Genomic DNA, 115,059 nt, shown 5'->3' with positions numbered 1-115,059 from the left:
GCTCACGCGCCAGCTGGCCGAGAAAGTGCCGCTGAACGAAGCCCAGTTTGTAAAGGTGCGTCGCCTCAACCTCGATATGCTTGCGGCTACGCTAAGCCTCAAAGACAAATTTGCCAACGACCCCGCCCAGCTCGACGTTGCCCTGGCTGAGCTGCAGGATCGTTACGAGTGGGACATGGCCTCCATTTTGTGGCCGCGCCAAATGGTTGCCTACCGCCAAACCAAGGCGAACATGACGGCAATGGATAACTCGTCGTCGAGCCGCTAATACCAACCGGCCGAAACGCAAAAACGCCAGCCTGGTAGGGCTGGCGTTTCTGTTTTGGGGCTTGCAGTACTTAGCCGCGCTGGTTCAGCGGGGTGTAGTTGCGCTCTTTCTCGCCCACGTAAATCTGACGCGGACGGCCAATCGGCTCTTTGTTCTCGCGCATTTCTTTCCACTGGGCAATCCAGCCGGGGAGGCGGCCCAGGGCAAACATCACCGTGAACATCTCCGTCGGGATGCCGATGGCTTTGTAGATGATGCCCGAGTAGAAGTCCACGTTCGGGTAGAGCTTGCGCTTGATGAAGTACTCATCGGTAAGGGCGGCTTGCTCCAGCTCCTTGGCAATCTTCAGCAGCGGGCTGTCTTCCAGACCTAGGGCGGCCAGCACTTCGTCGGCTGCTTTCTTGATGATGGTAGCGCGCGGATCGAAGTTCTTGTACACGCGGTGACCGAAGCCCATCAGGCGGAAGGAGTCGTTCGGGTCTTTGGCTTTGTCAACCCACTTCTGGGTGTTGCCGCCGTCCTGCTGAATGGCTTCCAGCATTTCGATAACCTCCTGGTTGGCGCCGCCGTGCAGCGGGCCCCACAGTGCGCAGATACCAGCCGAAACCGACGAGTACAGCGAAGCGTTGGCCGAGCCTACCATGCGCACCGTCGAGGTCGAGCAGTTTTGCTCGTGGTCGGCGTGCAGGATGAGCAGTTTATTGAGGGCGTTCGTTACCACCGGGTTGACTTCGTAGTCTTCCGTCGGGAAAGCGAACATCATGTGCAGGAAGTTCGACACGTAGTCGAGCTTGTTCTTGGGGTAGTTTACCGGGTGGCCCACCGAGTTTTTGTACGACCACGCCGCCAGCGTCGAGATTTTAGCAATCAGACGCTTGATGTTCAGGTTTACCTCGTCCTGGCTCTGGTTCGGGTCGAGCGACTCGGGGTAGAAAGCGGTAAGGGCCGAAACCAGCGACGAAAGCACGCCCATGGGGTGTGCGCCCGAGGGGAAGCCGTCGAAAATCTTGCGTACGTCCTCGTGCACGAGGGTGTGGCGCATGATCTGGCTGTTGAAGTCGTTGAGTTCCTGCTCGCTCGGCAACTTGCCGTAGATCAGCAGGTACGCCACTTCCATGAACGTAGACTGCTCAGCCAACTGCTCGATGGGGTAGCCGCGGTAGCGCAGGATGCCCTCTTCGCCGTCGAGGAAAGTGATTGCGCTTTTGGTAGCGCCGGTGTTCTTGTAGCCCGAGTCCAGCGTGACGTAGCCCGACTGGTCGCGGAGCTTGTTGATGTCAATAGCTTTTTCGTTCTCGGAGCCTTCCACGACCGGCAGCTGATAGGTTTGGCCGTCGAGGATGATTTCAGCAGTTTCTGCCATTACAAACAGATTAGTGGACAGGAGTGGGTGCGTACAAAGGCGAAGTACGCAATTAGGCTGTTGTCGTACAACCCAAAGATGCAATTGCACCCGGGCATGTGTAGTACAAATAAAGCTGCCGGGTTGTTTCCTGTTGAGAGCCAGCCAGAACCTAGGCCGGAATGGTAGCTGCATTAAAAAATATTTAAGCCGAAATACGCTGCCGAACTTCGCCCCGCAACAGCCAAAAGCGGGCCCGTTGCCCTGTTCCCGGCCCAAAGGTCTCGGTCCGGCATGGGGGCGGTGCAATTGCTTGTTGCATTATCCGATCAGTAGCACGCACATGAAATACAACCACCTAGGAAAATCTAAGCTGGAGGTAAGCGAAATTGGCTTTGGGTGCATGTCGCTCGGGCCGGATATGGCCGAAAGCGGCCGGTTGCTGCGGCTTGCTTTCGAGCAGGGCATCAACTATTTCGACACGGCCGATTTGTACGACCGCGGCCAAAACGAAACCGCTGTTGGCAGGGGCCTGCGAGGCGTGCGGCAGCAGGTGGTAATTGCCTCCAAAGTGGGTAACCAATGGCGGCCCGATGGCAGCGGCTGGGACTGGAACCCGCGCAAAGCCTATATCCTAGAAGCCGCCGAGCAAAGCCTGCGCCGCCTCCAAACCGATTACCTCGACCTCTACCAACTACACGGCGGCACCCTCGATGACCCGATTGACGAGGTTATCGAAGCGTTTGAGCTGCTGCAGCAGCAGGGCAAAATCAGGTACTACGGCATTTCTTCCATCCGGCCCAACGTAATCCGCGCTTACGCCGCGCGCTCCCAGGCCGTGAGCGTGATGATGCAGTACAGCCTGCTCGACCGCCGCCCCGAGGAAACGTGCCTGCCACTACTGGAGCAACACCAAATAAGCGTGCTGGCGCGCGGCAGCTATGCTCAGGGCCTGTTGTTAGGCAAAGCAGCTAAATCGTACCTAGGGCATTCGGCCGAGCAGGTGGCCCGGGCCGCCGGGGCAGTACGAAACGTGGCGGGCACCCGAAACACTGCCGCCGGTGTGGCCGCGCGCTTTGTGCTGCATCCGCCAGCCGTTGCGTCGGCGGTAATCGGCATCCGTACCGCGGCGCACCTGCGCGAGGCCCTGGCGGCCAGCCAGGCCCCGGCGCTTACGGCTGAGGAGCTGGAAACCCTGCGCCAAGCCGTGCCCGCGCTGCCCTACGAGCAGCACCGCTAGCCAAACCCAGCGCCACTGGTTATTTGCCGATGCAGAAGCGCGTGAAGATGCTGCCCAGCAGATCGTCGGTGCTGATGTCGCCGGTAATTTCGCCCAGGGCACCTAGGGCGCGGCGCAGGTCGGAGGCCACCAGCTCGGTACCCAGCCCATGCTGCAAACCCGACTGCACGGCACCTAGGGCCTCCAACGCAACTTCGAGGGAGCGGGCGTGGCGCAAATTGGTAACAATGGTAGCGGCTCCGGCATCGAGGCCTTCGCGGCGCACGGTAGCCAGCAGGCGCTGGCGGAGCGCCTCGAGGCCGTGGTGGCTGGCCGCCGACAGGAGCAGCATTTCGGGGTAGGCCGCTTGCATGGCAGCTACGGCGGTGGCGGGTGCTTCGTCGAGCTTGTTGCCCACAAGCAGCAGGTGCGCGCCGGCGGGCAAGGGCAAAGCAGCCACGTCGGCGGCTACCTCGGCCGGAGTGGCAGTGGCCAAATCGAACAGGTAAAGCACCACGGCGGCTTGCTGCACGCGCTGGCGGGTGCGCTCCACGCCCATGGCCTCCACGGTGTCGGTGGTTTCGCGTAGGCCGGCCGTATCCACAAACCGAAACTTGATGCCTTCGAGGCTTACTTCGTCCTCGATAAAGTCGCGCGTGGTGCCGGGTATGGCCGATACAATGGCGCGTTCCTCGTTTAGCAAAGCGTTGAGCAGCGTGCTTTTACCGGCATTCGGCCGGCCGGCAATTACCGTGGTTACGCCGTTTTTAATCACGTTGCCCAGCTCAAACGAGCGCAGCAGTCGCTGCACCAGGGTTTGCACCTCCGTCAGCAGGCGCTGCAGGCCGGTGCGGTCGGCAAACTCCACGTCTTCTTCGCCGAAATCCAGCTCCAGCTCCAGCAAGGCAGCAAAATCGATGAGGCGCTGGCGCAAATCCTTCAGCTCGCGCGAAAAGCCACCGCGCATTTGGTTGAGGGCTACGCGGTGCTGCAAGGCCGAGTCGGCCGCAATCAGGTCGGCTACGGCTTCGGCCTGGGCCAGGTCGAGGGCGCCGTGCAGAAAGGCCCGCTTGGTAAACTCGCCCGGCTCGGCCAGGCGGGCCCCGCGGCGCACCAGCAAGGCCAGCAGCTCGCGCACGATGTAGTCGGAGCCGTGGGTGCTGATTTCGATTACGTCTTCGCGGGTGTAGGAGTGCGGCCCCCGGAACAGGCTCACCACCACCTCATCGAGCAGCCGTTCGGCATCCCGAATGGTACCGTAGTGCAGCGTGTGCCCCGGCTGCTCGGTGAGCCGCTTGCCCCGAAAAACCTCGTCGGTGATGCCGATGGCAGCGGGGCCGGAGAGGCGAATTACGGCAATTGCGCCAGCACCGGGAGGCGTGGATAGCGCAACAATGGTGTCGGAAAGGGCAGGTGGCAGCATGGGGAATGAGGTAAAAGGTGATACGTAACACGCGACAGGTTTAAGGAATGCGGTTACAGGAAACCGTGCAGATCAATCGACCTGTCACGTGTCACCTGTTACCCGTCACCCATCAGAACGTGACGAACAGGTTGCGGCTTACCTCGGCCGAAATCTGAGTTTTTGGAGCTTGGTTAATGCTTATTTCTAGTGAGTTGTCGAATGATATTTTATCCATCACTTGAATATCGCACCCCAGCCCTAGGCCCACTTTGTTGAGGTATTGCAGGAAGGGCTGAGTGGTGTTTTTCACGGCTACCAGCAACCCCCGCTGGCCTGGCTGCAGCTCCGAGAGCAGCAAGTGCTCGGGGCGGTGCATCTCGCCGTCTTCGCGCGGAATGGGGTCGCCGTGCGGGTCAACCTGCGGAAAGCCCAGAAACTGATCGAGGCGGCGCACCAGCAGCGGCGAGCTGATGTGCTCCATTTCTTCGGCTACCTCGTGCACTTCGTCCCAGGCAAAACCCAGCTTCTGTACCAAAAATACCTCCCACAATCGGTGCTTACGAATGGTGAGCAAAGCCAGCCGCCGGCCCTCGGGCGTGAGCAGTACCCCGCGGTAGCGCTGGTAGCTCAGCAAGCCTTTCTCACCTAGGCGGCGCAGCATATCGGTAACCGAGGCCGGGCGGGTATGCAGCACTTCGGCAATGCGGTTGGTGCTGACTTCGGCACCGGGCTCGGCTTCGGAAAGCTTGTAGATGGCCTTCAGGTAGTTTTCCTCGGTGTGACTAGGCAAGGCGGTGGGAATTCTGAATGCTGAATTATGAATTCTGAATGGGAGCTGGCTGAACTCGGGTGCAAAGGTCCCAAAAAAAAGCGAGGCTGGCGAATCACGCCAGCCTCGCTCGGAGAAGTCACCCGATGGAGAATTCAGAATTCTTAATTCAGCATTCAGAATTTCTAGACTACCACTTGATGAGCGCCGAAGCCCAGGTGAAGCCCGAGCCGAAGGCGGCCAGGCACACCAGGTCGCCGCGCTTGATGCGGCCGGCTTGCAGGGCTTCGCTCAGGGCCAGCGGTACCGAGGCGGCGGTGGTGTTGCCATAACGCTGAATGTTGCTGTACACCTTGTCTTCGCCGAGGCCCATTTTCTGGCCCACGTACTGCGTAATGCGCAGGTTGGCCTGGTGCGGAATCAGCTGGTCGATATCCGACGGCTGGTAGCCGTTGGCGTTCAGCGCCTCCATGATAACCTCCGGGAAACGGGTAACAGCGTGCTTGAACACGGTGTTGCCGTTCATGTAGGGGTACATGGTTTCGGGGTTGTCGAGCACCACTTGCACGCGGTTATCCTTATTCGAGCCGGGCTCCACGGTAATCAGCTCCTCGGCAAACTCGCCCTGCGCGTGCAGGTGCGTGCTCAGGATGCCGTGGCCCTCGCGGGTGCTGGGGCGCAGCACGGCCGCGCCGGCACCATCGCCGAAAATAACCGATACGCCGCGGCCGCGGGTGCTCTTGTCGAGGCCCGAGGAGTGGATTTCGGAGCCGACTACCAGCACCGTATCGTACATGCCGGTTTTGATGAACTGATCGGCAACCGACAGGGCGTAGATAAAGCCCGAGCACTGGTTGCGCACGTCGATGGCCGGAATGTTTTCCTTGATGCCGAGCTCGCGCTGCAGCAGCACACCCGAGCCGGGAAACACGTAATCGGGCGAGAGCGTGGCGAATACAATCAGCTGCACGTCTTCGGGCGAGAGGCCGGCTTGCTCCAGGGCCATACGCGAGGCATTGGCACCCATGTTGGCGGTGGTGTCTTCGCCTTCGTTAAACCAGCGGCGCTGTTGGATTCCGGTGCGTTCCTGAATCCACGCGTCGGTGGTTTCCATCATTTGTTCGAGGTCGGCGTTGGTGACCACGCGGGAGGGCACGTAGTGGCCTACGCCGGCAATTTCAGAGCTACGGAGTTGGGGCATGATGATGGGGTGTGGTATGAGGTCGGGGCGGGAAAAACGGGCAAAAAAGGCGTCAAAGATAACAACTAGTGTTGCGCTTACAACGCAGCGCCTAGGTGGCTAGTTGCCGCCCGCGGAGGTGGCAGAGCGGCAGCTACGGCGGCAAGCAGGCGCGGGGCCTCGGTTTGCCACAGGGCATCGGCAACGGGGCCGGCGGGGTAGTATTTTTTATCGATCAGCTTGTTGGCCAGCTGCTCGAGTTGTGCGGCGGGCAGCGTCTCACCAAAATCCACCACGTGCCCCGCCGAATACCGCCCGATTTCGATGGTCCACAGCGGGTTGGGCGGTATCAGTACGGGCAGGCAGTTGGCCATGTACTCGTAGAGCTTGGTGGGGATGCAGCGCCACGAGCTGGGGTGCGGCCGGTAGGGCAGCAGCCCTAGGTGGTGCCGGCCAATGGCGGCCACAACGGCCTCGTGCGGTACCGGTTCGGCGCCGCCGATCAGCGTAAGCCAGGGGCTGTTGTCGGAGGCCAGCTGCTGCAGCCGCTGCAATTCGTGGGGTTGCTGGCAGTAACCAATTACGGTGAGCTGCAGCTTGGGCCAAACACCGCGGAGCTGCTCGGCAAACCGGATGGCATCGAAAACGCCGGTAAGCGTGGAGAGCGTGCCCGAAAACAGCAGACGTAACGGCTGCTCCCTAGGTGGCAAACATACGGGCCACGCCCTGGGGCCTGGCCGAACGCTGCTGGGCGGAGCTATGTACTTGTTTTCGAGCACTACGGTGCGCTGCGGGGGCAAGTAGCCAAGCTCCGCGGCGTAGCTGCGCTCGGCTAGCAACACCCCGGCGGCACGGCGGGCAGCGGCTTTTTCGATGAAGGTGACGCCCGCGGCCAGCAGGCGTTTCAGCCACCCGCGGTATACCTGCTGCGTGCTGATGTTGAGCGCGTAATTCTCGCGCACGTCGTACATAAACCTGCGCCCCGAGCCCAGCAGTTGCCAAAGCAAGGTGGCCGGTAGCACCTCGGGGGCGTGCACTATTACCAGGCCCGGGCGCAGGTGCCGCAGCAGCTGCCAGTAGCGCCACTGAGCTGCGAGCCGACCTAGGGAAAGGCGGTGGCCGCTGAAAACAGGGTGGAGGCCAATGCCCTGCTGTGCCGTTACCGAGTTGCCGGCGCGGCCCGCAATGTGCACCTCGTACCCCGCCGCGGCCAGGGTGCGCCCGAACTTCTCGCACATGCGCGTATCGTCCACGGGCTTGAGCACCGAGGCCAATAATACGACAGGAGTGGGGCGCGAAGGGGGATGCACAAGGTCAAACCTACTACTTTCGCGCGGCCGCATAAAACCTGCGGCCGCTTAACTCTCCTTCGGACTCATCATGACCGACATTCAAGCTCTCATCGAAGCGGCCTGGACCGACCGCGCCCGCCTGCAGGACAGCGCCACGCAAGAGGCCATCCGCAACGTAATCGACCACCTCGACCGCGGCCTGCTGCGCGTAGCCGAGCCCAAAGAAGACGGCACCTGGCAGGTAAACGACTGGGTGAAAAAGGCCGTTATCCTGTACTTCCCGCTGCAGCAAATGAAAACCGAGGAAGTAGGCATTTTCGAGTTTCACGACAAGATGAAGCTCAAGACCAACTACGCCCAGCAGCAAGTGCGCGTGGTGCCGCCGGCCGTGGCCCGCTACGGGGCGTTCCTGGCGCCCGGCGTCATCATGATGCCCTCGTACGTGAACATCGGCGCCTACGTGGGCGAAGGCACCATGGTGGATACCTGGGCTACCGTGGGCTCGTGCGCGCAAGTGGGCAAGCACGTGCACCTGTCGGGCGGGGTGGGCCTGGGCGGCGTGCTCGAGCCGGTGCAGGCTGCCCCGGTAATTGTTGAAGACGGTGCTTTCATCGGTTCGCGCTGCATTCTGGTCGAAGGCTGCCACATCGGCAAAGAAGCCGTAATCGGCGCCGGCGTTACCATCACGGGCAGCACCCGCATTATCGATGTAAGCACGCCCGAGGGCAAGGAGTACCGCGGCTACGTGCCGCCGCGCTCGGTAGTGATTCCGGGCTCGTTGCCGAAGCAGTTCCCGGCCGGCGAGTTCCAGGTGCCTTGCGCCCTCATCATCGGCCAGCGCAAGCCCAGCACCGACCTCAAAACCTCGCTCAACGACGCCCTGCGCGAGCACAACGTAGCGGTGTAACGAAAGCAGCCCAGATGCAAAAAGCCCGGCCTAAGTGGCCGGGCTTTTTTGTTGGCTAAGGAGGGGGTTACTTGAAGTGGTTTTCCAGTTCCTCCTTCCAGATGGCAATAAAGGGGTCTTTGTCGTCGGCTTGGTAGGCGCACCGAAACACGTTGGTGTTCGATTCGATAGCAATGTTGCCCTCGGGGTCGAGGGCGATGATGCCCCGGTCGCCGATGAGCTTGTCGGCGTACATTTCCACGGCCGCCTGCGCGGCTTTGGTAATGGTCATCTTCTTGTACTTGCGCAGCGCGTACACCTCGTGCGCCACGCCCGCCAGCATAATGATTTCGCCGTCGCCGGTTGAGGAAACCGCGCACACCTCGTTGTTGGCGTAAGCGCCTCCGCCAAAGATGCAGCTGTCGCCCACGCGGCCGCGCAGCTTGCCCTCGATGCCGCCGGTAGAGGTGGCCGTGGCCAGGTTGCCGTGCATGTCGAGGGCTACGGCCCCCACGGTGTCTTTTTTGTTCGCGTGCTCTACATCGGCCTCCTGCAGAGTATCCATCCACTCTTGCCGTTGCTCGTCGGTCTTAAAGTAGTTGGGGTCCTGCAACGTAAGGCCCTGCGACAAAGCAAATTCCTGGGCGCCTTCGGCGGTCAGAAACGAGTGCTTGCACTTCTCCATCACGGTGCGGGCCAGGCTTATGGGGTTCCGCACCAGCTTCAGGCCACTTACGGCCCCGCCACGTAGGGTGGCTCCATCCATAATCGAGGCTTCGGTTTCAACCTCCCCGTTGATGTTGAACATGCCGCCGCGGCCCGCATTGAAGAGGCGGTTATCCTCCATGCTCTTTACGGCTGCCTCAACGGCATCGAGCGCGTGCCCGCCGCGTTCCAGAATCTCATACCCAGCCATCAGCGCTGCTTTCAGGCCTTTCTTCAGCTGCTCTTCTTTTTCGGGCGGGATGGTAGCCGGATCGGTGTTTACGGCCCCGCCATGGATAATAAGCACGCATTTGCCCATGCTCGGTAAATATTAAAGGGTTTTAGTGAGTAGCGGTGTGGGTGCAATGCGGCCACGGTTGTTACGGAAGGCCGTGGGCAGGGTTAGGGCCCAGTACCACCTAGGGCACCGGGGTAGCGGCAAGGGCATAAAAAAAGCCCGGCACCGGGCCGGGCTTGGTAATACTGTTGAGAAGCCTAGCGTTTGGCTTCGGCCTTGAGCTTATCGCCAAACACCTGACGTACTTTATCCACCTTGGGCTTCACCACAAACTGGCAGTAAGGCTGCTGCATGTTCTGGTTATAGTAGTCCTGGTGGTAGTTTTCGGCAGCGTAGAAGGTAGGCGCGGCCGAAATTTCCGTCACGGCGGGCTTGCCGAAAGCGTTGGCGTCGTTCAGCTTCTTCTTGTAGCCTTCGGCCAGGCGCTTCTGCTCGTCGTTGTGGTAAAAAACTACCGAGCGGTACTGGGTACCCACATCGTTGCCCTGGCGGTTGAGGGTGGTGGGGTCGTGCGTCTTCCAGAAGATTTCGAGCAGCTCGTCGTAGGTGATTTTGCTGGGGTCGAAGGTAAGCTGCACCACCTCGGCGTGGCCGGTGAGGCCCGAGCACACCTCCTTGTAAGTAGGGTTGGCTATGCGGCCGCCGGCGTAGCCCGACACCACTTTTTCGACACCATCCAGATCCTGAAATACGGCTTCGACGCACCAGAAGCAGCCGGCGCCAAACGTTGCGAGTTCCATTCGTTTCGCTGATTTTGAAGTAGGTTTTGCTTGCCCAAATGCGCTTAGGGCCAGGCCAAGCAGCAGGGGCAGCACAAGCAGGTAGCGTTGCATACGTACATAAGCCGAAATTCGGCCCGAAAGTTTAATGCGCATCGGATGGGTTATCATTCGGCCTACCTACGGTGTGCGCGGGTGCCCGGCTTTAGCTCCGCACAAAAAAAGCGGACCAAAGCCGAAGCCCTGGTCCGCCACAAGCAGCACATATATATGAGTACCGCCCGGCCGTTACTTGGCGAAGCGCGGGGCCACCACCAGCTCCTTGGAGCCCGCGGTGTAGGTATAAAAGCCTTCGCCCGACTTCACACCCAGACGGCCGGCCATTACCATGTTCACCAGCAGCGGGCAGGGAGCGTACTTGGGGTTGCCCAGGCCTTCGTGCAGCACCCGCAGAATGGCCAGGCACACATCTAGCCCGATAAAGTCGGCGAGCTGCAGCGGGCCCATGGGGTGCGCCATGCCCAGCTTCATCACGGTGTCGATTTCCTCCACCCCGGCCACGCCCTCAAACAGCGAGTAGATGGCCTCGTTGATCATGGGCATCAGAATGCGGTTGGCCACAAAACCAGGGTAGTCGTTTACCTCGGTGGGCACTTTCTGCAGCTGGCGCGAAAGCTCCATGATTTGCTCGGTCACGGCGTCGGAGGTGGCATAGCCGCGAATAACCTCGACGAGCTTCATTACCGGCACCGGGTTCATGAAGTGCATGCCAATCACCTTGTCGGGGCGCTTGGTAGCAGCGGCAATTTTGGTGATGCTGATGGAGCTGGTGTTCGAGGCCAGAATGCAGTCGGCGGGGGTCAGCTCATCGAGCTGGCGGAACAGGTCCAGCTTAATGGTCACGTTCTCGGTAGCGGCTTCAACCACTAGGCCCGCCTCGCGCACGCCTTCGGCCAGCGAGGTGCTGGGCCGCAGCCGACCTAGGGTAGCCGTTTTGTCGTCTTCCGTCAGCGAGCCTTTGGTCACCTGGCGGTCGAGGTTTTTGGTGATGGTGAGCACGGCCTTATCGAGGGCGGCCTGGTTGATATCGATCAGGGTAACCGGAAAACCATACTGGGCAAATACGTGGGCAATGCCATTGCCCATGGTGCCCGAGCCAATTACGGCAACGTTCAGCATGTGGTGGGAGGTGGGGAAAAATGAGCGTGAGAAAACGCGGCACAGCCGCTGCGCACGGGCAAAGCTAACCTAAACCATTGGGCTGCCAAAGTTGCCTTTGGTGCGTTTGCTGCCCGATAACAGCCGCCAACAGCAGGCGGGCCGGAAAGTTTTCGTGCACGTTATCAATTATATACATAGGTGTATGGCTATATTTTTTATTATTTTTTGCTTGTGCTTATATCCTTTTGCATGAGGCCGCGTAAAAACCCCCAGAACGCCTCGCCGGCCACGCATCAAACAGGCTGTAACCGGGGCGGCGACCCTTCGTTCTCTTCCACACCATTCACCAAAACTTCCCCCACCATGGGTAACCTACTGTATATCATCGCTGTGGTCCTGATCATTATCTGGGCCCTTGGTTTTCTCGGTTTCGACAGCTTCGGTCTGGGCAACATCATCCACATTCTGCTGGTAATTGCCATCATCGCCATCATCCTGCGCCTCATACGCGGCGGGCGGGTTGTATAACCTCCGCCGCACTACCTGAGTCTGAAAAACCGAAAAGGCTGCTCCCGTTTGGGAGCAGCCTTTTTTTGTGCGCGGCACCTAGGGCCGTTTTACTTGCCCAGGTCGAAAAGGAAGCTGAAGCGGATAACGGGCTGGCCGTAGATGTTCGCGTTCAGCCCATCGTTGAAGTTGTAGAGCACCGCAATGTCGCCGGCGGCCCGGTCGCCGAACTGTTGGCGGTAGCCAACGCCGGCCAGGGGCGTTTTCACGGTGGTTTCTACCTTATCTACATACACCGTATTGCCCACCACGTAGTCGCCGATCAGCTCGGCACGGGTAACCTCGTACTCGGCGTGCACAAAAAACTGCTTGTACACGATGATCTGACCGAAGATTTTGCCGCCGATGTTGTGGCCCGAAATGTTGCGTGGGCTGCCAGGAGTGGCAAACTGCCGCGGAATAGAGTAGTTGTTGAACGAGTACACGATGCCCGGCCCGATGGCGATGCGCGGCGTAATGCGGTAGCCGATGGCCGGCGAGGCCCCGATGTTGAAGACAGTGCCACCCAAGGAGTTGGAGTTCAGGCCCAGGCTGAAGTTGGTGTACAGGAAGTACTTGCTCGGCTCACGCTTCTGCTCGAGCGTAGCGCCGGGGGCCACGCCATCGGTAGGCAGCGTTTGGGCAGGGCGGCCATCGTCGTCGATGCCAACGCGCGGCGATACCGGCGCAGGCTGTGGCGCCGGAGTACCAGGCAGCGGCTGGGCAGGGCGGCCGTCGTCGTCGACGGTACCGCTGCGCGGGTTAGTGGGCTGCGCGGGGCTGCCGGGCAATGGCTGTGCGGGCCGGTTGTCGTCGTCGATGGTGTTGGAGCGCTTCGCTGGGGTAGCCGGCTGTTGGGGCTGCTGCGGCATGGGCGCAGGCTGCGTGGTACGCGCGGGCTGCTGCGGGCGGGGCGGGGCCATGGGTGGCCCGGTGGGCAACTGCGGCTTCACGTAGGTGCTATCGGTGCGTTGGGCAAGGGCCTCGGTCCGGGGGGCCAACAGCCCGGCGGCACCTAGGGCCGCCGCCAGCAGAAAACGCTTCATAGGAGAAGAGTAGTGGAAGAACTAATTGCGTGAAGAAACAAAAAGGCCGCGGATCGTTGCATCCGCGGCCTTCGCAAACGTTAGGCGCCTACCGTTTGGTACATGCGTTGGCGTTGGGCCTTGATGTTCTCATCGGCCAGGTATTCCTCGTACGACATCCGCTTGTCAATGATTCCATCGGGTGTCAATTCGATGATGCGGTTAGCAATGGTGTCAATGAACTGCAAGTCGTGCGAGGCGAAGAGCATAGAGCCCGCAAAGTCGCGCAGCGAGTTGTTCAGGGCCGTAATGCTTTCGAGGTCGAGGTGGTTCGTGGGGTCGTCGAGCACCAGCACGTTGCCGCTTTCCATCATCATCTTGGAAAGCATGCAGCGCACCTTCTCACCGCCGCTCAGCACGTTCGACTTCTTCTGCGACTCTTCGCCCGAAAACAGCATGCGGCCCAGGAAGCCCCGGATAAACGACTCGTCTTTCTCGGTGGAGTACTGGCGCAGCCAGTCCACGAGGTTCAGGTCGGTGTTGAAGAACTCCGTGTTTTCCTTCGGGAAGTACGAGGGCGTGATGGTGGTGCCCCACTTGAAGGTACCGCTGCCGGCCTTCACCTGCTCAAACAGGATGTCGAACAGGAGCGAGGCGGCGCGGTCGTCGCGACCTACGATGGCCACCTTGTCCTTCTTGTCGAGCGTGAACGACACGTCGCGGAAAATAACCTGCCCGTCAACCGAGGCGCTCAGGTTCTCAACCGAGAGCAGCTGGTTGCCGGCCTCGCGCTCCGATTTGAAAGCGATGTACGGGTACTTGCGCGACGAGGGCTTGATTTCCTCCAGCGTGAGCTTTTGCAGCAGCTTCTGGCGCGAGGTAGCCTGCTTGGATTTGGAAGCGTTGGCCGAGAAGCGGCGCACGAACTCTTCCAGTTCCTTGCGCTTGTCCTCGGTTTTCTTGTTTACCTCCTGGCGCTGGCGCAAAGCCAGCTGCGACGACTCGTACCAGAACGAGTAGTTGCCGGGGTACATGGTAATCTTCGAGAAGTCGAGGTCGGCCATGTAGTTACACACCGCATCCAGGAAGTGGCGGTCGTGGCTTACTACGATTACTGTGTTCTGGAAACCGTCGAGGAAGTTCTCAAGCCACAGTACCGTTTCGGCGTCGAGGCCGTTGGTCGGTTCGTCGAGCAGCAGCACATCGGGGTTGCCGAACAGCGCTTGCGCCAGCAGCACACGCACCTTATCGGAGGTCCCTAGGTCGCCCATCAGGGTGTAGTGCTTGTCTTCGCCAATGCCCAGGCCCGAGAGCAGTTCGGCTGCCTCGTATTCGGCATTCCAGCCCTCCAGGTCGGCAAACTCGCCCTCCAGCTGCGCGGCCCGCTCGCCGTCGGCGTCGGAGAAATCGGCCTTGGCGTACAGGGCGTCTTTTTCTTCCATCACCTTCCAGAGGCGCTGGTGGCCCATAATAACCGTCTGCAGCACGGCGTGCTGGTCGTAGGCAAACTGGTCCTGCTTCAGTACCGACAGGCGGGCGCCGTTGGGCATGTCCACCGAGCCGGTGTTCGGCTCAATCTCGCCCGATAATATCTTCAGAAAGGTTGACTTGCCCGCCCCGTTGGCCCCAATAAGGCCATACACGTTGCCGGGCATGAACTTGATGGTGACGTCTTCGAATAACACGCGCTTACCATAGCGCAGGCTGACGTTGGTAGTACTGATCATGCTGATGGGTTAGCAGAGTTGGGAGGGGCGAACCGGCGCCTAAAAATCGCGCAAAGGTAGCTAAAAATTAGCCGCTTCTGCTGGTTCGGGCTGATACTAAACACCTAGGGCTGGCTAAAAAATCCCCAAACAGAAAACTTCATAATCAGCCATTTGCACGAAAAAATCAGTTGAAAAAGTCGACAGTACCATAACCGCGGGCTGGCATTAGCAGTATTATGAAGCAAAGCACTTAACGGAACCTAGTGCGGTGAGTACCACTCCGCTAGGGAAAGTTTCCCGTTTCCAACAACCAAAACTACCTGCCTTATGGCTGACGCCCTTCTCTCTCCCGAACGCAACGCAATCCGCTATGGCATCTTTTCGGCCATTGGTATGAGCCTGTATCTGGTAATTGCTTCGCTATTTGGCTTTGCCTCCAACATGAGTTACAGCTGGCTCAACCAGCTGGTGCTGGTAGTCGGCATTTGCATGTCGATTGCTCATTTCAAGCGCGCGCGCCACGACCGCATGCCCTACCTGCAGGGTTTCGGCACCGGCATCATGACGGGTATCGTGGGCTCGGTGCTGTTTGCTTTGTTCTTCGTTATCTACGTGGCGGTGTTTCCGAATCTGATGGAGCAATTGCGCGAGGAACAGCTCTTCGGCTTCGATTTGTCGGTAACCATTGCATTCCTGGCCATTGTGCTGCAAGGCTCCTGGGGAGGCATGATTATCTCGTTGATTGCCATGCAATACTTCAAAAGCCCCGACCACAAGCCCCTTCAGCACGTAGAATAGCTGATAACTAACCCTTCATGACACTAAAAGCCCGGCCTGCCAGCCGGGCTTTTTGCTTGCCACCAGGGAGGCAATCCAGCTCGTCATTTTTCTACTTTTTCAGGAACAATGAATTCTAGAAAAAATGTTATTGAGGAGAGTTGGTTTAAAACTTAACAAATATATATTTGGATTAAACATAGCAACTTCTGAATGGCTGCTACGTTTGAAGGCCAAATACCTCCTGTTGCTCCTCCACCATGAAAACAATCTACCTCATTGCACTGCTGTGCGTGTGCGCCACCGTGGCCCATGCGCAGATGCGCGACCCGCAGCCCGAGGCGCCTAGCCACAACCCGGTGTTGGTTGAGGCGGATAACCTTACGCGGCATATGTCGGAACGCCTGCGCCTGACCGAGGCCCAGGTGGTAAAGCTTCGCGGCATCAACCAGATTAAAATGGCCCGTATCGACGAGATACAGTGGCAGTACCACAACGATGTGAATGCCCGCAAAGCCAAGCTGCTTGAGCTGGAAGCGCAATACGAGCAAGAATGCCAGCGCATTCTGACTCCGTCGCAAATCAGCCTGATGCGCGAAGAGCAGCAGCAACGCGATGCGTTGCCTGCCGATGCTTTGCCCACTGAAAACGGCCTAGGCTAAACTGGAAATAACGTCGACCAAAAAAAGCGGACCGCCCAATTAGGCGGTCCGCTTTTTTTAATAGGCAACCATAAGATGTGTTGCTACGGCACCATCGGGGCCGGGGCGCTGGGCAGCACCTCGATTACGGTACCCAACGAGCCAAAACGCACCACCAGGCGGCGGCTTTTGGGGGCTGTGCTGCCGGGTGCGCACTGCCCGCCGGGCTCGAGATAATAGTAGTACACGCGCTGAACCTGCTCCTGCAGTTCTTCTTCGTCGGGGCGACCCAGCAACTCCGATACGGCCCCGATGTGCTTGCCGTACAGGGCATCGCGCTGCTCATACAAGGTTTTGAAAAGCGCCCGGCGCTGGCCTTTGCACCCGCGGGCATCCTGTTGCCAGGCCGCGGCATCGAAGCCCGACAGGGCAGGGGCTGATTGCCCGCAGCCAGCCAGCAGCAGCGCACACGAAACGGATAGGAGCAGACGTTGTAACTTCATGGGAACCAGCTTGCCGTATCACTAGTTGAGAGGCATTGCTTAGGACAAAACTAGTATTTTTGCTTTCAACGCGTCAGCCACCTTCTTTCGTCGTTTCTCTCCGCCTTATGAAGTTTACCCGCTACGCCGCCCTGGGGCTGCTGTGCGCCCTGAGCAGCTTGCCGCTTCGGGTTAAGGCTGCGCCGCCTGCCCGGCCGCATGGTACCACGCAGGCTGCCTACATGGCCGCCTTCGAACAGCACCTCGTCCGGACGTACGCCGGTGCCAGGCTGGCCCAAACGGGCCTGAACGTGCAGGTGCTGCGCAACGCCATGATTGGCTATTACAGCCTGAAAAACCGCGGCCTGGCCAAGCGGGGCGTGCTCACGGTTATCGACTTCAGCCGCTCGAGCCGCCAAAACCGCCTGTGGGTAATCGATTTGCAGCGCACCCGCCTGCTGTACCACACGCTGGTGGCGCACGGCAAAAACACCGGTGCCGACGTGGCCCGCACCTTCTCGAACCGCCCCGGCTCGGAGATGAGCAGCCTCGGCTTTTACCTTACCGGCGAAACCTACTACGGCAAGCACGGCCTTTCGCTCAAGCTCCGTGGCCTCGACCCGAAATACAACTCCAACGCCGCCGAGCGGGCCGTGGTGGTGCACGGCGCCGATTACGTACGCCCGGAGTTTATCCGGCAGCACGGGCGCCTAGGTCGGAGCCAGGGTTGCCCGGCCCTGCCACCCCAGCTAAGCGGCGACATTATCAAGACCATTAAAAACGGCTCGGTGCTGTACGTGCAGGGGCCGGCCTCGGTGCCGTACGCCTCCAACTGGCTGAACATGGCCGATGCGCTACCGGCTTTTGCCCGCACCCAAGGCATTTCGCCGATGGTGGGCCAGGCCGGGCAGTAGCTTCGCCGCCAACAACCAAAAGCGCCCTGCTTCCGGAAGGAGGCAGGGCGCTTTGCATTAGGCTATTTGCCCGAGGCGGTTAGGCCGGTCGGTCGCCGGTGGCGCGTACCAGGCTAATGCCGGAAAAGAAGAAAATGAGGCCGACGCCCAGCGGCACCAGCGAATTGATTTTGCTAAGGGCTACCATGCCCAGCAGGCCCAGGGCACCGTAAATGATGGCCGCGATGCCGAGCAGCGTCAGCAAAGAGCCAAAGGTTCGTTTCTGATTCATGGTTCGGGGGAGTTAGTGCTTACCAGCGCCGGCCGGCGGCCAGCGCGTTTCAGCCTGATACGCAAGCACTGCGGTTTTGGCTGCGTTGCCGCTGCATAACCCTGTTGGGCGGCGTTCGTTAGAATGTGCGGCGAAGTTTCCGCGCCGTTGTTTTACTTCCACGAACCCACACCATGAGAGGCGGACTCCGATACATAATAGCCCTGCTTGTCGCAGGTTTTTCGTTTATCACCTATTACTGCAAGCGGCAAACCAACCCCGTAACGGGCGAGGTGCAGCACGTGAACATGACCACGGAGCAGGAAATTGCCCTAGGGCTGCAGGCGGCGCCGCAAATGGCGCAGCAATATGGCGGCCTGCACCCCGACGAGCAGGCCCAAGCCGCCATCGACCGCATCGGGGCCGCGCTGGTGCAGGCGTCGGGGGCGGCGCAGTCGCCCTACAAGTTCAACTTTCACTTGCTGGCCGACGAAAACACCATCAACGCGTTTGCGCTGCCGGGCGGGCAAATTTTCCTTACGGCTGGGTTGCTGCGCAACCTGAAATCGGAAGGGCAGGTGGCCGGCGTGCTGGCCCACGAGGTAGGCCACGTAATTGGCCGGCACTCGGCCGAGCAACTGGCCAAGCAGCAGCTCACGCAGGGCCTGGCCGGGGCCGCTGGCATTGCCGCCTACGACCCCGACCGGCCGGGCAGCTCCATTGCCAACGCTGCGGTGGCCGCGGCCATTGCCAAAGTGGTGTCGTTGCGTTTTGGCCGCGAAGACGAGCTGGAATCGGATCGGCTGGCGGTGAAGTACACGGCCGAGGCCGGCTACGACCCCCGCGCCATGATTCAGGTGATGCAGGTGCTGGAGCAGGCGGGCGGGGGCGGCCGCGGGCCCGAGTTTTTGAGCACGCACCCCAACCCCGGCAACCGCGTGGGCGTGCTGGAGCGCGAAATTGCTGAGCAGTTTCCGAGCGGCATACCGGCAGGGCTCAAACCCTAGGTGCTGTTTGTAATTGTAGCATGAAGAAGGCCGGGGCGTAAGCTTCGGCCTTTTTTTGGGCAAACACGTTTTACGTTTACTGCCGCTTCTATTCTCCTCCCCATGAACCCATCCACGCCCGCATTGCGGCGGCTTTTGTTTGTGATGAACCCGATTTCGGGCGACATCGACAAGGCCGAGCTAACCGATTTGATTCACGAGGTATGCGCCAGCCGGGGCCGCACCGCCGAGCTGTTCAACACCACCGGCGAAAACGACCTCGAAAAGCTGCGGGAACTGATAGCCAGCCAAAACTACGATGCGGTGTTTGCCGCCGGCGGCGACGGCACCGTGAACCTGGTGGCCCAGGCCATGGTGGCCAACGACATCCCGATGGGCATTCTGCCGCTTGGCTCGGGCAACGGGCTTTCCAAAGACCTAGGCATTCCGCAAGACCCCGAGCAGGCTTTGCAGCTGATTTGGGAGCACCACGTGAAACCCCTCGACACGCTGGAGGTGGGTGGCCAATTCAGCACGCACCTCGCCGACCTAGGGTTTAACGCCCTGATTGTGGAGCGTTTTTCGGCGGGCGATACGCGAGGGCCCGGCGCTTACGTGCGGGTGGCGTTGCAGGAGTACATTGGCTACGCCCCCGAGCATTACCGCATCGTAACCGATCAGGAAACCTGGGAGGGCAAAGCCTTTATGCTCACCATTGCCAATGCCCGCACCTTCGGCAGCAACGTGGTCATCAACCCCGATAGCCGCATGGACGATGGGCGCTTTGAGCTGTGCGTAATCGAGCCGTTTCCGGCCACAGCCGCGCCCGGCATTTTGTACCGCCTTTACACCAACGATTTCGACGACTCGGAGTACACGCGCCGCCTGCGCTGCCGCCACGCCAGCATTGAGGTGCCGGGGCAGGCCCAGGCCCTGGTGCAGATTGATGGCGAGCCGCTGCAGTTGCCCCTGCCCATTCGTATCGAGATTAAGCCGCGGAGCCTGCAGGTGCTGGTTCCGCCGCCTGCTGCTGCGTAAAGCCGCTGGCAAACGCCCAGCGGAAAACGGTAGGAGCCGGGGTGCCCTCGGCATCGGTGGGCTCCCAGGTATCGAGCCACAGTTGGCCGTCGGCGTAGTAATCGAGCGAGAAAAAGCCTTTGTGCTCGTGCACGAAGGTGGCTTTGCCGCCCGCCTCCACGTAGGCCGTTTTGCTGCCCGAGCCACTGACGAGGTAATGCACGCCGCGCCGCAGAAAATACTGCAGGTTGTGGTCGTGGCCGGCTACGTACACCACCCCCGGGTACTGCCGCAGTACCTGCAGCAGGCGCCGCCGCATACGGCGGTAGCGGGGGTGGGCCATATCCTCGGCGGCGCCCAGCACGCGCCGGTAAGCCGGGAACAACGAGCCCACCACCGGCAGCGGTACATAGGCCTTTTTGTGGGCGGCCGTAAGCGGAAATACGTGCTGCTTAACCGTGAATTTGCCGCCGTGCATGGCGTTGGAATACAAAGGATGGTGGCCCGCCACCACCACGCGCCAGCCGCGGTACTGCTCGAGCAAGGCGCGCAGCTGCACAAAGGGCTGGCGGGCATCGGAGGCGCTGCAGCCCTGGCCCTGGCCCAACGGGCGCGGGCCGGTTTGCACCCACCACTGGGTATTCAGTACTATCAGCACCAGGCCCTCGGCTAAGGGCAAGGCCACCGGCCCGGGGCAGCCGTTGGCCGGCAGGTAGTAGGCCGAAGGCAGGTGTTGCTGCACGTACTTTTCTTGTTCGAGCAGGTAGGCGTAGCCATCGGGGCGGCCTTTGTTCCAGTCGTGGTTGCCGCTGAGGAACACCACCTGGCTTGGGAATTCCCGAAGCAGATCGAGCTGCACGTTGAGGCGATGCTCGGCAGCGGCCCGGCGCGGGTTGCCCATCGGCGGAATGCCCGTGGGGTACACGTTGTCGCCGAGGAGTACTACCGTGCCAGTGGGGCCAGCCTCCTGCAGCCAACGTTTCAGCAGATTCAGCACCGGGTCGCGGCCATCGGTGCTTACGGCGCCTAGGTCGCCTACCAGGCACAGGCGGTGGGCAGGAGCCGCGGCCGGGGGGGCTTGGGCCGCCCAGGTGCGGGCAGCCGGCGCTACGTACGGGCGCCGCCGGTGCCGGCGCTCCTGCCAGAACCGGTAGAGCAGCCAAAGGCCAAGCAGGCCCACGGCCAGCAACGCAAAGAAGTAGGGCGAGAAAAGGTGTGGCAAGGTGCGAAGCGTAAACGCGTCGGTATACGGCAAATACGGCTTGGCGGCGGCAACAGGCCTTTGTGCTCCCTAGGTGCGGGGCCGGCCATTGGCGCATGGCAGGCGGTACGGTGCCACGGGGTGCGCTAAAATTTCGGCGGCATCAGGTGCTTGAAATGCCCGTTTTGGCGCACGCGCTCCTTCAGCTTTTCCGACTCCTGCAGCACCGGCAACACGCGTTCGAGGTGCTCCAGCACGATTTCCTGGCGTTCGGTTTCGCTTAGCGAGGCCAGCAGCTGGTACTCCTGCTCGGTGTTCAGCCCTAGGTGGTGGGCCACATCAAAGGTGGTGTAGGCCGGGTCGAGGTCGATGAACAGCTTCTGCAGCCCCAAAATGTTGTAAAGCTGCTCGATAAGCCCCGTGATGCGCTGCCGGAGCACCGGGTCGGCCGTGGGCTCATCGCGCAGCTCCTCCACGTACGCGGCGGCATACAGCTTGCCGGGCGCCTGCTTCAGCACCTCCTGCACCCGAAAGCGCCCGGTGCCCAGGGTTCGGATATCCGACTCGCCCGAGGGGTAGCTGCGCTCCAGCTTCACGAGCCGCATTTCGGTGCCGATGATTTGCAGGCTGTCGTCGAGGAAGGGCGGGATGCCGAAGGTGATGTTTTGGGCTACGCAGTCGGCCACCAGCTGCCGGTAGCGCGGCTCGAAGATGTGCAGGTTCAGCTTTTCGCCGGGGTACACCACCAGGTTGAGCGGGAAAATGGGCAGCAAACGGAGTGACATAGCAGGTGTGGCTTTCGCTAGGCATAAGGTACAATGCCCAGGCTTGGGTTGGATGGGTTCGGTGTTAATTTCGCCGCCATGTGGCCGGCTTGTTGTCGGGCCAAACAAACCAACAGGCCTATGGCAGAGTTTGCGGAGCAGCTACGGCTGGCGCGGCGGGTGGCATTGCAAGTGCTGGCCTCCATGTTTTTGGTATCGGTGGTGTGGGTGCTGTTGTACCGCTGGATTTCGCCGCCGGCTACCTGGCTGATGCTGGAACGCCGCAGCCACCGCCCCGTGGCCACCTACGGCGGCCTGCTGCCCGAAGGCGCCTCGCGCAAAATCCACTACCGGTTCGTGACGCTCGACGAAGTGTCGCCGCAACTGCCGCTGGCGCTGGTAGCGGCCGAGGATCAGCGCTTTCTGATGCACCACGGCTTCGATGCCGATGCCATTATCAAAGCCGCCAAACACAACTTCGGCGAAAAGGGCGGGGGCATTCGGGGCGGCAGCACCATCTCGCAGCAAGTAGCCAAAAACGTGTTTTTGTGGCAGGGCCGCAGCTACGTACGCAAAGCCGCCGAGGCCTACTTTACGGTGCTGATTGAGCTGCTCTGGAGCAAGCGCCGCATTTTGGAAGTGTACCTGAACATTGCCGAAATGGGCGACTGCGTGTTCGGGGCCGAGGCCGCCGCGCAAAAGCACTTCGGGCGCGCAGCCAAAAACCTCACGCCCTCGCAGGCGGCCATGCTGGCGGCGGTGCTGCCCAACCCGCTTAAGTTTCGGGCCGATAACCCCGGGCCGCAAGCCCGCGCCAAGCAGCGCCGCGTGCTGCGCAACATGCGCCGGCTGGGCGGCACGCGATTTATTGCCAACATTCTGAAGAACTAACTACCCATGCGTACCCTCACGAAGTTGGCCCTGGGTGCCGTGTGCGCCGCGTGGCTGCAGGCCTGCTCGGTGGCAGGCCCCGGCACGCCCACAGCCCAGCGCTTCGCCCCCGAAGCGGAGCAGATCAAGACCTTGCTGACCACCCAAAGCGCCGCCTGGAACCGCGGCGACCTAACGGCGTTTATGCAAGGCTACTGGCAAAACGATTCGTTGCTGTTCATCGGCAAAAACGGCCCCACGCGGGGCTGGCAGCGCACCCTCGATAACTACCGCCGCAGCTACCCCGATGCTGCCGCAATGGGCCAGCTAACGTTTTCGCAGCTGCGGGTGCAGCCCATCAGCCCCGATGCGGCCCATGTGGTAGGCCGCTGGCAGCTGGCCCGGCCCGCCGCCGGCGACGTCGGCGGCTGGTTCACCTTGCTTTTCCGCAAGCTCGATGGCAAGTGGGTAATCGTGGCCGATCATTCGAGCTAGTGGGGTTGCTGGTTGCCAGTTTGCTTAGCGTGAGCTGAGGGTTATCAGTGAAAACGAAGCGCCCGTTGCCAATTGGCAACGGGCGCTTTGCTGTAACAAGGCCAGAAGTACGGAAGTAAGCCCTGACAACTGACAACTGACAACTGACAACTCACTTCACCTCGCCTGGGTCTTCGGGTGTGGCTTCGTCTTTTTCTTTTTCGGCTTGCACGGCCTGCACGCTTTCCTGGAACACGAGGCCCGTGGCGGCGGCGTGTTCGGCGGCATTCACGGTATCCTTCACCAGCAGCATTTCAACTTTGTCGGTGCGGAGCTCCTGCGATACGCGCTCCACCATGGCCGAGCGCTCGGGCAGGTTCACGTCGCGGATGTAAATGGCCAGAATGCGGCCGGGGTGGCGGCGCACCACTTCGCGGTAAATGTTGGCGTCTTCCTGGCCCGAGTCGCCGATGAGCACGAAGGGCAACTGCGGGTAGGTGAGGAGCAGGTTATCGATTTCGCGGAGCTTGTGGCCGTGGTGTTCGGAGGCGTCGCCCTGCTGCTTGCGTTTCAGGGCCATGTCGCGCAGCAGCAAAGGGCCGGGCGGTATCTCGTTCAGGGCCAGGAAATCCTCGAGCAGATCGTAAAGATTCCAGGGCGACGAGCTAACGTAGAAAAAAGGGTTGTTGCGCTTGCCGTTGCGCCCTAGCTGCAGCTGCCGGTAAAACTCGGCCACGCCTTTGAAGGGCATGCGCGAGCGGGCATTGCGCAGCAGCACCGTGCGGGCCATGCGCATGATGTCGGTAGCGGAGGTTTGAATAACGGTGTCGTCGAGGTCGGAGATGATGCCGTACTCGGCATCGGCCGGGGGCACCAGCACCGGGGCCGTGCTCAGGCGCAGCTCGGGCATGGGCGCCGGCACCTGCAGCAGCTCCACCTCGATGGGGTGCCAGAGGTAATCGACGGGAGCATGCAGGCGCTGCGGCTCGATGTTCAGGGTGAAGTAGCCTTCCTCGTCGGCTACTACGGAGTGCTCCGTGCCGTCGCCGGGCCGGATGCACAGCTGCGCGCCGGGTATTTCCTGCGAGTCGAAGCGGCGGTACATATTCAGCAGGTTGTGCAGGTACGAGTCGGCCGGGTCGGGCTCGGTAATGCCTTTGTTGGTGAGCACGCGGCCCTTCACATAGAGGCGGTTGGCGGTGCCGTAGCTGCGGTAGGGCAATACCTGCACGGGGTGCAGCAAGCCCAGCCGCGTGCGGGCCCGCCGAAACAGATCGTCGGCGTTTTCGGCCAGGTTGCTCAGGTGGTTCAGTAACGACATGGGTGTGTAGAAATGGCGGTAAGCTACACAACGGAGCAAAGCGCCTTACCGTTGAGGAATTTCCTAGGTCGTTGTTGCCCATGCTTCGTTGTCAGCTCATGCTCAGAGTCGTTTTAAGTGCCGGAATGTTGGGGCTGACCGCATGCGCGGGCCGCTTGGGCAGGCAGGTGCCCGGTGCCGATCAAGTGGAGGTACAGCTGCAGGCCCAAACCGAGTCGGCCTACAACATTGCGTGGCTGCGCGCCACCATCCGCAATGGCGGCACCCAACCCATCCGCCTGCTGCAACTGCCCGACACCGTGGAAACGGCCTGCGCGCCGCCGGCGGCCCTGGTGCTGCGGGCCCTCACGCCCAATACCGATACGGCGGCCATTTGCCAGCGCTGCCCGCCCGCGCCGGCACCTAGGCGCTACGTGGTGCTGCGGCCCGGGCAGCAGCTCACCACCCACTTTCAGGTCGACTTTAACCGGGTGCTGCCGCGGGCCGTGGCCGATACCCTGCGCCAGTGCCTGCGCTACAACAACCGCACCCTGGGCGCCTACCGGTTTTGGGTGGAGTTTCGGCCCGAAGCCAACCAGCGCCCTGCGGCCAGTAGCAGCCTGGTACGGGTGTACCGCAAACAATAAGGCCAGCCACGGAGCGCGGCTGGCCTTGGATATGCAGGGGCTGTATCCGCCTGATGCTTACAGTATGCTTTTCAACTCCTGAAAGCTGTTGTTGTTGACGTTGCGGTTGGTGCAGTTCAGCTCCGTGGCTTTGGCGTTGATGGCCTGCACGCGGGAGCCCGGGTCGGGGTGGGTGCTCAGGAACTCGGGGCCGCTGGCCTGGCCTTCGGCCTGCGCTTTCTCGAAGAAGCCCGCCGTGCCGTTGCAGTTGTAGTGGCCGGTGCCGTTGAGGTACACCACCGAAAACTCGTCGGCTTCGCGCTCAAAATCGCGGCTGAATTTCAGCTGGCCGAGGCCGGCGGCAATTTGCGCTACCTGGCTGGGGTTTTCGCCCAGCACCACGCTCAGCAGCAGGTTGATGCCGTACTGGTTCTGGAGCTGGCGGGAGGTGTGGCGGCGGTCGGCGTGGGCAATTTCGTGGCCCAGCACGCCGGCCAGCTGGCTTTCGTTGTCGAGGTACTTAATCAGGCCCGTAAACACGTAAATGTGGCCGCCGGGCGTGGCAAAGGCGTTCTGAATCTGGTCGTCTTTGATAATCTTGACATCCCACGGAAACTCGTTGCGGTACTGCAGCTGGCCCGAGTTCAGCACCCGGTTTACTACGCCATCGAGCAGCTGGTAGGCGCGGGCGTTGCGCGGGTTGGTGCGCTCGAGCAGCTGGCCTTTGGCGCGGTACGTCGAGTCGGTTTGGCGGGCAACCTGTTCGCCCAGGGCTTTGTCGTCGTCGACGCTGAACAGCACCGGGTTGCCGTTCTCATCGGTGCAGGAAGAGGTAGCGGCACCTAGGGAAAAAGCCAGGGCACCGAGCAGGTATAGGCGGAAAAAAGAGCGTCGGAACATAGGTGGTGAGTAGAAAGGTAAAGGGTAAGAAACCGGCGGCTGCGGACGCCGAAAGAAAAAACGGTGCCAAAATGCTCGTGGCTCCGGTACGCGCAGCCCGGGCCGGGCGTTGCACAAAACCCCGGCTGCGGTACTTTTTTACGTAGTTTTCGGGTTGAAACCAATCCGCGAAAATGGGAACCACGCCCCGAAATGCCGCCGTGCTGGCCACGCTGTGCGGCTTGTTGCTACTGGCACAGGCGGTTGCGGCCCGCCCACGCGAAACCGGCTTCCTGAACCGCGCGCTGCAGCACAACGGCGTTATGTACCGCTACCAGGTGTACGTGCCCGCCGATTTTTACCGGCGCAAAGGCAAGTGGCCGGTGGTGCTGTTTCTGCACGGCGCCGGCGAGCGTGGCACCGATGGCCTGCAACAAACCCAGGTGGGGCTGCCGGCCAGCATCCGCAAGCACCTGGAGCGCTGGCCCGCCGTGGTGGTGGTGCCGCAGTGCCCCGCCGAGCAGTACTGGACGATGCCCGCCATGTACCAGATGGCCCTGGCCACCCTCGATAAAACCGTGCGCGAGTTTCGCGGCGATGCGCAGCGCCTCTACCTCACGGGCCTTTCGATGGGCGGGTACGGCGCCTGGAAAATAGCCGCCACCTACCCCGGCAAGTTTGCGGCCGTGGTACCCATTTGCGGCGGGGCCGTGCTGCCCGCTGTGCTCAAGGCCAACGATGCGCCCAACCCCGCGCTGTACGGGCAGCTGGCCCAAGCCATTGGCCGCACGGCGCCGGTGTGGGCCTTCCACGGCGCCCTCGATCCGGTGGTGCCCGTAACCGAAACCCGGCAGCTGGTGGCGGCCTTGCAGGCTGCGGGCGGCACCGTGCAGTACACCGAGTACCCCGAGGCCGGCCACGACTCCTGGACGGCCGCCTACGACGACCCCGCCTTGCCCCAATGGCTCTTTCAGCAGCAACTACCTAGGGCCCGGAAATAACTACTGCCCGCCGTTTGCACGTATGCACGAAGGCCCGCGCCACACCCGCGGGCCTTCGCCGTTTTTACCGCATTCCTGCTATGGCCACCGCCCACACCACCCTGCGTCCCAAAGTCAAAAAGAAAAAGCTGGCACCCGTCGAAACCGACGTGCACGCGCTTTACAAAGACCCCGCCATGCAAGCCGAGCTGGCCGGCCTGCGCTACGTGGCCGACAACAAGCCCGGCATTACGCGCCAGCCCGGCCGCGAGGGCGCGTTCACCTACCTCGATGCCAAAGGCCAGCCCGTGGCCGATGAGAAAACCATGGCCCGCATCAACAGCATGGTGATACCGCCGGCCTGGACGGAGGTGTGGATTGCGCCCACGGCCAACGCGCACCTGCAGGCCACCGGCCGCGATACCAAAGGCCGCAAGCAGTACATCTACCACCAGCTCTGGGACCAGGCCCGCAGCCTCACCAAGTTCAGCCGCCTGCGGGCCTTCGGCGAAAAGCTGCCCGAGCTGCGCCAGCGCATCCGCAAAGACCTAGGTCGGCCGAAGCTGGATAAGCAAAAGGTGGTAGCCGTAGTGCTCATGCTGATGGATCAGTCGTTCATCAGGGTTGGCAACCGCGAGTACGCCAAGAAAAACAAGAGCTACGGCCTCACCACGCTGCGCGATAAGCACGTGCGGGTAGAGGGAGCCGATATCCGTTTCAGCTTTGTGGGCAAGAAGGGCGTGGCGCACGATGTAACCCTGCACGACCGGAAGCTGGCGCGCCTGGTGCAGAAGTGCAAGGAGATTCCCGGCCAGCACTTGTTTCAGTACTACGACGCCGACGGCCACCGGCAGGAGCTGGAATCGGGCGACGTGAATGAGTACCTGCGCGAGGCCACCGGCCTGGCCCTGTCGGCCAAGGATTTCCGCACCTGGGGCGGCACGGTGAAAATGGTGGAGTGCCTCGAAAGCGTGCTGCACCAGGAGCCCGACCTGCCCAAGGACAAGGTGCTGAAGAAAGCCGTGAAAGACGTGGCCAAAAACCTCGGCAACACGCCCACGGTGTGCTCCAAGTACTACATCCATCCGCAGGTGGTGGAGCTGTTCAGCTCGGATAAGCTCATCAACTACCTGCGCCGCCACGACGCCGACCCCGCCGAAAACGACTTGCTTTCGCCCACCGAGCACCTGGTGATGGACATGCTCTCGGAAGTTTAAGAGTAAGTGAGATTTTGCGTTTGAGAGTTTCGGAGTGCAGAGGCCAAAGAGTTGGGCAGGGCAGAATCCTAATGCCCTGCCCAACTCTTTGGCCTCAACTCAAACCCTCATAAACTTTTAAACCCGCTAACTCAACAACTCACCAACTCTTAAACCGAACCTACCTGCCCGAGCCGTCGCGGTCGAAGGCGTGGGAGGCTACGCCGCGGGTGGTTTTGATATTGAGTTCGGGGGCGGGTTCAACCTCGTTGTTGCGCTTGGTATCGAAGTAGCGCGTTTTGCGGCGCAGGCCGGCCACGCGCGATTCGTCCTGCACCTTGTCCTCGTGCGGGCCACCGTAAATCTCGACCAGGGGCGAGCGGCGCACCTTGCCCCGCAGCTCAAACACGTCTTCGCCACCTAGGCCATGGAGTACCAAACGCTTGGTTTCCTGGGGCCGAAAACCCCGCTGATACAAAAGCGTTTCGGGCTTTTCCTTGTCGTCGGAAAGGCTGTAAACCGACACCACCGTTAGCGTGTCGCTCTGCCGATTCACCACGAACCGCTCCTTCTCGTCGGTGCCGGGTACCAGTACCTCGCGCGCCTGCAGGCGGTAAAACTCCTGGGCGGCTTGGGGCAGGTTAGCCCGGCGCGCTTTCAGGGCGTTTTCGAGCCGGGCACCTTCGAGCCCGTACACCTCGGGCGGCAGGCGGTGCGCCGCCTGGCTGATTACTTCATCCGTCAGGGCTTGTTGCAGGGCCTTGGCCGTAGCTTGGTACTGCGACCTAGGCAGCTCATTCAGGGCACGGGCATCGATAAAACGGGCGTTGCGGGCGTACCCTTCGATGCTTTCGTACCGGGGCTTAAACGTGCGAAACTTAGCCACGGCCCAAGGGCGGCTCACCAGCCAAGAGATGAGGCCATCGGAAAACCGGAAAAACACCTGGTCGCGGTCGATGGGCACGGGGCGGTACAGGGTGCGGCCTTGCGGCTGCTCGTAGGCCACCCAGTCCCATTGGCCTTCGTGCCGGTCCCAGTCGCCGAGCCACAAATCGAGCAACCGGGCCCGCAAAAACGCCTGCTGATCGAGCCGGTGCTTAGAGTCGGCGTATACTTCCGACAGCACGTCGTCGCTTTCCTCCAGATCAACGGCGCCGCGCCCGAGCATGCGCCCTAGGTCATCTTTGCTCTCGAACTTCTGCTCGAGCAGCACCACCTTGCCCCGAAAACGCTCCGAGGCTTCGCCAAGCTGCGTTTCGTCGGCGCGCACGTAAAACGGCCGCGGGGTGGTGTGCAGCACCCCGGCGGCCTGGGCCAGGGGCGGCACCACAAACGCGCCGTAGGGGTTGCCGGCCGAGGTAGCATCGCGCACCACGTTCAGGAAAAACGTGTGGCGCAGTACCTTGGGCAGCGTTTTATAGGGGTCTTTGTCGATGCTGCGCAGGGCGTAGGAGCGGCCGTTGGGGCTGTTCAGCGTCATGCTGGTGGTTTGAAACCCGCCGCCCATTTTGCCCGGCGTAAGGCCGCCCGGCACGGCGCGGGCCAGGTCGAGCACGGGCAGCGTAACGGGCTGGTACCACACCGGGCGGTAGTGCTGGCCAAACAGAGCGCGGTGCAGCGGCCCGCGGCGGTAGTGGCGCCCGGCCGTAACGCGGGCACTATCGGGCGAGGCGGTGCTCACTTGCCCGCCGGGCACGCGGGCATCGGGCTGAAAAAAGCGCTGCCGGGCGCAACCGGCCGTAAGCAGGCCAAGCAGCAGCAGCGCTGAACCGGAGAGTCGGCTCGTCATGGGGCAAATAAGGCAGAGGTGTGGTATTAATGCTGCTTCCTTCAACGCAACTGGGCAGTAAACGGCTGCAATTTTCATTTTTCGGGCACAACCGCCGCCCGGCGCCCGGGGTATAAGAGGTGCCGCTACCCCTCCAGGTGCTTGGTTTTCCTGTTACCCCAGAGCCTTGCTGACGTTGTTACCTACCTTCCGCTTACTTCTGCTGGCCCTAGGGCTGCCCGCTTCGGCCCGGCCGGTGGCGGCCCAGTCTGCTCGCCCGGTAATCGGGCCCGATTCGGTAGTGCAGGTGGCCGCGGGGGCGCAATACAACCGCGGCTGGCTGCACCAGCTATTCTGGGGTTTTCATTACCGCAAGGAGTGGGCTACGCCCGTTGAGGCGCCGGTGTTCAACATGCGCACCGCCGTGCCCGGCGGCCTGATTCCGGTGAAAGAAGGGGGCAGCTTTCAAACCCAAAACCTGCGCCTGCTCGCCCGCGACGGGCGGCAGTACGTGCTGCGCTCCGTGGATAAGGACGCCACCGCCGCCCTGCCCGAAAACCTGCGCGATGGCCTGATCGGCCGCCTGATGAAGGACCAGACCAGCGTGATTCACCCGTACGGGGCCTACATAGTGCCCCGGCTGGCGCGGGCCGCGGGCGTGTACCACACCAATCCGCGCCTGGTGTACGTTGCCGACGACCCTGGCCTGGGCGGCTTTCAGCAAGCGTTCCGGCACGCCTTGTACTTGTTTGAGGAGCGGCCCGAAGGCAACCTCAGCACCGAGGCCAGTTTTGGAAAATCCGACCAAGTAGTAAGCTCGCGGCACGCGTTCGGGCAGCTGCTGGCCTCGCCTGAGTACCGCGTGGATGCGCGCCAGTACCTGCGCAGCCGCTTGTTTGATATGTGGCTGGGCGACTGGAGCCGGCGCGAAGACCAGTGGCGCTGGGCCGCGTTTCGGCAGCCCGATAGCAGCACGGTGTACCGGCCCATTCCGCGCGACCGGGACCACGCGTTTTTCAAGTTCGACGACGGCGTGCTTACCCATGTTGTGAGCTTCGTGAAAACCAATTACCAAACCTTCACGCGCACCATTCACCTGCACGACGTGGAAGGCCTGAACCGCGCCGCGCGGCCCATGGATAAGTCGCTGCTGGTGTACCTCACCGAGCAAGACTTTCGGGAGGTGGCCGATTCTTTGCGCCGCGCCCTGCCCGACCCGGTTATTGCCGAAGCCCTGCAGGTGTGGCCGCGCCAGATTTATGCCTTGTCGGGCGAGGAGTTTGCTGATAAGCTGCGCAGCCGCCGCGAGCAATTGCCCGTGGTGGCCGAGGAGTTTTACCGCCAGCTGGCCCGCCACGTCGACATTCCGGGCACCGACCAGCCCGAGCGGTTTGTGGTGGAAGCTGCCGGACCCTGGAAGGCCTGGGTGCGCGTGTACACCCGCAGCGCCGCGGGGCGCGGCAACCTCATCGGCCAGCGCCTTTACGACGCCCGCCAAACCGCCGACATCCGCCTCTACGGCCTAGGTGGCAACGACGAGTTCGAGGTAATCGGCCAGCCCGACCACCGCCTGCGCATTTACCTTTACGACGGGCAGGGGCAGGACATCATCCGGCACACCAACCCCGGCCCCGCCGGCCAGCGCATGCGCGTTACGCTGCTCGACTCCGGCGACGGCAACGTTATTCAGGTAGATAAACGCCTGATGCAGGTGGAGGCGTATCAGCCCAAAGCCAACGAGTACGACGGCGCCGGCTGGCTGCTTCGGCATAGGCTTTACTAGGTGGCGAAATGGCCAAATGGGGAATTGGTGTGCTGACGAGCCATGCCACTCTTTGTGCCCGCTCGACCTAGGCACTAACGCCAACAGGCCCGGCCAGAATTTCTGTCCGGGCCTGTTGCATTCGGCCACAACGCACGAGCGCACCTAGGCAAACACCTTCACCTTATCCTTGTGCTTGGAGCGCATGTATTGCCTGATGATCTGCTGCACGTCTTTGTTGTCCACCTGCGACTTGATCACATCCTTGAACGCCTCGAAGCGCCGGGCGGTAAACGTCTCGTCGATGTAGCCGAACCCTAGGTAGCGGCCGTGCTCGATGACCACCACCGACCGCTCGCCGGCGCGCCGCCCCTGCCCGATAATCACGAAAGTCTGGTGCTCGTAGGTGATGCTCTCGATGGCCTCATCCACGCGGGCGTTATACTCTTCGGGCGGCTCCAGGCCCACGCACGCGCCTTTGCAGCGGTGCACCTGAAAGTCGAAGCACGAGCTGGTGGTTTTGTACAGGTCGCACATCTTCTGGCACAGGTTGTACTTGGCCACCTTGTGGTACAAGAAACCCTTGGCCTTAAACTGGTTGCCTAGGGCAATAATGGGAATTTCGCTGTTGCGGGCGTCGGCGCGGCCGTAGTACAGGCGCTTGTAGCCGTTCTCGTCCACGCGCAGGTAAATGCCCGCCGGAAACACCGAGCGGCGCTGGGCCCGGTTGTACTGCGGTTTCAGGCGCTTAATCTCCGCCGACTCGTGCAGCAAAGCCACCAGCTCCGAGCCCGTCAGCTCCCAGGTGATGTCGGCAATGGAGTTCTTAAACTCCAACGATTTGCGCGACTTGTAATCGACGGCGAAGTGCTGCTGAATGCGCTTGTAGATGTTGATGCTTTTGCCCACGTAAATCACCTCGCCGTGCTCGTCGTGGAAGTAGTACACGCCGGCCTCCTGCGGCAGCGAGGCAACTTTTTCGGGGGTGATAAGCGGCGGCAGCAACGCCGTTCGGATGGCCTGCTGCACGGCCGCCACCTTGCGCGGGGCGGGCTGCTTTTGCGGGCGGCCGCTCGGGGCGGCGGCATCCACGGCGGCCAGCTTATCGGCCGGCGCGGCAGCCTCGTAACCGGGCGCTTCGGCCACCTGGCTGATCTTCAGCAGGCGGTCGAACAAAATGGCGGTGGCCTCGGCATCGCCGAAGGCGCGGTGCCGGTTGTTCAGCTCAATACCGATGTTGGCGCACAGCTTGCCCAGGCTGTAGCTGGGCTGGCCGGGTATCAGCGAGCGGCTGAGGCGCACCGTGCACAGCGTTTTGCGCGAGTAGGTGTACCCTAGGTCGGCAAACTCCTTTTTCAGAAAAGAGTAATCGAAGCGCACGTTGTGGGCCACGAACACGCAGCCCTCCGTCATTTGCACCACCTTCTTGGCTACCTCATGAAACTGCGGGGCATCGCGCACCATCTCGTCGGTGATGCCCGTGAGCTGTTGGATGTAGAAGGGGATCGGACGGCCGGGGTTGAGCAGGGTGGTGTAGGAATCGACCACCTTCTCGCCATCGTGAATGAAAATGGCTATTTCGGTGATGCGGTCCTGCGTGGGCTGGCCCCCGGTGGTTTCTAGGTCGATGATGGCGTACAAATCAGCAGCAGCTAAAGAGGTGCGGTAGCTGGTGATAACAAATTTAGCAGCCGAAAGGTCCCGGCTTGGGTATTTGGCTGCGCAGGGGAGGCCGCAAACAAAAAAGAACGGCCTGCTTCTCAGCAGACCGTCCCTTCTCTCAACAGCCAGGTTAACCCTAGCGGTTGGCGCCTTTCCACTGCGTAATCTGGTTTTTGGCAGCCAGAATTTCGCCGTGTTGTTTTTGAATGATCGACGACACCTGGCCCGATAGGCTTTGCGACTTCAGCGCGGTTTCGTAAGCCTGCAGGGCTACGGAGTCGCCGGTTTCGCACTCGCCCAGAATGGCGGCGTCGTTTTGGCCGGTAATGGCCGATTTCAGGTTGATCCAACCGCGGTGAACGGCAGCGGCGGCATCGGCCACTACACCTTCTACGGTGTTGGTATCGGTTACATCAACGCCCATTTGGCGGGCTTGTTGCTCGAGTTCCGAAGCAAACTGGGCGCGTTGCTGGCTCAGGCGGCTCAGCTCCGATTTCAGTTGCGGGTTCGATACGCCTTCGGCAGCCTCTTGGTAGCCTTTAGCGCCGGTTTTATTGATTTCAACCAGGTCGTTGAAGGCCCGGGCGGCATCAGAATTAATAGCGGCCATGACGGTCTTGGTGTTTAGGTGTTGGTACGGTGCGGTTTGCAGCGCCGCCGCCGGAGCAGCAGCGCTTACAGGGGGCTTATACTTTCAGGTCGGGCTTAGGGTTACGGCTCGTGTTGCACATTTTCTGCAGCAAGCTGGCCTTGTGCAGGTTAACTTTTGCCCACGAGCTTGTTGAAGAAGCCGCGGAAGCCTTTGGGCTTGCCTGGGTCGCCCTCCAGCGCGCCTTGGGTTTGGTTGTCCTGGCCGTTGGCAACATCACCTAGCAGAAACCCAAACGGCTCGAGGGGCTTGTAAGCATCCATAAACACCTTCAGCACCGCTATCAGCGGAATCGAAAGAATCATGCCCGGAGTGCCCCACAGCTCGCCACCCAGAATAAGCGCGATGATGGCCGCCATGGGGTTGATGCTCACTTTGGAACCCGTGATGGTGGGCGTAATAAAGTTGCCTTCAAGAAACTGCACCACCAGAAACACACCCACCACAGCAAGGGCCCGGGGCACCGAGCCGGTTTCAACCAAGGTGATAAGCGCCGGCAACGTGGCCCCGATGGCAATGCCGATGTAAGGAATGACGGCCAGCACCGAGGCGAATACCGCGAAGAAAATGGCATACTTAACGCCCAGCACCAGCAGCCCGATGGCGTTGAGCACGGCCACAATTACAATTACCGTCAGCAGGCCGGTGATGTAAGCCTGCACCACGGTTTGCACGCCGTCGAGGGTGTTCAGGGCTTCCTTGCGCTTATCGGGCGATACAAACCGGAACAGAAACTGCCGCAGGTGGTCGCGGTAGTACAGAAAACAGAAAATATAAATCGGCACCAAAGCCAACACGCTTAGCACCCCGGTGGTGGTGTTGATGGTGGTACCCAGGTAGCCGCCGGCCTTTTTCTTAACCGAGTCGATGGACTGATCGATGAGCTGGTCTTTGCTGACGGGCTGCATGCCAAACTTGCGGCTCAGAAACTGCTGCACCTGATCGAAGTACTCGGCCAGCTTAACCTGCAGCTTGGGCAGCTCCTCCCGAAACTGCACAATCTGCGAGCCGAACAGGTAAACCAACCCGGCCACAAACACGAAGATCAGGAGTATGCACAGGATAATAGCCAGCAAACGCGGCATGCCCCAGCCCTCGAGCCGGCGGCAAAGGGGCAACAGCAGCAGCGAAAGCAGGCCCGAAAACAAAATCGGCAGCAAAACGCCGTCGAGCACCCGCAACGAGTACACAAGCAGCACCAGCCCAAGCAGAATCATGCTGTAGAGCACCGCCGGAGGCCATTTTATTTCGGGGGGCTTAACCGGTGTCGGGTGCCCAGGAAAGTTGTGGGTAGTTTGAGGCATTTGCTAATTTAATTAGGAGAGAAGAGCGGCGTTATTTCTTGAAAATCTGAGCTTATTTTCGCATTTTTGGGTGAACCTAAGGCCTGCGTGCAGGGTTAGGTGCAATGCAGTTATGCCAAAATGAATAGTTTGGCGCGGCTGCCCTGCTAACGCGGTAAACATTGCGTTTCTGCGTTATTTTACACCAAAAATGGGTTGAAGGATTTAAGAATGGCTGACGAACAACTACCCCTTGCCGCTGCGGCACCCGACCACGGCTACCACGAGGATTCGATTCGCTCGCTGGATTGGCGCGAGCACATCCGCCTGCGCCCGGGTATGTACATCGGCAAGCTGGGCGACGGCTCTTCGCCCGACGATGGCATCTACATCCTCGTGAAAGAGGTGATTGACAACTCCATCGACGAGCACATGATGGGTTACGGGCGCACCATCGACGTGAAGATTACCGACCAGCGCGTAACCGTGCGCGACTACGGCCGCGGCATTCCGCTGGGCAAAGTCGTCGATGTGGTGAGCAAGATCAACACCGGCGGCAAGTACGATTCCAAGGTGTTTCAGAAGTCGGTGGGTTTGAATGGCGTGGGCACCAAAGCCGTAAACGCGCTCAGCACCAATTTTGTGGTGCAAAGCGTGCGCGACGGCCAGATGAAGTCGGCGGAGTTTCAGGGCGGCAAGCTCATCAGCGACCCGAAGCCCATCAAAACCTCGCAGCGCAACGGCACTTTGATGTCGTTTGAGCCCGACCCCACCATCTTCCGCAACTACCGCTTCATTCCGGACTTTCTGGAAAGCCAGTTCTGGAACTACGCCTACCTGAACGCGGGCCTGACCATTAACTTCAACGGCCAGAAGTACCACTCGGAAAACGGCTTGCGCGACCTGCTGGAGCGCAAAACCGACCCCGATACGATTCGCTACCCCGTCATTCACCTGAAGGGTACCGATATCGAAATGGCCCTGACGCACGGCAACGATTACGGCGAGGAGTATTATTCGTTCGTGAACGGGCAGTACACCACCCAGGGCGGCACGCACCTGGCGGCGTTCCGCGAGGGCATCGTGAAGACGCTGCGCGAGTTCTACAAGAAGGAGTACGACGCTACCGACATCCGCGCCTCGATTGTTGGTGCCATTGCCATTCGGGTGCAGGAGCCGGTGTTCGAATCGCAAACCAAAACCAAGCTGGGCTCCATCGTGATGGAGCCGGAGGGCTCGGTTACGGTGCGCAACTTCGTGGTCGACTTCGTGAAGGAGCACCTCGACAACTACCTGCACAAAAACCCCGAAACGGCCGAGGCGCTGAAAAAGCGCATCGAGCAGAGCGAGCGGGAGCGGAAGGACATGGCGGGCGTGAAAAAGCTGGCCAACCAGCGCGCCAAAAAAGCCAGCCTGCACAACCGCAAGCTGCGCGACTGCCGCTTCCACTTCGGCGAAGGCAAGGACGTTGACAAAGAGGCCCTCACGACCTTGTTCATCACCGAGGGCGACTCCGCTTCGGGCTCTATTACCAAGAGCCGCAACGTGGAGCTGGAGGCCGTGTTCAGCCTGCGCGGCAAGCCGCTGAACTGCTTCGGCATGAAGAAGAAAATCGTTTACGAAAACGAGGAGCTCAACCTGCTGCAGCACGCCCTCAACATTGAGGAAGGCCTGGAAGGCTTGCGCTACAACCGCGTGGTAATTGCCACCGACGCCGACGTCGACGGCATGCACATCCGCTTGTTGCTGCTCACGTTCTTCCTGCAGTTTTTCCCTGATCTGGTGCGCAACGGCCACGTTTACATTCTGGAGACGCCGCTGTTCCGGGTGCGCAACAAAAAGCAGACGATTTACTGCTACGACGAGCGCGAAAAGCAGGCCGCCATCCGCAAGCTGGGCCGCAACCCCGAAATCACGCGCTTCAAGGGCCTGGGTGAAATTTCGCCCGACGAGTTCGGCAAGTTCATCGGCGACAACATCCGCCTGGAGCCCGTGATTCTGCAGTCGGACCGCTCGATTCAGAAGCTGCTGACGTACTACATGGGCAAAAACACGCCCGACCGCCAGAACTTCATCATCGACAACCTGCGCATGGAGAAGGACCTGGTGGCTGGCGATGCGCCGCTAACCGAGGAAACCGTGCTGGAAGCCGAGGTGGCGTAAGCAAAACCTCGGCGTTATGCAAAAGCCCCCGTGCCAGGTGCCGGGGGCTTTTTTGTGCCCGGCACCTAGGGCGGGGCGGGGGCTTACCGGTGCTTAACGGCGGATGGGTGTATCTTGCAGGTACACCACACCAACTTGGGTTGCCGCCCGTTTTGCTGCTTGGCCTGTTTCACCTAGGGCCGAGCGGCACCCCTTGCCGCATGAACCACATTATTTACATGAGCCGTGCCGTCCGCCCGCTGTCGGACCAGGACCTGCACGTGCTGCTTGAGCAATGTCGCCGCGACAACGCTCGCCTCAACGTCACCGGAATCCTGTTTTATAGCCACGGCAACATAGCTCAGCTGATTGAAGGCGACTCCGAGCAACTGAATCCGCTTTTCGAGCGCATTTCGCGCGACGGCAGGCACTCCCACGTGCAAAAGCTGGCCGACAAAGCCATAACGGAGCGCAGCTTCGTGGGCTGGTCGATGGCGTTTCATCCGCTTGAGCCCCAGGGTTTTCAGGAGCTAACCGAATACCTGTTGCCCGACGCGTTGCCCGAATCGCCGCAAAGCTTATCCATCGCCGACGCCCTGATTCTGGATTTGGTACGCCAGGCCGTGTTCGGCAAAAGCGCTGTTTTCACCGAGGGCCTCGACGGCTCCTACCGCAGCCGCCCCGTTTAGCCGGCACCAGCCCTAGGTAAGCCCGCCCGCGCATGAGCCCGGCAGCCGGGTGTTGCCATGCGGCAGCAGTACAATCATCAGCCAAAACCGCTTCTGCGCGCCATGCACGAGCAGCAACTTCAGCATATCCTCAAACACGTGCCCGCGGGCATTGCCACGCTGCTGGGCCCCGAACTCAAGTTTGGGTTCGTGAACGAGGCCATGCAGGCGTTGTTGGGCGGCGTCCGGGCCAATACACCTCTGGCGGAACAAACCGGCGTACTGACACCGGACCTGGTGCAGGTGATGCAGCAAGTGTACGCCACAGGTCAGCCCTACATTGCCAAGTCCCACGGGCTGCAACTGGCCGCTTCGGAAAGCGAAGCGGCCAACATGCGCTACTTCGACATTGCGCTGGAGCCCCTGAACGACGACCACGCGGGCGTGCAGGGGCTGCTGATTTTTGCCACGGAAGTAACCGAGCAGGCCGCCGCCCAGCAACGCGCCCACGAGCTGGCCCGCGAAACGCGCCGCCTCGACGCCCGCCTGCGGGTACTCACCGAAACCGCTCCGCAAATCATCTTCACGGTCGACGCGGCCGGTGCCTACGAGTACGTCAGCCCGCAGTGGTACTACTTCACGGGGCAGCCTTCCACGGCCGATCTGAACATCGTTTGGCCACTGCTCATCCATCCCGACGACCGGCTGCGCGTGATGTACCAGGCCGATGCCGCCCGCAAAGCCGGGACAGGCTGGAGCTACGAATACCGCCTGCGCCGCCACGATGGGCAATACCGCTGGGTGCTGAGCCGCGCCCTGCCCGAGCTGCATGCGCCCGATAAGCCGGTGTTCTGGCACGGGGCCGTTACGGAAGTGCACGACCAACGCGAGCTGGCCGATGTGCTTCGCCGTGGCGAAGCGGAGCTGCGTTTTCTGGCTGATAGCATTCCGCAGCTGATCTGGACGGCCGATGCCAACGGCTTTACGGATTACTACAACCGCCACACGGCCGAGTACACCGGCCTTTCCACCGCCGACCTAGGGCCCACGGCGTGGGTGTCGCTGCTTGAGCCGAGCGAGCAAGCCTCCGCGGCCCGCCGCTGGGTGCACTGCGTGGCCTCCGGCGACGATTACGAGGGCCTGTATCGGATGCGCCGCCACGACGGGCAGTACCGCTGGCACATCATCCGGGCGCGGCAGCTTTCCGACGAGCGCGGCCCCCGGTGGTTTGGCACTTGCACCGATGTGGACGACCAGCACCGCCTGCGCGAAGTGCTGCAAGCCCAATACGACGAGCTGGCCCGCACCAACCGCGACCTGGACACCTTCGTGTACACGGCCTCGCACGACCTGAAGCAGCCTTTGCACAATTTGCGCGGGCTCTTCGAAGAGCTTCGCCGCACGGCTACGTTTCAGGATGATGAGGCGGCCCTGATGCTCGGCATGCTCGACGAAGCCCTGGGGCAGCTGGAAGTAACCCTGCAGGACCTGGCCGCCACCGTGCAGGAGCAGCGGCAGCTGGCCGCCCCGGCCGAACTACTCGATCTGCACAGCGTAACCGAGGAGGTATTGCTGGGCCTGCGCCCGCAGGTGCTCGAAACCAACGCCGACATCGGGCTTGATTTCACCGCGGCACCTTCGTTGCTCTACGGGCGGGCCAATTTGCGCAGCGTGCTGCACAACCTCCTCAGCAACGCGCTTAAGTTTACCAACGCCGACCGTGCGCCGGTAATAAGGATCACCAGCGGCGTTTCGGAAGCTGGTACTCCGTATTTGCGCGTTGAGGACAACGGGTTAGGCATGAGCCCCAAGCATTCCGACGACGGTGTGTTTCAGGTATTCGATCGGCAGCACCCCCACATTGCCGGGGCCGGAGTTGGGTTGTACCTGTTGCAGCGAATCGTGCACTCGCGGGGTGGCCACATCGAGGTAAAGAGCACCCCCACCCAATGCACCCGCTTCACGGTTTACTGGTTCGAGTAGGCGAGGGGCGTAGTTGCACTTTTGCGGTAACCAGCTTGCCATGTGCAACCGCTGCCAGGTAAATTTCTCGGAACCACGAGGTATTGCAGCGGGGAAATTAAGTATTGTGCGGCTGCTATGCTAAATTAGTTAGGCGCATGCGCATGCATTCTCAACCTCAAGCAGGCTTGCAAGCCAAATAAATGCGCATTATCAGTTCCGAATTACTAAAGAAATTAGGAACTTTATTCGTCGGCAAAGCCTTGCACATTGTTGTGCTATGCGCGGCAACCGGTAATTTTGATGTCCTCAAATACGGCCAGGCAACTCCCCGGTAGCGCCCGTCTGGTGCAGGTTTCAGCTGGCCGGGCTTGCGGCGCCTTTCTGTTTTATTCGTAGCTTTTTGCTTTCGCCGATGCGCTAGTTTTTACGCTTCCCGCCTCCGCACCAAACCCGCCGAGGCATTGTTTTAAGGAGCCTTCGGTGGCGGGTTTGCCACTGAGGAGAGGTACAAGAACATAACGTGGCCTAAACCACACCCCGCGAGTGTCTAACGACAACCACATCCCCGCCGCCGACGACCTGAACCAGAACGGCCAGTCCTCCGCCGAGTTGTTTGGCGCCGGCGACACCATCGATTTGAACGCCAGCAGCGCCACAGCCAGCGCCGCCGACCCTGACTTGAGCAGCCAGGAAGCTGTAGACGGTGAACTGCTGACTGATACCGACGAGCTGACCGGCGACGAGCTGGACCCGGCCGAGGACGCCGAAAACGGCGACGATTTGGTGGACGCCGCCCAGCCCGACGAGCCCGAGTTCCGGCCCGGCGAAACCGTGCACGACATCAGCAGCATCGGCGGCATGTACCAGACCTGGTTTCTGGATTATGCCTCCTATGTGATTCTGGAGCGTGCTGTGCCAGCCATTGAAGACGGGCTGAAGCCCGTGCAGCGCCGCATCATGCACGCCATGAAGGAGATGGACGATGGCCGCTTCAACAAAGTGGCCAACGTTATCGGCCAAACCATGCAGTACCACCCGCACGGTGATGCCTCCATCGGCGACGCCATCGTGAACCTAGGGCAAAAGGACCTGCTGATTGAAACCCAGGGCAACTGGGGCGACGTGCGCACCGGCGACGGTGCCGCGGCGCCGCGCTACATCGAGGCCCGCCTCAGCAAGTTTGCCCTCGATGTAGTCTTCAACCCCGATACCACCGAGTGGCAAGCCAGCTACGACGGCCGCAAGCGCGAGCCCGTAACGCTGCCCGTAAAGTTTCCGCTGCTGCTGGCGCAAGGTATTGAGGGCATTGCCGTAGGCCTGAGCACCAAGATCATGCCCCACAACTTTCGGGAGTTGTGCAAGGCCTCGATCGACGTGCTGAAGGGCCGCGACATTGTGCTGTACCCCGATTTCCCGACGGGCGGCCTCTGCGACATCACGAACTATAACGGCGGCCTGCGCGGCGCCAAGCTGCGCCTGCGCGCCACCATCGAGAAGGTCGATAAGACCATGCTCATCATCCGCGACGTGCCCTACGGTACCACCACCACGGGCGTGATGGAGAGCATCGTAAAAGCTTCGGAAGCGAACAAGATCAAGATCAAGAAGGTGGTCGACAACACGGCGGCCAACGTGGAAATTCAGGTGCACTTGCCCACGGGCGTGTCGCCCGACCTGACCATGGACGCGCTATACGCCTTCACCGACTGCGAAATTTCCATTTCCCCGAACACCTGCGTCATCATCGACGAGAAGCCCCGCTTCGTGTCGGTGGAGGACATGCTGCGCCTGAGCACCCAGAAAACGGTGCGGTTGCTGGAGCGCGAGCTGGAAATCCGACAGGACGAGCTGCAGGAAAAATGGCACGCGGCCTCGCTCGAGAAAATCTTCATCGAGAACCGCATTTACCGCAAAATCGAGGAGTGCGAAACCTGGGAAGACATTCTGCAGACCATTGATACGGGCCTGAAGAAGTACGTGCGCATCGAAGGCGAAAAGGAAAAAGCCAACGACACGCGCATTGTGCTGCGCCGCCCCATCACGGAGGATGATCTGACGCGCCTGACCGAAATCCGCATCAAGCGCATTTCGAAGTTCGATGGCTTTAAGGCCGACGAGTACATCCAGCGCCTGGAAACCGAGCTGGCTGAAGTGGCCGACAACCTGGCCAACCTCACGCGCTACGCCATTCGCTACTTCGAAGGCTTGCTGAAGAAGTACGGCGACGGCCGCGAGCGGAAAACCGAGCTGCGCACCTTCGACGTGGTAACGGCCCAGAAAGTGGCCGTGGCTAACCAAAAGCTGTACGTGAACCGCCAGGACGGCTTCGTGGGCCACGGCCTCAAGAAAGACGAGGCCGTGGAGCTGGTGTGCGACTGCTCCGACCTCGACGACATCATTGCCATCAAGCGCGACGGCACGTTTGTGGTGACCAAAATTGCGGAGAAGACCTTTGTTGGGAAGGACATCTTGCACGTGGGCATCTACAACAAAAACGACGACCGCCTGGTGTACAACATGATTTACCAGGACGGTCCGTCGGGCATCAGTTACGCCAAGCGCTTCTTGGTAACGGGCATCACGCGCGACAAGGCCTACGACCTGACCAAAGGCGGCAAGGGCTCGAAGGTGCTTTACCTCACGGCCAACCCCAACTCCGAGTCGGAAATCGTTTCGGTGCAGCTCTCCGACAAAGCCCCGGCCCGCGTGAAGCAGTTCGACTTTGATTTTGCCGAGCTGGCCATCAAAGGCAAAGGCTCGATGGGCAACATCGTGACGAAGCAGCCCGTGAAGAAGATTACGCAGAAGTCGAAAGGCGATTCGACCCTAGGTGGCCGCGAGGTGTTTTTCGACGAGGTGGTGGGCCGCCTGAACACCGGCGGGCACGGCCGCTTCCTGGGCACTTTCGATACCGACGAAACCGTGCTGGCGGTGTATAAGGACGGCTCGTACGAGCTGACCTTGCCCGACCCGGCCATCCACTTCGACCTGCGCAACATGGTGCTGCTGCGCAAGTTCGAGCCCGATACGGTCATCAACGCCGTGTACATCGAAGGCGAATCCAAGCTGCACTACATCAAGCGCTTCCGCATCGAAACCAGCACCGTGGGCAAGCGCTTCCTGTTTATTCCGGAAACCAAAGGCACGCAACTGGTGTGCGCCACCTGCGGCGTGGTACCCGAAATCGAGCTGAAGGTGCAGAAGGAGAAGAAAGGGGAGAAGCTGACCGAGCGCCTGCACCTGCACGAGTTCATCGACGTGAAGGGCTGGAAAGCCATGGGCAACAAGCTCAACTACTTCAAGGTGCTGTCGGTGGAGCTGCTGACCGACGAAGGCCCCGAGCCCGAGCGCAAGCAGCAGGCCAAGAAGAAAGGCCCGGCCACCATTCCGCGGCCCGGCGGCCCCTCGGCCGCGGGTGCCGAGGACGAGCCGCTTCCCGAAGACCTAGGGCCAGTTGAAATTTCGGTTGAGGAAGTGGAGCGTGCACAAGCTTTGCTGCAGCGCAAGCCCAAGTCGCAGATGACGTTGTTTAACAGCTAAGCTTTTTTGCCCTGAGTCCCGGCCCGGCGGCTGCCCTCCTGAACCTAGGGCAGCTTAGCCGGGTCGGGCTTTTTGTAGCTTTTCGGCGGGGTTTGCGTATCTTACCTAACTCTCGCTCCCAAGCACCGAGTTGCTCATGCCCCGGAAGTACACCTGCCGCTTCGCCGCACTGCCGCACCTCCTGCTAATCGGAGGGGCTTACCTGTGCGCGACTCTGTCCGTAAGGGCCGGCGACCCAACCAAAACGGAGCCGCCCTCCACGCTCGATGTGCCGGCGCTGCTCTCGGAGGCCCGCACGCTGCAGCAGCAATACCGCGAATCGGCCGCCCTCACGCGCTACGAGCAAATACTGAACGCTTTTCCGCGCAACTACGAGGCGTTGTGGCAGGCCGCCGTGCTGAGTGCCCGTATCGGCAGCCGCTATACCGACGAAAGCCGGCGGGGCGCCTATTATACCTCTGCCCGCCAGTTCGCCGACCGTGCTTACGCCGTGAACCCCAAAGGTGGCGAGGCCAACTACGCCGTGGCTTTGTCGCTGGCACAGCAGGCCACCATTCAGAGCGCGCGGTACCGCTTGAGCCTCTACAAGAGCATGAAGCCCTACGCGTACCGCGCCGTGGAGTACAACCCCGAGCTGTCGGAGGCCTGGCAGGTGCTCGGGCGCTGGCACTACCGCGTGGCGCACCTCAATTTGGTTGAACGGGCTTATTACCGGGTGTTTCTGGGTGGCTCGCCTGCGGGTGCTTCCAACACCAAGGCCATGGATGCCCTCCGCAAAGCCCGGGCGCTCGATCCGTGCCGCATTCAGTACTGCTACGATCTGGCACGCGTGTACTCCAACCAAGGCTTGCGCGAGCCGGCTATGCAGGTGCTGCAGGAGGCCGCATCGCTGCTGCCCATGACGAGCGAAGAACTGGAGATGAGCCGCCGCTGCCGGCGCCTGCTCGATGAGCTGGAAAAGGGCTGATGGCTTTTAACGGAGGCAGCCCGAACTGATCAGGTCTAAATTAATCTTGGTTAAACCAAGAATTGGGTTGCGTTTTCGGTTATTTTAGAACGGGCAGGTTGGGGTGATTTTCCCGCTGCCCTGCCTCTATGAGCCAATGGGTACTTGCTTCTTGGCTTCGGTGCGCCAGTGTTGCAGTGGTGGCCTTTGCCGCAACGTCGGCGCTGGGCCAAACGGAGGCAGAAACCGCTGAAATGCTCCGCCAAACCTTGGCCTCAAACGCTTCGGGCATGCCTGCTGCGCTACACGGCGAGGTCCTGCGGTTTTACACCGGCGTAGGATTTGCTCCCAGTTGGACGTCGGAAAAGGGGCTGTTGCCTGCAGCGGCCGACGGTGTAAAGCTTCTGCACCGGGCTGCAGAGTTTGGCCTGAACCCCGCCGACTACAAGGTACAGGACCTCGCAGCTAACCTCGACTCCTTGGCTGTGGCCGGGAGCCCCGAAGCGCGCTTGCAACGCCGGGTTGCTGCCGAGTTGCACCTAACCTCGGCTTTGCTGAAACTGGCCTCGCACCTGCGCCGGGGGCGCTTGCAGCCAGCTACCTTGCAGCCGGCCACGTGCGAGCCCGACAGCGTTTTCGATGGCGCCGACTGGCTGCTGCGGGCACGGCGTTCGGCGCAACTCGGGCAGCAGCTGTTGCGCCTGCAGCCCACCACCCGCAGCTACGTACGGCTGCAATGGGCCTGGCAGAAACTGGTGCGCACCGATACCGCGGCCGCGCGCAAGCTGAGCGGGCCGGTTGCAGTCAATCTGGAGCGTTTGCGTTGGGAGCCGCGGGGCGATTCGGCCTATCTGCTGGTAAACATCCCCGCTTACACCTTGCAAATAGTGCGCGGGCCCGCCGTGGTGCGCAGCTTCCGGGTGATAGTGGGCGGCGTGCCAACGCCAACGCCGGAGGTATACAGCCACGTGCGGTTTTTTCAGACCTCGCCCGAGTGGAAAGTGCCCCGCAGCATTGCCCTGAACGAGATTTTGCCTCGTTTGCGCCGGAACCCCGCCTTTTTGGCGGCCAACAATTACGTGCTCTACAACCAGCAGGGCCAGCAGATCAGCCCCCACAAAGTCAATTGGAAACAAATCACCCCCGAAACCTTTCGGTACAGTATCCGCCAAGCCGCGTGCTGCGACAATGCCCTAGGTAACGTGGTCTTCCGCTTTCCCAATGCCCACGACATTTTTGTGCACGATACCCCCGCGCGCAAGTTGTTCAGCGCACCTAGGCGGGCCCTGAGCCACGGCTGTATTCGGCTGGAAAAACCTTTTCAGCTAGCCGCGTTCCTGCTTCGGCGCGACTACGGCGAGCAGGCACCGCGCCACATAGAGCGTATGTGGGATAGTGTGTACGGAGGCTATAGCAAGTATTTTCCGCTGCGCAACCCCATGCCCATCTACATACGCTACCTCACCTGCCACGCCGACAACGGACCCACGCTCCAAACCCTGCCCGATGTTTACCAGCGCGATGCCCCGGTGTTGCAAGCCCTGCAGCAAGCCAGCCAGGAAAGCACCGCCGCGGCGGCCCGGTAGTTAGGCCACCTGCCTTTTCGGCTGGCAGCCGCAGTTCCTGGGTGCCTGGCGCGTAAGCGCCGCACGCCGTACCTTTGGGCTTCTTCCACTTGAATTCTAGTGCTGCGCGTTTCCCGTTTGCTGTTACCTTGGGCGTTGGGTTGGTTGCTGATGGCGTGCGGCGACGGTACACCACGTGCCCAAACCGAGCGCATGGTAAACCTGCGCACCGTTCGGAGCGGCCCCGATGTGCAGGCTGCCGAGCTAAACGGCGCTATTGCCAAACAGCCCCGCAACGCCGTTCTCTACGCCCGCCGCGCCAGCTTTCATTTGGCAGCCGGCAAAACAGAGGCGGCCGTTCAGGACATTAACTACGCAATTGAGCTCGACGATGCGCCCGGCGAGTTTTACCTGACCAAAGCCCGCGCGCTGCGCACCCAAGGCCAGCTGCAAGCCGCCATGGGCGCCGCCGCCGATGCCCAGAAGCGCGGCTACAACCCACCCGAGCTGCACCTGCTGCTGGCCGAAGCCAATCTGGCAGCCCGGCGCTACGACACCTCGCTCGATTATCTGGATCGGGTATTGCGCGAGCAACCCGATAACGCTTCGGCCTTGTTTTACAAAGGCTTGGTATACTCGGCTTTGCGCGATACCGTGCAGGCCCTCGACTACTTGCGCGCCAGCGCCGCCCGCACACCTAGGCAGCCCGAAGTACTGCATCAGCTGGCCTATTTGCTGAATGCCTACCGCCAGCCGGCCGAGGCGGCTCCGTTGGTGGAAAAGGGCTTGCATGTCGACAAAACGTACGCGCCGCTGTGGTATGACCGCGGCCGGGTGTTCGACCTAATGGCCCAGCCCGACAGCGCCGTGCGCCAGTACGCCCGGGCCGTGCGGCTCGATACCACCCTGTACCGCGCCGATTACCGCCTAGGTCTGTACTACTTCAAGGCGAAGCAGCACGCCAAAGCCATACCGCTACTGCGGCGCGCCCGCCGCCGCAGCCAGTACCTGCCCAACATAGGGGAGATGCTGGCCGAGAGCTACGAATGGACGGGCCAGACGCAGCAAGCCTGGGTGGCCTACCGCCAGCTGGTAAAGCAATTCCCCGGCGACAAGCACTACACCTTCAAAGTCTGGAAGGTGGGGCAGCGCCTGCCTCAACCCATCCTCGATTCGTTGAAGCTCGTGTACGGCGCGCCTCCCTTGCCGCGGCGCGCCCCCGAAACGGCACCCATCGCCTTCGACAGTTTGCCTTCGCGCGCCCCGGCTTTGCTCACGCCCCGCTAGCTTACGCCCCGCCATTCCGTAGCGCATTTTGGCCGCAAAAGTGTTTTCTGCCCGCGAAGCTGCTAACTTGCGGGCTACTGCTGTTTTTGCTAGTTTATGATGAACATCACGCTCCCCGACGGTTCCGTGCGCCAGCTTGAGGCCGGTGCGAGCGGCTACGACGTAGCCGCCAGCATCAGCGAAGGTCTGGCCCGCAACGCCTTGGCCGTGCGTGTCAACGGCGAAGTCCGTGACCTGCACCGCCCCATCAACGACTCTGCCACGGTTGAGATACTCACGTGGAACGACGAAGCGGGGAAGAATACATTCTGGCACTCCTCGGCTCACTTGCTGGCCGAAGCGCTGGAAGCCCTGTACCCGGGCGTAAAGTTTGGTATTGGCCCGCCCATCGAAAACGGCTTTTATTACGATGTCGACCTAGGCGAAGGCCGCAGCATCACCCCCGATGATTATGCCAAGATCGAGCAGAAAATGCTTGAACTTGCCAAAAATAAGAGCCGCTACGAGCGCCGCGAGGTAAGCAAAGCCGATGCTATTGCCTATTTCCAGGAGAAAGGCGACCCGTACAAGCTCGACCTGCTCGAAGGCCTGGAGGACGGCAGCATTACTTTCTACCGGCAAGGCAACTTCACCGACCTTTGCCGCGGCCCGCATTTGCCCGATACCGGCAACATCAAGGCAGCCAAAGTGCTGAACGTGGCCGGCGCCTATTGGCGCGGCGACGAGAAGAACAAGCAGCTGACCCGCATCTACGCCATCACGTTCCCGAAGGATAAGGAACTGAAGGAGTACCTGCACAAGCTGGAAGAAGCGCGCAAGCGCGACCACCGCAAGCTGGGCAAGGAGTTGGAGCTGTTTGCTTTCTCGGAGCGCGTAGGCGCCGGCCTGCCGCTGTGGCTGCCCAAAGGCACGGCCCTGCGCGAGCGGCTGGAGCAGTTCATGCGCCGGGCGCAGGTGAAAGCAGGCTACTTGCCGGTAGTAACCCCGCACATCGGTGCCAAGGAGCTGTACGTAACCTCGGGCCACTACGAGAAGTACGGGGCCGATTCGTTCCAGCCCATCAAGACGCCGAACCCGGGCGAGGAGTTCTTCCTGAAGCCGATGAACTGCCCGCACCACTGCGAGATTTACAAGACCAAGCCCCGCTCGTACCGCGACTTGCCCTTGCGTTTGGCCGAGTTCGGCACGGTGTACCGCTACGAGCAATCGGGCGAGCTGCACGGCCTGACGCGGGTGCGTGGCTTTACACAGGACGACGCCCACATCTTCTGCCGCCAGGATCAAGTAAAGGAAGAGTTCATCAAGGTTATCGACCTCGTTCTCTACGTGTTCCGTGCGCTTGGTTTCGAGGACTACACGGCTCAGATTTCGCTGCGCGACCCTGAAAACAAGCAGAAGTACATCGGCACCGATGAGAACTGGGCTGCTGCCGAATCGGCCATTCAGGAAGCTGCGCAGGAGCGTGGCCTCCGCACGGTAACCGAGCTGGGCGAAGCAGCCTTCTACGGTCCGAAGCTTGATTTCATGGTGCGCGACGCCCTAGGTCGTAAGTGGCAGCTGGGCACCATTCAGGTAGACTACAACCTGCCCGAGCGCTTTGAGCTGGAGTACGTAGCCCCCGACAACTCGCGTCAGCGTCCCGTAATGATCCACCGCGCGCCGTTTGGTTCGCTGGAGCGCTTTGTGGCCGTACTGATTGAGCACTGCGCTGGCAACTTCCCGCTGTGGCTGGCCCCGGAGCAGTTTATCGTGCTCCCGATTTCAGATAAGTACCACGAGTACGCCCGCCGGGTGCAGGAGCAGCTGCAGCAGGCCGACTTGCGCGGCACCGTAGACGAGCGCGACGAGCGAATCGGCCGCAAAATCCGCGATGCTGAGATGCAGAAGGTACCGTATCTGCTGGTAGTAGGCGAGAAGGAAGCCGATAACGGCATCGTCTCGGTGCGCCGCCACGGCGAAGGCGACCTAGGCTCGATGCCTATCGAAGCGTTCATCCGCAACTTCCAGGAGCAGGTTGAGGAATTGATGAGCGGCCGCGGAACCGTAGTAGCCCAGTAGCCGTTTTACAACTTGCAGGTCAGCAAACCTGCGCAGCCCGCCGGAAACGCTGTTTCCGGCGGGCTGAATTTTGTCGTTCGGGAAAATTGCCGGATATTCGCCCGCTCAAATAGTTGATTGCGTTGCCTTCGGCCGCATTCCAGCTGTTTGCCCGATCTCGTTTCACCTAAACAGATAAGCATATCAGAACCCCCAACCGCCGCCTCCCTCCGCGCCAAGTGGAGGAGCCGTTCAAAATCAATAGCAAGATTACGGCCCGCGAAGTACGCCTCGTCGGCGAAAACGTGGAGCAGGGCATTTATCCCACTGACCAAGCCCGCCGCATGGCCGAGCAGCAAGGTCTGGACCTCGTGGAGATTTCTCCCACGGCCGTTCCGCCTGTGTGCCGCGTTATCGACTACTCGAAGTTTAAATACGAGCAGAAGAAGCGCACGCGCGAGATGAAGGCCAAGCAGACGAAGGTGGTGGTGAAGGAGATTCGTTTCGGACCCAACACCGACGACCACGATTTTGCCTTTAAGCTGAAGCACGCCCAGGAATTCCTGCGCGAGGGTGCCAAGATTAAGGCGTACGTACACTTCGTGGGTCGCTCTATTGTCTTCAAAGAGCGTGGCGAAATTCTGTTGCTCAAGTTTGCTCAGGCTCTCGAGGACTTAGCGAAAGTAGAGCAGCTACCGAAGCTGGAAGGCAAGCGCATGTTCTTGTACCTTGCTCCGAAGGCTGTGGTGGCCAAGCCTGCTGCGCCTAAGCCAGCTGCTACGGCCGCTGCTCCGAAGGAAGGCGGGAAAGAGGCTAAAGCCCCCGCAACCAACGAGGCCGCCGAATAACCAGCTACTCCGCGGCGTGAGCCGCTATGACTTTCAGGCGAGCCGGCCCTAGGCAGCCGGCCGCCGTTGTTGTTTTACTTCTTAACTGTTTCAAAATGCCGAAGATGAAGACTAAGTCCGGCGCCAAAAAGCGTTTCTCGCTGACCGGCACGGGCAAAGTAAAGCGCAAGCACGCGTACAAGTCGCACATTCTTACCAAGAAGAGCACCAAGCGCAAGCGCAACCTGACCCACGTGACCCTGGTAAGCTCGGCCGATATGCCGCGCGTAAAGGACATGCTGGTTCTCTAAGCGGCGGATTCGTCTCCCGCTGTAATTATTTTCAAACCCGGCGTCCGGTCATCAGCCAAGCCGCTTAACCAGTAAGCAGGCACCGGCCGCCAAAAACAAGTAGGTTATGCCAAGAAGCGTCAATAACGTGGCCTCGCGCCACCGTCGCAAAAAGGTAATGCGCCTGGCCAAAGGTTACTTCGGCCGTCGCAAAAATGTATGGACGGTAGCTAAAAATGCCGTTGAGAAAGGTCTGCTGTATGCCTACCGCGACCGTAAGGTTAAGAAGCGCGAGTTCCGTGCCCTGTGGATCCAGCGTATCAACGCCGGTGCCCGTCAGTACGGCCTGTCGTATTCGCAGTTTATGGGCGGCCTGAAAAAGGCTGGCATCGACCTGAACCGCAAAGTTCTGGCCGACCTCGCCCTGAACCACCCCGAGGCTTTCAAATCCATCATCGAGAAAGTAAAAGCGTAAGCTTCGCTTTCCCTGCCTAGATGCAACGCCCAGCTCATTCAGCTGGGCGTTGTTGTTTTTAGCCCTGTGCAGCGGGTATAGCCCTTGGGCAAGGGTAGGGTACTAGGCTCCTGCTCGCAGCTTTATTAAAGCATGTGCAGCCCGCGTATAAGGCCCGGCTGGTCACACCTATTGCCAAACCATTCCCAAGCCGTTGCGTGCAGCTTACTGGCCAGAGGCGAAATGGTTATAAACGACAAAACCGCCCCTCGTTTCCGAAGGGCGGTTTTTCGCTGTAGCGGGGACGAGATTTGAACTCGTGGCCTCAGGGTTATGAATCCTGTGCTCTAACCAACTGAGCTACCCCGCCGTGGTTTAGTGGCGCAAAGGTAAAGGGAAGATTTAACGCGGTGCAACCTTTGACGGAAAAAAACTACGTGTATCTTGCCGCTGGCCGTCAATGTGGCTGAAAGCCAGCGGCGATAATTTTTGTTGGTTTCTGCAATTGCCTATGCCTCTCTCCGCCATCCGCTCTAAACACCGCTTCGTACAAGAGTACGCGATTAATGCATCCCCTAAAATCCTTTATCCTTACCTGGCCTCGGCCTCTGGGCTGCGGCAGTGGTTCTGCCAGGATGTAATCATGCTCGATCAACACACGTTTGATTTCGTGTGGGACAACCAGCACCACCTGGCCGAGATGACGTCGCAGCGTACGAACCGCTCGGTGCGTTACGTGTTCCTGTCGCCGGAGCGCGGTCACATGCCCGATGCGAATTACCTGGACTTCATGATTGAGTCGTCGGAGCTGACGCAGGAGATTTACCTGCGCATCGTCGACTACTCAGAGGAAACCGATGATATCGAACTGCAGGAAATGTGGGATAACCTCTTGCAAAACCTGCGCGAATTGGTGGGCGGATGAGCTAAAACTACTTTGCGATTGTTGGCTAAAAGGAGAGGAGCCACCCCCAAAAAGGGTGGTAGCCGCTCCTTTTTTGCTGGCCCGAAGGTTGCGGAGCCGGCGTGGCATACCTTTGCCGCCGCTTGGGCGTTGGGTGCCTAAACGGCCTACTCTGGCATGAAAAAACTCGATAAGCTGATTTTGCGGGCCTTTATTGGTCCATTCCTGCTCACGTTTGCGGTGGTGGAGTTTGTCTTCCTTACCCAAACCATGATGAAGTACCTCGACGACCTCGTCGGGAAGGACTTGGGCACGGGCGTGATTCTGCAGCTGCTGATGTATTTCAGCGTGCTCATCGTGCCGATTTCGTTGCCCCTGGCCGTGCTGCTCTCGTCGTTGATGACGTATGGCAACCTAGGGGAGCACCACGAGCTCACGGCCATCAAAACCTCGGGGGTGTCGCTGGTGCGCATTCTGCGGCCGGTGATGCTTTTTAGCGCCTTGCTGGCTGGCTTTGCGTTCTGGTTCAACAACACCATTGTGCCTAAGGCCAATCTCAAGGCTTATAGCCTGCTGTGGGACGTGCGCCAGCAGAAGCTAGCGCTGGACATCCGTGAGGGCGTATTCTACAACGGCATACCGGGCTATACAATCAAAGTCAACCGAAAAGGCGGCGAAAACGGGGAGAAGCTCTACGGCGTGATGATTTACGACCATAGCGGCAACACGGGTAATGTGGCCATGATGCTCGCCGACTCCGGGCGCATGGCCACGCGCTTCAACGGGCAGTACCTAGGGCTGGAGCTTTTTCACGGACGCAAGTACGTGGAGCAGCCTACCGCCCGCGACCGTACCGGGGCCGGTTTCCTGCAGCAGAGCTTCGACCGGACCGATATCATCTTTTCTCTGGCGTCCTTCAGCCTCGACCGCACCAAGGAGGACTTGTTTAAGGAGAACAAGATCATGCTTACCATACCCCAGCTGCAGGGCTTTGTCGACTCGTTGCACCGGCAGCTGCAGCGCGAGCGGTACCAGGTAGCCGGGCAAGTCAATCCGTACTTTTTGTATCAGCGGTTTGATACCACCGGCCAGGCGCTGGATAAGCGAATGGCTAACCTGCAGCTGTCCGATAAGTCCATTCCGCCGCTTACCGCCAACATGGCCCAGAACGCCGCCAACCGGGCCCGCAACATGCGGGCGTTCGTGAGCAGCTACGCCGAGCGCATCAGCGGCACCGCGCGCGAGGCTGGTAACTACCGCATCGAGGTGTTTCGCAAGTACACCCAATCGGTGGCTATCCTGGTGATGTTCCTGATCGGAGCCCCCCTAGGTGCCATCATCAAAAAGGGCGGGCTGGGGGTGCCCGTGCTCGTGTCGATTCTCTTTTTCATCGTGTTCTACGTGGTGTCGATCATCGGTGAGAAGTACGGGCGCGAGTCGGTAATGCCCATTGGCTTGGGCATGTGGATGGCAAACTGCCTGCTGCTGCCCGCTGGCCTGTTCTTTTTGTACCAAGCCCGCCGCGACTCCAGTTTGTTTGAGGTGGATTTCTGGTACCGGTTGTCGCGCCGCTTGCCCCGGTGGTTTAGCAAACGCGCCGAGCCGGTAGCCGGCTAATGTGCCACTGGCCCAAGCAAGCGGCCCAACCCGGCAGGTTTCTGCCACCGGGTTGGGCCGCTTCGGTTTTTTATTTACCTTTGCGGCCACGCTAGGCTGTGTAGCCCGCGTTTTTGTTTTTCCCAACATCTTAATCCAAGACGGGGCTTTCTCCCTATCTGCAGATGAAACTCACTACCGAAGCCAAGCAGGCTATCTTCGAACAGCACGGCGTTGCCAAAACCAAAACCGACACTGGTTCGGCCGAATCGCAAATTGCCCTGTTCACCACTCGCATCAATCACCTGACGGAGCACCTGAAAGTCAACAAAAAAGACTTCTCGACCCGTCTGGGCCTGCTCAAGCTGGTAGGTAAGCGTCGCCGTCTGCTGAATTACCTGCAGAACCGCGAAATCAACCGCTACCGTGCGATTATCAAGGAGTTGGGCATCCGCAAGTAACCCACTCCAGGAAAGTAGGGAGCCCGCCGGCCGGGTTCCCTACTTTTTTTGCGCTGCCCGGCACACCTTGTTGGCCGGGCGCGTTCTTTTACAACAGAGCCGGAATTCCCATACCTGAATGCAGGTGTGGTTTCGCTGCCCCAAGCTGTCCATCATCAAAAGCTACCCTGAAGGAATGTCTCCTTACAACGCGGTTACCAAAAACATCACCCTGCCGGACGGTCGGCAGATTTCCATCGAAACAGGTAAACTGGCCAAGTTTGCCGACGGTGCAGTAGTAGTTCGCCTCGGCGACGCCATGCTGCTGGCCACGGTGGTTTCGCAGCCCTCGCAGCGCGAAGGCGTCGACTTCCTGCCGCTATCGGTGGATTACCAGGAGAAATTCGGCGGTGCCGGCAAGATCCCCGGTTCGTTCCAGCGCCGCGAAGGCCGCCTGTCGGATTACGAAGTGCTGGTATCGCGCCTCGTTGACCGCATCCTGCGCCCGATGTTCCCCAAGGACTATCACTACGAGGTGCAGGTGATGATTTCGCTGATTTCGGCCGACAAAGACGTTCAGCCTGACGCGCTGGCCGCGCTGGCTGCCTCGGCTGCGCTGTCGGTTTCGGACATTCCTTTTGCCGGCCCCATCTCGGAGGTTCGCGTAGCCCGCATCGACGGCCAGCTGCAGATCAACCCCAAGACTTCGGACATCGAGCGTGCCGACATCGACCTCATTGTGGGGGCTACCATCGATTCGGTGGCCATGGTGGAAGGCGAGATGAACGAAGTGAGCGAGGAAGAAATGGTTGAGGCCATTGCTTTCGCCCACGAAGCCATCAAAGAACAGATTCGGGTGCAGCAGGAGCTGGGCGCCGCCGTGGAGAAATCCCACGTGAAGCGCGAGTACCCCAAGTACGACGAAAACGAGGAGCTGAAGCAGCGCGTGTACGACGCGGTGTACCAGCAGGCCTACGAGGTTGCCAAATCGGGCAACACCAGCAAGGCCGGCCGCAAGGAGTCGTTCTCAGCCATTAAGAAGCCGCTGCTGGAGCAGCTGCTGGCCGAAAACCCCGAGCTGGACCTGAAGATGTTCGGCCGCTACTACGGCTCGGCCGAGAAGAAGGCCATCCGCGACATGATGATCAAGGAGCGCACGCGCCTCGATGGTCGTCAGCTGACGGAGATTCGCCCGATCTGGAGTGAGGTAAATTACCTGCCCGGTGCGCACGGCTCAGCCCTGTTCACGCGCGGCGAAACCCAGTCGCTCACTTCGGTGGCCCTAGGTACCAAGCTCGACGAGCAGATTGTGGACTCGGCCATGGTGTCGGGCTACAACAAGTTTATGCTGCACTACAACTTCCCGGCCTTCTCGACCGGCGAGGTGAAGCCCAACCGCGGCCCCGGCCGCCGCGAGGTTGGCCACGGCAACCTGGCCATGCGCTCGATCAAGAAGGTGTTGCCTTCGGAGGAGGAGAACCCCTACACGATCCGCGTAGTATCGGACATCCTGGAGTCGAACGGCTCTTCATCGATGGCTACGGTTTGCGCTTCGTCGATGGCCCTGATGGACGCCGGTATTAAGCTGAAGGCTGCCGTATCGGGTATTGCCATGGGTCTCGTACAGGACAAAGAAACCGGCGAGTACGCTGTACTGTCGGACATCCTGGGCGACGAAGACCACCTCGGCGACATGGACTTCAAAGTGACCGGCACGGAGAAGGGCATCGTGGCTTGCCAGATGGACATCAAAATCCAGGGCTTGTCGAACGAAATCCTGACCAAGGCGCTGCACCAAGCCCGCGAAGGCCGCCTGCACATCCTGGGCGAAATGGCTAAGACCATCAGCGCTCCGGCCGAAGACATGAAGCCGCATACGCCCCGCTCGACCAAAATTCTGGTTGACAAGGAGTACATCGGCGCCATCATCGGCCCGGGTGGCAAAGTGGTGCAGCAGATCCAGAAGGATACCAACGCCACCATCACCATTGAGGAGAAGGACGAGAAGGGCCACGTGTACATCTACACCTCGAATGCCAACGACATGGCCGCTGCGGTAAGCCGCATCCGCGGCATTGCCGCTACGCCCGAGGTTGGCGAAACGTACGACGGCACGGTGCGCTCGATTCAGGCTTACGGCGCCTTTGTGGAATTCATGCCCGGGAAAGACGGCTTGCTCCACATTTCGGAAGTAAGCTACGACCGCCTGCCCTCGCTCGACGGCGTGCTGCAGGTGGGCCAGGAAGTGAAAGTGCAGCTGGTGGAGGTTGACAAGAAGACGGGCAAGTTCCGTTTGTCGATGAAGAGCCTGCTACCGAAGCCCGAAGGCTACGTAGAACCCAGCGAACGGCCGGAGCGCTCGGAGCGCCCCGATCGTGGACCGCGCCCCGACCGGGGGCCGCGTCCGGAGCGTGGTGAGCGGTCGGAGCGTCCTCAGGGCAACCGTTAATACCACAAACTGCGTCAGTATCTTACGCAGACGAACTTTCGGTCGGATGGGCGCGTTAGCCCCATCTGACCGCAGTTCCGTCGGTTAACCCTTTAGTAACCAACCTGCACCTTTTTACCCACTTCCGCGCCCGTCCCCAATGAGACAGTTAAAAATCAGCAAGCAGATTACCAACCGCGAAAGCCAGTCGCTGGACAAGTACCTCCAGGAGATTGGTAAGGTAGATCTGCTGACTCCCGACGAGGAGGTTACGCTGGCACAGCGCATCAAGGAAGGCGACCAGCAGGCGCTGGAAAAGCTCACCAAGGCCAACCTCCGTTTCGTGGTATCGGTGGCCAAGCAATACCAGAACCAGGGCCTCTCGCTGGGCGACCTGATCAACGAAGGCAACCTCGGCCTGATTAAGGCTGCCAAGCGCTTCGACGAAACCCGCGGTTTTAAATTCATTTCGTACGCTGTTTGGTGGATTCGCCAGTCGATTCTGCAGGCACTGGCCGAACAGTCGCGTATCGTGCGTTTGCCCCTCAACCGCGTTGGCTCGCTAAACAAAATCAGCAAGTCGTTCTCGGAACTGGAGCAGAAGTTCGAGCGTGAGCCTTCGCCCGAAGAAATTGCCGAAGTACTGGAGCTGACTACCTCCGAGGTGGTCGACACGCTCAAGATTTCGGGTCGTCACGTGTCGGTAGATGCTCCGTTCGTGCAGGGCGAGGAAAACCGCCTGCTCGACGTGCTGGAGAACGAGGACGAGGAAACGCCCGACAGCGGCCTGATGACGGACTCGCTGCGCAAGGAAGTGCAGCGCGCCCTGAGCACGCTCACCAAGCGCGAAGCCGATGTTATTACGCTGTATTTTGGCCTGAACGGTGAACACTCGCTAACCCTCGAGGAAATCGGCGAGAAGTTTAACCTCACCCGCGAGCGGGTGCGTCAGATCAAAGAAAAAGCTATTCGCCGCCTGCGTCACACCTCGCGTTCGAAAGCCCTGAAGCCTTACCTGGGCTAAGCCTTAGGTGCACAGCAACCTTTTGAAAACCCCGGCCCTGCGGTCGGGGTTTTTGTTTTGGGCGCGGTCTTAGGTCGGATGGGGCACAGTGGAGCCAAGGGCAAACCGTTGGATGGCTGCGTAGGCCACGTACGGCGCGTAGGCACCCTGCGAGCCCTAGGTGCCCTGCGGTCGGCAGCACGGCCACCCCGGCACTTTGGTTTAGCGAATGGCACTACTTAGCGGGCACAAAGCGAGGCGCGAAACTGTTGGGTATGCGGGCAACGACCGAACTGTGGTGCGGACGCCCGGCCTGCCTTGGTTGCCCGCTACCACGCCCGACCTGGGCTCCCGATGAGTGCGACGAGCTTCTGTCGGCATATAACACTACTTTTGCCTCCTGATACAATTGGAACCACTCGAAATGAGCGAGGATAATACCCAAATTGAGCACGTTAAGCTGTTGATTATTGGCTCGGGCCCGGCTGGCTACACAGCGGCCATTTACGCGGCCCGCGCCAACCTGAGCCCCGTGATGTACCAAGGGCTGCAGCCTGGTGGTCAGCTAACGATTACCAACGACGTGGAGAACTTCCCAGGCTACCCCGATGGGGTGATGGGCCCACAGATGATGGAAGACCTCAAGAAGCAGGCGGAGCGTTTCGGCACCGATATTCGTTACGGCATTGCCACCGCCGTTGACTTTTCGGGCCACCCACACCGCGTTACCATCGACGAGAAGCACAACCTCACGGCCGATGCTGTCATTATTGCCACGGGGGCTTCGGCTAAGTGGTTGGGGCTGGAGTCGGAAGCGCGCCTGAACGGCTCGGGCGTATCGGCCTGCGCCGTGTGCGACGGGTTCTTCTACCGCGGCAAGGACGTGGCCATTGTAGGCGCCGGCGACACCGCTGCCGAAGAAGCCACCTACCTCGCCAACCTGTGCAACAAGGTGTACATGCTGGTGCGGAAAGGGGAGATGCGCGCCTCGAAAATCATGCAGAAGCGCGTGCTGGAGAACCCCAAAATTGAGGTGCTTTTCAATACCGCCACCGACGAGATTTTGGGGCAGCACGCCGTTGAGGGCGTACGTGTAAAAAACGTGCTGACTCACGAAACCCGCGAGTTGCCAATTGAGGGCTTCTTCGTGGCCATTGGCCACGAGCCCAACTCCTCCATTTTCCGCGAATACCTGCACCACGACGAGCAGGGCTACCTGAAAACCATCCCCGGCACAAGCAAAACCAACGTCGACGGCGTGTTTGCCTGCGGCGACGTGCAGGACTTTGTTTATCGCCAGGCGGTAACGGCGGCCGGCACCGGCTGCATGGCTGCCCTCGATGCCGAGCGGTACCTCGCTGCCTTGGGCGTACACTAAAATTGTATTTCGGCCGTTTGTTCGGGCCGCCTTGCCTGCCGGCAGGGCGGCCCTTTTGTTGAGGCTTGTGTACCTTTGCAAACCCTTAGGGCTGCGCCGCCAGGCGTGGCCCCTGGGGCTCCACCCAGTTCACTTTACACTTGTCAAACACGTTCAAACTCTGGTTGCTTGCACTGCTGGCCATGCTGCTGTGCCTGGCACCCGATACGAGCATGGCCCAGCGCCGTCGCTCCGCAAAGCCCAAAGCCAAAGCGGGTACGCCAAAGGATTTCTTCCGCGTAAAGGCTCCTAAAATCCGCTATGTACGCCCCGACACCACGGTGCTGATCGAAACAGAGGAGCTACCCGACGATAACTCCGAGGCCGCCAAATCCATATTCCGGCCGGCCAAGCCGCTGAGCATCGTTAGCGAAGATACCAGCACCCTGAACCTAGGGCAGCAAAGCATCGTGGAGGTGTCGGAGGAGGTGCTGATTGATTCGTCGTGGATCAAGGTGGCCGGCTATTATTCCATCTGGGATACGCGCTCCATCAACCCGTACCGCCGCGACCCCAGCCGCCTGCGCGATACGCTTACCCTGCGCCTTACCGACGAGCCCCGCCAGCGCTACGCCCGCATGCCGCTCAATACCACGCCGCTCACGTCGGATTTCGGCTGGCGCGGCTACCGCTGGCACTACGGCGTCGACCTGGACCTGGACACCGGCGACTCGGTGAAAGCGGCTTTCGACGGCGTAGTGCGCGTGGCCAACTACGACGGCGGCGGCTACGGCTACTACCTGGTGGTGCGCCACTACAACGGCCTCGAAACCCTCTACGGCCACCTGAGCAAGCAATTGGTGAAGCCCGGCACCTTCGTAAAAGCCGGCCAGCTGATTGCCAAAGGCGGCAACACCGGCCGTAGCACCGGCTCGCACCTGCACTACGAGGTGCGCTACGAGGGCAACCCCATCGACCCGGAGCAGGTGTACGACTTTCCGGATTACCAGCTGCGCGAAGACAACTTGCGTATTACGGCGGCGCTGTTCAACTACGCCGGCCAGGCGGCCCGCATGAAAGCCGCCGCCCGTGCCCGGGCCGCCCAGCACCAGCCCACCGCCGCGCGCCGCACCGTGTCGCACCGCATCCGCTCCGGCGATACGCTTTCCGAAATTGCCGACAAATACGGCGTGTCGCAGGCCCAGATCCGGAAGCTGAACGGCATTACCGGCAAAACCACCTTGCGCCCCGGCCGTACGCTGCGGATTAAGTAAGATAGTTGTCCGTTGTTGGTTGCAGGTCGTCAGTTCGTGCTGATGTCTGCTTCCGGCAACGGACAACTCGTAACTGACAACTACATGAAACTGGATATACTGGTACTCTCGGCGCATCCCGACGACGCCGAGCTGGGCTGCTCGGGCACGCTGCTGGCCGCCATTGCACAGGGCAAAAAGGTGGGCATTGTTGATCTGACGCGCGGCGAGCTGGGCTCGCGTGGTACGCCCGCAATCCGGGCGCAGGAGGCCGCGGCTGCCGCCCGGGTGCTGGGCCTGCACGCCCGCGAAAACCTAGGGCTGCCCGATGGCTTTTTCCGCAACGAGCGGGAGCACCAGCTGCCCATCATCGCGGCCGTGCGCCGCTACCAGCCCGATATCGTGCTGCTCAACGCCGTGCACGACCGGCACCCCGACCACGGTCGCGGCTCGCAACTCGAGTCGGATGCTTGCTTCCTGGCTGGCCTGAAGATGATCGAAACCCTAGGTGAAGATGGCCAGCCGCAGCAGGCATGGCGGCCCAAGCAGGTGTACCACTACATCCAGGACCGTTACATCAAGCCCGATTTCGTGGTCGACATCACGCCGCACTGGGATCAGAAACGCGAAGCAATTGCCGCCTTCGCCTCGCAGTTCAACGTAGGCAACGACGGCCAGCCGCACACCTATATTTCCTCACCCGAGTTCTGGCACTTCCTCGAAGCCCGCGCCCGCGAAATGGGGCACATCATCGGGGTAGAGTTTGGGGAAGGATTTACCGCCGAGCGCGCCCTAGGTGTGCGGGATTTAGGTAATCTGTCGTGAGGCTGCATCCTGTGCTTATCAGGTGAGTTAAACAGTAGAAAGAGCGAGCTGCTTGTGCCTTGTTGCTCGGCTACTCTCACCACTTACTTGCTACCGTTTGGGCTGGTTTGCTTTCCCATGTCCGCTTCTAAGTGGGCTAAAACCTCGCTGGAAACTTCTTGGACGCATGTGCGAATGGTGTTGATACCGCGCACCGCACTTGCATGGAGTGGCTTGACATTACCGTTGAAGTAGCTCTCGGCCGGAATTTCATGGATTGGAATCTTCCCCGTGCTCGGAAACAGGAGGACGAAATCCGTCACTTTGTACCTATAACGGCCCTCGCGCAATGAAATGGTGGCCGTGTAGCGTAGTGTGCTGAGGTTGGTTTCCCCGGGCATATCCTCCCGCTCGTAGGCAAAAGTGCAAAATCCCGTCGTTTGCACTATCGTACTGTCTAGCCCAGAGGTAATTACCGGCGGCTGGCCGGATGGCGTTACATGCTGAGCCCATGCGCGGGCGCGGAGAACCAATTCTGCTTGGCTGGTACCAGCAATCGGCACCACAGCTGTGTAGGCAAATCTATGCTTCTTGCCATAACTAGGCCCGGTTGGCTTGTTTTGTCCCTGGGAGGCGTAGGGTAAGCTGCTAAGCATAATAAAGAGAAGCCATGACAAGCCTTTGGACGCCGCAGCACAATGATTCATTTGTAGGGGTGTGGGTAGAGTGGTATTGGATGTGCTTAGTATCCCCGAGCAGAGACTAAAATCTATCAGGTAAATAGACTGAATGGTGCAGTCCAGAAATTCTTATAAGGTTAAGCCTTATTGACGAAGGTTACCAAGTGGCTTCGGAATAAAACAGCAAACGCCCAGCTGAAAGCAGCTGGGCGTTTGCTGTTTTGGCCTTTCTACAAGGCCTACCGAGCCAGCCGGTTCTTCTTCCAGTTCGACACCTGAACCGTTGTGCCTGTGGTTACTGCAGAGCTGTTTGCCGCAGCAGCGCCTTTCTGCTCCATGAGCAGCTTGGCGGCCAGCACGGCGGCTAGCTTGGCCAGTTCCTCGGTGGGCTGCTGTTGCAGTACGCTTGGCTGGAAGTGGTCTTTGATGAAGTTCGTGTCGAAGTCGCCGGAAACGAAGGCGGGGTGGGTGAGCACGTACTTGCCAAAACCTAGGGTGGTTTCGATGCCGGTAATCTGGTACTCCTCGATGGCGCGCAGCATCCGCTCGATGGCCTCCTGGCGGTCTTTGCCGTAGGTTACGAGCTTGGCAATCATCGGGTCGTAGTAAATCGGGATGTCCATGCCCTGCTCGAAGCCATCATCCACGCGCACGCCGGGGCCTTGGGGGCGCACGTAGGTTTGCAAGCTGCCTATGTCGGGCAGGAAGTTGTTCTGGGGGTCTTCGGCGTACACGCGCAGCTCGAGGGCGTGGCCGGTAATCCCTAGGTCATCCTGGCCGAAGGAGAGGGGCAGGCCCTGGGCCACCTTGATTTGCTCTTTCACCAGATCAAGCCCCGTGATGCACTCCGTTACGGGGTGCTCCACCTGCAGGCGGGTGTTCATCTCGAGGAAGTAGAAGTTGCGCTGGTCGTCGAGCAGGAATTCCACGGTGCCGGCGCCGGTGTAGTTGCAGGCGCGGGCCACATCCACGGCACAGCGGCCCATTTCGGCGCGCAGCTCGGGCGTAAGCACCGACGAGGGCGCTTCCTCAATCACCTTCTGGTGGCGGCGCTGAATGGAGCATTCGCGCTCGAACAGGTGCACGATGTTGCCGTGCTCGTCGCCCAGCACCTGAATTTCGATGTGGCGCGGGCCCGTTACGAACTTCTCGATAAACACCGAGCCGTCGCCGAAGGCCGAAGTGGCTTCCGAAACGGCCAGCTTCATCTGCTCTTCAAACTCGCCCTCGGCGTGTACCAGGCGCATGCCTTTGCCGCCGCCGCCGGCCGAGGCCTTGATCAGGATGGGGAAGCCTACGCTCGTAGCAATGCGCTTGGCTTCTTCCACGTCGGAAATGGCCTCGTCGGTGCCGGGTACCAGCGGAATGTTGTAGGCCTTCACGGCTTGCTTGGCCGAGAGCTTGTCGCCCATGATGTTCATGGCCTCGGGCGAAGGGCCCACGAACGTAATGCCGGCCGCTTTCACCATCTGCGCGAACTCGGCATTCTCCGATAGGAAGCCGTAGCCGGGGTGAATGGCATCGACACCTAGGGCCTTGCACACTTCAATGATTTTATCGCCGCGCAGGTAGCTGTCTTTCGAAGCGGGGGGGCCTACGCACACGGCCTCGTCGGCGTAGCGCACGTGCAGGGCGTTGCGGTCGGCTTCGGAGTAGATGGCCACGGTTTTCAGGCCCATTTCGCGGGCCGAGCGCAGCACGCGCAAGGCAATTTCGCCACGGTTGGCGACAAGCAGCTTGGTGATTTTCTTCATGCCAGAAGGGGCAAGGGGAGGGAGCAAGGTTGGAAGGCCGAAAGTAATAGGTAATACAGTAATGAGGTAGTGCCGACCGTCATGTCGAGCTTGTCGAGACATCTCGCGTGCTGACGTTAGATGGCAAATTGGCTGCGTTTAAAAATATCTACCGCATGAGCTTCTGTGTATACATTCTCACGAACCCTGCCCGCACAGTTCTCTACATCGGCGTAACCAATAACTTGGAACGCCGGCTCTACGAACACGGTGAAGGGTTAGGCGACGCCGGAAAGTTTACTGGTCGGTATCAATGTAACCAGTTAGTATACTTCGAAATCGTGCCCGATGCCACACAGGCCATCATGCGAGAAAAGCAGTTGAAAAAATGGAGCCGGTCAAAAAAGGATTGGTTAATCAATACCCTCAATCCTAGTTGGGCGCCTATCGATCCGCTTACCTGGAATGGCTAGATATTTACTATCCGGCGTCAGCATGCGAGATGTCTCGACAAGCTCGACATGACGGCCTGCGTTGCCTATTACTTCTATTCGCTATGCCGAATATCAGCTAAGCTAACTAGCGTTGGCTGAACGCGGTTTCGTAACTTGCGCCGCATTGGCCGTATTCCTACTTGGAATGGACCAGTCTTTTTTCGGTACCCTCACCCCAAAGCATCCCCGCGTGGACATTTTTGAGAGAATTGCCGCCAACCGCGGCCCGCTCGGCAGCCACTCACACTACGCGCACGGTTATTTCACCTTCCCGAAGCTGGAGGGCGAAATCAAGCCGCGCATGATTTTCCGAGGCAAAGAGGTTCTGACCTGGAGCCTGAATAACTACCTAGGCCTGGCCAACCACCCCGAGGTGCGTAAGGCCGATGCCGACGCTGCTGCCGAATTTGGCATGGCGCTGCCCATGGGTGCCCGCATTATGAGCGGCAACTCCAACTACCACGAGCAGCTGGAATCGGAGCTGGCCGACTTCATCAAGAAGGAAGACGTGCTGCTGCTGAACTTCGGCTACCAGGGCGTGGTGTCGATCATCGACGCGCTGGTATCGCGCCACGATGTGATTGTGTACGACGCCGAGTCGCACGCTTGCATCATCGACGGTGTGCGCCTGCACCAAGGCAAGCGCTTCGTGTTTCCGCACAACGACATGGCCGGCCTCGAGAAGCAGCTGGAGCGTGCTACCAAGCTGGTGCAGGAAACCGGCGGCGGCATTCTGGTAATTACCGAAGGTGCGTTTGGCATGTCGGGTAACCAGGGCAACCTGCGCGGCGTGGTGGCGCTGAAGGAGAAATTCAACTTCCGCTTGTTCGTTGATGACGCCCACGGCTTCGGCACAATGGGCGCTACGGGCGCCGGTACGGGCGAAGAACAAGGCGTGCAGGACGGCATCGACCTATATTTTTCGACGTTCGCGAAGTCCATGGCCAGCATCGGCGCCTTCGTAGGCGGCCCCGAGCCGGTAATTGAATATTTGCGCTACAACATGCGTAGCCAAATCTTCGCCAAATCGCTGCCCATGCCGCTTGTAGTAGGCGCCCTGAAGCGTTTGGAGCTGCTGCGCACCAAGCCCGAGCTGAAGGAAAACCTTTGGACGATTGTGCGGGCGCTGCAAAGCGGCTTGCGCGAAAAGGGCTTCAACATCGGTACCACCACCACGCCGGTTACGCCGGTGCTGCTGAACGGTGAAATCCCCGATGCAACGCAGCTAACCTTCGATCTGCGAGAGAATTACGGCATTTTCTGCTCAATCGTGGTGTACCCGGTAGTGCCGAAAGGCGTGATTATGCTGCGCCTCATCCCGACGGCCGTGCACACGCTCGACGACGTAAACCAGACCATTGCCGCGTTTGAAGCCATTGCTGCTAAACTCGACAAAGGCCTGTACTCGAAACAGCCTGCAACGGCCTAATCGCCGTTTTGGCCCAAACGCTCAGCCGCCCGTTGCTAACGCAGCGGGCGGCTTTGTTTTTTGTACTTATTAGAGAGGTTCGGGGGTTAGGGTAAAACCTGAAATGCAGATTTTGGGTAGCGAAATGTAGGCCTACGCGCTGCAATCGGCTTTGAAAAATTTTTTCGAAAATTAGCTTTGATTTGAAATGCCCGTATATTAGGCCCGGTCAAACTCTTGTTTCACACCACTAACCCCTCTTTTTCCCATGGCTAATAATTTTGGCAAACTGCGTGACCTCGTTATGTCGCTGGAAGCTGACTTCGAGAAGTTCTACGACAAGAACAACTCTGCTGCTGGCACGCGTGTGCGCAAAGGCATGCAGGAGCTGAAGAACATGGCTCAGGAAATCCGTTCGGAAGTTCAGAACATGAAGAACTCGGGCGGTGCCGAAGGCGCTTCCAACGCCGGCGGTGCAGCTAAGAAAGCTACCGGCGCTGCTGCCGGTGGTGCTGCCAAGAAGGCTGCTCCTGCCAAGAAGAAGTAATCACGGATTATTTCTGACATAGGAAGGTAAGGTTCGCTTTACCGGCCCTAGGTCAAACAAAAAGGCCCCGCCGTTCGGCGGGGCCTTTTTGTTTTTGGTTCTCGTTTGTCATCCAGAGGCGCGAGCCGTAGGACCTGCTCACGCCAGCGCGACCTAGTGAAAGCCGTTTATGACTTGATGAGGTCCTTCCTTCGTCAGGATGACAGATGGGTTAGCCGGTAACCTTCAGCAGGTAGTAGTTCTTCTTGCCTTTCTGCGCTACGATGTACTTGTTGAGCAGTAGGGTCACTTCAGAAGCTTGCTGTTCGATGGTAGCCTTTTCGCGGTTGAGGCTCACACCACCGCCTTGGATCATTTTGCGCGCTTCGCCCTTGGAGGGGAAAATGGTGCCACCAGTAGCTTCGCTGAGCAGGCCGATAACGCCCTGTTCCGACAGCGTGGTGCGCGGAACCTCCACGTGGGGCACGCCGGCAAACACGTCGAGCAGGGTGGCTTCGTCGAGGCTTGTCAGCTCGCCGCCGCCGAACAGCACTTGCGAGGCCGAAAGAGCGGCCTCGTAGGCTGCTTCGCCGTGTACCCGGATGGTTACGTCTTTGGCCAGGGTTTTTTGCAGAGTGCGTAGGTGCGGGGCCTGGGCGTGCTCGGCTTCGAGGGCTTCAATTTCTTCCTTGCTCAGCAGCGTGAACACGCGAATCAGGCGCGGCACGTCGGCATCGGCAGCGTTGAGGAAAAACTGGTAGAACTGGTACGGCGAGGTCATGGAGCCATCGAGCCACACGGTGCCGGTTTCGCTCTTGCCGTATTTGGTACCGTCGGCTTTGGTGATGAGCTGGCCGGTGAGGGCATAGGCTTTGCCCTCGCCGCCCGTCATGCGGCGGATAAGCTCGGTGCCGGTGGTAATGTTGCCCCACTGGTCCGAAGCACCCATCTGTAGCGTAGTACCTAGGGTTTTGTAGAGGTGGAAGAAGTCGTAGCCCTGCAGCAGCTGGTAGCTGAACTCGGTGTAGCTGATGCCCTCGGCGCCGGTGTCTTCGTTGCCGCCGATGCGGCGCTTTACCGAGTCCTTGGCCATCATGTAGTTCACGGTAAGGTGCTTGCCTACCTCGCGCAGGAACTGCAGAAAGCCGAACTCCTTAAACCAGTCGTAGTTGTTGACCACCACGGCGCCCGTGGGCGAATCGTTGAAGGCGATGAACTTCTCCAACTGCGCCCGGATGCCGGCCTGGTTGCGGCGCAAGGCTTCTTCATCGAGCAGGTTGCGCTCCGCGGATTTGCCCGATGGGTCGCCGATCATACCGGTGGCGCCGCCCACCAAGGCCACGGGGCGGTGGCCGGCGCGCTGCAGGTGTACCAGCAGCATAATGGTAGCCAGGTTGCCGATGTGCAGCGAAGGAGCGGTAGGGTCGAAGCCAATGTAGCCGGTTACGGGACCGTTGTTGAGCAGGTGCTCGTCGGTGCCGGGCATCATGTCGTGAAACATGCCGCGCCAGCGCAGTTCGTCGATCAGATTCATGTAGTTGTCAGTTGTCGGTTGTCAGTTGCCAAGGCAGGAGCGCCAGCACAAGCTGACAACTCGCAACCGACAACTGCCAACTGCTATTACGCGCAAAGGTAAGCGCGCAAGGCAGAGCCGCGCACCTCGGGTTTGCGCAAAAGCATTTACTCAAAGCCTTGCTGGGCTTCGGCGATACGCTTCTGCACGAACGGGCCTAGGTAGGTTTTGGGGTGCCGGAACAGCAGCACCTCGCTGCCGCGGATGCGGGCGTAGGGGCTTTGCACCCGGCCCACCACCGCCATGCTGCCAAACGCCTGCTTCAGGTCTTCGGGCCCGTCGCCTTCGTTGGCGTAAATGAATGCGCTGACGGTATCGGGCGCGGGCATCCAGTAGGAGTTGGAGCCGTTGAGCGTGTAGCAGCGCGGCAGACCTAGGGCCGGCCCGTACCAGTTAAGGGCCCCGGCCTGGCCGTAGTTGTCGCCGTACACAATTACGTGGGCACGCTCGGCCGGCGTCAGGCGGGCCAAGGCCTGCTGCACCAGCGGGGCGTACTCATCCCAGCCGTACATATCGGCTACGTCCTGCGGCAGGTGATGCTGCTTGCCGTCTTCCCACCGCATAAGGGCATCGAGCACCGATACGCGCTGCACGTAGCGGCTCAGGCCTTCGATGGAAAGCACCGGCAAAATGGCGGGTATAATGGGCAAGCTCAGCAGCAAACCAGCACCTAGGGTTCCGGCCAGCGCTGCCCGGCTTTTGCGCTCGAGGTACACGGCACCCAGGGCCATTAGAGGCGGGTATACGGCGGCAGCGTAGTAGTTTTTGCCCCGGCTGAGCAGCAGCAAGGCTATTACAAAAAAGTAAGCCAGCGCCAGGGGGCGGTAGGGCTTACCGGCGCGGGTAAAGCAACACCACAGCCCGGCCAGCCACAACCCGGCGCCGGTTAGCGTCATGGGCAATTGCTCGACCAGGAAGTTGAGGGGCGACACGTGGGTGAGCTGCGTTTCCTGCAGCTTGTTCATGTGGCCGAGCACGGGCCAGTTGTGCGTGGCCTGCCAAACGAGGTTGGGCAGAAAGATGAGCGCCGCCGCGCCCACTGCCAACCAAAACCACCGCGTAGCCAGCCACGGCCGCTCGGTGGGCGTGAGCAGCAGTGCCAGCAGGAGCGAGGCCACGTAAAACGCCGTGGTATACTTGGCCAGCATGCCCAGTCCAATGCATACACCTAGGGCAAGCAGCAGCCGGGGCTCGTGCGTGTGCACGAAGCGCACCACCAAAAAGCCATAGAGCGTCCAGAAGAACACATCCAGGAAGTTGGGCTGAAACAGCCCGTGCATAGCCAGGTATACCGGCGACACGGCCACCGCAACGGCCGCGGCTACCTGGGCCCAACGTCCGCCGCCGGCTTCGCGCACTATCAGGCCGGTAAGCAGCACCGTAAGGCTGCCGAACAGCGCCGGGAAGAACTTAGCCGCCCAAATGGTGTGCCCCAGTACCGCCTGCGCCAGCCACGAGAACGGCGCCAGCAGCGGCGGAATCTCCTTGTAGCCCCAAGCCAGGTGGTGGGCCATGTCGAGGTACAGGTACTCGTCGCGGTGCAGGCCGTAGCGGCCCGAATGCAGGAACTGCAGCAAAAACTTGCCCAGCGCCAGCCCGAGCAGCAGCGCATCGACGCGCACCCGCCGGCGCGCAATGGGGGGCAGAACAACCGACATAGGCCAAAGCGAATATGCTGCGAAAGGTACGCGCCTGGGTTACCTTTGCAAGTGATTACGAAGAGAGGATGATTGGATGAGTAGTTGGGTGAATGAAAGAGTTGGGTTTCCCTCGTCTCACGTTGTTCGCTCATCTACTCATCCAACCATCCTCTCATCTTTCCATCCACTCATCCCCAGCTTATGCCTCAGCTCTCCGCCGACCAAATCATGCAGCAGCTGCAGAAGCGGCAGTTTGCGCCGGTGTACTTTCTGCAAGGCGAAGAGCCGTATTACATCGATCTGGTATCCGACTTCATCGAGAAGAACGTGCTGAGCGAGGCCGACAAGGGTTTCAACCAGGTGGTGCTCTACGGCAAGGACACCGACATACCCACCGTGCTGGGGCAGGCGCGCCGCTTTCCGATGATGGCCGAGCGCACGGTGGTAATTGTGAAGGAAGCCCAGAACCTGCCCGGTCTCGAAGCCGACGCGGGCCAAACCATGCTGGAGGCGTACCTGAAAAACCCGCTGCCCAGCACCGTGCTGGTGCTGGCCCACAAGCACAAGTGCCTCGACGGCCGCAAGAAACTCGGCAAAATCATGGCCGAGCACGCCGTGCTGCTCACCTCCGATAAGCTGCGCGACTACCAGGTGCCGCAGTGGCTGCAGGCTACCATGAAGCAGCGCCAACGGCCCATCCACGACGAGGCCGTGCAGCTGCTGAGCGAGTACATCGGTGCCGACTTAGGGCGCTTGCTGGGCGAAATCCAGAAGATGGAGCTGAACCTGCAGCCCGGCCAGCCCATCGACGCGGCTACCGTGCAGCGCATGGTAGGCATCAGCAAGGACTACAACATCTTCGAGCTGCAGAAGGCCCTCATCATGCGCGATGTGCTGAAAGCCAACCGCATTGTGCAGCACTTTGCCCTCAACCCCAAGGATAATCCGCTTATTCCCAACCTCACGCTGCTGTTCAACTTCTTCCTGCGCCTGTTGCAGCTGCACACTCTGCCCAACCCCTCGCCAGCCGATTGGAAGAAGATTGGCGTGGCCAACAGCTACGCCCAGAAAGAGTACCAGCAGGCCCTGAAGGTGTTTCCGTACCAACGCACCCGCGACATTATTCGCCTGATTCGCCGCGCCGATTTGCAGAGCAAAGGCGTGGAGTCGGGCTCGATGTCGGAGGCGGATATTCTGCAGGAGTTGGTGTTTATGATACTGCACCCGCAGGTGCCCGTTGCGGCGGTGCTGGGGTAGGCCGATGTTGAAGCAATAACCCGATGAGTTACTCCGTAGGCTACCGCGCTCTTGAGGTAGCCGACCCCGAACTTGACCTAGGGTTTCCGGTGTTCGTCCTGTACCCAACCACCACTCCGGCCACTACCGAAACCTTTGGCTTCTACACGCTCGAGGTAGCTCGGGAGGCACCGGTAGCCGCTGGCACTTTTCCGCTGGTCCTTATTTCGCACGGCACGGGCAGCTCGCCGTGGGTGTACCGCACGTTGGCTTACTACCTGGCGCAGCACGGCTTTGTGGTGGGTCTGCCCGAGCACCCCTTCAACAACCGCGACAATAACAGCTGGGCCAACACGCCGCAGAACCTAGTGGCCCGGCCGCGGCACCTGCAGCTGGCTATTGATGCGTTGTTTGCCCATCCGGTCTTTACTGCCTCGCTGCAGGCAGATGGCGTTGGCATTATTGGCCATTCCCTAGGTGGCTACACGGCGCTGACACTGGCCGGAGGCACACCCGCAAGCTTGCCGCTCGATACGCCCGGCGGGCAAGCTCAGCCCTTGATGACCGTTACCGATGAGCGCGTGAAGGCCCTTGTGCTGCTGGCGCCCGCTACGCCGTGGCTCATGGGCGAGGAGGCTTTGCGCAACGTGCACGTGCCCATACTCATGTATTCGGCTGAGCAGGACGAGCACACGCCCATCGGGCATGCCTATATCGTGTTGCGCGGCGTACCCGACCCCGGCCGCGTTGAGCACCGCGTGGTGCCCAACGCCGGGCATTACTCGTTCCTTAGCCCTTTTCCGGCGGAGCGGGTTAGCCCGGCTTTCCCGCCCTCGCAAGATCCGCCCGGCTTCAACAGGGCCAGCTTCCACGAAGAGCTAAATGCGCAGGTACTGGCGTTCTTGCAAAACACGTTGCCACGCGGCTAAAAGCGCTAGCGGCAGGGCCAAGTAGGAGCAAGGGTTAGGTGTTTCGGAACCCAAAAGAAATTTTTCCGCGTTAGAAGGAAAAATTTCCATAAGTTTCGACGCAATTACAACCACACCTATGACAGCGGCAAGCACCAAACACAAAGACCTGGCGGCGCTACCCGTAGCGCTCCGCAAGAAATGGGCGGCTTGGGGCCGTACCGGGCAAGATGCCTTTGCCCTCGTACTGGAGGCGCGCAAGGGCGTGCCGGCCACCACCGCGTTCGAAGTAGCCGAGGCCTTTCAGCTGCAAGCCAACGAGCTGGAAGCCATTTACGAGCTGTCGACGAAAACCCTGCGCAACTACTCGCAGGAGAAAAAGCCGCTTAGCCCCGCCAGCAGCGAAAAAACCCTCAAGATCATTGCCCTCTACAACCTAGGCGTGGAGGTGTTCGGCGAAGCCGCGGCTTTTCTGCGCTGGCTCGACAAACCCGCCCACGGCCTCGACGGCGAAGTGCCCCTGAAACTGCTCGAAACCACCGGCGGCATCGACCTGGTAACCGAGGAGCTGCAGCGCATCGCCCACGGCGACTTATCGTAACCCCACACGCCCAAGCTGTGCTGCTCTACCGCATTTGCCTGGCCAAGTACGCCGATGGCTTATTTGCCTCGGGCTACCGTGCCCGCTGGAACTACAAAGACCAGTTTGTTATTTACGCCGCCAGCAGCCGCGCCTTGGCTTGCCTCGAAAACGTGGTGCACCGCAGCGGCGAAGGCCTCAACGACCAGTTTCGGGTGCTGGTGATTGACGTGCCCGACGATTTGCTGATCGAGGAAATCAAGCTGGAGCAGTTGCCCGTCGGCTGGGAAAAAGCCAGTCGCTATGCTGTGTGCCAGCCCTTAGGTAGCGCTTGGTACGAGGCCCGCCGCTCGGCCGTGTTGCGCGTACCCTCGTCGATTGTGCCGCAGGAGAGCAACTACCTGCTGCACAGCCGCCACCCCGATTTTCCGCGCATTCGCATCGTGGCTCGCGAGGAGTTTGCTTTCGATAGCCGCATCAAGGCAACCGAGCCGTAGCCCAAACTGCACCTGCTGAAAACACCTGCCCGGCGCCTAGGTGCCGGGCGGGTGTTTGGCTTTCTGCACCTAGGTAAATGGTTACAAATACCAGATACAGGCGTATAAGCGTTGAAAGAAGCCGAATAGCCGCAACCCGCGGGCATTTTTCCCTACTTTTGGCTTAACCGGGCCAGCGCGGCCCGCCTTCGCTACGCTCTGCCAATGAAGTTACTTCCTCGCCTGGCGCTGGCGGCCTCGCTCAGCGCCACGACGCCGCTGGCCTTGCAAGCCCAGCATACCCAAAAGTTCACCAACGACGAACGCTACTATTTCGAGGGCCTTGAGCTGTTCGACCGTGGTCAGTACGGTGCGGCCCAAACCTCTTTTCAGCAGTACCTCGAAACCGTACCGCGCCGCACCGGCGACGTGCGCGACCGTACTGCCGATGCCGAGTACTACTTTGCCGTAAGCGGCCTGTACCTGCTGCACCCCGACTCGGAAGGCCGCATTCTGGCCTTCGCCGAAAACAACCGGGCGCACCCGAAAGCGGCTTCGGCCTACTACGAGCTCGGTAAGTTTTACTTCGACAAGAAGGACCACAAGCGCGCGGTGGACTACTTCGCCCGCGTGGCAGCCGACAACCTCACGGGCGAGCAGCGCGCCGAGGCCGAATTCAAGCAGGCTTATAGCCACTTTGCCCTGAAGGAGTTCGACAAGGCCAAGCTCATCTTCGACCGCAATAAGCAAGGCAACCACGAGTTTCGCTATGCCAGCAGCTACTACGCCGGCTACTTGGCCTACCGCGCTGGCGACTACGCCGGTGCCCGCCAAGACCTAGGCGTGGCCGAGCAGAACGACGCCTACCGCCCCGTAGTGCCGGCCATCATGAGCCAGATTTACTACAAAGAAGGCAACCTGAACGGGCTGATCGAGTACGGCACCAAGGCGCTGGCCCAAACGCCCCCGCCGCAGTCGGCCGACGAGATTCAGCTGCTCGTGGGCGATGCGTTTTACCAGAAGCAAGACTGGGCCCGTGCGGCCGAGTACTTTGATAAGTACGCCGCCGGCCGGAAGAAAATCGAGCCGATGGTGCAGTACAAAATCGGCTACGCCAACTTCAAGCAAGGCGACTTCAAAGGGGCCATTGGCTCGCTGAAGAACGTAGCCGCCGGCCGCGACTCCTTAGGCCAAAATGCCGCTTACCACCTAGGCCTGAGCTACCTGCAAACCAATGCCAAGCAGCAGGCCCTGAACTCGTTTGATGCGGCCCGCAAAGCCAACTTCGATAAGCAAGTAGCCGAAAACGCCGCCCTGAAGTACGCGCAGGTAAGCTACGAGCTGGGCAATACGGCCGAGGCGGTATCGGCGCTGGAAGACTTCGGCAAGAAGTACCCGCGCTCAAAAAACCGCGCCACCGCCGACGACCTGCTGAGCGACGCCTACCTGAGCAGCACCGACTACGCCAGAGCCCTGCGCTACCTCGAAGGCCTCGACGAGCGCACCAGCAAGCTCAACGCCACGTACCAGCGCGTGGCCTACTACCAGGCCGCCACGCTTTACAACAACGGCCAGTACCAGCAGGTGCTGCCCTTGCTCGAGAAAAGCCTCCGGTACCCGCAAGACGACGCCCTGCGCGCCGCCGCCGAGGTATTGCGCGGCGAGGTGTACAGCCTCAACCAAGAGTACCCGCAAGCCATCCAGAGCTATACCGCGGCCTTGCGCACCACCCGCGACGGCGCCGCTGCCCAAACCGACTACGACCAGAAAGCCCGTTACGGCCTCGGCTACGCGTACTACAACACCAAGAAGTACGACCAGGCCCGCCCGTACTTTCAGCAGTACGTGTCGGACAAAGACGCCAAGCCGGGCACCGACCCAAACTATTACGACGCCACGCTGCGCCTCGCCGATACCTACTACGTAGCCAAGAACTACGCGCAGGCGCTGGAGCTCTACGACAAAGTCATTCAGGCCAACGCCGCCGAAAAGGACTTTGCCTACTACCAGAAAAGCGTGACCCTGGGGCTGATGGGCCGCCGCGACGATGCCGCCAAAACGCTGCAAACGCTGCTGCGCACTTCGCCCAACTCGCGCTACGCCGACGACGCCGTGTATCAGCAGGCGCAGCTCGATTTCGAGAACGGCAACTTCCAGCCGGCTGTGGAGGGCTTCAGCCGATTGGTAAGCAACCGCCCCAACTCGCCGCTGGTGCCGCAGGCGCTGTTGCGCCGGGGCATTGCCTACCAAAACCTGCAGCAGCACGAAAAGGCCGCGGCCGATTTTAAGCAAGTGCTGCAGCAGCACCCACGCAGCAAAGCAGCTTCCAACGCCATTTATGGTTTGCAGGAGAGCTTGTCGTCGTTGGGCAAAACGGAGGAGTTCGACCAGTACCTGGCGCAGTTCAAAGCCACCAACCCCGACGACAAAGCGGTGGAAAGTGTGGAGTTTGAAGCCGCCAAGTCGTTGTACCTCGCCGAGAAGTACCAGCAAGCCATTCCGCGCCTCGAAACCTACCTAAAGCAGCACAGCAACACCTCGCTGGCTGCCGATGCCCGTTTCTTCCTGGCCGACTCGTACCTGAAAACCGGCAACAAGCAGGATGCCCTGCCGCGCCTGCGCGCCGTGGTGGAGGAAGGCAAGAGCGAGTACCTGAACCGGGCCGTAAGCCGCGTGGCCGACCTGGAGTTCGAAAACAAGAACTACGCCGAGGCCGCCAAGTACTACGAGCGCCTGCGCCAGACTACCCAAAACCGCCGCGAGCGGGCCACCGCTGGCCTGGGCGTGGTGCGCAGCTACTACGAGGCCGGCGACTTTGCCGGGGCCAGCCGCGTAGCCAACGAAGTAATTGCCGAGGGCAACGCTACGCCAACGGTAGCCAACACCGCCACGCTGTACATCGGCAAGGCCGACTACAAAGCCGGCAACCTCGACCAAGCCGTAACCAGCCTCACGAACGCGGCCAAAGCTACCGACGTGAGCGGCGCCGAGGCCCAGTACCTGCTGGCTGAGGTGCTGTATCAGCAGAAGAAATACGAGCCCGCCTTGGATGCTGCCTTCAAGCTGAACACCAGCTTCAGCCAATTCGATTTATGGGTGGGCCGGGCCTTTTTGCTGATTGCCGACATCTACAAAGACCAGGGCGAAATCTTCCAGGCGCGCACCACGCTCAACTCGCTTATCGAAAACAAATTCCCGGTAGCCGAGGTGATTGAAGGGGCCAAGCAGCGCCTCGCCGCCCTGGAGGCCAGCAACCCTACCAACACCAAGGGCAGCCCCAAGCCGGCTACTACCAAACCCGGCACCAGCGGCACCAAAGCCCCGGCCAAGCCGGCCGGTAAGCTCGGCAACCTGCGCCAGTCGCTAACGCAGCCCACCGATATCACCAACACCGATACGGCCGCACCCGAGCAGGATGCCAACGGTTCAGATGAGTAGGCGAGGCGTGCAGTCGGTTTAAATGAATAAGTAATTGTACTTGAATGGCCTGCCTAGGCTGGTGTGAAGCATCGCACGAAGCCTGGGTAGGCGCCAAGCCCAAGCCATACATGAGCGTTAGTTCTTCCCAACGCCTAACCTTAGCGGCCCTGTTAGCCGCCGCAGCCGTGCCCGCTACGGCCCAAACGGGCAAGCCCCGCAGCGGGGGTAAAATCGAGGATGCGGAAATCGAAATCGTGAAGGAGCGGGAAAACCAGCTGCCCGAAGCGGCCCGCAACTACGATAAGGTGGTGCTGCCTCCGGCCGCCACGCCCGACCGCACCGTGCGTTACACGTTCCCCGATTTCCGGCTGCCCAGCCAAAACCTGAACCCCTCGGTGCGGGTGCTCACCATCAAGCAGGAGGAGCTGGAACCGCTGCAGGGCAACTACGCCCGCGTGGGCGTGGGCAACTACGCTTCGCTGCTGGGGCAGGCGCACTTTCATACCACCCGCAGCCAGGACCACGCCTTCGGGCTCGATTTGCGCCACTTGTCGTCGGCCCGCGGGCCGGTTGATGGCAAGAACTCAGCCACCAGCCAAAGCCGCCTGAACCTGAACGGCGAGATGTACCGGGGTGCCACAACCCTAGGTGCCAAGCTGAACCTAGGGCGCGACCGGGCCAACTTCTACGGCTACAACCCGAACATTGAGCGCAAGCCTGAAAAGGACAGCATCAAGCAGGTGTTTTACCGCGCCGATGCGCAGCTGTTTCTGCGCAACCGCGACCGGGATGCCAAGTTTCAGTACGACCTGGCCGGCGGCCTCCGCTACTGGAAAGACAACTTCAAGGCCAAGGAATCGGACTTGTACGCCCAGTTGCGCACGGCGTACTACGTAACGGAGAAAGGCCGCGTGCGCATCGACGGCGACCTGTCGTTTATCTCGCAGAAGGACTCGCTCACGGTTAGTCGCCCGTTTGTGCAGGTAACGCCGGCGTTTGAGCAGAACATTGCCGGCCGCCTGGATGTATCGGTGGGGGCTACGTTGGGCTACACCGGCGACACCATCAACGATGCCAGCCAGGTTTCGGTGATGCCCGCCGTGCGCCTGGGCTACGCCGTAGTTGAGGACAAGTTTGTGCTGTTCGGTGGCCTGGGCGGCGGTTTGCAGCGCGTAACGCTCTACGACCTCACGCAGGAAAACGCGTGGCTCGGCCCCAACCAGCGCGTGGCCGATACCCGCCGCGGACCTACGCTGTTCTTCGGGTTTAATGCCTCGCCGGCTCGTTCGCTGCAAACCTCAGTGAAGGTAACGCTGGCCAACGACCGCAACCTGTACTTCTACAACAACTCGCGCCGCGACTCTACCAAGTTCGACCTGGTGTACGACCCCAAGGCTACCCAGCTGCTGAACATCCACGGCGAGCTGATTTACAACGCCGCCGAGCGCGTGCGGGTAGGCACCAAGCTCGATTACAACGGCTACAAAGTGAAAACGCTGGATAAGCCGTTTCACCGGCCCGCGTTCCAAGGCGTGTTCTTTGGTTCGTACAACACCGGCGACAAGCTGATGCTGGGGGGCGAGCTGTACGTGCTGAGCTCGAGCTACGGCTCGGTGCTGCGCCGCCGAGCCACAATCCCCGCAGAGTTCAACAACGTGGTGCGGCCCACCGACGCGGTAATCGACCTGAACCTGCGCGCCGATTACCGCTTTTCAGAAAATCTGTCTTTCTTTGTTTTGGGCAACAACCTACTGGGCCGCAAGTACGAGCGTTTCTTGAATTACCCATCCAAGGGCGTAAACATACTGGCAGGCCTAGGTTACCAGTTCTAACCAGCTGATAACAGCCACGTTGCCGAGCCGCTGGGCTGCCGCTGAGTACAGGGCAGAACGGCGGCTCGGGTGGCAGAAAGGGGTAGCCCGGCCCAGCTCTCAACTGCTTCGTACCGCTTAACTTCTACACTTTGCAGCTAACCGACCACATTCAGCACCTGCTTCGGGACCACGACTGTGTTATTATCCCGGATTTTGGCGGCCTGATTGCGGACTACGAGCCCGCACGCCTGCACCCGGTGCGCCACACCCTGGCACCGCCGGCCAAACGCGTGGCCTTCAACCAGGCCCTTACGCGCAACGACGGACTGCTGGTTGACGCCATTAGCCGCCACTGCGGCATTGGTACACCGCAAGCCCGTCAGCAAGTGCGCGAGGCCGTGGCCAACATGCAGCAGGAACTGGATGAGCAGCAGCGGACGGAATTGCCCGGCATCGGCGTGTTTCGCCGCGCGCCGGGGCGTGGCATCGACTTCGAATACACCGGCCAGCAAAACCTGCTGCCCGCCAGCTTCGGCCTGCCCGAGCTGACCTCGCGCCCCGTGCGGGCTACCGATGCCGTGCTAGCCCGCGAGCGGAGCCGCCAGGCACCCGAGCCGGTATTGGCTCCGGCCCGTCGCCGAGGCCTGCGCAAGCTCGCCGCTTCGGCACTGCTGGCCGTGTCGCTGGGCTTGGTGCTTACCGCTAACTACCAGATTGCACTGCGCCTAGGTAACATCCCGGAAAACTGGCAGATAAGCCTCTTCAATAACGATGCTGCACCTACCCGCCCGGTGCAGGCCGCTAACCTGGCCTCCGCTGCCTGGACGGAACCGGTAGTGCCCGATGGAGCGCCTGAAACCCAACCCGAAATCAGCAAGCCCGAGGTAGTAGCCGCGCCCGCTGCCAAAGCAAAGCCCGCTGCAACGCTGGCGCCCAAAGGTGCGTCAGTGGCTACGGCAACGAAAGCTGCGGTAGAAGGCCGCAAGGCCGTAGCCGGCAAGCCCGTGCTGGTAAAAGGGGTTTCGAACCGCTGGTACGTAGTTAAAGCAACTTTCAACTCGTTTGCCGGGGCCGAAAAAGTGCAAAGCAACTACGCCAGCAAAGGCCACGTCGCCAAAATTCTGATGCCGCGTTGGGGGCATCGGGGCGTGGTGAATACTAAAAAGTACCGCGTTGCCGTTGCCGATTTCGCCGACAAAGCCACTGCGCAGCGAAACCTGCCGGAGCTGCGCAAGCAGTTCGGCAACGAAATTCAGGTTTACCCATATTAGCATGTTCGAACCCTTTCTGCTGCAGATAACCACCGCTGCGGCCGACTCCACCACCAACCCTGCCGCTGCCGCCGCGGCCGCCCCAGCCGCTCAGCCCGATTCGCTTTCGGTAATCGACCTCATCTTTCAGGGGGGCTGGATTATGGTTCCGATCCTGCTGCTGTTCTCAGTTTCGGTTTACATCATTCTGGAGCGCTACCTCACCATCCGGAAGGCCGCCGCGCTGCCCGATGGGTTCATGAACCAGATTCGGAACCTAATGGTGAAGGGCGATTTGCAAGGAGCCAAGCTGCTGACGGCGCAAACCGCCTCGCCGCTGGCCCGCATGATCGAGAAAGGTATCCGGCGCATCGGGTTGCCGCTGAAGGAGATTGAGACGAGCGTGGAGAACGTGGGCAAAGTAGAAATTGCCCGCCTCGAGAAGAACATCAGCATCCTGGGCATTATTGCGGGTATCGCACCCATGCTGGGCTTCGTGGGTACCATTGTCGGCGTAATCAACATCTTTTACGCCATCAGCTCAACCGGCGACTTTGGCATTGCCCAAATCTCGGGTGGTTTGTACACCAAAATGGTAACCTCGGCCGCGGGTCTGATTGTAGGCATGGTGGCCCACGTAGGCTACCACTGGCTCAGCATCATGGTTGAGCGGCTGGTGTTCCGCATGGAGAACTCGGCCATCGAGTTCATGGACATTCTGCAGGACAACTAGACTAAGTTAAAGAGGTTGAGAGTTGATGAGTTACCGAAGTGCTCGTCAGTGGGAGTAGTATCAACTCCCAAACTCACGGCCTCACAAACGCTTTAACGCCAAAATTTCTTCTCGATGGATTTAAGCCGCCGGCGTAAGCTATCCTCACACGTCGAGACCAGCTCGATGAACGACATCATGTTCTTCCTGATGCTGTTCTTCCTGATTGTGTCGACGATGGTGAACCCCAACGTAATCAAGCTGATGCTGCCCAATGCCCGCTCGGGCAAGCAGGCCATGAAGCAGCCCATTACGGTTTCGGTGGATGCCAACGGCCAGTACTTCATCGACCGCAAGCCTGTTTCGGCGCCGGAGCTGGAGCAGGAGCTGGCCACGCGCGTGCAGGGCCTGGAAACTCCAACCGCCGTATTGCGGGTGGATAAGTCGCTGAACGTGCAAAAGCTGGTAGACATCCTGGAAATCGGCAACCGGCTCAAAATCCGGATGGTAATGGCTACGGCGGCCGAAAGCAAATAAGCGTAGCGGCTTGCCCGCGGCCCTGAAACCAACACTTGCCCCGGTGAGCTGAACCCCAGACGCACCGGGGCGCGTTGTTTAAATAACCGGACGGTATCAGTACCTAGTAACTTCCAACAGCTCGACGCCCATGGACGCTGAATTTCGCCACGAGCACCGCCGCGAGGCCCTGATCGGCACGATAGTGCTCAACGGCTTGCTGGCTTTGCTGTTTTTTCTGATCGTGTTCAAGAACCCGCCCGAGGACGTGGTGCTGAACGGCGGCGGGGGCGTAGAACTGAACTACGGCCTTGACGAAACCGGCTTTGGCGACAATCAGACTTCGGCCCCGGCCAACGAATCGCCGAGCCGCGAGGACAGCCGCCCGCCAGCCCAGCAACCCGACCCCGAGCCACAGCAGGCCCGGCAGCCCGTAACGCCCACTGAGGAGGCGCAACCCGAGAAAGTGGTAACGAGCGAGGCCGAGGAAACCGACGTGAAGATTCCGCCCGTGGAGAAGCCCTCGCCCAAGCCGCGCGAAGAGCCGGTAAAAGAGCCCGAGCCCGAAAAGCCCAAGGTGAACCCCAGGGCCGTGTTTACGCCCCGGGGCGCTACGGCCAACACCGGCGGCAACGGCACCATGGGCACCAGCAACAACCCCGCCGGCAACAACAACGGCGACGACCCCGGCACGGTAGGCGACAAAGGCGACCCCCGCGGTACGTACAGCGGCAAAGCTTACAGCGGCGACCCCGGCGAAGGCGGCGGCAGCGGCGGTGGCTTCGGCAGCGGCAAGCTCAACATGCCCGGCTGGGCATTCGACCACAAACCCAACGACCAGGACCCCTCCGACGAAGTTGGCTTTGTAACCCTCAAAATCAAGATTGACGAGAACGGCGACGTAGAATCCGTAACCGTAACGGGCTCGAGCGTAACGCCCCGCGTGGCCAACTTCTACCGCGACATGATTCAGAACAAGGCCACCTTCCGCCGCGTGGGCAGCGGCTCGGGCGGGGCTACGGGTACCATCACGTACCGCATCGGCGGCAAGTAATTTTAGCCGTGGGTAGCGCCGCGGGTCGGAATTGTCCGGTCCGCGGCGTTTTTTTGTGCCCTTAGTTTTGCAGAGCCATGACTTACGCCGAAACGCTGGAGTACTTGTACGCGCAATTGCCTATGTTTCAAAAGGTAGGCGCCGCAGGCTTCAAGAACGGCTTGCAGGGTATCCAGCGCCTTACGGAGGCCCTAGGTCATCCGGAGCGGGGCTTCCGGAGTGTGCACGTGGCCGGTACCAACGGCAAAGGAAGCAGCTCGCATCTGCTGGCCGCCATCCTGCAAAGTGCCGGCTACCGCACCGGCCTGTACACCTCGCCGCACCTGCGCGAGTTTACCGAGCGCATTCGCATCGATGGGCAGGAGCTGGGGCCGGAGTACCTGGTGCGGTGGGTGGCGCAGTGGCGCGGGCTGTTTGAGCAGGAGCGGCCCTCGTTCTTCGAGATGTGCGTGGCCTTGTGCTACGACTATTTCGCCGCCGAGCAGGTGGATATTGCCGTGATTGAAGTGGGCCTGGGCGGGCGGCTCGACTCCACGAACATCATCACGCCGCTGGTGTCGCTTATCACCAACATCAGCTACGACCACCAAGCCATACTGGGGGATACGCTGCCGCAGATTGCCGCCGAAAAAGCCGGCATCATCAAGCCCAACGTGCCGGCGGTTATCAGCCAATCGCAGCCCGACGTGGCCGCAGTGTTCAACCAAAAAGCCAACCCCCTAGGTGCCCGGCTGACTTTTGCTGACCAGACCTACCGGGCCGAGCTGCTGCGCGACAACCCCGCGGCCGCAAGGCAGCACGTGCGCGTGTGGCGCAACGGCGAAGTGTGGTTTGCCGATGCCGAGCTGGGCCTGGTGGGCGACTATCAGCGGCTGAACCTGCCGGGCGTGCTGGCCGTGGTAGAGGAGTTGCGCAGCCAAGGTTTTGCCATTACCGATGCACACATTCGGGCGGGTATGCGCGAGGTGCGCCGCCTCACGGGCCTGCGCGGCCGTTGGCAGGTAATAGGGCAAGCCCCGATCACCGTATGCGACACCGGCCACAACGAAGCCGGCATTCGAATGGTGGTGCAGCAGCTGGCGCGCTTGCCGTACCGCCGCCTGCACGTGGTGCTGGGCATGGTGAACGATAAAGACCTCGGCAAGGTGCTGCGCCTGCTGCCTTCGGAGGCCACCTATTACTTTTGTGCCGCCAACATACCTAGGGCGCTTCCGGCCGAAGAGTTGGCCCGGCAAGCCGGCGAAGCCGGCCTGCAAGGCCTGGTTTGCGGCTCGGTGGCGGCGGCGCTGGCCAAAGCCCGCGAGCAAGCCACCGCCGCCGACGCCATTTTTGTGGGCGGCAGCACCTTTGTGGTAGCCGAAGTGCCCGACCTGTACGCCCCCGGAGCGTAGCACCACCTAGGGCACACAACGTTGGTAGCCGGCAGCCAGCATACATTTTTCAACAGCACAGATTTCCCTTCATGGGTCGAGTAAAACTGAAGCGCTTTGCCGACAACGCACAGCGCGCCGACATTGTAGAACCCGGCAAAGACACCTACGGCAACCTAGGCGGCCGCTGGCAGTCGGAGTTCTTCCGCAACAACAACCCCATTACCCTGGAGATGGGCTGCGGCAAAGGCGAGTACACCGTGGGCCTGGCCGCCCGCTACCCCGAGCGCAACTTCCTGGGGCTGGATATTAAAGGCGAGCGGATGCACCGCGGCAGCGTGCTGGCCGAAGAGCAGGGCCTTACCAACGTCGGTTTTCTGCGCACCCGCGCCGAAACTTTGCTGGAGCACTTCGGGCCCGGCGAGCTGGATGAAATCTGGATTACCTTCCCCGACCCGCGCCCGCGCCTCGGCGACACCAAGCGCCGCCTTACCGCGCCGCGCTTTCAGGAGCTGTACCGCCAGATTCTGCGCCCCGGCGGGTTGGTGCACCTGAAAACCGACTCCGACCTGCTGTTCGAGTATACCCTCGAGTTGTTGCAGGAGCGCAACGCGCCCAATCTGGTGTTCACCAACGACCTGTACCAAACCACCGGCCTGCTGCCGCACACCTACGATATTCAGACCACCTACGAGCGCAAATACCGCGAGCGGGGCGTGCCCATCAAGTACCTGCACTTCTCCTTCGAATAAAAAGCCACGCCCGTATGAGCCAGCCGCCGCCCATCGTCACGCTTCCGCTGTTTGCTAAGCTCGATCAGCGGCTGCTGGCGTTTTTGCGCGGTTTGTCGGCCGGGGAGTGGGAGCGGCAAACGCTGGCGCCGCGTTGGCGCGTGATGGATGTAGCCTTGCACCTGCTCGATGGCAACCTGCGCACGCTCTCCATGCTGCGCGATGGGTACTTTGGCGTGCAGCCTACCGGCGACCTAGGCAGCTACCGGGGCTTGGTGGGCTTCCTGAACCAGTTGAACGCCGACTGGATTACCGCTACCCGCCGCCTCAGCCCCGCGATAGTAATGCAGCTGCTGGAGCAATCGGGGCGGGAGTATTCGGCTTTCCTCGGTACGCTCGACCCGTGGGCACCGGCCACGTTTTCCGTTGCTTGGGCGGGCGAAAGCGAATCACTGAACTGGTTTCATGTGGCGCGCGAGTACACCGAAAAGTGGCACCACCAGCAGCAAATCAGGCAGGCCGTTGGCCGCGGCGAAAGCGAGCTGCTGCAACCGGAGCTGTTCGAGCCCTACCTGCAAACCTCGGTGCGGGCGTTGCCGCACCACTACCGCCACGTAGCCGCGCCCGAAGGCACGGTGGTGCAAGTAGTGGTGGAAACTCCGGAAAGGACGTACGAATGGTGGCTTAGCCGGGGGGCAACCCAATGGACGCTCGCCAGCGAAGGCACTGCCCAGGCTACCACCACGGTATACATTGATGGCCACTTGGCCTGGCGCTTGCTCAGCAAAGAGCTCGACGCTGAATCGGCCAACAAGCACGTGCGGGTAGCCGGGGCGGCTTGGTTGGCCGCGCCCATGCTGAGCCTTACGGCCGTTATGGCCTAGGGCAGGGTTTGGGGTTACTCAACCTCCAACTCTTCGAAAACGGCTTCCATTTCGCTGAAGTCGCGCAGCCCCGGGCGGATTTCGTCGCCGCCTTCGAGCACCAGGCCTTGCGGTTTTACTTTCTCTACCAGCTCGCGCACGCTGCCGTTGGCAAAGCCGGGTGCCAGCCAAACGGCGTAGCTGCGGGCCTGCTCGGTGAGGTGGGCCAGCTGAAACTCGGTGAGGGGCTGCGGGGGCAGATCGGCCAGTACCAGCCCGGTGGCGTGCTGGCCCAGCGTGCGAAACCGGTTGTCCACATCCTCGGGCAGCATATCCGGAATCCAGTTCACCAGCACCAACGCGGGCACGGCAAGGGCCGCAAGTTCTTCGGGGCGGCGCAGCTTGTGCAGCAGCACGCTTTGCAGGCCGCATTGTTCGGCCAGGGCGTTTATCTGATCGACGGGCAGGCTATCGAACTCGCCCACCAGCTGCACACCCGCCACCCAGCTGCTAAGTTCTTTCACCAGTTCGGGCGTCACGGCGCCGGGCAATGCCGGATCGAGGCGGAAGGTAATGTAGTCGGCACCCATACCGGCGCAGTAGCGCGCGTCGGACAGGTTGTTGATACCGCGAACGATGACAGAGGTAAGCAGGGCCAAGGCGAATAGGAGATAGGTGATACGCAATAGGTGGCACGCGCCCGGCCTCAGGTGTACTTATCACCTGCGCCTTGTCGCTTGGCACCCAGAACGCGACAAAGGTAGGAAACCGCGAGCGGCCCGCGCGTGTTACCTTTGCCGCTTCGGCCGCGAACTTTGACCTCGCGGGCGCTACTCTATGACTCCAGATACAACCCCGACGCCGTCGAAAGGCCGCGTCCTCGTCGCGATGAGCGGCGGCATCGATTCGTCCGTGGCAGCCGTGATGCTGCACGAGCAAGGCTACGAAGTGGTCGGCATGACCATGAAAACCTGGGACTACGCCTCGGCCGGCGGCTCCAAAAAGGAAACCGGCTGCTGCTCGCTCGACAGCATCAACGACGCCCGCGACGTGGCCGTGCAGCTGGGCTTCCCGCACTTCATCATCGACATTCGCAACGAGTTCGGCGACCATGTAATCGACGACTTCGTGGGCGAATACCTGGCCGGCCGTACCCCGAATCCCTGCGTGCTCTGCAACACCCACATCAAGTGGGATGCCTTGCTGCGCCGCGCCGACCAGCTCGGCTGCCAGTACATTGCCACCGGCCACTACGCCAACGTGCGCCACGAGAACGGCCGCTACGTCATTAGCAAAGGCCTCGACGAAAGCAAGGACCAATCGTACGCCCTCTGGGGTGTTTCGCAGGAAAGCCTCGCGCGTACCATCTTCCCGCTGGGCAAGCTGCGTAAGTCGGAAATCCGCCAGATGGCCGCCGACCGCGGCTTCATGGAGCTGGTAAACAAGTCGGAGAGCTACGAAATCTGCTTTATCCCCGATAATGATTACCGGGGCTTCCTGAAGCGCCGCGTGGAGGGCCTGGAAGAGCGCGTGCGGGGCGGCAAATTCGTACTCACCGACGGCACCGTGGTGGGCACGCACGAAGGCTACCCGTTCTACACCATCGGCCAGCGCAAAGGCCTTGGCGTAACCTTGGGCTACCCGGCCTACGTGGTCGAAATCCGGCCCGAAACCAACGAGGTGGTGCTCGGCAACCACGACGAGCTGGCCCGCACCGCCACCGTGGTGGGCCGCCTGAACATGGGCAAGTTTGCCTCGCTCGAAGGCCAGGGCCTGGTGCCGGCATTCACCAAAGTGCGCTACAACCACGCGGGCGCCCCGGCCTTTTTGGAAGAGAAGGACGGAAAGATGTACGTTTACTTTCCGGAGCCCGTACACGCCATTGCGCCCGGCCAGGCTGCCGTGTTTTACGATGGGCAGGACGTGCTGGGCGGCGGCTGGATTGAGCGCAGCCCGGCCGCGTTGGCCGCGCCCATTCCGCTGCCCGTGCTAGGCGCCAAGGCTTCCGTTTAACTGCGATATACACTATGCTGCGCCGACTTTATGCTGCCGCTGCACTTGCCCTGGGCCTGGCCCTGGCCGGGTGCGACAATACCACCGAAGCTCCGGCCGACCTAGGCAAGGACTACTACCCGCTGGCAGTGGGCACCACGCGTATTTTTCAGGTAGAAGACCGCGTGTGGCGCAACAACCAGGTAAGCAGCAGCCGCACCTCGCAGGTGCGGGAGCAGGTAACCGAAAAGTACCGCGATGCCGCCGGCAACCTTACTTATAAAGTGCTGCGCTCGGTGCGGCCCAACGCCACCGCCGAGTGGCAGCCCGACAGCGTGCACACGCTCACGGCTAACGAGCGCAACCTCTTGCTCACGCGCAGCAACGTGCGCACGGTGGAGCTCATCTTTCCGGTACGCGCAGGTGCCGAATGGAACAAGCAGGCTTTCATCGCCCCCAACGACCCGCAGGCCAGCGTCAACGACATCAACCGCCGCTACCGAGACGTGGGCCAGCCCTTCAGCCTGGGCGGACGCAGCTACGACAACACGGTGAGCACCTTTGACGAAGGCGACGACCCCTTGTTCAAAATTTACCGCCACACCGTGCGGCAGGTGTATGCCAAAGGCATTGGCCCGGTGTACCGCGAGCGGATAAAGTATGACTACTGCCAGGGCACTTCGGGCACTTGCACCATCGGTACCGATTACATAGAGCAGGGCTGGGATCATAAAGAAACCTTGCTGCCCTAGTGCCTGACCGCCGGCGCTGATGCCTGATTTCAAAAGCCCGCTTGCCAGCCATGGTAAGCGGGCTTTTGCTTTTGAGTGCTGGCCAACTGCGCAAGCCGCCCGGAACCTAGGGCCCCGCGCGGGGTGTATTGCCTGAGCACGTACCCAGACCGGGATGGAGGAGGCGTTCCTTCAATTCTGTATCTTGTCGGGGTTTCGATTCAGCACGCACATGCGCATTTCTTCCCTGGGGGTGGTATTGGGCTTGGTAGCCGGTACGGTAGCCTACGCCACCACGCCGCCGCAACGCCCCACGGCCACCGTACGCCGGCACCTCGTTTATTTCAAGGACAAAGCCGGTACGCCTTTTACTGTAAGTCAGCCCCGCGATTTTTTATCGGAGCGGGCACTGCAGCGCCGGCAGCGGCAGGGCATTGCCGTGCAGGCGCGCGATTTGCCGGTGTCGCCGGCTTATACGGCGCAGGTAAAGAGCACCAGCGGCGTGCGCCTGCTGTATACCTCCCGGTGGTTTAATGCCGCGGTGGTGGAGTGCGACTCCGCGGCCCTAGGTCGGTTGCAGGGGCTGCCGTTTGTGCGGGCCGCCAATACGCTCAACCGCACGGCCCAAACCGCACCGGCTCAGCCGACGGCGGCGCCAACAGTTGCCGCCCGCACCACCGCCGAGCGCGACCCCAGCTACGGGCCGGGTTTCTGGCAGGCCGATATGCTCGGGGCCGTAACCATGCACAAGGCCGGCTACCGCGGCGAGAACATGCACATTGCCGTGTTCGATGCCGGGTTTCCGGGCGTCGATCAGATGGGCGTGTTTCAGGCGATGCGCAGCGAAGGCCGCCTGCTGAGCACTTTTGATTTTGTTGACCGCGACAAATCGGTGTTCGAAAAAAGCAGCCACGGCACGCTCTGCCTTTCCACCATGGCCGGCAACCAGCCGGGCACGTTCATCGGTACGGCTCCCAAAGCCAGCTACCACCTGATGATAACCGAGGATACGCGCTCGGAGCAGCACATCGAGGAAGTGAACTGGCTGCTGGCCGCCGAGTACGCGGACTCGGTGGGCGTAGATATCATCAGCTCTTCGCTGGGTTACAACACGTTTGATGCGCCCTCGCGCGACTACTCGTATCAGGATATGAACGGGCGCACCGCCATTGCCAGCCGCGCGGCTACCATGGCCGCCCGTACCGGCATACTGGTGGTAAACTCCGCCGGCAACGACGGTGCCAACGGCTGGCGCTACATCGGCGCCCCCGCCGATGCCGACTCGGTGCTGACGGTGGGGGCCGTTGACTCGCTGCGCCAGCAGGCCGTTTTCAGCTCCATTGGCCCCACGGCCGATGGCCGCATCAAACCCAACGTAGCGGCGCAAGGCGTGGCCTCGGTAATCGTGAACACGGGCAACGTGCTGCAGCGCGGCAACGGCACTTCGTACGCGTGCCCCATCACGGCCGGCATGGCGGCCGGGTTCTGGCAAGCCAATCCTACGCTTTCGGCGCAGCAGGTGATTGAGTGGCTGCAGCGCAGCGCCAGCCAGGCCAACCGCCCCGACAACCTGCAGGGCTACGGCATCCCGAGCTTCACGCGGGCCTACAATCTGCTGCACCCCAACAATCCGCTGTCAACCAGAAGCAGCCACAACCCGGGCGGGGAGATGAGCATTTTCCCTAACCCAGCCGGCCGCGAGTTAGCCTTGCAGCTGCCCGAGGAGTTTCGGCGCAAGCCCCTGCGCGTGCGCATCACCGATGCGAAAGGAGCCCTGGTGAAGGAAATGCTGCTGGCGCCCTCGTCGGGCGAGCGGGTGCCGCTGCGCCTGGGCAGCCTCAAGCCGGGCGAATACATTTGCACGGTGCAGGCCGGCAGCAGTACGCCGCCCCGCTCGGTTCGCTTCGTGCAGCAATAAGCGGGCGGTTGGATACAACCTGATGTCTTTTCCGAAGCCCGGCGCGCTCCTTGCGTGCCGGGCTTCGGCTTTCACCTAGGGCGGGTAGCGCGGGCGAAACCGTACCGGCCGCACGCCCTAGGTGGGCAATGCCCACCCGATTGCGGGCACCTTCAGCCGCAACCTATTCAGGGCTTTACTACCTTCGTGGCATGAGTTCCTCCCGCCGAATTGCTCCCTTGCTGGCGCCCTCGCTGTTGGCCGCCGATTTTGCCAATCTGCAAGCCGAAACCGAGCGCCTTGCCGGCAGCGCCGCCGACTGGCTGCACTGCGACGTTATGGATGGCCGGTTTGTGCCGAATATCTCGTTCGGCATTCCGGTGCTCGAGGCCATTAAGCGCCACGCCAAGCAGCCCCTCGATGTGCACCTCATGATCGAGGATCCGCAGAACTACCTAGAGGCTTTCCGCAATGCCGGCGCCGAGGTAATTACGGTGCATTACGAGGCGTGCCCGCACCTGCACCGCGTCGTTCAGCAAATCAAGCGCCTGGGCTGCCGCGCCGGCGTGGCCCTGAACCCGCACACGCCGGCCTGGGTGCTGCAGGATATTGCCGCCGAGCTGGATTTGGTGTGCGTGATGTCGGTAAACCCGGGTTTTGGCGGCCAGAGCTTTATTCCGCATACCCTGCAGAAAGTAGCCGAGCTGAAAGAGCTTCTTACCGATTGCGGCTCCGAAGCCCTGATTGAGGTAGACGGCGGCGTAAACCAACAGAACGCGGTGCCCCTGGTGGAGGCCGGGGCCGACGTGCTGGTGGCCGGCTCGTTCGTGTTCAACTCGCCCGACCCGGTGGCCACGCTGGCCGATTTGCGGGCCCAGCTTACCGCCGCTATTACGGCCGATAATTAATGGGCGCAAGTCGTCGTCGTCGAAAGCACGGGTGGTCGGTGGTAGTGGTGCGGGGCTTATTGTGCTTGCCGGCTGCGGCTGCGGTATCCGTTACTGCGGGCTTTGCCCAGCAGCAACCCGCGGCAACCGTGGAGCTCAGCGGCACCGTGTACGAAGCCAACGGCCGCGCCCTGGAGCAGGTAGCCGTAGCCGTAGAGGGCCAGGCCGGGGGCACCAACACCAACGAAGCCGGCGAATTTCGGCTGACGGTAGCCCGCCCGCCCGCCGGCCAGCCGCTGGTACTGGTGGTGCGCCGCCTAGGTTACACCACGCTGCGGCGCAGCCTCACGGCGGAAGAGCTTAGCGACGGCCGGGCAACCCTGCGTCTCACGCTGCAAAGCAGCGCCCGCACCATTGATAACGTAACGGTGCGCGGGCAGCGCGGCGAAGACACGCGCGAGCAAATCAGCCTGACGCAGCTCGACCCGCGCGCCATCAAGGAAGTACCCTCGGCATTCGGCGACTTTAATAAAGTACTGACGACGCTGCCGGGCGTGGTGGCCAACAACGAGCTGACGAGCACCTACTCGGTACGCGGCGGCAACTACGACGAAAACCTCGTTTACGTCAACGGCATCGAGATTTACCGGCCGTTTCTGGTAACGGCAGCGCAGCAGGAGGGCCTGAGCTTCGTGAACCCCGACCTTGTGGAGCGCGTCGATTTCACTTCCGGCGGGTGGCAGCCGCGCTTCGGTGATAAGCTCTCCTCGGTGCTCAACATCGAGTACAAACAGCCCACGCGCCCGGCCGCATCGGTAACGGGCAGCCTGGTAGGCGGGGCGGCGCACGTCGAGTCGGTTTCGAAATCGGGGCGGGTAAGCTACCTGGCCGGTGCGCGCTACAAAAACGCGCAGTACGTGCTGCGCTCGTTGCGCGGCGCCCAGGGCGCTTACGACCCCACGTTTGTGGATGGGCAAGTGTACGTGCGCGCCGCCCTAGGTCCGAAAGACGACCTGCAGCGCACCAGCCTGGGGCTGCTGGCCTCGGCGGCGCGCAACAACTTTCGGTTTGCGCCCCAGAGCGGGCAGGTTACCTTCAGCACCGGTACCAACGAGTTTCAGCGCCTGTTTATCGGCTACGCCGGCTACGAGCGCATGCAGTACGATACGTACCAGGGCGGCCTGAACCTGACGCACCACTTCACGCCCCGTCTCACCGCCGAGCTGCTGGCCGGCGGCCTGCTTACGCGCGAATGGGAGTTTCGGGATGTAGAGGCTGCGTACCGCCTGGCCGATATCGACCGCGACCCTAGCTCGCGCACGTTTAACCAGGCCGTGCGGCAGCGCAACGTGGGCTCACGCTTCGACCACTCGCGCAACCGCCTCGATGCCTGGCTGGCCACCCTCGAAGCGCGCACCACCTACCAACCCTCGGAGCGGCACACGCTGCGCTTCGGGCTGAAGGGCGGGCGCGAGAACATCGACGACCGCCTCGACGAGTACGCGTTTGTCGACTCGGCCGACTTTGTGCCGGCCCAGCGTTTCACGCGCCTGCGCACCGATCTGAACCTTGAATCGGCGCGGGTGCAGGGCTACGGGCAGCACACGTGGCGGCTCGATTCGTTGCGGACGCTTACCTACGGGGTACGTTTGCACTATTGGTCCGTCAACAACCAGCTCACGGTAAGCCCGCGGGTGCAGTATTCGGCCATCAGCCGCCGCAACCCGCGGCTGTCGTACAAAGCGGCCGCGGGCTTGTACTACCAGCCGCCGTTTTACCGCGAGCTGCGCAACCAGCTGGGCGTGCTCAACCGCGACCTGCGGGCCCAACGCTCCGCGCATTTTATCGTCGGAAGCGAGTATCGCCTGAAAGCTGCCGGCCGCCCGTTTCAGCTCACGACCGAAGCGTATTTTAAGTACCTCACCGACGTTATTCCGTACGACGTCGACAACGTGCGCCTGCGCTACTTCGGCCAGAACCTGGCCACGGCCTACGCCGCCGGCTTCGATGCGCGCTTCAGCGGCGAGTTTGTGCGCGGGGCCGAATCGTGGTTTAGCCTGGGCGTGCTGACCACCCGCGAAAACCTGCGCGGCGACTTCATCACGCAGTACGACTCCCTAGGTAACATCGTCGGCCGCAAGGAAAAGGGCTACATCCGGCGGCCCAGCGACCAGCGCCTGAACCTGGGCATATTCTTCCAGGACCATTTGCCCGACAACCCCTCGGTGCGCGGCTACGTGAACGTGGTTTTCGGCACGGGCCTGCCGTTCAGCCCGCCGGGTTTGCCCGAGCTGCGCGGTACCAGCAAGCTCACCCGCAGCTACAAGCGCGTCGACCTAGGGTTTTCCAAAGTGCTGAGCCTGCGCACCGATCAGCAGCGGCGCTTTTACGAACCCGAAAGCATTTGGATGGGTCTGGAAATCCTGAACGTGCTGGCGGCCAACAACGTGGCCGGCTACAGCTACATTCAGGACCTGAACGGTACCACCTACGGCGTGCCCAATTACCTGTCGCAGCGCGTCATCAACCTGCGGGTAATTGCCCGGTTTTAGGCCGAAGCCCAGATGCCCCGCACGAAAAAAGGCCGCTCATGCGGCCTTTTTTCGTCGGAGAACCTAGGGAAGCCTAGTAGGCTTTCGACTGCCATTCGGTAAGGGCCAGGCGCATGTTGGGCAGCTGATGCTTGAACGATTCGTCGTCTTTATCGCCCATTTTGATAGCGCGGCGGGCAATTTCTACAGCTGTCAGGTAATCTTCCTTTTGGGCCATCAGGCGGGCTTTCAGCCAGTTGTTGGTGTAGCTGTCGTTCAGCTCAATGGCCCGGTTGATGTAGCGCAGCGCCAATTCGGCCTCCAGCCGGTTCTGGATGAGGTAATCGGCAGCCTGGGCCAGCAGCTGCGCATCGTTGGGGCGCTCGGTTAGGGCCGTTTGCATGGCGCTAAGCACCTTGGCGTGCACGTTGGTGCGGATGACGACGGAAATGGTTTTCTGCTCCCACGACAAATTCAGCTTGGCCGAGTTGGGCCGCACGTCGGAAAACCAGTACACCAGGGTTTCGTGCATGGCGGTTTGCTCGGGCATCACGGGCACGCGCAGCTGGTCGTTTTTGGCGTCGTAGCCCTCGGCGCCCCAGTGGGTGGTTACCTTGTTCAGGATAAACTGCCAGTCGTGCTCGGCCGATGGTAGCACGAACAGCGAGTACTTGCCGGCCGGCACGGTTTGGGTACCGATGCGCACCGAATCGGAGAAGGAAATAACCGTGTTTTCGTTGGCCCCGGCGCGCCACACCTGGTCGTAGGGCACTAGTTGGCCCCAAATGGCGCGGTTGCGGACGGCGGGCGTATGGTAATCAACGGCTATTTCGGTAAGGCCCACGGTTTGGCTGACGAGGGCATGGGGGCTGGCTTGCGGCAGCGTAAACTGCTGCGCCTGGGCAACCGCTATACACAACCCTAACGCCAGAAGAAAACATAATACGCGCGACATAAGCTGATGCAGGTGGTGGGGTAGCAACGTTCGGGGCGAGGTTTCTGGTGCCAAGATACGACAAGCCGAAAGCGCGAGAGTTTAAAACCACATCATCATGTGAGCGTTAACTTTCGGCCGGCGCGAAAAAAACGGCACTTGCGAAAATCGTTCCGCTGTTTACCTTTGCGCAACTCATTCCTGCCGCATGCCCCTAGCTGCTTTATTGCGCACCACCTTGTTGCCGGTTGCCCCGCGTTGGGCTGCCGCACACGGGCATGCCGGCCATCATCACCACCATTCCTCCACGGGAGAGGAATAAATTACGTATAAGTGTTCGGCTACGGTCCGAACCTACGTCGCCCCAGCCGGTTTGGCAATTGCGTAACCCACCTAGGCTTACCGCACCCGGCACCCTTTTCAATTTCTGGCGTTCTGCGTACTCGTGCAGCCGTTGCGGCTGCTAGCTGGCGTCGTTTCCCGTTGTTACTGTTTCCTGTTCATGATCCGTCTGGCAATCCAGAAATCGGGCCGCCTCAGCGAAGACTCTTTGTCCTTGATTCGCGAGTGTGGCATTAGCTTCGTTAGCTCCTCCTACAAGCTCAAAACCGAAGCCACCAACTTCCCCCTCGAAATCCTTTACCTGCGCGACGACGACATTCCCGGCTACGTGCAGGATGGCGTGGCCGACCTAGGCGTGGTAGGCCAGAACGTGCTGGTAGAAGCCGGCCTGCCCGAGCTGGAGGTAGAGCCCCTGGGATTCAGCAAGTGCCGCCTGTCGTTGGCCGTGCCGCGCGGCGAGGCCTACGCCTCGGTGGCCGATTTGCAGGGCAAGAACATTGCTACCTCGTACCCGCAAATCCTGGGCACGTACCTGGCCGGGCACGGCGTACAAGCCAACCTGCACACCATCAGTGGCTCCGTGGAAATTGCCCCGAGCATTGGGCTGGCCGACGCCATCTGCGACATCGTGTCGTCGGGCTCGACGCTGCTGGGCAACGGCCTGCGCGAGGTGGAAACCGTATTCCGCTCCGAAGCCGTGCTGATTGCCAACCGCGCGCTTTCGCCCGAAAAGCAGGCCCTGCTGGAGCAGCTGCAGTTTCGGATGCAGGCCGTGCGCCGCGCCCGCCGCAACAAGTACATTGTGCTGAACGCCCCCGTGGCCTCGCTCGATGCCGTGAAGGCGCTGCTGCCAGGCATCAAGTCGCCCACGGTTACGCCGCTGGCCGAGCAAGGCTGGGTGTCGGTGCAATCGGTGGTGAATGAGGACGACTTCTGGCATGTTACCGATCAGCTGAAAGCCGTAGGCGCCGAAGGCATTCTGGTGTTGCCCATCGAGAAAATGATTAGTTGATAGGGGTTAGGTGTTAGGGTTTAGGTGGTAGCGTTGGGCGCCGTGAATTTCACCAGGCGCAAACCCGCAAACCGAATTTCTGAACCCTGACAACCAAGCCCTAACCCCTAATACCTAAGCCCTGAAAAATGCAAATCATTCAATATCCTTCGCCGGCCGAGTGGACTGCTTTGCAGCAGCGACCGGCCCAAGGCGAAGCGAAGCAGGTGGAGCAGCGGGTGCGCGAAATCTTCGACGATGTGCGAGAGCGCGGCGACGAGGCCCTGCTGCACTATGCCGCCGTGCTCGACGGCGCAGCCCTAGGTAGCCTGCGCGTATCGCCCGAAGAAGTACGCGCCGCCATTGCCCAGGTACCCGCCGACTTGCAGGCCGCCATCCGGCAGGCTTACCAAAACATCGAACGATTTCACTCGGCCCAGCGCGAAGCCGAGCTACGCCTCGAAACCATGCCCGGCGTGGAGTGCTGGCGCCGCTCGGTGCCCGTGCAGCGCGTGGGCTTGTACATCCCCGGAGGCACGGCGCCGTTGTTCAGCACGTTGCTGATGCTCGGCGTACCCGCCCGCCTGGCTGGCTGCCCCGAAATCGTGTTGTGCACGCCTCCCGGCAAAGATGGCTCCATTAACCCCGTGATTCTGTTCACGGCGGAGCTGCTGGGCATCGGCACCATTATCAAAGCCGGCGGCGCGCAGGCCGTGGCCGCGCTTACCGGCGGTACTACCAGCGTACCCGCCGTCGATAAAATCTTTGGTCCCGGCAACCGCTACGTAACCGCCGCCAAGCAACTTGCCGCCCAGCGCGGCGTGGCTATCGATATGCCGGCTGGCCCTTCGGAAGTGCTGGTAATTGCCGACGAAACCGCCAACCCCGTGTTTGTGGCGGCCGACCTGCTCAGCCAGGCCGAGCACGGCCCCGATTCGCAGGTGGTGCTGCTTTCCAACTCGCCGCGCGTGCTCGAGCAAGTAACCGCCGAAGTACAACGCCAGCTAGCCGAGCTGCCGCGCCACGAAGTAGCCGCCCTGGCCTTGCGCGAAAGCCGGGCCATTCTGCTGCGCACCCCCGAGGAAATGTTGCTGTTCTCGAACCAGTATGCGCCCGAGCACCTGATTCTGGCCGTTGAAAACGCCGAGGCTCTGGCTGCGGGCGTAACCAGCGCCGGCTCGGTGTTCCTAGGTCATCTCACGCCGGAAGCGGCCGGCGACTACGCCTCGGGCACCAACCACACGCTGCCCACCAACGGCTACGCCCGCAACTACAGCGGCGTATCGCTCGATTCGTTCGTGAAGAAAATTACATTCCAGCGCATCACGCCGGCGGGGCTGCGGGCCCTAGGTCCGGTGGTGGAAGCCATGGCCGAAGCCGAAGGTTTGCGCGCCCACGCCCGGGCCGTAACGCTGCGCCTGGCTTCGCTTAAGGAAGAATGAGGAATGAATAAGGAAGATGGGCGGCCGTGCCTGCTTGGCTGGTAGGCCAATCTTCCTTATTCATTCCTCATTCTTCCTTATTCACCCTTCCTTGCTTCCATGAATCTCGACTCACTTATTCGGCCCAACATCCGGGCTATGAAACCCTACGCGTCGGCCCGCGACGAATTTCAGGGCACGGCGCAGGTTATGCTCGATGCCAACGAAAACAGTTTGGGCTCGGTAGGTCCGCAGGCATTCAACCGCTACCCCGATCCGCTGCAGCGCCAGGTGAAGGCCGAAGTAGCCAAGCTCAAGCACGTACGCCCCGAGCAGATCTTTCTGGGCAATGGCTCCGACGAAGCCATCGACTTGCTGCTGCGCCTGACCTGCGTGCCCGGCCACGACAGCATCGCCATTCTGCCGCCAACCTACGGCATGTATGAGGTAGCCGCCAACCTCAACGATATTGCCATCGAGCGCATCCCGCTCACGGCTGATTTCCAGCTTTCGGCCGAGGCTATTACTAAGGTGTTGGCGTCGGAAGCGAAAGTGGTGTTCCTGTGCTCGCCCAATAACCCCACCGGCAACCTGCTGCACCAGGAGGCCATCGAGCAAATTCTGCGCGGCTTCCGCGGGATTGTGGTAGTCGACGAAGCCTACATCGATTTTGCCGATGCCCCGAGCTGGACAACCCGCCTCGACGAGTTTGCTAACCTCGTAGTGCTACAAACCTTCTCGAAGGCCTGGGGCATGGCCGGCCTGCGCCTGGGTATGGCCTTCGCCTCGGCCGAGCTCATCGGCTACCTCAACAAGATCAAGCCTCCTTATAATATATCGGAGGCCACGCAGCAGCACGCCTTGGCGGGCCTGCACGATGCCGCACGCTTCGAGCAGATGCGGCAGGAGCTGCTGACCGGCCGCGTGTGGCTGCGGCAGCAGTTGCCCTCGGTAGGCATTGTGGAAGAAGTTTATCCTTCCGATGCCAACTTCCTGCTCGTGCGCTTCCGCCCCGATGCCACGGCCGTGTACGAGTACCTGCTTGGCAAAGGCATTGTGGTGCGCAACCGTACCACCCAGCCCGGCTGCGCCGGCTGCCTGCGCCTGACGGTGGGTACGCCCGCCGAGAACGAGCAGCTGTTGCGGGCCCTGCAGCAATACGCCTAGGTCAGTGAGGCCGCCCGGTTCTTGAGGAGTCGGGCGGCTTCGTTCATTCAACCACACCCAACGCGAGGCACAAGGTCTCGCGCCTTCCTAATGAAAAAAGTACTTTTCATCGACCGCGACGGCACCATCTTGGTGGAGCCGCAGCCCAGCCAGCAGGTTGATAGCTTCGATAAGTTTCAGTTTCTGCCAGGCGCCATCAGCAACCTGGCACGCATTGCGCGCGAGCTCGACTACGAGCTGGTGCTCGTAACCAACCAGGACGGCCTCGGCACCGCGTCGTTTCCGGAGGATACGTTCTGGCCCTGCCAAAACCTGATGCTCGACATTTTGCGCGGCGAAGGAGTGGAGTTTGTCCGCAGCCACATCGACCGCAGCTTCCCGCACGAAAACCTGCCAACCCGGAAGCCCGGCATCGGCATGCTCACCGAGTACCTCGATCCGGCCAACGGCTACGACTTGCCGAACTCCTACGTGCTCGGAGACCGAATCACGGATGTGCAGCTGGCCGAAAACCTAGGGTGCCAATCCATTCTCATCAGCGACGACCTCACCGACGAGCGTGCCGCCCTTACGACTACCAGCTGGGATGCCATATACCAGTTTCTGCGCTTGCCCGCTCGCAAGGCAGTGGTACAACGCGACACCAACGAAACCAAGATTCGGGTTGAGCTAAACCTCGACGGCAGCGGCAAGCATAGCATAAAAACCGGCCTCGGATTTTTTGACCACATGATCGATCAGCTGGCCAAGCACAGCGGGGTAGATATGCTGGTGGAAGTACAAGGCGACTTGCACATCGACGAACACCACACCATCGAGGATACGGCTATTGCCATCGGCGAGGCATTCAACCAAGCCATCGGCGATAAGCGCGGCGTGGCTCGCTACGGGTTCTTGCTGCCCATGGATGACTCGTTGGCGCAAGCCGCTATCGATTTTTCGGGGCGGCCTTGGCTGGTGTGGGATGCCTCGTTCAAACGCGAAAAAGTGGGCGACATGCCTACCGAAATGTTTTACCATTTCTTTAAAAGCTTCTCCGACGCCGCCCGGTGTAACCTCAACATTAAGTGCGAAGGCGACAATGAGCACCATAAGATCGAGGCCATCTTTAAGGCTGTTGCGAAGGCCACAAAGGTAGCTTTGCAACGCGATGCTACCAAGATGGAAATACCTAGCACCAAAGGAGTTCTGTAGGGATTTAACATATGTTTATACAAATGAGTAAACACCTGTTTCGGGCTTCCTCATGCACGGAAGGTGAGGGAGAAATAGATGTTGTTCATTTGTATAAACATTTGGTATAACGAAATGGAAATAGCTGTAATTGACTACAAAGGCGGCAACGTACAGTCGGTGTTGTTTGCCCTGGAGCGCCTGGGTGTACAAGCAACCCTAACGGCTGATCATGACACGATCCGGCGTGCCGACAAGATCTTGTTTCCGGGCGAAGGCGAAGCCGCATCGGCTATGCAGGAGCTGCGGGCCCAGGGCCTCGACCAACTTCTGCCCACGCTCGAGCAACCCTTCCTGGGTATATGCCTGGGCATGCAGCTGCTGGGGCAGCACAGCGAAGAAGGCGACACGCAGCTGCTCGGTATCCTGCCCTTCGAGGTAAAGCGCTTCGCGGCCGACGCTCAGCACAAAGTGCCGCATATGGGCTGGAACAACCTGCAGCGTTTGCGCACCCCACTGTTCGAAGGCCTGCGCGAGGAAGACTTCGTGTACTTCGTGCACAGCTACTACGCACCCGTGGGCGACTACACCATTGCCGAGGCCGCCTACCCAGCACCGTTCAGCGCGGCGGTGCAGCACGGCAACTTCTATGCGGTGCAGTTTCACGCCGAGAAAAGCGGCCCGGTAGGTACCCGCATCCTTCAGAACTTTTTAGGGATTAGGGCTTAGTGGTTAGGTATTAGGCCTTGGTTTTACGAGGAGGCAAGCATCAACAAACTCCTTCTGCACCACCAAGTCCTAGCATCTAACCGACAAACCAACCCCTAAGACCTAATTCCTAAGCCCTTTCAACCATGGAAATCATACCTGCCATCGACCTTATTGGTGGCCAGTGCGTGCGCCTCACCGAAGGCGACTTTGCCCAGCAAACCACGTACGACTCCGACCCCTTGGCCGTAGCCCAACGTTTCGAGCAGCACGGCATGCGCCGCCTGCACCTCGTCGACCTCGACGGCGCCCGGGCTAAGCGCCCGGTAAACCTGCCCATGCTCGAGCGCATCGCCCGCCACACCAACCTTATTATCGATTTTGGCGGTGGCTTGCAGCAGGAGGAAGCCGTACGGCAAGCCTTCGATGCTGGCGCGGCGCAAATCACGGCGGGCAGCATTGCCGTACGCGAGCCCGACACCGTGCAAGCATGGCTGCGCAGCTTCGGGGCAGAGCGCATTATTGTCGGCGCCGATTTTCGCGACAACCACATTTCCATAAACGCCTGGGCCGAGCAATCGGAGCGCACCCTGGCCGAGTTTGTGGCGGCTTACCTTGGCGCCGGCGCCACCACTTTTGTGTGCACGGATGTCAGCAAGGACGGCAAGCTGCAAGGCCCCTCCCTAGGTGCCTACAAAGCCTTGCGTGCCGAGCTGCCGCAAGCGCAGCTGGTAGCCAGTGGTGGGGTAACCACCATTGCCGACGTGGAAGCCCTGGCCGAAGTGGGCATGCACGGCGCCATTATCGGCAAAGCCATTTACGAGGGTACCATCCGGCTCGAAGACCTTCGCCGGTTCGTGGCCTAGGTCTCTCCCTGTACTTTCAACTAAAAGAAGATGCTTACCAAACGCATCATTCCGTGCCTCGATGTAAAAGACGGCCGCACCGTGAAGGGCATCCGCTTCGAGGGTTTGCGCGACGCCGGCGACCCGGTGGCGCTGGCGTCGCAATACGCCAAGCAGGGCGCCGATGAGCTCGTGTTCCTGGATATTACCGCCACCAATCAAAAGCGCCAAACCCTGGTGGCGCTGGTGCGCGACGTAGCCCGCGAGCTGGACATCCCGTTCACCGTAGGCGGCGGCATTGGGGCCGTGGCCGACGTGGAAGCGCTGCTGCTCAACGGAGCCGACAAGGTATCCATCAACTCGGCCGCCTTGCAGCGCCCCGAGCTGATTGATGAGCTGGCCCGCCGCTTCGGCTCGCAGTGCATTGTAGTGGCCGTAGATGCCCGCCACACGGCCGAAGCGGGCTGGCAGGTGTATACCCGCGCCGGTACCGTAGCCACCGGCCGCGATGCCGTGGCCTGGTGCCGCGAGGCCGCCGAGCGCGGCGCCGGCGAGCTGCTGCTTACCTCCATGAGCCACGACGGCACCAAAGATGGTTTTGCGCTGGATGTTACGGGCGCCGTATGCCAGGCCGTGAGCGTGCCCGTTATTGCTTCGGGCGGGGCTGGCAAGATGGTACACTTCACCGATGTGTTTCAGCAGGCCCGGGCCGATGCAGGCTTAGCTGCTAGCGTCTTTCACTTCGGCGAAATCGGCATTCCTGACCTCAAGCAGCACCTGCGAGCCGCCGGTGTTCCGGTAAGAATATGAGTTGTCGGTTGTCAGTTGCGGGTTGCTAGTAAAATCAGCCTGAACGAACTGACAACCGACAACCCGCAACTGACAACCCAAATGACTTTTGACTTCGAAAAAATGGGCGGGCTGATTCCGGCCGTGGTGCAGGATGCCGACACCGGGCAGGTGTTGATGCTGGGCTACGTGAACGAGGAGGCGCTGCGCAAAACCGAGCAGGAGGGACGCGTTACCTTTTTCTCGCGCTCCAAGAACCGCCTCTGGACCAAAGGCGAAACCAGCGGCCACTACCTCACGGTGGTCAGCCTGCACCCCGACTGCGACCACGACGCGCTGCTAATCCGCGCCCGGCCCGATGGCCCCACCTGTCACCGCGGCACCGTAAGCTGTTTCGAGCAGGAGCAGCAAGCGGCGTTGCCCACGGCCCCGGTGAGCTTTCTGGCTGAGCTGGAGCGCCTGGTGACCCGCCGTCAGCAAAACCCCGCCGAAGAACCCAATTCGTACACGGTAAAGCTGTTTCAGAAAGGCATGCCCAAGATTGCCCAGAAAGTAGGCGAGGAGGCCGTGGAAACCGTTATCGACGCTGTAGCGGGCAACCGCGACGGGCTGAAGGGCGAGGCGGCCGATTTGCTCTACCACCTGCTGGTGCTGCTGCGGGCGTCGGACCTAGGGATTGAGGACGTGGTGGAGTTATTGCGCCAGCGCCACTCCACCATATCGGCGGGTGTGCGTCGGGAGTAAAGCCTGGGGCGAATTGGCCTCACGCTCAAAAAGCCCCAGCGCCGCGGAGAAACTTCCTCCGCGGCGCTGGGGCTTCTGCTTTGTAAAGAATGCTCAGGCTAAAATCTGTACCCTGCGTGCAGGGCTACAGCCAAGCCTGTCAGGTGGAAAAAGTACTTGGATGTGGATTGCACGTACATCCTTTGGTTGTCGTCCCAGACGTATTTCCGGCGAAAACCCAAAGCCACATCGGGCCCTAGGTTGAAATCAAATGTGAAGCGTTGCCCCAGCTGGCACTGCCGGCCGAAGCGTAAGGTGAGGCTTTGGCCATGGAGAAAGTTGCTGTCAGTTTCTGAACTATGCACATCGCCCAGAAAGCTGGCGCCCCCGGCCGCATACCAGCCTACAAGCGCGGGTTTGGCCGCTTGCAAATACCGGCGGTAAGTAAGCTCAGCTGCAAATTCACGGGTGCGGTAAACGCCACTGAAGCTGGTGCGGTAGGTACGTTGCCAATACACAACGGCACCCTGTAAGCTGGAATGGGCACCGATCTGCCGTTCGTAGCCGGCATAAATGCCCCCGTTCCAGCTGGCTTGAAAGCCCAGTTTGAGGGCTTGTGCTTTGCCCGCAGGCGTGGTTTGAGCCAGCCCGCCGCTTGGTTCGGATTGTGCCCGCGAGACAAGTGGTGAAAGGCCAAAGCAGGCCAATACAGATGCGGTAAAAATGTGTTTCATGAGATGTATTCGAAATGAATACTCTAACGCTTACTTAAGGCTTGCTATATAGCAGCGGCAAAATAAATGCCAGGTGAACCCAGCCTCACAATGTGCGCCTGGTGCATCAAGTATGTGGCTGTGCACGCAATGCAGCCCAATTTCCTGCCTACATTGCAGGCCGTTTTCCTTGCTATGTCCGACAATTCCCGCTACCTCGCCACGCAGTCGTTTACGGTGTTGGTGCCGGTTTTCAACGAAGAAGAAAGCCTGCAGCAGTTTGTGGTTGAGATGAACAAGTTTCTGGAGGTAACTCCGGTTGCTACTACCGTGCTCTTCGTCAACGACGGCTCTACCGACGGTTCCTTGGCCCTGATGCGCAAGATCTGCCGCCAGGATACCCGCTACGAGTTCGTGTCGCTGGCGCAGAACCGCGGGCTGAGCACGGCTATTAAAGCGGGAATCGACCACGCCCGGGGTACCTTGGTCGGCTACATCGACTCCGATATTCAGACCACGCCCATGGACTTCCTGGAGTTGCTGAAGTTCTTTCCGGAGTACGACATGGTTACCGGCATTCGGGCCAAGCGCCAGGATTCGCCGGTGAAGCTGTTGTCGTCGAAAATCGCCAACAATTTCCGCCGCCTGATGATTAACGATGGGATTGTGGATACGGGCTGCCCGCTGAAAATCCTGAAGACGGAGTACGCCCGGCGCCTGCCGCTGTTCCATGGCATGCACCGTTTTCTGGGTGCCTTGGTGCAATTGCAGGGCGGCAAGGTAAAGCAGCTGCCCGTAAGGCACTTTCCGCGCTTTGCCGGCACGGCCAAGTACAACCTCTGGAACCGCCTCTGGAAACCTCTGGTGGATACCTTCGGCTACCGCTGGATTCGCTCGCGCTGGAAGAACTACGAAATCGGGGAGAAGCACCACCACGCCGCCTAGGTGGCACCTGCTGGTATGAAGACCGAGACTGTTGCTTTGCTAATTGGTCTTGCCTCGCAGCTGCTGTTCTCGAGCCGCATTGTGGTGCAATGGGTACAGAGCGAGCGGGCCAAGCGCGTGCTCGTGCCCAGCGTGTTCTGGCAAATCAGCCTGGTGTCTTCGTTTCTGATGATTATCTACGGCATGCTGCGCCACGACCCGATTATTCTGGGCGCTCAGGTCATCAGCTACGCCATTTATATCCGCAACCTGCAGCTGCTGGGCGAGTGGGGCAAGCTCAACCCGGTGTTTCGGTTTGCGGCTTACGCGTTTCCGCTGGCAGCCCTGGGGTGGTTTGTGGCCGGCACGCCGCATTTCAGCCTGCAGGCCATGCTGTCCTCGCGCATACCCGGTGGCTGGCTGCTGCTGGGTGCGGTGGGGCAAACGGTGTTTCTGCTGCGCTTTGTGTACCAGTGGCTGTACTCGGAGCGCAAGGGCGAGTCGGTGCTGCCCTTGGGCTTCTGGCTCGTCAGTTTCGTGGGCTCCGTGATGATCCTGGTTTACGCGGCCTTGCGCCACGATGCGGTGCTGATTCTGGGCAACGTGTTCGGCACGGTGGTGTATGCCCGCAACATTGTGCTGCTGCGCCGCGAGCAAAACCACCTGGGCCCGCCAGCAGCCGACAAACTTACTGCCCTGGAGGAGCGTCCCAAGGCTCAGGCCAGCTAACGGCACCTAGGAGGGCGAGGCGCTAGACCGGGGCGGCTACGTGCGCGGCATTCAGCCACCGCACAAACTCGCGCAGGCCGGCCTCGAGCGAGGTAGCCGGGTTGTAGCCCAGCAGCTGTTGGGCTTTGCTGATGTCGGCATACGTTACCTCTACGTCTCCGGCCTGCATGGGCTGAAAGCGCAGCTGGGGAACTGCGCCAACGGCTTTGCCCACGGCGGCAATGAGTTCAAGCAGGGGCACGGGTCGGTTGTTGCCCAGGTTCACGGTTTCGTACACTTGGGTGTGCGCCAGCAGGTAATTTACGCCGCGCACAATGCCGTCCACGGTATCGGCCACGTAGGTGTAGTCGCGCGCCGTGCTGCCATCCCCAAACACCGGAATGGGCTGTCCGGCGCGCAGCAGCCGCACGAACTTATGAATGGCCAGATCGGGGCGTTGGCGCGGGCCGTATACCGTGAAAAAGCGCGCGTTCAGCACGCTCAGCTGGTAGAGGTGGTGGTAGGTGTAGGTTAGTTGCTCGCCGGCCAGCTTGGAGGCCGCGTACGGCGAAATGCACGAAGCCAGCAGCGGCTCATCCTCCTGAAACGGCCGGCGGGGCGTATTGCCGTAAACTGACGACGAAGAGGCGAACAGCAGGCGGGGGATACCGCGCAGGCGCATCCACTCCAGCAGGTGGGTGGTGCCCACCACGTTGTTGTCCAGGTAGGCCACCGGCTCCTGCACCGACGGGCCCACGCCGGCTTTGGCAGCCAGGTGCACCACCACGGCCGGCGCCTCCTCGGCAAAAGCTGCGTCGAGTGCCGCCGCGCCTTGCCTCAAGTCCAGTTCCGCAAACACAAAGTTCGGGTGCGCCAGCAGGCTGCTCAGGTTTTGCTGCTTAATGGCTCGCGGGTAAAACGCGTCGAAGTTATCGAGCCCACACACCCGAAAACCGTCGTTCAGCAGCCGTTCGCAGAGGTGAGAGCCAATAAAGCCTGCGCAGCCAGTAACCAGAACCGTGGGCATGTGTTTAGAAGCAGGAAGGGTGTGCATGAAGGCGGCAAAGGTATAATAAAAGCTATGCTGCAATGGCGCCGCGCGGCGTAGCTTTTACGCCCGGACTACGTATCAGGCGCAGGCGGTAAAGATCTATGGGCAACACTTTGTTTACAGCGGCGGGCTGGCCCCGGCGCTGGGTGCGGTGGGTGGTGTTGGGGTTGGTACTGGGCTGTGGGTTGTTTGTGGAGCTGGGCGTGCCCGAAATCGGCCTCATGGAAGCCCGGAATTTCGTGGCCGCGCGCGAGATTCATGCCGGTGGTTCGTGGCTGCTGCCCACCCTCAACGGCGAGCTGCGCCTGGCCAAGCCGCCGTTGCCTACCTGGTTGGTTGCCGGGGTGATGCACCTTACCGGCAACACCACCGACCTAGGGCTGCTGCGTTTGCCATCGGCCGTCGGCGCCTGCCTGCTGGTGTTGTTCTTCTGGAAGCTGGCGCGTCAGCTCACCCCGCCCACCGACGAAGGCCGTACCGCCTGGCTGGCCGCGCTGGTATTGGCCAGCTCGTTGCTCCTGCTTACCGTAGGCCGCGACGGCAACGGTTGGGATGTCTATTGCTATTGCTTTGCTACCGGAGCCCTTGCGGCCCTTATGCGCGCCTTGCAGTTCCCCGGGCAGGGGTGGGGATGGTTTTCCCTGGCCGGCATACTGTTGGGCCTGTCGACTTTAAGCAAAGGGCCGGTAGCCTTGTATGGCATGGTACTGCCTTTCGGGCTGGCCTACGTCTGGAAATTCGATTGTGCATCCGTGCGTGGTCACCGTTGGCCGTTGCTGTTTATGGTGGGGCTGGCGCTGGGAGTTGCCGCCGCCTGGCCGCTGTACGTGTACCTGAACCATACGTCGGAGGCTACGCAGGTGGCGCAGGCTGAAAGCGCCTCCTGGGCCAACCGCCACGTGCAGCCGCTGTGGTACTACCTTAATTTCCCGGTCTTCATGGGGGTATGGGCGCTGGCTGCCCTAGGTGCTTTGGTGTGGCCTTATGCCCGCAAGCGTTGCCAGGCCTACGTGCCGTACGGCTTTGCGCTGGCCTGGGCCTCGCTTACCATTCTGCTGCTCTCGCTCGTACCCGAAAAGAAAGAACGCTATCTGCTGCCCGTGCTGCCACCGCTGGCCTTGCTGGTCGCCGGATTGCTGCGCTATTGGCTTGCTACCGCCCCGCAGCAGCTTCAGCGTACCGACCGGTGGTTGCTGCGTTTCTGGCTGATTGTGCTGGGCTTGGCCGCCCTGGCTACGCCCGTGGCGTTGGGGTGGGCCAGGCTGCCTTCGTTTAGCTTGATGTCGCTTCGTTTCTGGCTTATGGTGGGGGTGTGTCTGCTGCTCATTGTTGGGCTTCTGGCTTTCTTCACCCAACGGGGGGCCGCTGCGGCAGTGGTAGGGAGTAGCCTGGTTGTGGTAACCACTACAGCCCTGCTGATGCCGGCTTATTCCGAGTGGCGCCGGCGCCGCGACGATGCCGGCCTTCGGTCGCAAGCTCAGGTAGTAGCCGCGCACCGGGAGCTCCGCGAACTGCCCGTATACAGCCTCAGCCCCATGCAAGTTAAGTGGGTTTGGGCTGCGGGTAGGGGCGTTCCATTAATCCCCGCAGCCGATGGACCCGCGCCGTTCCGGCATTTGCCCGTTGTTGTATATGCCGCTCAGCGGGGAGAAGCAGCCATACCCAAGACATGGCGAAACCAGCTGCAAGTTGTATCCCTCGACAGCTTCAACCTCGGCCACCACCACGCCGATGGGAAGTGGTACGTGGCTTTGTTGAAAAAGCGTTGAGCTCTGTACCGCTTAACATAATACTTTTCCCGGAGTGAAACGAAGGGCCAGGAGCAGTAGGGTAGTAGCTGCTTCCGGCCCTTCAACTTCTTTATTCCGAATACTACTTCAGGTGTTTGCGGATCTTCTCCAGCAATGCGTGTACGATGGCCAGATCAGCTTCGTCCTGCACCGAGAGCTGGCTATCCAGCCCGGGCCCGGTAATACGGATAGCATAAGAGTTGGCCGGAGCTTCTGCTACCGGAGTATCGGTTGTGGGTATATGATCTGCCTGAGCTGATACTGGAGCTGCCGTTGATGCCTTAAAACCTGTTGGGGCTTGTGGCACTGCCGTATGAACTACCGCTTCGGGTTGGGCTGGGGTTTGAGTATATAGTAGGTGAGGTGGCGCAGCGACTGCTGGAGCGGCCGGCACAAGCGGTACGCTTGCCGGCACCTGCACAACCGGTATGACTGGCGCAGCCGGCGTTGCTACCGCGGAATTCAGCCCAAACAAACTCGAAACGGCATCGGCAGCGTTTGCTGTTGGGTTTGAACTTGCAGCGGCGTTGTTCCCGTTGGTTCCGCCCGGTATGTTATCCTGGTCGGGGCGAAACAAGTTAAGGTTCATCTCGGGGCTGGCTATATCCCGGCGAGGTACGGCCTGAGCCATCTGATCTATATCCGCAATAACATTGCGTTCATCCAGCACGCCCACCATTCGTGCGCCTTCCACGAAGGCCCGCGCTACGTTCTGGGCATTGATTTCCTCGACTCCGAATTCTCTCACCAGCATTACGTCGAACATATGAACCGGCAGCTCGCGGTTACGAAACTTGCGGCATATGTGCGAGAAGAGCGGCGGATGTAAGAAGGCTTCTCTATGAAAGATTTTCTCTTCCTGCTTATCGTAGGCGTGCTTTATTCTCCTGAACAGATTCGTGGTGGTCAGCATCTCTCGCTTGCTAGTGAGCAAGCCAAACTTAACCGCAGAACCCAGGATAGCCTTAAAGCTTCCACTGACCTTACGGTTGAGTTTACGAGCACAGGCATCAATCGAGCACTTACCACCAGTGTCATCAACGACTTCCGAAGCCTCCCAGGCTGAGAGGTATGTGGTACGAGGGTAATCAATCGTTTTAGGCATATAAAAAAGCTGAGCACAAGGATAAATTAATAATAGCAGTAAAAAGCACATAAAGTATAAGAAAGTATATGCTGTTTTAAACTTTTTTTGCTATTATTTACTAACATAAGAGTGATTAACTTGAGTTCGGAGATACACAGTAAATAAAATCTATCTAACATAAAGGGGCGGAAATTGAGTAGGGAGGACGATAACACCTCATAGAACAGGGTAGGAAGGCTCTAAATCACCTCGGTTTGTGGGTTTGACATAGGAACCGCTTCACATTTAACGTTGCTTAAATCGCCTGTATGAAGGCAAGGCAGCAATAGGTGGCGAAGGCATCGACAGCAAGCAATTTCCATCCTTTAATAAGCGCTAAACACACCTGTAATCCGGGTGAACGTACACAACATCAACGCAATCCAGTATTGATTACAGAAGAAGGTGAAAGGGTGGCAATGCGAACGGAAGAATTGCCACATAGCATCTAACCTGAACCTGACAAAAAGAGTCTGTATCAAACTCAGACCAGAGCAAACCATGAGTTAACCGAAAGGGCTAGGCCGAAGCATGAGCATACAGCCGAGGACACTTAAACAAGTTGTGTGAACATGCTAAACTCAAAGCACAGCTCAGAACGAGACTGGAAATAGCACTGACCAAACCAACAGCACCATGCATAAGGTTACAACTCGTAAACGGAATGGCTCACCCTGCCACCAAATCCAAATACTATTATGTGTTATAATTTATATTATGTTAAGTAACAATGTAAAAAAGCAGCCCAATCTAACGACTGGGCTGCTGCGGACCTAGGCCCTACTATTTCATGAGCTTCTCAGCATCAGCTTTGCGGCCAACGCTGGTGTAAGCCTTCTGCAAGGCGTTACGTACGCCAGCTTCGTTCGGGTTAAGTTGCATCGCGGTTTCGAAGTACGGAATAGCCTGCTCCATAAACTTCTTTCCGTTCGCTTCCATCGGCTTGCCTTTGGCCTGATAAGTCTTCAGGTCCATCTTGTTCACCGTCTTAAAGATGTCAGCGCCTTTGTTGAAGTAGTAAACGCCGATGTTGAACTGCGAGTCGAAGTTCTTCGGATCCAGTTCAATGGCTTTCTTGTGGGCGGCCAGTGCTTGCTCGGGCTGCTTGTTCTGCTCATACACCGAACCCAGCACCGAGTACAGGTTCGAGTTGTTCGGATCGGCAGCAATAGCTTTCTGGATTTTCTCGATGGCCTGCGGACCACGGCCTGAGCTCAGCGCAATGTTCAGGTCTTCGAGCAGAAACTGCTTGTTGTTCGGGTAAGCTGCCAGCGCTTGCTGAATCACCTTGTTGGCTTCGGCTTCGTTCTTTTCCTGGCGGGCAATCTGCAACAAGCGGCCGTACATCTGCGGCGACTTGTAGTTGATAGCCATCAGCTTGCTGTAGTTCTCCTTGGCCTGCCCTAGGTCTTGCTTGGCTTCGGCGGCGTAGGCAGCATACAGCAGCGCCGTGGTGTCCTGCGGCTTGATTTGCTGCGCCATGCGGTACGAAGCCAAGGCCTCGTCGTACTTCTGGGCGTTGTAGCTCTCCACGCCGGCGTTCAGGGCCAGGCCGTAAATGTTCTCGAGGCGCTGAACGGCCTGCTTGCCGTAGTCGCTGTCCTTACCTTCCAGCTCAATAGCTTTCTGGTACGACTCGAATGCTACCTTATTGCCTTCGCCGGGCTGCAGCGCTTTGCCGTAAATCGGGCTCTGGGCAATGCCTTCGTAGATTTCGCCACGGGTATACCAGGTTTTGGCTTTGCCCGAGGTTTTCTCGTGGGTAATGGCTTTGTCGATTTCCGTACGCGCCTTATCAAGCGTACCCTGCTTTTGCATCAGGATGGCGTTGGTAACGGCTGAGTTCTGAGCCGAAGCTACCTGGATAGCCAGCGCTGCCAGAACCGTCAGGAGTGTTTTCTTCATAGCAGTTAGGAGAAGAGAGAAAACTGGTGTAAAAAGTAAGTGCAGAAATGGGTTGCCCCAAGGGCCGAGGGTTACTCGGCACCTAGGGTTTCCACGTCGTCGGTTTGCTCAGCGGCCGCCAGGGCTACCGGGCTTCCCTCCTGCTGTTCGAGGCCTTCTTCGGCCACTTCCAGCTCTTTATCTTCGGCGGCAACCTTCGCTACCGACGAAATTTCGTCGCCGTCGTTAATCTTGATCAAACGCACGCCTTGCGTGGCGCGGCCAATCGAACGAACATCAGCCACGCGCAGACGAATGGTGATGCCCGAACGGTTGATGATCATCAGATCGTCGTCGTCGTTCACATCTTTGATGGCAACAAGCGAGCCGGTTTTTTCCGTCACCTTGAGGGTGCTTACCCCTTTGGCGCCGCGGTTGGTGATGCGGTAGTCATCGATGGGGCTGCGCTTGCCGTAGCCGGTTTCCGATACCACCAGCAGTTCCTTGTTCGGGTCGGCCAGGCACACCATGCCCACCACACGGTCGTCGGCGTCTTCGGCAAGGGTGATGCCACGCACGCCGGCCGCCGTACGGCCCATGGGGCGCACGTTGGCCTCGTTGAAGCGCACAGCCCGGCCTTGCTTCGAAGCCAGAATCACTTCGCTGCTACCCGTCGTCAGTTGCACGTCGAGCAGACGGTCGCCCTCGTTGATGGTGATGGCGTTGATGCCGGCAGCGCGCGGACGCGAATACGCTTCGAGCGTGGTTTTCTTCACGGTGCCCTGCTCCGTGCAGAACATCAGGTAGTTGTTCTGGGCGTAGTCGGGGTCGCGCAGGTCGCGCACGTTCAGTACCGAGCGCACGGGGTCGTTGGCCAGCTCCGGAATCAGGTTCTGAATCGGACGGCCTTTGGCCGCTTTGCCGCCCTCGGGCAGCTCGTACGCCTTGATCCAGTACAGACGCCCGCCTTCGGTGAAGAGCAGCAGGAAGTCGTGGGTGGAGGCAACGAACAAATGCTCGGTGAAGTCGGCCTCCTTCGAGGAAGCGCCGCGTGAACCTAGGCCACCACGGCCCTGGGCGCGGTACTCGTCGAGCGAGGTGCGCTTGATGTAGCCTTCGTTCGAAATGGTAATCACCATCGACTCCTCGGCAATCAGCGACTCGAAATCGATGTCGCCGCCGGCGTATTCGATTTCGGTGCGACGCGAATCGCCGTAACGGTCGCGGATGTCGCTTAGCTCCGTACGAATGATGTCGCGCTGCATTTCGGGCGACTCCAGCACGGCCTTCAGGTGGTCGATGAGCTTCATCAACTCCTGGTACTCGTTCACGATCTTGTCGCGCTCGAGGCCGGTGAGGCGCTGCAAGCGCATATCAAGAATAGCACGGGCCTGAATGTCGCTTAGGGCAAACCGCTCGATCAACTGGGCACGGGCAAGCTCCGGGTCGCGCGACGAACGGATCAGGGCAATTACCTCGTCGAGGTGATCCAGCGCAATCAGCAGGCCCTCCAGGATGTGGGCCCGCTTCTGGGCTTCGGCCAGCTCAAACTTAGTGCGGCGGATGATAACCTCGCTGCGGTGCTCCACGAAGTGCACGATGAGGTCGCGCAGGTTCAGCGTCATGGGGCGGCCTTTTACCAGGGCCACGTTGTTTACGCCGAACGTCGATTGCAGCTGGGTGTACTTGAACAGGTTGTTCAGCACTACCTGCGGCACGGCATCGCGCTTCAGGTCGTACACCACGCGCAAACCGTCGCGGTCCGACTCGTCGCGCAAGTCCGAAATGCCCTCGATCTTCTTTTCGTTGATCAGCTCGGCCGTGCGCTGAATCATCGCGGCCTTGTTCACCATGTAGGGAACCTCGGTAACGATGATCTGCTCTTTGCCGGTGGGCGTGGTTTCGAAGTGGGTTTTGGCCCGCATCACGATGCGGCCGCGGCCGGTTTCCAGGGCCTGGCGTACGCCCTCGTACCCATAGATAACACCGCCCGTCGGGAAGTCGGGAGCCTTCACGAACTCCATCAGCTCCTGCACGGTAATCTCCGGGTTGGCCAGGTAAGCCACAATGCCGTCGACTACCTCCGTGAGGTTGTGCGGGGCCATGTTGGTGGCCATGCCCACGGCAATACCCGACGAGCCGTTTACCAGCAGGTTCGGGAATTTGGCGGGCATTACCGAGGGCTCCTCCAGCGAGTCGTCGAAGTTCGCCTGGAAGTCCACGGTGTCCTTGTCCAGGTCGCCGAGCAGCTCGTCGGCCAGGCGCTTCAGGCGGGCTTCGGTGTAACGCATAGCCGCCGGCGAGTCGCCGTCGATGGAGCCGAAGTTGCCCTGGCCATCGACCAGCGGGTAGCGCAACGACCAATCCTGCGCCATGCGCACCATGGTGTCGTACACCGACGAGTCGCCGTGCGGGTGGTACTTACCCAGCACCTCCCCTACGATACGGGCGCTTTTCTTGTACGCCTTGTTGTAGGATACGCCCAGCTCGCTCATGCCGTAGAGCACACGGCGGTGCACGGGCTTCAGGCCGTCGCGCACATCGGGCAAGGCACGCGAGATGATAACGGACATCGAGTAGTCGATGTACGCGCCGCGCATCTCGTCCTCAATGTTGATGGGAATAATCTTTTCGCCTTCAGCCATTAGACAAAACGAAAGGCCACCGCGCCTCTTACTGATGAGGTTGCGGCGCCCGGTTTAAAGTTGGATTTAAGAGGGCAAGATACCGAAAAAAAGCCGTTTTTCCTACCGTAATCACGGTTTTGGCTTGCTGCGGTTGTTGTGCATTTTACCGTCGGGCTGGTTGTGCACTTTGATCTTTTCACCGATCGAAGGGTTCTGTTTTTTGTAGATCGGCTGACCGCGGTACCTAACCTGGTTGTGGTAGTGCACCTTGCGCACGTGGCACGAGGCCATGGGGCATGTGCGGCAGCTGGTGAGCAGGGCAAGCAGTAAAACGCCCGGCAGTAAGCCTAGCCGGATCAAACGAAAGTCCATCTTCATCTTGCGACAAAACAACGCAAAAACGCCCGATTTCGTGCCGCTTAATTGGATATAAACAGGCTTTTTATTCACGTTCCAGGTCGCTTCCCTCCCACTCCCGCAGAAACTGAGCCAGGAACTGCTCCATGAAGGCGTGCCGCTCATCGGCCACGCGGCGGGCCGCGGCGGTGTGCAGCCGTTCGCGCAAATGCAGCAGCTTTTCGTAGAAGTGGTTGATGGTGGGGCCGCCGTTGTTTTTGTACTCGGCAAATGTGCCGTGCTGGATGGGCGGAATGCTCGGGTCGTGCAGGGCCCGGCCTTTGTGGCCGCCGTAGGCAAAAGCCCGCGCCACGCCAATGGCCCCGATGGCATCGAGCCGGTCGGCATCCTGCACGCAGGCGGCCTCGGGGCTACTTACCGGCGTAGCCACGCCGGCGCCCTTAAACGATACCTCCCGGATGATGAGCTCGACGCGGGCAATGAGTTCTTCGGGGGCTCCCTGGCTGCTGAGCCAGCTGCGGGCAGCCCTAGGTCCGGCCTCCTCGTCGCCGCCGTGGAACTTCCAGTCGGCAATGTCGTGCAGCAGGGCGGCCAGCTCCGTTACCAGAGTGTCGGCGCCCTCGGCGCGGGCAAAGGCCCGGGCACCCAGCCATACCCGTCGGATATGCGCCCAGTCGTGGCCGGAGCCCTCGGAGGCAAATTTCTCTTCTACAAACGCGGCGGTGCGCGCGATTAGCTCTTGGGGAGCGGGAGTATGCATGTGCGTGTACGTTGTGGCTACCGGGGCAGCGCTTCTCCCTAGGTGCCATGCCCACGGCCGGGCTCAGGCACCTAGGGAGAAGCCAGGGGTTAGTCGAGGATGGGGTGGCGCTGGAATTCGCGCGTGCGGTCGAAGTAATAGCGCAGGGTTTGGTGCTCGCGCCAGGGCGTGGCACCCAACAGCTCCACCAAGGCCATCATTTTGGGGTTGAAGTCGCCGATCCAGTTCATTACGGTGTGGGTGTAGGGCACGCCGCCGGGCTTTTGGATAATCAGCGACGATGCGTGCACCATGGCGGCCTCCACGCCCTTGCGCTGATGCTCGGGCACTACCCCGAACACCACACCAAACATCGTTTTAACGGTGTTGCGCAGCTGATGGTACTTGAACTGCACTTTCTGCCACCAGCCCAGCTTGCCGTTGAAATGGCGCAGAATTTCGTTGATTTCGGGTAAGCTGATGAAAAAGGAAACGGGTTGCTTATCGAAATAACCAAACCACACCAGCTTCTCGTCGAGGATGTCGAGCATGCTCTTCATGAGCTTTACCGATACCTCCTCCGACATGGGCTTCACCCCGTGCTTTACCCAGGCTTTGTTGTATACCTCCCGGAAATCGGCCGCGTATTTCCGCCAGTCGCGGCGGTGCATGTGCCGGAACGAGTAGCGCGGGTCCTGGGCAATGCGCTCGGCCCGCTTGGCGATGCTGGGGTGCAGCTGCCCTTCTATCGGGCGGAAATAGGTTACCTGCTTGTAAAACGTCTGGAACCCGTAGTTGTGCAGCAGCTGCGCGTAGTACTCGGGGTTGTAGGTAGCGCCGTAAATCGGCGAGCCAAAGTTTTGAGTAAGCAAGCCCCACCACTTATCCCGGTCGCCGAAGTTAATGGGGCCGTCCATTCCTTCGATTCCGCGGGCAGACAGCCAATCGCGGCAGGCATCGAGCAGGGCGTTGGCCGCCGCCTGATCGTCGATGCATTCGAAGAACCCCATTCCGCCCATCCGGCGAAAAATGTCTTGTGTAGCGAACGACTTTGCCGAATCCGGTGCGTCGGCATCCGAGGCACTGGCCTCAGGGGGAAAAGCGGCTTCGCGGTTGATAAAGGCGGCAACGCGGCCAATAGTACGGCCGGCCTCGTTGAGCAACAGCCACCGGGTGCATTCGCCGTTGCGGAACAGCTTGTTTTTGGCGGGGTCGAAAACCGCGTTTACATCCTGATCGAGCGGGCGGATGTAGTTCGGATCGTGGGCGTAGATAACGCGGGGCGGAAACTCCAGGAATTCGCGGGCGTGGGCCGGCGTAGATACTTCAACAAGCTGCATACAGGGGTGCAGAACAATGGTCGGAAGCACGAAGTAACGGAAAACCCGCCGTACGCCCCCTCCGACAACCTGGCCCCCAGGGCACGTGTTGGTGCTATCGAATCTTTGCTTACCTTTACCGCACCAAAACTATTCTTTCGCGCCCTGTCGGCTCCGGCCGATGGGGCGTTGAATTTTTAGGGGGTACTGGCCTGAACCTTGTCCCCTAGGTGCCAACCGCCACGTACAGGAAAGCACACACAAAAAGGCCCGGGCAGTTGCCCGGGCCTTTCCTGTTAAAGCCATTTGTATGGCTGCTTAGCGACGGTCGCGGTCGTCGTCGCCGTCAAACCAATCCGCAATCCGCCCGAAAAACCCCCGGTGCTCCCGGTCGTTGTCCCGATCGTAGCTCTCGTGGTCGCGGTTGCTGCGGTAGCGGCTGTTCTCGTCGTAGCGCGAGTCGATGTAGTCGCTGCCGTAGTTGGAGCGGCCCGAACCCATACCGCCCATGTTTTGGCTGCCGCCGCGGTTGCTCATGCTGCCTCCGCGGTTGTAGTTGTAGTCGTCGTCGCGGTCGTAGCCCATGTTCCGGCCCGAACCACCTTGGTTGCCGTAGCCGCCTTGCATGCCGCTTTCGCTGCCGTAGCGGTTCTGGCTCTGGTTGCGGTAGTCGCCGGAATAATCGCTGCCCGACGAACCGTAGTTCTGCGAGGAGCCGTAGCTGGTAGAGCCATAGTTCGAGCCTCCGCCATACGACGAAGAGCCCCTGCCCCGACGGTCGTCATCGTACCTGCTCGTGCCGCCCATGTTGCTGCCGCCGTAGCCGCCCATGCCGCTCCGGTTGCTCATGCTGCCACGGTTGTAATCGTCGCGGTCATAGTTGCTGCCCATACTGCCACGGCCCATATTTCCTTGGCCGCCTTGCATGCCGCCCTGGTTGCCGTAGCGGCCTTGGTCGTATTGCTGGCTTTGGCCGTAGCCGCCTTGCTGCCCATACGAAGATGACGAGGAGCCCGAGCTGTAGCCGTAGCGGCCGCTTACGCCGCGGGTGTTGTCATCGTCGTCGTGCTGGTTGTAGCGCCCGCTGCCGTACTGGTTCTGGCCTCGCTGCTGCTGGTCGTCGCCAAAGCGGCTGCGGTCCCGATTCTGGTAATCCGAGTTCCGATTGCGGCCGCGGTAGTCGCGCTCCTCATCA

The 115,059-nt window shown here is 60.5% G+C and carries 99 protein-coding genes, 1 tRNA gene and 2 pseudogenes (2 of these 102 running past the window's edge); 66 read left to right on the top strand and 36 right to left on the bottom strand.

Annotation, left to right across the window (positions count from 1 at the left end; all coding sequences use genetic code 11):
- A protein-coding gene (locus OIS50_RS05830) for a hypothetical protein (protein ID WP_264693381.1) crosses the window boundary here: on the top strand, positions 1-268 show its 3' portion. 101 nt of this gene lie to the left of the window's left edge; only the last 268 of its 369 coding nucleotides appear in the window; the start codon falls outside the window, past its left edge; its stop codon occupies positions 266-268.
- 70 nt (positions 269-338) lie between these two features.
- Here the strand turns inward: OIS50_RS05830 and OIS50_RS05825 are convergent, their stop codons facing one another.
- Entirely contained in the window at positions 339-1,631 is a 1,293-nt protein-coding gene (locus tag OIS50_RS05825; RefSeq protein ID WP_264693380.1) for a citrate synthase, read from the bottom strand.
- Positions 1,632-1,953: 322 nt separating this feature from the next.
- On the opposite strand from OIS50_RS05825, the gene OIS50_RS05820 reads away from it, so the two are divergent.
- Positions 1,954-2,850, top strand: coding sequence for an aldo/keto reductase (locus OIS50_RS05820; RefSeq protein ID WP_264693379.1), 897 nt, complete (start codon positions 1,954-1,956; stop codon positions 2,848-2,850).
- A gap of 19 nt (positions 2,851-2,869) precedes the next feature.
- On the opposite strand, the gene mnmE is transcribed toward OIS50_RS05820, so the two are convergent.
- From mnmE to OIS50_RS05800, 4 genes are all read right to left on the bottom strand, one after another.
- Positions 2,870-4,252 carry a tRNA uridine-5-carboxymethylaminomethyl(34) synthesis GTPase MnmE gene (mnmE, locus tag OIS50_RS05815; RefSeq protein WP_264693378.1) on the bottom strand — a complete coding sequence of 461 codons (1,383 nt, stop codon included), beginning with the start codon at positions 4,250-4,252 and terminating at the stop codon, positions 2,870-2,872.
- Between the two features lie 112 nt (positions 4,253-4,364).
- Positions 4,365-5,024 carry a metal-dependent transcriptional regulator gene (locus OIS50_RS05810; RefSeq protein WP_264693377.1) on the bottom strand — a complete coding sequence of 220 codons (660 nt, stop codon included), beginning with the start codon at positions 5,022-5,024 and terminating at the stop codon, positions 4,365-4,367.
- A gap of 169 nt (positions 5,025-5,193) precedes the next feature.
- The gene (locus tag OIS50_RS05805) at positions 5,194-6,204 is read right to left on the bottom strand and encodes a 3-oxoacyl-ACP synthase III family protein (protein ID WP_264693376.1); all 1,011 of its coding nucleotides are present in this window, start codon (positions 6,202-6,204) and stop codon (positions 5,194-5,196) included.
- Positions 6,205-6,281: 77 nt separating this feature from the next.
- Positions 6,282-7,493, bottom strand: coding sequence for a glycosyltransferase (locus OIS50_RS05800; RefSeq protein ID WP_264693375.1), 1,212 nt, complete (start codon positions 7,491-7,493; stop codon positions 6,282-6,284).
- 70 nt (positions 7,494-7,563) lie between these two features.
- Between OIS50_RS05800 and OIS50_RS05795 the strand changes: the two genes are divergently transcribed.
- Entirely contained in the window at positions 7,564-8,382 is an 819-nt protein-coding gene (locus tag OIS50_RS05795) for a 2,3,4,5-tetrahydropyridine-2,6-dicarboxylate N-succinyltransferase (RefSeq protein ID WP_264693374.1), read from the top strand.
- 67 nt (positions 8,383-8,449) lie between these two features.
- Here OIS50_RS05795 and OIS50_RS05790 read toward each other — a convergent pair whose 3' ends face one another.
- The 3 genes from OIS50_RS05790 to OIS50_RS05780 all read right to left on the bottom strand — a co-directional run bounded on the left by OIS50_RS05790 (position 8,450) and on the right by OIS50_RS05780 (position 11,262).
- On the bottom strand, positions 8,450-9,373 hold the full coding sequence (locus OIS50_RS05790; protein ID WP_264693373.1) for an isoaspartyl peptidase/L-asparaginase family protein: 924 nt from the start codon (positions 9,371-9,373) through the stop codon (positions 8,450-8,452).
- Positions 9,374-9,561: 188 nt separating this feature from the next.
- Positions 9,562-10,104 (bottom strand): peptide-methionine (S)-S-oxide reductase MsrA, encoded by a 543-nt coding sequence (gene msrA / locus OIS50_RS05785; RefSeq protein WP_264693372.1) that lies wholly within the window; start codon positions 10,102-10,104, stop codon positions 9,562-9,564.
- 267 nt (positions 10,105-10,371) lie between these two features.
- On the bottom strand, positions 10,372-11,262 hold the full coding sequence (locus tag OIS50_RS05780) for a 3-hydroxybutyryl-CoA dehydrogenase (RefSeq protein WP_264693371.1): 891 nt from the start codon (positions 11,260-11,262) through the stop codon (positions 10,372-10,374).
- 345 nt (positions 11,263-11,607) lie between these two features.
- Here OIS50_RS05780 and OIS50_RS05775 point away from each other — a divergent pair, with 345 nt between their 5' ends.
- Positions 11,608-11,772: a lmo0937 family membrane protein gene (locus OIS50_RS05775; protein WP_264693370.1), complete on the top strand. Its 165-nt coding sequence runs from the start codon at positions 11,608-11,610 to the stop codon at positions 11,770-11,772.
- Positions 11,773-11,861: 89 nt separating this feature from the next.
- Here the strand turns inward: OIS50_RS05775 and OIS50_RS05770 are convergent, their stop codons facing one another.
- Positions 11,862-12,836: a hypothetical protein gene (locus OIS50_RS05770; RefSeq protein WP_264693369.1), complete on the bottom strand. Its 975-nt coding sequence runs from the start codon at positions 12,834-12,836 to the stop codon at positions 11,862-11,864.
- Positions 12,837-12,916: 80 nt separating this feature from the next.
- Positions 12,917-14,542 carry an ABC-F family ATP-binding cassette domain-containing protein gene (locus OIS50_RS05765; protein ID WP_264693368.1) on the bottom strand — a complete coding sequence of 542 codons (1,626 nt, stop codon included), beginning with the start codon at positions 14,540-14,542 and terminating at the stop codon, positions 12,917-12,919.
- A 309-nt stretch (positions 14,543-14,851) separates the two neighbouring features.
- Here OIS50_RS05765 and OIS50_RS05760 point away from each other — a divergent pair, with 309 nt between their 5' ends.
- Entirely contained in the window at positions 14,852-15,322 is a 471-nt protein-coding gene (locus tag OIS50_RS05760; RefSeq protein WP_264693367.1) for a DUF4199 domain-containing protein, read from the top strand.
- Between the two features lie 239 nt (positions 15,323-15,561).
- Positions 15,562-15,963 carry a hypothetical protein gene (locus tag OIS50_RS05755; RefSeq protein WP_264693366.1) on the top strand — a complete coding sequence of 134 codons (402 nt, stop codon included), beginning with the start codon at positions 15,562-15,564 and terminating at the stop codon, positions 15,961-15,963.
- Between the two features lie 83 nt (positions 15,964-16,046).
- Here OIS50_RS05755 and OIS50_RS05750 read toward each other — a convergent pair whose 3' ends face one another.
- Positions 16,047-16,445, bottom strand: a complete 399-nt coding sequence (locus OIS50_RS05750) for a hypothetical protein (RefSeq protein WP_264693365.1) — start codon at positions 16,443-16,445, stop codon at positions 16,047-16,049.
- A gap of 107 nt (positions 16,446-16,552) precedes the next feature.
- On the opposite strand from OIS50_RS05750, the gene OIS50_RS05745 reads away from it, so the two are divergent.
- Positions 16,553-17,338 (top strand): murein L,D-transpeptidase catalytic domain family protein, encoded by a 786-nt coding sequence (locus tag OIS50_RS05745; protein ID WP_264693364.1) that lies wholly within the window; start codon positions 16,553-16,555, stop codon positions 17,336-17,338.
- Between the two features lie 79 nt (positions 17,339-17,417).
- Here OIS50_RS05745 and OIS50_RS05740 read toward each other — a convergent pair whose 3' ends face one another.
- Positions 17,418-17,609 (bottom strand): hypothetical protein, encoded by a 192-nt coding sequence (locus OIS50_RS05740; RefSeq protein WP_264693363.1) that lies wholly within the window; start codon positions 17,607-17,609, stop codon positions 17,418-17,420.
- A 173-nt stretch (positions 17,610-17,782) separates the two neighbouring features.
- On the opposite strand from OIS50_RS05740, the gene OIS50_RS05735 reads away from it, so the two are divergent.
- The gene (locus tag OIS50_RS05735) at positions 17,783-18,595 is read left to right on the top strand and encodes a M48 family metalloprotease (RefSeq protein WP_264693362.1); all 813 of its coding nucleotides are present in this window, start codon (positions 17,783-17,785) and stop codon (positions 18,593-18,595) included.
- A gap of 102 nt (positions 18,596-18,697) precedes the next feature.
- Positions 18,698-19,612 carry a diacylglycerol/lipid kinase family protein gene (locus tag OIS50_RS05730; protein ID WP_264693361.1) on the top strand — a complete coding sequence of 305 codons (915 nt, stop codon included), beginning with the start codon at positions 18,698-18,700 and terminating at the stop codon, positions 19,610-19,612.
- On the opposite strand, the gene OIS50_RS05725 is transcribed toward OIS50_RS05730, so the two are convergent.
- Both OIS50_RS05725 and OIS50_RS05720 read right to left on the bottom strand, forming a co-directional pair.
- Positions 19,563-20,813 carry a metallophosphoesterase gene (locus OIS50_RS05725; protein WP_264693360.1) on the bottom strand — a complete coding sequence of 417 codons (1,251 nt, stop codon included), beginning with the start codon at positions 20,811-20,813 and terminating at the stop codon, positions 19,563-19,565. The two genes, OIS50_RS05730 and OIS50_RS05725, sit on opposite strands and share 50 nt — an antisense overlap.
- Before the next feature lie 125 nt (positions 20,814-20,938).
- Positions 20,939-21,577 (bottom strand): LON peptidase substrate-binding domain-containing protein, encoded by a 639-nt coding sequence (locus tag OIS50_RS05720; protein WP_264693359.1) that lies wholly within the window; start codon positions 21,575-21,577, stop codon positions 20,939-20,941.
- Between the two features lie 120 nt (positions 21,578-21,697).
- On the opposite strand from OIS50_RS05720, the gene mtgA reads away from it, so the two are divergent.
- A complete protein-coding gene (gene mtgA, locus OIS50_RS05715; RefSeq protein WP_264693358.1) occupies positions 21,698-22,447 on the top strand; it encodes a monofunctional biosynthetic peptidoglycan transglycosylase in 750 nt (249 codons plus the stop codon).
- 6 nt (positions 22,448-22,453) lie between these two features.
- On the top strand, positions 22,454-22,921 hold the full coding sequence (locus OIS50_RS05710; protein ID WP_264693357.1) for a YybH family protein: 468 nt from the start codon (positions 22,454-22,456) through the stop codon (positions 22,919-22,921).
- A gap of 151 nt (positions 22,922-23,072) precedes the next feature.
- On the opposite strand, the gene OIS50_RS05705 is transcribed toward OIS50_RS05710, so the two are convergent.
- The gene (locus OIS50_RS05705) at positions 23,073-24,221 is read right to left on the bottom strand and encodes an App1 family protein (protein WP_264693356.1); all 1,149 of its coding nucleotides are present in this window, start codon (positions 24,219-24,221) and stop codon (positions 23,073-23,075) included.
- Positions 24,222-24,388: 167 nt separating this feature from the next.
- Between OIS50_RS05705 and OIS50_RS05700 the strand changes: the two genes are divergently transcribed.
- Entirely contained in the window at positions 24,389-24,847 is a 459-nt protein-coding gene (locus OIS50_RS05700) for a hypothetical protein (protein WP_264693355.1), read from the top strand.
- A gap of 57 nt (positions 24,848-24,904) precedes the next feature.
- On the opposite strand, the gene OIS50_RS05695 is transcribed toward OIS50_RS05700, so the two are convergent.
- Entirely contained in the window at positions 24,905-25,726 is an 822-nt protein-coding gene (locus OIS50_RS05695; RefSeq protein WP_264693354.1) for a M48 family metalloprotease, read from the bottom strand.
- Positions 25,727-25,899: 173 nt separating this feature from the next.
- On the opposite strand from OIS50_RS05695, the gene OIS50_RS05690 reads away from it, so the two are divergent.
- Together OIS50_RS05690 and OIS50_RS05685 are read left to right on the top strand one after the other, a co-directional pair.
- Positions 25,900-26,706, top strand: a complete 807-nt coding sequence (locus tag OIS50_RS05690) for a carboxylesterase family protein (RefSeq protein WP_264693353.1) — start codon at positions 25,900-25,902, stop codon at positions 26,704-26,706.
- An 80-nt stretch (positions 26,707-26,786) separates the two neighbouring features.
- A complete protein-coding gene (locus OIS50_RS05685; protein WP_264693352.1) occupies positions 26,787-27,902 on the top strand; it encodes a DNA topoisomerase IB in 1,116 nt (371 codons plus the stop codon).
- Positions 27,903-28,062: 160 nt separating this feature from the next.
- Here OIS50_RS05685 and OIS50_RS05680 read toward each other — a convergent pair whose 3' ends face one another.
- On the bottom strand, positions 28,063-29,670 hold the full coding sequence (locus OIS50_RS05680) for a hypothetical protein (protein ID WP_264693351.1): 1,608 nt from the start codon (positions 29,668-29,670) through the stop codon (positions 28,063-28,065).
- Between the two features lie 166 nt (positions 29,671-29,836).
- On the opposite strand from OIS50_RS05680, the gene OIS50_RS05675 reads away from it, so the two are divergent.
- On the top strand, positions 29,837-31,432 hold the full coding sequence (locus tag OIS50_RS05675; protein WP_264693350.1) for a hypothetical protein: 1,596 nt from the start codon (positions 29,837-29,839) through the stop codon (positions 31,430-31,432).
- 144 nt (positions 31,433-31,576) lie between these two features.
- Here the strand turns inward: OIS50_RS05675 and OIS50_RS05670 are convergent, their stop codons facing one another.
- The 3 genes from OIS50_RS05670 to OIS50_RS05660 all read right to left on the bottom strand — a co-directional run bounded on the left by OIS50_RS05670 (position 31,577) and on the right by OIS50_RS05660 (position 35,026).
- A complete protein-coding gene (locus OIS50_RS05670; RefSeq protein WP_264693349.1) occupies positions 31,577-33,052 on the bottom strand; it encodes an exonuclease domain-containing protein in 1,476 nt (491 codons plus the stop codon).
- A gap of 157 nt (positions 33,053-33,209) precedes the next feature.
- Positions 33,210-33,683, bottom strand: coding sequence for a ferritin-like domain-containing protein (locus OIS50_RS05665; RefSeq protein ID WP_264693348.1), 474 nt, complete (start codon positions 33,681-33,683; stop codon positions 33,210-33,212).
- A 149-nt stretch (positions 33,684-33,832) separates the two neighbouring features.
- Positions 33,833-35,026 carry an AI-2E family transporter gene (locus OIS50_RS05660; protein ID WP_264693347.1) on the bottom strand — a complete coding sequence of 398 codons (1,194 nt, stop codon included), beginning with the start codon at positions 35,024-35,026 and terminating at the stop codon, positions 33,833-33,835.
- A gap of 210 nt (positions 35,027-35,236) precedes the next feature.
- Here OIS50_RS05660 and OIS50_RS05655 point away from each other — a divergent pair, with 210 nt between their 5' ends.
- The 11 genes and pseudogenes from OIS50_RS05655 to rplT all read left to right on the top strand — a co-directional run bounded on the left by OIS50_RS05655 (position 35,237) and on the right by rplT (position 50,747).
- Positions 35,237-37,168, top strand: a complete 1,932-nt coding sequence (locus OIS50_RS05655) for a DNA topoisomerase IV subunit B (RefSeq protein ID WP_264693346.1) — start codon at positions 35,237-35,239, stop codon at positions 37,166-37,168.
- A 200-nt stretch (positions 37,169-37,368) separates the two neighbouring features.
- Positions 37,369-37,836 carry a BLUF domain-containing protein gene (locus OIS50_RS05650; protein WP_264693345.1) on the top strand — a complete coding sequence of 156 codons (468 nt, stop codon included), beginning with the start codon at positions 37,369-37,371 and terminating at the stop codon, positions 37,834-37,836.
- 102 nt (positions 37,837-37,938) lie between these two features.
- Positions 37,939-39,798, top strand: a complete 1,860-nt coding sequence (locus OIS50_RS05645) for a PAS domain-containing sensor histidine kinase (RefSeq protein ID WP_264693344.1) — start codon at positions 37,939-37,941, stop codon at positions 39,796-39,798.
- Between the two features lie 765 nt (positions 39,799-40,563).
- Positions 40,564-43,320 carry a DNA gyrase/topoisomerase IV subunit A gene (locus OIS50_RS05640; protein ID WP_413617042.1) on the top strand — a complete coding sequence of 919 codons (2,757 nt, stop codon included), beginning with the start codon at positions 40,564-40,566 and terminating at the stop codon, positions 43,318-43,320.
- 136 nt (positions 43,321-43,456) lie between these two features.
- Positions 43,457-44,287 carry a tetratricopeptide repeat protein gene (locus tag OIS50_RS05635; protein ID WP_264693343.1) on the top strand — a complete coding sequence of 277 codons (831 nt, stop codon included), beginning with the start codon at positions 43,457-43,459 and terminating at the stop codon, positions 44,285-44,287.
- Between the two features lie 269 nt (positions 44,288-44,556).
- Positions 44,557-45,852: a L,D-transpeptidase scaffold domain-containing protein gene (locus tag OIS50_RS05630; RefSeq protein WP_264693342.1), complete on the top strand. Its 1,296-nt coding sequence runs from the start codon at positions 44,557-44,559 to the stop codon at positions 45,850-45,852.
- Between the two features lie 99 nt (positions 45,853-45,951).
- The gene (locus tag OIS50_RS05625) at positions 45,952-47,118 is read left to right on the top strand and encodes a tetratricopeptide repeat protein (protein ID WP_264693341.1); all 1,167 of its coding nucleotides are present in this window, start codon (positions 45,952-45,954) and stop codon (positions 47,116-47,118) included.
- 96 nt (positions 47,119-47,214) lie between these two features.
- Positions 47,215-49,176, top strand: coding sequence for a threonine--tRNA ligase (gene thrS / locus OIS50_RS05620; protein ID WP_264693340.1), 1,962 nt, complete (start codon positions 47,215-47,217; stop codon positions 49,174-49,176).
- A gap of 182 nt (positions 49,177-49,358) precedes the next feature.
- Positions 49,359-49,913, top strand: a pseudogene (infC, locus tag OIS50_RS05615) (translation initiation factor IF-3); the annotation flags it as partial.
- A 185-nt stretch (positions 49,914-50,098) separates the two neighbouring features.
- Positions 50,099-50,293 (top strand): 50S ribosomal protein L35, encoded by a 195-nt coding sequence (rpmI, locus tag OIS50_RS05610; RefSeq protein ID WP_264693339.1) that lies wholly within the window; start codon positions 50,099-50,101, stop codon positions 50,291-50,293.
- A 106-nt stretch (positions 50,294-50,399) separates the two neighbouring features.
- Positions 50,400-50,747: a 50S ribosomal protein L20 gene (rplT, locus tag OIS50_RS05605; RefSeq protein ID WP_059071382.1), complete on the top strand. Its 348-nt coding sequence runs from the start codon at positions 50,400-50,402 to the stop codon at positions 50,745-50,747.
- A 275-nt stretch (positions 50,748-51,022) separates the two neighbouring features.
- Here rplT and OIS50_RS05600 read toward each other — a convergent pair.
- A tRNA-Met gene (locus tag OIS50_RS05600) sits at positions 51,023-51,096 on the bottom strand.
- Between the two features lie 90 nt (positions 51,097-51,186).
- On the opposite strand from OIS50_RS05600, the gene OIS50_RS05595 reads away from it, so the two are divergent.
- The 8 genes from OIS50_RS05595 to bshB1 all read left to right on the top strand — a co-directional run bounded on the left by OIS50_RS05595 (position 51,187) and on the right by bshB1 (position 60,532).
- Positions 51,187-51,651, top strand: coding sequence for an START-like domain-containing protein (locus tag OIS50_RS05595; protein WP_319805322.1), 465 nt, complete (start codon positions 51,187-51,189; stop codon positions 51,649-51,651).
- Positions 51,652-51,807: 156 nt separating this feature from the next.
- Positions 51,808-53,247, top strand: coding sequence for an LptF/LptG family permease (locus OIS50_RS05590; protein ID WP_264693338.1), 1,440 nt, complete (start codon positions 51,808-51,810; stop codon positions 53,245-53,247).
- A gap of 164 nt (positions 53,248-53,411) precedes the next feature.
- Positions 53,412-53,687: a 30S ribosomal protein S15 gene (gene rpsO, locus OIS50_RS05585; RefSeq protein ID WP_078013519.1), complete on the top strand. Its 276-nt coding sequence runs from the start codon at positions 53,412-53,414 to the stop codon at positions 53,685-53,687.
- Between the two features lie 175 nt (positions 53,688-53,862).
- Positions 53,863-56,115 carry a polyribonucleotide nucleotidyltransferase gene (gene pnp, locus OIS50_RS05580; RefSeq protein ID WP_264693337.1) on the top strand — a complete coding sequence of 751 codons (2,253 nt, stop codon included), beginning with the start codon at positions 53,863-53,865 and terminating at the stop codon, positions 56,113-56,115.
- Positions 56,116-56,254: 139 nt separating this feature from the next.
- Complete coding sequence (locus tag OIS50_RS05575) at positions 56,255-57,118, top strand: sigma-70 family RNA polymerase sigma factor (RefSeq protein ID WP_059071387.1); 864 nt, start codon at positions 56,255-56,257, stop codon at positions 57,116-57,118.
- Positions 57,119-57,521: 403 nt separating this feature from the next.
- Entirely contained in the window at positions 57,522-58,475 is a 954-nt protein-coding gene (gene trxB / locus OIS50_RS05570) for a thioredoxin-disulfide reductase (protein ID WP_264694333.1), read from the top strand.
- A 140-nt stretch (positions 58,476-58,615) separates the two neighbouring features.
- On the top strand, positions 58,616-59,728 hold the full coding sequence (locus OIS50_RS05565; protein ID WP_264693336.1) for a M23 family metallopeptidase: 1,113 nt from the start codon (positions 58,616-58,618) through the stop codon (positions 59,726-59,728).
- An 84-nt stretch (positions 59,729-59,812) separates the two neighbouring features.
- Positions 59,813-60,532, top strand: a complete 720-nt coding sequence (gene bshB1 / locus OIS50_RS05560) for a bacillithiol biosynthesis deacetylase BshB1 (RefSeq protein WP_264693335.1) — start codon at positions 59,813-59,815, stop codon at positions 60,530-60,532.
- A gap of 83 nt (positions 60,533-60,615) precedes the next feature.
- Here bshB1 and OIS50_RS05555 read toward each other — a convergent pair whose 3' ends face one another.
- Together OIS50_RS05555 and accC are read right to left on the bottom strand one after the other, a co-directional pair.
- Positions 60,616-61,218 carry a hypothetical protein gene (locus OIS50_RS05555; RefSeq protein WP_264693334.1) on the bottom strand — a complete coding sequence of 201 codons (603 nt, stop codon included), beginning with the start codon at positions 61,216-61,218 and terminating at the stop codon, positions 60,616-60,618.
- A 212-nt stretch (positions 61,219-61,430) separates the two neighbouring features.
- Entirely contained in the window at positions 61,431-62,945 is a 1,515-nt protein-coding gene (accC, locus tag OIS50_RS05550) for an acetyl-CoA carboxylase biotin carboxylase subunit (protein ID WP_264693333.1), read from the bottom strand.
- A gap of 107 nt (positions 62,946-63,052) precedes the next feature.
- On the opposite strand from accC, the gene OIS50_RS05545 reads away from it, so the two are divergent.
- From OIS50_RS05545 to OIS50_RS20510, 3 genes and pseudogenes are all read left to right on the top strand, one after another.
- Complete coding sequence (locus OIS50_RS05545) at positions 63,053-63,397, top strand: GIY-YIG nuclease family protein (RefSeq protein ID WP_264693332.1); 345 nt, start codon at positions 63,053-63,055, stop codon at positions 63,395-63,397.
- A gap of 211 nt (positions 63,398-63,608) precedes the next feature.
- The gene (locus OIS50_RS05540) at positions 63,609-64,847 is read left to right on the top strand and encodes an aminotransferase class I/II-fold pyridoxal phosphate-dependent enzyme (RefSeq protein ID WP_119446320.1); all 1,239 of its coding nucleotides are present in this window, start codon (positions 63,609-63,611) and stop codon (positions 64,845-64,847) included.
- Between the two features lie 247 nt (positions 64,848-65,094).
- Positions 65,095-65,268, top strand: a pseudogene (locus OIS50_RS20510) (histone H1); the annotation flags it as partial.
- Positions 65,269-65,584: 316 nt separating this feature from the next.
- Here OIS50_RS20510 and tyrS read toward each other — a convergent pair.
- Entirely contained in the window at positions 65,585-66,886 is a 1,302-nt protein-coding gene (tyrS, locus tag OIS50_RS05530; RefSeq protein WP_264693331.1) for a tyrosine--tRNA ligase, read from the bottom strand.
- Positions 66,887-67,032: 146 nt separating this feature from the next.
- Positions 67,033-68,583 (bottom strand): glycosyltransferase family 39 protein, encoded by a 1,551-nt coding sequence (locus OIS50_RS05525; protein WP_264693330.1) that lies wholly within the window; start codon positions 68,581-68,583, stop codon positions 67,033-67,035.
- A 183-nt stretch (positions 68,584-68,766) separates the two neighbouring features.
- On the opposite strand from OIS50_RS05525, the gene holA reads away from it, so the two are divergent.
- The 13 genes from holA to OIS50_RS05460 all read left to right on the top strand — a co-directional run bounded on the left by holA (position 68,767) and on the right by OIS50_RS05460 (position 83,516).
- On the top strand, positions 68,767-69,822 hold the full coding sequence (gene holA / locus OIS50_RS05520) for a DNA polymerase III subunit delta (RefSeq protein ID WP_264693329.1): 1,056 nt from the start codon (positions 68,767-68,769) through the stop codon (positions 69,820-69,822).
- 23 nt (positions 69,823-69,845) lie between these two features.
- Positions 69,846-70,730: an alpha/beta hydrolase family protein gene (locus tag OIS50_RS05515; RefSeq protein WP_264693328.1), complete on the top strand. Its 885-nt coding sequence runs from the start codon at positions 69,846-69,848 to the stop codon at positions 70,728-70,730.
- Positions 70,731-70,848: 118 nt separating this feature from the next.
- The gene (gene parS, locus OIS50_RS05510) at positions 70,849-71,310 is read left to right on the top strand and encodes a type II RES/Xre toxin-antitoxin system antitoxin (RefSeq protein ID WP_078063122.1); all 462 of its coding nucleotides are present in this window, start codon (positions 70,849-70,851) and stop codon (positions 71,308-71,310) included.
- A gap of 17 nt (positions 71,311-71,327) precedes the next feature.
- Complete coding sequence (locus tag OIS50_RS05505; protein WP_264693327.1) at positions 71,328-71,786, top strand: RES family NAD+ phosphorylase; 459 nt, start codon at positions 71,328-71,330, stop codon at positions 71,784-71,786.
- A 204-nt stretch (positions 71,787-71,990) separates the two neighbouring features.
- A complete protein-coding gene (locus tag OIS50_RS05500; RefSeq protein ID WP_264693326.1) occupies positions 71,991-75,203 on the top strand; it encodes a tetratricopeptide repeat protein in 3,213 nt (1,070 codons plus the stop codon).
- Positions 75,204-75,313: 110 nt separating this feature from the next.
- On the top strand, positions 75,314-77,017 hold the full coding sequence (locus OIS50_RS05495; protein WP_264693325.1) for a TonB-dependent receptor: 1,704 nt from the start codon (positions 75,314-75,316) through the stop codon (positions 77,015-77,017).
- Between the two features lie 131 nt (positions 77,018-77,148).
- The gene (locus OIS50_RS05490; RefSeq protein ID WP_264693324.1) at positions 77,149-78,270 is read left to right on the top strand and encodes an HU domain-containing protein; all 1,122 of its coding nucleotides are present in this window, start codon (positions 77,149-77,151) and stop codon (positions 78,268-78,270) included.
- 1 nt (position 78,271) lies between these two features.
- Positions 78,272-78,982: a MotA/TolQ/ExbB proton channel family protein gene (locus tag OIS50_RS05485; protein ID WP_264693323.1), complete on the top strand. Its 711-nt coding sequence runs from the start codon at positions 78,272-78,274 to the stop codon at positions 78,980-78,982.
- Between the two features lie 114 nt (positions 78,983-79,096).
- On the top strand, positions 79,097-79,498 hold the full coding sequence (locus OIS50_RS05480) for an ExbD/TolR family protein (protein ID WP_264693322.1): 402 nt from the start codon (positions 79,097-79,099) through the stop codon (positions 79,496-79,498).
- A gap of 130 nt (positions 79,499-79,628) precedes the next feature.
- Complete coding sequence (locus tag OIS50_RS05475) at positions 79,629-80,531, top strand: energy transducer TonB (RefSeq protein WP_264693321.1); 903 nt, start codon at positions 79,629-79,631, stop codon at positions 80,529-80,531.
- 77 nt (positions 80,532-80,608) lie between these two features.
- Positions 80,609-81,922 (top strand): bifunctional folylpolyglutamate synthase/dihydrofolate synthase, encoded by a 1,314-nt coding sequence (locus OIS50_RS05470; protein WP_264693320.1) that lies wholly within the window; start codon positions 80,609-80,611, stop codon positions 81,920-81,922.
- A gap of 71 nt (positions 81,923-81,993) precedes the next feature.
- Positions 81,994-82,653, top strand: coding sequence for a tRNA (guanosine(46)-N7)-methyltransferase TrmB (gene trmB / locus OIS50_RS05465; RefSeq protein WP_264693319.1), 660 nt, complete (start codon positions 81,994-81,996; stop codon positions 82,651-82,653).
- Positions 82,654-82,667: 14 nt separating this feature from the next.
- Positions 82,668-83,516 (top strand): maleylpyruvate isomerase N-terminal domain-containing protein, encoded by an 849-nt coding sequence (locus OIS50_RS05460; RefSeq protein ID WP_264693318.1) that lies wholly within the window; start codon positions 82,668-82,670, stop codon positions 83,514-83,516.
- A gap of 14 nt (positions 83,517-83,530) precedes the next feature.
- Here the strand turns inward: OIS50_RS05460 and trpF are convergent, their stop codons facing one another.
- Positions 83,531-84,154 carry a phosphoribosylanthranilate isomerase gene (gene trpF / locus OIS50_RS05455; RefSeq protein WP_264693317.1) on the bottom strand — a complete coding sequence of 208 codons (624 nt, stop codon included), beginning with the start codon at positions 84,152-84,154 and terminating at the stop codon, positions 83,531-83,533.
- 178 nt (positions 84,155-84,332) lie between these two features.
- On the opposite strand from trpF, the gene mnmA reads away from it, so the two are divergent.
- The 5 genes from mnmA (at position 84,333) to OIS50_RS05430 (ending at position 91,554) form a co-directional block, all read left to right on the top strand.
- Positions 84,333-85,508 carry a tRNA 2-thiouridine(34) synthase MnmA gene (gene mnmA / locus OIS50_RS05450; protein ID WP_264693316.1) on the top strand — a complete coding sequence of 392 codons (1,176 nt, stop codon included), beginning with the start codon at positions 84,333-84,335 and terminating at the stop codon, positions 85,506-85,508.
- A gap of 14 nt (positions 85,509-85,522) precedes the next feature.
- Positions 85,523-86,239, top strand: a complete 717-nt coding sequence (locus tag OIS50_RS05445) for a hypothetical protein (RefSeq protein ID WP_264693315.1) — start codon at positions 85,523-85,525, stop codon at positions 86,237-86,239.
- Between the two features lie 211 nt (positions 86,240-86,450).
- On the top strand, positions 86,451-88,136 hold the full coding sequence (locus OIS50_RS05440) for a S8 family peptidase (protein WP_264693314.1): 1,686 nt from the start codon (positions 86,451-86,453) through the stop codon (positions 88,134-88,136).
- Positions 88,137-88,327: 191 nt separating this feature from the next.
- Positions 88,328-89,023, top strand: coding sequence for a ribulose-phosphate 3-epimerase (rpe, locus tag OIS50_RS05435; protein WP_264693313.1), 696 nt, complete (start codon positions 88,328-88,330; stop codon positions 89,021-89,023).
- Positions 89,023-91,554 carry a TonB-dependent receptor gene (locus OIS50_RS05430; protein ID WP_264693312.1) on the top strand — a complete coding sequence of 844 codons (2,532 nt, stop codon included), beginning with the start codon at positions 89,023-89,025 and terminating at the stop codon, positions 91,552-91,554. The genes rpe and OIS50_RS05430 overlap by 1 nt, the downstream gene beginning before the upstream one ends.
- A 73-nt stretch (positions 91,555-91,627) precedes the next feature.
- Here the strand turns inward: OIS50_RS05430 and OIS50_RS05425 are convergent, their stop codons facing one another.
- Positions 91,628-92,488 (bottom strand): DUF2911 domain-containing protein, encoded by an 861-nt coding sequence (locus OIS50_RS05425; protein WP_264693311.1) that lies wholly within the window; start codon positions 92,486-92,488, stop codon positions 91,628-91,630.
- A gap of 481 nt (positions 92,489-92,969) precedes the next feature.
- Between OIS50_RS05425 and hisG the strand changes: the two genes are divergently transcribed.
- The 8 genes from hisG to hisIE all read left to right on the top strand — a co-directional run bounded on the left by hisG (position 92,970) and on the right by hisIE (position 100,647).
- Positions 92,970-93,821, top strand: coding sequence for an ATP phosphoribosyltransferase (hisG, locus tag OIS50_RS05420; RefSeq protein ID WP_264693310.1), 852 nt, complete (start codon positions 92,970-92,972; stop codon positions 93,819-93,821).
- Between the two features lie 128 nt (positions 93,822-93,949).
- Positions 93,950-95,242: a histidinol dehydrogenase gene (gene hisD / locus OIS50_RS05415; RefSeq protein ID WP_264693309.1), complete on the top strand. Its 1,293-nt coding sequence runs from the start codon at positions 93,950-93,952 to the stop codon at positions 95,240-95,242.
- 99 nt (positions 95,243-95,341) lie between these two features.
- Entirely contained in the window at positions 95,342-96,388 is a 1,047-nt protein-coding gene (gene hisC, locus OIS50_RS05410; RefSeq protein ID WP_264693308.1) for a histidinol-phosphate transaminase, read from the top strand.
- A gap of 90 nt (positions 96,389-96,478) precedes the next feature.
- Complete coding sequence (gene hisB / locus OIS50_RS05405) at positions 96,479-97,582, top strand: bifunctional histidinol-phosphatase/imidazoleglycerol-phosphate dehydratase HisB (RefSeq protein WP_264693307.1); 1,104 nt, start codon at positions 96,479-96,481, stop codon at positions 97,580-97,582.
- Between the two features lie 114 nt (positions 97,583-97,696).
- Positions 97,697-98,290, top strand: a complete 594-nt coding sequence (gene hisH, locus OIS50_RS05400; protein ID WP_264693306.1) for an imidazole glycerol phosphate synthase subunit HisH — start codon at positions 97,697-97,699, stop codon at positions 98,288-98,290.
- A gap of 125 nt (positions 98,291-98,415) precedes the next feature.
- Entirely contained in the window at positions 98,416-99,135 is a 720-nt protein-coding gene (hisA, locus tag OIS50_RS05395) for a 1-(5-phosphoribosyl)-5-[(5-phosphoribosylamino)methylideneamino]imidazole-4-carboxamide isomerase (RefSeq protein WP_264693305.1), read from the top strand.
- Positions 99,136-99,165: 30 nt separating this feature from the next.
- The gene (hisF, locus tag OIS50_RS05390) at positions 99,166-99,924 is read left to right on the top strand and encodes an imidazole glycerol phosphate synthase subunit HisF (protein ID WP_264693304.1); all 759 of its coding nucleotides are present in this window, start codon (positions 99,166-99,168) and stop codon (positions 99,922-99,924) included.
- A gap of 81 nt (positions 99,925-100,005) precedes the next feature.
- Positions 100,006-100,647, top strand: a complete 642-nt coding sequence (gene hisIE / locus OIS50_RS05385) for a bifunctional phosphoribosyl-AMP cyclohydrolase/phosphoribosyl-ATP diphosphatase HisIE (RefSeq protein ID WP_264693303.1) — start codon at positions 100,006-100,008, stop codon at positions 100,645-100,647.
- A gap of 98 nt (positions 100,648-100,745) precedes the next feature.
- Here hisIE and OIS50_RS05380 read toward each other — a convergent pair whose 3' ends face one another.
- Positions 100,746-101,360 carry a DUF3575 domain-containing protein gene (locus tag OIS50_RS05380; protein ID WP_264693302.1) on the bottom strand — a complete coding sequence of 205 codons (615 nt, stop codon included), beginning with the start codon at positions 101,358-101,360 and terminating at the stop codon, positions 100,746-100,748.
- A gap of 174 nt (positions 101,361-101,534) precedes the next feature.
- Between OIS50_RS05380 and OIS50_RS05375 the strand changes: the two genes are divergently transcribed.
- Complete coding sequence (locus OIS50_RS05375) at positions 101,535-102,284, top strand: glycosyltransferase (RefSeq protein WP_264693301.1); 750 nt, start codon at positions 101,535-101,537, stop codon at positions 102,282-102,284.
- Between the two features lie 15 nt (positions 102,285-102,299).
- On the top strand, positions 102,300-102,992 hold the full coding sequence (locus tag OIS50_RS05370; protein WP_264693300.1) for a lipid-A-disaccharide synthase N-terminal domain-containing protein: 693 nt from the start codon (positions 102,300-102,302) through the stop codon (positions 102,990-102,992).
- Between the two features lie 22 nt (positions 102,993-103,014).
- On the opposite strand, the gene OIS50_RS05365 is transcribed toward OIS50_RS05370, so the two are convergent.
- The gene (locus tag OIS50_RS05365; protein ID WP_264693299.1) at positions 103,015-103,998 is read right to left on the bottom strand and encodes a GDP-mannose 4,6-dehydratase; all 984 of its coding nucleotides are present in this window, start codon (positions 103,996-103,998) and stop codon (positions 103,015-103,017) included.
- Positions 103,999-104,123: 125 nt separating this feature from the next.
- On the opposite strand from OIS50_RS05365, the gene OIS50_RS05360 reads away from it, so the two are divergent.
- Positions 104,124-105,791 carry an ArnT family glycosyltransferase gene (locus tag OIS50_RS05360; RefSeq protein WP_264693298.1) on the top strand — a complete coding sequence of 556 codons (1,668 nt, stop codon included), beginning with the start codon at positions 104,124-104,126 and terminating at the stop codon, positions 105,789-105,791.
- Positions 105,792-105,894: 103 nt separating this feature from the next.
- Here the strand turns inward: OIS50_RS05360 and OIS50_RS05355 are convergent, their stop codons facing one another.
- The 7 genes from OIS50_RS05355 to OIS50_RS05325 form a co-directional block, all read right to left on the bottom strand.
- On the bottom strand, positions 105,895-106,968 hold the full coding sequence (locus OIS50_RS05355; RefSeq protein WP_264693297.1) for a hypothetical protein: 1,074 nt from the start codon (positions 106,966-106,968) through the stop codon (positions 105,895-105,897).
- 753 nt (positions 106,969-107,721) lie between these two features.
- On the bottom strand, positions 107,722-108,843 hold the full coding sequence (locus tag OIS50_RS05350; protein WP_264693296.1) for a tetratricopeptide repeat protein: 1,122 nt from the start codon (positions 108,841-108,843) through the stop codon (positions 107,722-107,724).
- Between the two features lie 71 nt (positions 108,844-108,914).
- Positions 108,915-111,467, bottom strand: a complete 2,553-nt coding sequence (gyrA, locus tag OIS50_RS05345; protein WP_264693295.1) for a DNA gyrase subunit A — start codon at positions 111,465-111,467, stop codon at positions 108,915-108,917.
- A 111-nt stretch (positions 111,468-111,578) separates the two neighbouring features.
- Positions 111,579-111,899, bottom strand: coding sequence for a hypothetical protein (locus tag OIS50_RS05340; protein WP_264693294.1), 321 nt, complete (start codon positions 111,897-111,899; stop codon positions 111,579-111,581).
- Positions 111,892-112,566 carry an HD domain-containing protein gene (locus OIS50_RS05335; RefSeq protein WP_264693293.1) on the bottom strand — a complete coding sequence of 225 codons (675 nt, stop codon included), beginning with the start codon at positions 112,564-112,566 and terminating at the stop codon, positions 111,892-111,894. The genes OIS50_RS05340 and OIS50_RS05335 overlap by 8 nt, the downstream gene beginning before the upstream one ends.
- Before the next feature lie 89 nt (positions 112,567-112,655).
- Positions 112,656-113,885 carry a hypothetical protein gene (locus tag OIS50_RS05330; protein ID WP_264693292.1) on the bottom strand — a complete coding sequence of 410 codons (1,230 nt, stop codon included), beginning with the start codon at positions 113,883-113,885 and terminating at the stop codon, positions 112,656-112,658.
- A gap of 297 nt (positions 113,886-114,182) precedes the next feature.
- On the bottom strand, positions 114,183-115,059 hold the 3' portion of the coding sequence (locus OIS50_RS05325; RefSeq protein ID WP_264693291.1) for a hypothetical protein. Its footprint extends 26 nt past the window's final position; the window shows 877 of its 903 coding nt (coding positions 27-903); its start codon lies beyond the right edge, outside the window; the stop codon is at positions 114,183-114,185.

This window comes from Hymenobacter sp. YIM 151858-1 (assembly GCF_025979705.1).
Taxonomy (GTDB): domain Bacteria; phylum Bacteroidota; class Bacteroidia; order Cytophagales; family Hymenobacteraceae; genus Solirubrum.
Note: the sequence above shows the minus strand (reverse complement) of the source record. Positions and strands in the feature narration are given on the sequence as shown.

Excerpts from the sequence above, each read along its gene's own strand:
- OIS50_RS05755 (WP_264693366.1), top strand. The coding sequence starts at position 15,562 with ATGAAAACAATCTACCTCATTGCACTGCTGTGCGTGTGCGCCACCGTG.
- mtgA (WP_264693358.1), top strand. The coding sequence starts at position 21,698 with ATGGCAGAGTTTGCGGAGCAGCTACGGCTGGCGCGGCGGGTGGCATTG.
- OIS50_RS05735 (WP_264693362.1), top strand. The coding sequence starts at position 17,783 with ATGAGAGGCGGACTCCGATACATAATAGCCCTGCTTGTCGCAGGTTTT.
- OIS50_RS05770 (WP_264693369.1), bottom strand. The coding sequence starts at position 12,836 with ATGAAGCGTTTTCTGCTGGCGGCGGCCCTAGGTGCCGCCGGGCTGTTG.
- OIS50_RS05665 (WP_264693348.1), bottom strand. The coding sequence starts at position 33,683 with ATGGCCGCTATTAATTCTGATGCCGCCCGGGCCTTCAACGACCTGGTT.
- OIS50_RS05635 (WP_264693343.1), top strand. The coding sequence starts at position 43,457 with ATGCCCCGGAAGTACACCTGCCGCTTCGCCGCACTGCCGCACCTCCTG.
- trmB (WP_264693319.1), top strand. The coding sequence starts at position 81,994 with ATGGGTCGAGTAAAACTGAAGCGCTTTGCCGACAACGCACAGCGCGCC.
- OIS50_RS05795 (WP_264693374.1), top strand. The coding sequence starts at position 7,564 with ATGACCGACATTCAAGCTCTCATCGAAGCGGCCTGGACCGACCGCGCC.
- OIS50_RS05425 (WP_264693311.1), bottom strand. The coding sequence starts at position 92,488 with ATGTCGCGCGTATTATGTTTTCTTCTGGCGTTAGGGTTGTGTATAGCG.
- msrA (WP_264693372.1), bottom strand. The coding sequence starts at position 10,104 with ATGGAACTCGCAACGTTTGGCGCCGGCTGCTTCTGGTGCGTCGAAGCC.
- OIS50_RS05710 (WP_264693357.1), top strand. The coding sequence starts at position 22,454 with ATGCGTACCCTCACGAAGTTGGCCCTGGGTGCCGTGTGCGCCGCGTGG.
- OIS50_RS05740 (WP_264693363.1), bottom strand. The coding sequence starts at position 17,609 with ATGAATCAGAAACGAACCTTTGGCTCTTTGCTGACGCTGCTCGGCATC.
- OIS50_RS05555 (WP_264693334.1), bottom strand. The coding sequence starts at position 61,218 with ATGAATCATTGTGCTGCGGCGTCCAAAGGCTTGTCATGGCTTCTCTTT.
- tyrS (WP_264693331.1), bottom strand. The coding sequence starts at position 66,886 with ATGAATCTGATCGACGAACTGCGCTGGCGCGGCATGTTTCACGACATG.
- mnmA (WP_264693316.1), top strand. The coding sequence starts at position 84,333 with ATGACTCCAGATACAACCCCGACGCCGTCGAAAGGCCGCGTCCTCGTC.
- OIS50_RS05495 (WP_264693325.1), top strand. The coding sequence starts at position 75,314 with ATGAGCGTTAGTTCTTCCCAACGCCTAACCTTAGCGGCCCTGTTAGCC.
- OIS50_RS05360 (WP_264693298.1), top strand. The coding sequence starts at position 104,124 with ATGGGCAACACTTTGTTTACAGCGGCGGGCTGGCCCCGGCGCTGGGTG.
- hisC (WP_264693308.1), top strand. The coding sequence starts at position 95,342 with ATGAATCTCGACTCACTTATTCGGCCCAACATCCGGGCTATGAAACCC.
- accC (WP_264693333.1), bottom strand. The coding sequence starts at position 62,945 with ATGAAGAAAATCACCAAGCTGCTTGTCGCCAACCGTGGCGAAATTGCC.
- OIS50_RS05475 (WP_264693321.1), top strand. The coding sequence starts at position 79,629 with ATGGACGCTGAATTTCGCCACGAGCACCGCCGCGAGGCCCTGATCGGC.
- OIS50_RS05500 (WP_264693326.1), top strand. The coding sequence starts at position 71,991 with ATGAAGTTACTTCCTCGCCTGGCGCTGGCGGCCTCGCTCAGCGCCACG.
- OIS50_RS05680 (WP_264693351.1), bottom strand. The coding sequence starts at position 29,670 with ATGACGAGCCGACTCTCCGGTTCAGCGCTGCTGCTGCTTGGCCTGCTT.
- OIS50_RS05760 (WP_264693367.1), top strand. The coding sequence starts at position 14,852 with ATGGCTGACGCCCTTCTCTCTCCCGAACGCAACGCAATCCGCTATGGC.
- OIS50_RS05365 (WP_264693299.1), bottom strand. The coding sequence starts at position 103,998 with ATGCCCACGGTTCTGGTTACTGGCTGCGCAGGCTTTATTGGCTCTCAC.
- bshB1 (WP_264693335.1), top strand. The coding sequence starts at position 59,813 with ATGAAACTGGATATACTGGTACTCTCGGCGCATCCCGACGACGCCGAG.
- parS (WP_078063122.1), top strand. The coding sequence starts at position 70,849 with ATGACAGCGGCAAGCACCAAACACAAAGACCTGGCGGCGCTACCCGTA.
- OIS50_RS05485 (WP_264693323.1), top strand. The coding sequence starts at position 78,272 with ATGTTCGAACCCTTTCTGCTGCAGATAACCACCGCTGCGGCCGACTCC.
- OIS50_RS05765 (WP_264693368.1), bottom strand. The coding sequence starts at position 14,542 with ATGATCAGTACTACCAACGTCAGCCTGCGCTATGGTAAGCGCGTGTTA.
- hisIE (WP_264693303.1), top strand. The coding sequence starts at position 100,006 with ATGACTTTTGACTTCGAAAAAATGGGCGGGCTGATTCCGGCCGTGGTG.
- pnp (WP_264693337.1), top strand. The coding sequence starts at position 53,863 with ATGTCTCCTTACAACGCGGTTACCAAAAACATCACCCTGCCGGACGGT.
- OIS50_RS05685 (WP_264693352.1), top strand. The coding sequence starts at position 26,787 with ATGGCCACCGCCCACACCACCCTGCGTCCCAAAGTCAAAAAGAAAAAG.
- OIS50_RS05820 (WP_264693379.1), top strand. The coding sequence starts at position 1,954 with ATGAAATACAACCACCTAGGAAAATCTAAGCTGGAGGTAAGCGAAATT.
- OIS50_RS05430 (WP_264693312.1), top strand. The coding sequence starts at position 89,023 with ATGGGCGCAAGTCGTCGTCGTCGAAAGCACGGGTGGTCGGTGGTAGTG.
- OIS50_RS05460 (WP_264693318.1), top strand. The coding sequence starts at position 82,668 with ATGAGCCAGCCGCCGCCCATCGTCACGCTTCCGCTGTTTGCTAAGCTC.
- OIS50_RS05590 (WP_264693338.1), top strand. The coding sequence starts at position 51,808 with ATGAAAAAACTCGATAAGCTGATTTTGCGGGCCTTTATTGGTCCATTC.
- OIS50_RS05630 (WP_264693342.1), top strand. The coding sequence starts at position 44,557 with ATGCCTGCTGCGCTACACGGCGAGGTCCTGCGGTTTTACACCGGCGTA.
- OIS50_RS05335 (WP_264693293.1), bottom strand. The coding sequence starts at position 112,566 with ATGCATACTCCCGCTCCCCAAGAGCTAATCGCGCGCACCGCCGCGTTT.
- rpmI (WP_264693339.1), top strand. The coding sequence starts at position 50,099 with ATGCCGAAGATGAAGACTAAGTCCGGCGCCAAAAAGCGTTTCTCGCTG.
- OIS50_RS05650 (WP_264693345.1), top strand. The coding sequence starts at position 37,369 with ATGAACCACATTATTTACATGAGCCGTGCCGTCCGCCCGCTGTCGGAC.
- OIS50_RS05805 (WP_264693376.1), bottom strand. The coding sequence starts at position 6,204 with ATGCCCCAACTCCGTAGCTCTGAAATTGCCGGCGTAGGCCACTACGTG.
- gyrA (WP_264693295.1), bottom strand. The coding sequence starts at position 111,467 with ATGGCTGAAGGCGAAAAGATTATTCCCATCAACATTGAGGACGAGATG.
- OIS50_RS05350 (WP_264693296.1), bottom strand. The coding sequence starts at position 108,843 with ATGAAGAAAACACTCCTGACGGTTCTGGCAGCGCTGGCTATCCAGGTA.
- OIS50_RS05575 (WP_059071387.1), top strand. The coding sequence starts at position 56,255 with ATGAGACAGTTAAAAATCAGCAAGCAGATTACCAACCGCGAAAGCCAG.
- OIS50_RS05375 (WP_264693301.1), top strand. The coding sequence starts at position 101,535 with ATGTCCGACAATTCCCGCTACCTCGCCACGCAGTCGTTTACGGTGTTG.
- hisF (WP_264693304.1), top strand. The coding sequence starts at position 99,166 with ATGCTTACCAAACGCATCATTCCGTGCCTCGATGTAAAAGACGGCCGC.
- hisH (WP_264693306.1), top strand. The coding sequence starts at position 97,697 with ATGGAAATAGCTGTAATTGACTACAAAGGCGGCAACGTACAGTCGGTG.
- OIS50_RS05780 (WP_264693371.1), bottom strand. The coding sequence starts at position 11,262 with ATGCTGAACGTTGCCGTAATTGGCTCGGGCACCATGGGCAATGGCATT.
- rplT (WP_059071382.1), top strand. The coding sequence starts at position 50,400 with ATGCCAAGAAGCGTCAATAACGTGGCCTCGCGCCACCGTCGCAAAAAG.
- OIS50_RS05440 (WP_264693314.1), top strand. The coding sequence starts at position 86,451 with ATGCGCATTTCTTCCCTGGGGGTGGTATTGGGCTTGGTAGCCGGTACG.
- OIS50_RS05825 (WP_264693380.1), bottom strand. The coding sequence starts at position 1,631 with ATGGCAGAAACTGCTGAAATCATCCTCGACGGCCAAACCTATCAGCTG.
- OIS50_RS05775 (WP_264693370.1), top strand. The coding sequence starts at position 11,608 with ATGGGTAACCTACTGTATATCATCGCTGTGGTCCTGATCATTATCTGG.
- hisD (WP_264693309.1), top strand. The coding sequence starts at position 93,950 with ATGCAAATCATTCAATATCCTTCGCCGGCCGAGTGGACTGCTTTGCAG.
- hisB (WP_264693307.1), top strand. The coding sequence starts at position 96,479 with ATGAAAAAAGTACTTTTCATCGACCGCGACGGCACCATCTTGGTGGAG.
- OIS50_RS05355 (WP_264693297.1), bottom strand. The coding sequence starts at position 106,968 with ATGTGCTTTTTACTGCTATTATTAATTTATCCTTGTGCTCAGCTTTTT.
- OIS50_RS05750 (WP_264693365.1), bottom strand. The coding sequence starts at position 16,445 with ATGAAGTTACAACGTCTGCTCCTATCCGTTTCGTGTGCGCTGCTGCTG.
- rpe (WP_264693313.1), top strand. The coding sequence starts at position 88,328 with ATGAGTTCCTCCCGCCGAATTGCTCCCTTGCTGGCGCCCTCGCTGTTG.
- OIS50_RS05655 (WP_264693346.1), top strand. The coding sequence starts at position 35,237 with ATGGCTGACGAACAACTACCCCTTGCCGCTGCGGCACCCGACCACGGC.
- OIS50_RS05745 (WP_264693364.1), top strand. The coding sequence starts at position 16,553 with ATGAAGTTTACCCGCTACGCCGCCCTGGGGCTGCTGTGCGCCCTGAGC.
- OIS50_RS05645 (WP_264693344.1), top strand. The coding sequence starts at position 37,939 with ATGCACGAGCAGCAACTTCAGCATATCCTCAAACACGTGCCCGCGGGC.
- OIS50_RS05380 (WP_264693302.1), bottom strand. The coding sequence starts at position 101,360 with ATGAAACACATTTTTACCGCATCTGTATTGGCCTGCTTTGGCCTTTCA.
- OIS50_RS05695 (WP_264693354.1), bottom strand. The coding sequence starts at position 25,726 with ATGTTCCGACGCTCTTTTTTCCGCCTATACCTGCTCGGTGCCCTGGCT.
- OIS50_RS05690 (WP_264693353.1), top strand. The coding sequence starts at position 25,900 with ATGGGAACCACGCCCCGAAATGCCGCCGTGCTGGCCACGCTGTGCGGC.
- OIS50_RS05470 (WP_264693320.1), top strand. The coding sequence starts at position 80,609 with ATGACTTACGCCGAAACGCTGGAGTACTTGTACGCGCAATTGCCTATG.
- mnmE (WP_264693378.1), bottom strand. The coding sequence starts at position 4,252 with ATGCTGCCACCTGCCCTTTCCGACACCATTGTTGCGCTATCCACGCCT.
- hisA (WP_264693305.1), top strand. The coding sequence starts at position 98,416 with ATGGAAATCATACCTGCCATCGACCTTATTGGTGGCCAGTGCGTGCGC.
- OIS50_RS05445 (WP_264693315.1), top strand. The coding sequence starts at position 85,523 with ATGCTGCGCCGACTTTATGCTGCCGCTGCACTTGCCCTGGGCCTGGCC.
- trxB (WP_264694333.1), top strand. The coding sequence starts at position 57,522 with ATGAGCGAGGATAATACCCAAATTGAGCACGTTAAGCTGTTGATTATT.
- OIS50_RS05480 (WP_264693322.1), top strand. The coding sequence starts at position 79,097 with ATGGATTTAAGCCGCCGGCGTAAGCTATCCTCACACGTCGAGACCAGC.
- OIS50_RS05660 (WP_264693347.1), bottom strand. The coding sequence starts at position 35,026 with ATGCCTCAAACTACCCACAACTTTCCTGGGCACCCGACACCGGTTAAG.
- OIS50_RS05730 (WP_264693361.1), top strand. The coding sequence starts at position 18,698 with ATGAACCCATCCACGCCCGCATTGCGGCGGCTTTTGTTTGTGATGAAC.
- thrS (WP_264693340.1), top strand. The coding sequence starts at position 47,215 with ATGATGAACATCACGCTCCCCGACGGTTCCGTGCGCCAGCTTGAGGCC.
- rpsO (WP_078013519.1), top strand. The coding sequence starts at position 53,412 with ATGAAACTCACTACCGAAGCCAAGCAGGCTATCTTCGAACAGCACGGC.
- OIS50_RS05525 (WP_264693330.1), bottom strand. The coding sequence starts at position 68,583 with ATGTCGGTTGTTCTGCCCCCCATTGCGCGCCGGCGGGTGCGCGTCGAT.
- OIS50_RS05720 (WP_264693359.1), bottom strand. The coding sequence starts at position 21,577 with ATGTCACTCCGTTTGCTGCCCATTTTCCCGCTCAACCTGGTGGTGTAC.
- OIS50_RS05330 (WP_264693292.1), bottom strand. The coding sequence starts at position 113,885 with ATGCAGCTTGTTGAAGTATCTACGCCGGCCCACGCCCGCGAATTCCTG.
- holA (WP_264693329.1), top strand. The coding sequence starts at position 68,767 with ATGCCTCAGCTCTCCGCCGACCAAATCATGCAGCAGCTGCAGAAGCGG.
- OIS50_RS05370 (WP_264693300.1), top strand. The coding sequence starts at position 102,300 with ATGAAGACCGAGACTGTTGCTTTGCTAATTGGTCTTGCCTCGCAGCTG.
- hisG (WP_264693310.1), top strand. The coding sequence starts at position 92,970 with ATGATCCGTCTGGCAATCCAGAAATCGGGCCGCCTCAGCGAAGACTCT.
- OIS50_RS05595 (WP_319805322.1), top strand. The coding sequence starts at position 51,187 with ATGTGGCTGAAAGCCAGCGGCGATAATTTTTGTTGGTTTCTGCAATTG.
- OIS50_RS05515 (WP_264693328.1), top strand. The coding sequence starts at position 69,846 with ATGAGTTACTCCGTAGGCTACCGCGCTCTTGAGGTAGCCGACCCCGAA.
- OIS50_RS05705 (WP_264693356.1), bottom strand. The coding sequence starts at position 24,221 with ATGTCGTTACTGAACCACCTGAGCAACCTGGCCGAAAACGCCGACGAT.